Below are 82,449 nucleotides of genomic sequence, written 5' to 3'. Positions count from 1 at the left end.
GGTAAATCCGGGGTTCTAAGGCCGAGAGCTGATGACGAGTTACCTTTTAGGTGACGAAGTGGTTGATGCCATGCTTCCAAGAAAAGCTTCTAAGCTTCAGATAACTAGGAACCGTACCCCAAACCGACACAGGTGGTTGGGTAGAGAATACCAAGGCGCTTGAGAGAACTCGGGTGAAGGAACTAGGCAAAATGGCACCGTAACTTCGGGAGAAGGTGCGCCGGTGAGGGTGAAGGACTTGCTCCGTAAGCTCATGCCGGTCGAAGATACCAGGCCGCTGCGACTGTTTATTAAAAACACAGCACTCTGCAAACACGAAAGTGGACGTATAGGGTGTGACGCCTGCCCGGTGCCGGAAGGTTAATTGATGGGGTTAGCTAACGCGAAGCTCTTGATCGAAGCCCCGGTAAACGGCGGCCGTAACTATAACGGTCCTAAGGTAGCGAAATTCCTTGTCGGGTAAGTTCCGACCTGCACGAATGGCGTAACGATGGCGGCGCTGTCTCCACCCGAGACTCAGTGAAATTGAAATCGCTGTGAAGATGCAGTGTATCCGCGGCTAGACGGAAAGACCCCGTGAACCTTTACTATAGCTTTGCACTGGACTTTGAATTTGCTTGTGTAGGATAGGTGGGAGGCTTTGAAGCGTGAACGCCAGTTTGCGTGGAGCCATCCTTGAAATACCACCCTGGCAACTTTGAGGTTCTAACTCAGGTCCGTTATCCGGATCGAGGACAGTGTATGGTGGGTAGTTTGACTGGGGCGGTCTCCTCCTAAAGAGTAACGGAGGAGTACGAAGGTGCGCTCAGACCGGTCGGAAATCGGTCGTAGAGTATAAAGGCAAAAGCGCGCTTGACTGCGAGACAGACACGTCGAGCAGGTACGAAAGTAGGTCTTAGTGATCCGGTGGTTCTGTATGGAAGGGCCATCGCTCAACGGATAAAAGGTACTCCGGGGATAACAGGCTGATACCGCCCAAGAGTTCATATCGACGGCGGTGTTTGGCACCTCGATGTCGGCTCATCACATCCTGGGGCTGAAGCCGGTCCCAAGGGTATGGCTGTTCGCCATTTAAAGTGGTACGCGAGCTGGGTTTAGAACGTCGTGAGACAGTTCGGTCCCTATCTGCCGTGGACGTTTGAGATTTGAGAGGGGCTGCTCCTAGTACGAGAGGACCGGAGTGGACGAACCTCTGGTGTTCCGGTTGTCACGCCAGTGGCATTGCCGGGTAGCTATGTTCGGAAAAGATAACCGCTGAAAGCATCTAAGCGGGAAACTTGCCTCAAGATGAGATCTCACTGGGATCTTGAATCCCCTAAAGGGCCGTCGAAGACTACGACGTTGATAGGTTGGGTGTGTAAGCGCTGTGAGGCGTTGAGCTAACCAATACTAATTGCCCGTGAGGCTTGACCATATAACACCCAAGCAATTTGCTTAACAAGCGAGTTGCGGTGTGTGAAGACGAAACAAACCGAAAGTTTGCACAACACACAAATCTATTACATACCCATTCGCTGGCACGTTGCACAAGCAACGGACTGGCTACCGAATTTCTTGACGACCATAGAGCGTTGGAACCACCTGATCCCATCCCGAACTCAGAAGTGAAACGATGCATCGCCGATGGTAGTGTGGGGTTTCCCCATGTGAGAGTAGGTCATCGTCAAGATTAAATTCCGAAACCCCAATTGCGAAAGCAATTGGGGTTTTGTATTTGCGCGGAGAAAAAGCCAAGTCCTACAGCGACCAGAAAGGACATTGCCCACGCAGAGCCCCACAACCGCAGTGAGGGCCAGCACCATTGATCACTCGTGATGGAAATCCCCTCAAAAACAGTGAGTGGTTTTTGCTATGGTGCAGCTCTTTTTAAGGACTTGAGTTCACCCGCACGGATCAGCGTCGACCTCTATTCAACGAGAAGTTGTAGCAATGCCCGAAGCGATTCCGATCAAGGACCACGAAAAAGAGAACCGCCTGGTCAACAAGCGCCTGCTCGCCTGCGCTATGTTGGTGGTGGCCATTACTTGCGCCTTGGTAGGACGCATGTACTTCCTCCAGGTGGTGGAGTTCGACTATCACTCCACCGTCTCGGAAAACAACCGTGTCCACGTGCTGCCGATCACCCCGACCCGCGGGCTGATCTATGACCGCAATGGCGTGGTCCTGGCGGACAACCGCCCCAGCTTCAACCTGACCATCACCCGCGAACGCACCACTGATCTCAAAGGCGAGTTGGACACGGTGATCGACCTGCTGCACCTGCCGCCAGAGGATCGAACCCTGTTCGACAAGGAAATGAAGCAGGCCCGCCACCCCTTCGTCCCCGTGACCCTGTTCTACGAGCTCACCGAAGAGCAGATCGCCGTCCTTGCGGTCAACGAGTACCGCCTGCCAGGACTGGATGTGCAAGCCCAGTTCGTCCGCCATTACCCCATGGGCGCCCACTTTGCCCACTCCATCGGCTACGTTGGACGGATCAACGAGAAAGAGGCCAAGACCCTGGACTCGGTGGAATACCGTGGCACTCAGTCCATTGGCAAGACGGGCGTCGAGAAGTTCTATGAGTCCGAGTTGCACGGTCACGTCGGCTATGAGGAGGTGGAGACCAACGCCCAGGGGCGGGTCATGCGCGTGCTCAAACACACCGATCCTATCCCCGGGAAGAACATCGTCCTGAGCCTGGATATCAAGCTCCAGGAAGCTGCCGAAGAGGCCCTGGGGGACCGTCGCGGCTCAGTGGTGGCCCTCGACCCCGCCACGGGCGAAGTACTGGCCATGGTCAGCAAGCCAAGCTTTGACCCAAACCTGTTCGTCACCGGCATCAGCTTCAAGCAATACGCGGCACTGCACGACTCCATCGACCGCCCGCTGTTCAACCGGGTGCTGCGCGGCCTCTACGCACCGGGTTCCACCATCAAGCCAGAAGTGGCGATTGCCGGCCTCGACACCGGCGTGGTGACCGCCTCGACCCGAGTCTTCGATCCCGGTTACTATCAATTGCCGGACTTCGATCACAAATATCGCAACTGGAACCACAGCGGCGATGGTTGGGTGGATATGGACGCAGCGATCATGCGCTCCAACGACACCTACTTCTACGATCTGGCCCACAAGCTCGGCATCGACCGCCTGCACGACTACATGGCGATGTTCGGTCTGGGTCAGAAAGTCTCCCTGGACATGTTCGAGGAATCCCCCGGGTTAATGCCATCCCAAGACTGGAAGCGCGCCACCCGCCGCCAGCCCTGGTTCCCGGGGGAAACCGTGATCCTCGGCATTGGTCAGGGCTACATGCAGGTCACGCCGCTGCAACTGGCCCAGGCCACAGCGCTGATCGCCAACAAGGGCGTGTGGAACCGCCCGCACCTGGCCAAGACCATCGATGGCCTGGCTCCGGTGGATGAGCACCCAATGCCCAACATCCTGCTGAAGAACCCCCACGACTGGGATCAGGTCAGCCACGGTATGCAGATGGTGATGCACGACCCGCGGGGCATCGCCCGTGCTGCCGCCGCCGGTGCGCAGTACCGCATCGCCGGCAAGAGCGGCACCGCCCAGGTGGTGGCGATCAAGCAGGGCGAACGCTATGACCGCCTCAAGACCCGCGAGCGCAACCGCGACAACGCCTTGTTCGTTGGCTTCGCCCCCGCCGAGCACCCACAGATCGTAATTGCGGTCATGATCGAGAACGGTGAGGCCGGCGGCCGGGTCGCCGGGCCCGTGGTGCGACAGATCATGGACGCCTGGCTGCTGGACCAGAACGGCCACCTCAAGCCGCAATACGCTACACCCGCCAAGGCCCCTGGCGATCCCCACGTCTGACTCATTGCAACACCGGGCTGTCCGGCATCTTGTGAGTCCGCCCGAGCGTCCCTTGCCTCACTGAGCGGTGAGGCGTTCCTGCAGCAGCTCCAGGAACAGCACCTCGGCACGGCTCATGCGTTGTTCACGGTTCCACAGCAGATGGATGTCGACATCGGCGATGCCGTCGTGGGGCGGCAGGCGCCACAGCAGCCTGGCGTCGACATCGGCCGCCACCACGTGCTCAGGCAGGCAGCCGATGCCAAACCCGGCGATCACCAGGCGCCGTACCTCCTCCAGGCTCGGCGACGACGCGACGATGCGCCCGCTGAAGCCTTGCTGGTCACGGAAGATGGTCAGCGGCGAGAGCATGCCGCCGATCTGGTCGCTGGTAAAACTGACGAAGTTCTCTCGCTGCAGATCGCCCTCGGCCACGTCCTGGCGCCCGAACAACGGGTGATGCTTGCCGCAAAAAAATGCGTAGCGCTGCCGCAGGAACAGCCGTTGTTCCAGGCGTGGCTGTGGCCGCCGATTAAGGCTCAGGCCCAGGGTCGCGGTCTTCTCTTGCAGGGCGCTGACGATATCCGAACTGCGCATCACCTCCACCTCCAGGTCGACGCGCGGATGCAGGCGATGGAAGTCGGCCAGAAAGTCATCGAAATGCTCATTGAGGATCCGGCTGATGATCAACAGCCGCACCTTGCCGATCACCTCGTCGGCGGGTTGCTCCAGCACGCTGCTGACCTGGGACATCTGGCCGTAGATTTCTCCGGCCAGGGCAAAGATCTGTTCGCCCACTTCAGTCAGGGCAAAACGCGGCCCGCGCCGGGCGATCAACTGTCGTCCCAGCTGTTCTTCCAGGCGCTTGAGGGCTTGGCTCACTGCCGGTTGGGTCAGGTGCAGCCGCGCCGCTGCGCGACTGATGCTCAGTTCCTGGCCGATCACCCGGAAGGTGCGCAGCAGGTTCCAGTCGAGGCGGTCATTGAGCAGGCGTCGGGCATCGCGGTCGGACATGGCAGGGCTCTGGATCGGGATCTAGGCGAATAATAAGTAAGGATAATAATTGAGATAACCAATAGAAAATTGACTAATTATCCGGCGAAACGGATAAATCCCTCCAGACGGACGCCCACAGAAGCCCCTGCGCTTGACCCTTTCTCCTGCCACAAAAATAACCAAAGGAGCCAACCATGAAGCCTTCCGCTTCGCCGCAGCCACGTCGGGCCGCGGCCGCCGCCTTTATCGGCACCATGATCGAGTGGTACGACTTCTACATCTACGCCACCGCTGCGGCGCTGGTGTTCGGTGCCTTGTTCTTCCCCTCCGACGACAAACTGTTCAGCACCATGGCCGCCTTCGGAACCTTCGCCGTGGGCTTCTTCGCCCGGCCCCTGGGGGGCATCGTCTTCGGCCATATCGGCGACCGTATCGGCCGCAAGAAATCCTTGGTCATCACCTTGCTGATGATGGGCGTGGTCACGGTGTGCATCGGCCTGTTGCCGACTTATGCACAGATCGGCGCCCTGGCCCCGGTGCTGCTGATCCTGCTGCGCATCGTCCAGGGCATTGCCGTGGGAGGCGAGTGGGGCGGGGCGGTGCTGATGGCCGGCGAACATGCGCCCAAGGGCCGGCGCAACTTCTTCGCCTCCTTCGCGCAATTGGGCAGCCCGGCGGGTTTGATCCTCTCGCTACTGGCCTTCAGCGCCGTGACCCGCCTGCCCGAGGACGCGTTGATGAGCTGGGGCTGGCGCCTGCCGTTCCTCGCCAGCGCGTTGTTGCTGCTGGTAGGCCTGGCGATTCGCCTGGGGGTCAACGAGTCGCCGGAGTTTCTCGCCAGCCGCGAGCAGGCGGCCAAATCGCTGCGCAAGGAACAGGCACCTGTGATGCAAGTGCTGCGCACGGCCTGGCGTCCGCTGCTGCTGTGCATCGGCGCCAACACCCTGGGGATCGCCGGGGTGTATTTCACCAACACCTTCATGATTGCCTACACCACCCAGCAACTGGAGATTCCCCGTTCGCTGATTCTCGAATGCCTGTTCGTGGTGGCGATCATCCAGTTCTGCATCCAGCCCCTGGCGGCCTGGACCGCCGAGAAAATCGGCGCCACGCGCTTTCTATGCCTGGTGTCAGTACTGGCCATGGCCTCGCCCTATCCGATGTTCGTCCTGGTGAGTTCCGGCCAGGCGCCGCTGATGATCCTCGGCATCGCCCTGGCAGTGGTGTGCATGGCCTCCTTCTACGCGGTGATCGCCGGTTACGTCAGCGGCATGTTCGAGACGCGGGTGCGCTACACCGCGATCTCCCTGGCCTATCAAGTCTGCGGTGCCCTGGCCGGTGGTCTGACCCCGCTGATCGGCACCTGGCTGGCCCACAGGTTCATCGGCCAATGGTGGCCGATGGCGCTGTTCTACAGCCTGATCGCTGCCGTTTCGCTGATCTGCGTGCTGGCCCTGTCGCGCCGTCACGCCCACGCCCATCGCCTGGAAATGGCGTCCCACGCTTGATTGTCCGGAGACACGATCGATGTTGAAAATCAATGGCCAACGCCTCTGGGCGAGCCTGATGGCCATGGCCGAAATCGGCGCCACCGCTCGCGGCGGCAGCTGCCGCCTGGCCCTGAGCGATGAGGACCGGGCCGGGCGCGAACTCTTCGCCCACTGGTGCACCCAAGCCGGCATGACCCTGAGCGTCGACCCCATCGGCAACCTGTTTGCCCGGCGGCCCGGCAGTGACCCGCACGCAGCCCCAGTGATGATGGGCAGCCACCTCGACACCCAGCCCGAGGGCGGGCGTTTCGACGGTGTCTACGGCGTGCTGGCCGGCTTGGAAGTGCTGCGCACGCTCAATGATCTCGGAGTCCAGACGCGCAAGCCTCTGGAGCTGGCGGTGTGGACCAACGAGGAGGGCGCGCGCTTCACCCCGGCGATGTTCGGCTCGGCGGTGTTCACCGGGGTCATGGCCCTGGACGCCGCCCTGGCGGTGCGCGACGCCGATGGCATCAGCGTTGCCCAGGCCTTGCAGCGCACCGGTTACGCCGGCAATCGGCCTTTGGGCGGGGCCGTGGATGCCTATTTCGAAGCCCATATCGAGCAGGGCCCGATCCTTGAAGACAACGCCAAGAGCATCGGCGTGGTCAGTGGCGGTCAGGCGATCCGCTGGCTCGACGTTCAGGTTGAAGGCAGGGCCGCCCACGCCGGCACCACGCCGATGTCACTGCGCAAGGATGCTCTGTATGGCGCCGCGCAGATGATCCTCGCCGTGGAGCAGGTGGCAGCGGATTTTGCCCCGCAAGGCCTGACCACTGTCGGTGAGCTGAGCGTTGCCAAGTCATCGCGCAATACCATTCCCGGGTTGCTGACCTTCACCGTCGACCTGCGCCACCACCATGATCAGCAGATTGCCGCCATGGAGCAGCAGGTAGAGGAACGCCTGGAGCGCATTGCCCGGCAGCGCGGGCTCAAGGTCCGCATCGACCGCCGTTGGCTCAGCCCGGCCACGCCCTTTGATGCCGAGTGCGTGGCGGCGGTGCAGCAGGCGGTGGACGGGCTGGGCTATCCTCATCAGTCCATCGTCAGTGGCGCGGGCCACGACGCCATCTTGCTGGCGCGCTATTGCCCCACCGCCATGGTGTTCATTCCCTGTGTCGGTGGCTTGAGTCATAACGAAGCCGAAGACGTGTTGCCCGAGGACGTGTGCCAGGGCGCCGATGTATTGCTTAATGCCGTGCTGGCCCGTGCCGGCCGGGTGGCCTGAGGAGACCTTGATGCGCAGTTTTTTCCACCCTGAACAATTGCTTCACCATCCCCGCAGCTATTACTCCCGGGGCCAGCTGCGCACGCCTCAGGAAGTCCCCGAGCGCGCCCAGCGCCTGGTGCAGGCGGCGCATTCCCTGAGCTTTGCGGTGTGCCAACCCGAGGACGCCGGTCTGCAGCCGTTGCTGGCGGTGCACAGTGCGCCGTACCTGAAATTCCTGGAGGAGGCTTACCCGCACTGGAATGAAATTCCCGAGGACTGGGGTGACGAAGTCATGTCCAACATCTTCGTGCGTGAGCCCAATGCCCTGCGCGGGGTCCTCGCCCAGGCCGCTTGCTACCTGGCCGACGGCAGTTGTCCGGTGGGCGAACAGACTTGGCGCTCGGCCTACTGGTCGGCGCAGAGCGCCATCGCCGGGGCCCGTGCCCTCCTGGATGGCGAACCTGCTGCCTATGCCTTGTGCCGCCCGCCGGGCCACCACGCCCGGGCCGAAGCCGCGGGTGGTTTCTGCTACTTGAACAACGCGGCGATCGCCGCTCAGGTTCTGCGGGAAAAATTCGCCCGGGTCGCGGTGCTGGATACCGATATGCATCACGGCCAGGGCATTCAGGAAATCTTCTACGAGCGGGACGACGTGCTTTACGTGTCGGTGCATGGTGACCCCACCAACTTTTACCCCGGGGTCAGCGGTTTTGCCGAAGAGCGCGGCAGTGGCGCGGGGGAGGGCTATAACCTCAACCTGCCGATGGCCCATGGCGCCAGCGAAGCGGACTTTCTCGCCCGCCTGGAACAGGCCCTGGCCGCGGTGAGGGCATTCGGCGCCGAGGTGCTGGTGCTGTCTCTGGGGTTCGACATCTACGAGCTCGATCCGCAAAGCAAGGTCGCGGTGACCCGAGACGGCTTCGCCATCCTTGGCCAGCGCATCCGCAGCCTTGGCCTGCCGTGCCTGATTGTCCAGGAGGGGGGTTACCACCTTGACAGCCTGGAAGACAACGCCCGCGCCTTCTTTGCCGACAGCGCCGCCTGGTCCCTTTAGGACCGGCCGGACGGCGTTTCGCCCGAAGGCCTTTTCGCCGGCAAGCCAGCTCCTGCAGCAGGGGCTGGCAGGAGGCGTAGGGTACTTGCCATTTGCTTTACGTTAACGTCAAGATGCTCGGGCGCCCGTCCCACTGGCGCAGGTTTTGCTTGATCTCGAATGACAGGGTAAGCAATGCAGGGCTGCCCGATGATCCGGGCAAAGCCCCTTTACTGCCCTCTGAACCCGGTGTAGACATTGACCACGGCTTGCGTGCCTCGCGCAATCCAAGGGAGTGGAGCGGGTACAGCGGGCGGACCGATTCGGAGCGCTTGATGACTCTTATAAAAACAATAAAGGGTGAGCAGCAACACGAAGCCCGGCTGGCCCGGGAGCGGCTGCACCTGGAAGGCGAGATCCCCGACGGGGTCCTGCGTGCGGAAATCGATGCCTCATGGCGGCGCAGCCTCAGCCATGGCGTGCACTTTGGCAGTCAGCATCAACTGACCCTGGAATCTGGCGCCAGCCTTGAGGTGCTGCTGGCCAGCAATCGCCTGTTGCTGGACGCGGCAACCCCGGCCATCGACTACCTGACCCAGCATCAGGGCCAGGACGGCCTGATCATCCTCGCCAATGCCGACGCCACCATCCTGGCCATCGAGGGCCGGGCCGACCGGCTCAAGGACAGCGGGGTGCAGGACATCACCCTCGGCGCCTGCTGGAGCGAGGCAACCCGTGGCACCAACGCCCTGGGCACGGCCCTGGTGGAAGCCCGGCCGACCCTGATCGATTGCGGCGAACACTACCTGGATCGCCTCAGCCATTTCTCCTGCACATCGGTGCCCATCCAATGCCCCCAGGGCGAGATCCTCGGCGTTCTTGACCTGACCCGCGAAGGCCCCCTGGGCCGCGTCCAGGACAGCACCGCGCTGTTGTCCATGGCGGTCAGCCAGATCGAGGCGCGAGTGTTCCACGCGTCCTACCCGGAGCAGATCGTCCTGGCCTTCCACAGTCGTCGGCAATACCTCGAATCGCCCTGGCAAGGTCTGCTGGCCCTGAGCCTGGGCGGGCAGATTCTTGCGGTCAGCGGCCAGGCCTGCCAGTTGCTCAACACCCCGCGCGCGGCCCTGGTGGGACGGCGTTGTGAAGAGTTCCTCGGGCTCGACGGCCTGCAACTGCTGGCCCGCCTGCAGCAAGGCGCCGTGGGCAGCCTGCAGACCGCCAAGGGCGAGCTGTTCTACAAGGCCCTGCGGGCACCGCAGCCATCGCTGAACCTGCACCGCACGCCCCGCAGCACACCGAAAGCCACGCCCATGCCTCAGGACCTGGAAGCCCTGGCCGGGGGCAACAGCCGCTACGCCCGCACCCTGCGCATGGCCCGCCAGGGCCTGGCCAACGGCTTGCCAGTGCTGTTGCTGGGAGAGACCGGCACCGGCAAGGAGGTCCTGGCCCGGGCCCTGCATCGTGCGGGCAGTCGTGCCGAGAAACCCTTTGTCGCGGTCAACTGCGCGGCGATTCCCGAAGGCCTGATCGAGTCGGAGCTGTTCGGCTACCGCGAAGGCGCCTTCACCGGCTCGCGCCGCGGCGGCATGATCGGACGCCTGCAACAGGCCCACGGTGGCACCTTGTTCCTCGATGAGATCGGCGACATGCCCCTGGCCCTGCAAGCCCGCCTGCTGCGAGTGCTGCAAGACCGCAAGGTAGCGCCCCTGGGAGCCGGTGAGGAGCAGGACATCGACATTGCCCTGATCTGCGCCACCCACCGCGACCTCAAGCAGCAAGTGCAGGACCAGGCCTTTCGCGAAGACCTGTTCTACCGGGTCAACGGCATCAGCGTGCTGCTGCCGGCCCTGCGTGAACGCGAAGACCTGCAGCCGCTGGTGGACAGCCTGCTGGCCAGGCTCGGCGGCGCCGACGTGAGCCTCAGCGACGAACTGCGCCGGCTGCTGACGGACTACCACTGGCCGGGCAATATCCGCCAGTTGGAGATGGTCCTGCGCACCGCCCTGGCCCTGCGCGAAGAGGGCGAGTGCCACATCGGCCTGGAACATCTGCCCGACAGCATGCTCGACGATCTGCAGGCCAGCGAGCGGCCGCAGACCGGTAGCATCCGCGAGAACGAGCTGGAGCTGATCCGCAGTGCCCTGGACAACCATCAGGGCAATGTCTCGGCGGCTGCGGACGCCCTGGGCATCAGCCGCGCGACCCTGTACCGCAAGCTCAAGCAGTTGCGCGCCTGATGCGGCGCCTGATCACCCGGCTGGTGGACAGCCGCGATCCCCAGGCCCTGAGTGCCGCCTTGGGCTGGCTCTACGGTTTCGTGCGGCCTCACCGGCTGGCCATTGGCGGCCTGCTGGGGCTGTCGGTGTGCGCCTCGTTGCTGGTGCTGGTGCAACCCTGGCTGACCAAGCTGCTGATCGACGACGGCCTGCTGGCCCGGGACTTCTCCAAACTGGTGCTGATCGCCGGCTTGATGATCCTTGCCGGTCTGCTGGGCACGCTGTTGTCCGGGGTCAATCGCTACCTGCATACGCGCCTGTCCGGACGCATCCTGTTCGCCCTGCGCGACGACCTCTACCGCCATCTGCAACGACTGTCGCCGAGCTTCTACGGGCAGCGGCGAATCGGCGACCTGATGTCGCGCCTGGACGGCGATGTGGCGGAGATCCAGCGCTTTGCCGTCGACTCATTGTTTTCCGCAGTGTCCAGCGTGATCGGTCTTGTCGTCGCCCTGGCCATGCTCCTGACCCTGTCCTGGCAACTCTCGCTGCTGGCCCTGGTGTTGATTCCCCTGGACGTGCTCTGGCTGCGCTGGATGCGGCGCAAGGTGGAGCGCGATGTGCGCCAGTTGCGCGAGCGTTCCGCGGACATGTCTTCGTTCATGGTGGAAACCCTGCCGGTGATGAAGTTCATCCAGAGCGCCGGCCAGCAGCAACGAGAGGCTCAGCGCCTGGACCGCCTCGGCCAGGGCTACATGAGCCAGTTGCTCAAGCTGCAGGTCACCGAGTTCTTCACCCAGGCGGTGCCCGGCACCCTGACCTCATTGTCCCGGGCCTGCGCCTTCCTGATTGGCGGTTACTGGGTGGTGCAGGGCACCTGGCAACTGGGGGCGCTGATTGCCTTCTCCACCTACCTGGGCATGGCGGTGGGACCGGTGCAGAGCCTGCTGGGACTGTATGTGGCGATCCAGCGCATGACCGTGAGCCTGGGCCGGGTCATGGAGCTGCGCGGTGAGGAGCCGGACATCAGCGCCCCCGTAGCGCCCTTGCCGGTGCCGGACAACGGCGAGCTGCACTTCAAGGATGTGCACTTCAGTCATCCGGGGCGCGGCTCGACCCTCAAGGGCATCGAAGCGCGGATTCCCTATGGCCTCAAGGTCGCCCTGAGCGGCACTTCGGGGGCCGGTAAAAGCACCCTGATCGACCTCTTGCAGCGCCATCACGACCCCCAGTCCGGGCAGGTGCTGCTGGGGGGCATCGACCTGCGTCAACTGGACCTGGCGCAACTGCGCCGTCAGGTGGCGGTGGTCAGCCAGGACATCGTGCTGTTTCGCGGCAGCCTGGCGGACAACCTGGCCTACAGCGTGCCCGCTGCCAGCCGCGAGGCCGTGGCCGAAGTGGCGCGGCTGGCGCAACTGCAGGGGCTGATCGAGTCCCTGCCCGAGGGCCTGGACAGCCCTCTGGGCGAGCGTGGCCAGCAGCTGTCCGGCGGGCAGAAACAACGCATCGCCATCGCCCGTGCATTGCTCCAGGACCCGATGATCCTGGTGCTGGACGAAGCCACTTCGGCGGTGGACGAGGCCACCGAGCGCGAGGTGATCGACGCCATCGACCGCCTGTTCGCCGGGCGCACGCGCATCCTCATCAGCCACCGGCCTTCGACCCTGGCTGACGCCGACCTGCGTTTCGAGTTGCTCGACGGTGTATTGCACAGCGTGGTGGTGGCCCATGAAGCCTGAGCTGCGCATCGGCGTGATCGACAGCGGCCATGCCCCTCATCAACGGGTGGCGGCCGGTCGGCGTTTCTTTCTGCTGGGCGAAGGCATGGGCGAGGGCGAGTTGCAGCAGGACGCCCTCGGTCATGGCAGCGCGATCATCGAGGCCATCGGGCAGCGCGCGCCCGATGCCCAGCTGTATCTGGCCCAGGTGTTCGATCAGCGCGGAGTCACCAGTGCCGCGCAAGTCAGTGCCGCCCTGTATTGGCTGCTGGAACAGGATGTACGCCTGATCAACCTCAGCCTCGGGCTGCGCCAGGATCGCGATTCACTGCGCGCCGCCTGCGCCGAGGCCGTGGCACGCGGCGTGCTGCTCTGCGCGTCCAGCCCGGCCCAGGGCGAGCCGGTATTCCCGGCCCGCTATCCCGGCGTGTTGCGGGTTACCGGCGATGCGCGTTGCAGTGCGCAGCAATGGTCCTGGCTGAACACGGCCCAGGCCGATTTCGCCGCCTGCGTGCGCGCCGGCCGCCCGGGGCCGTCCGGCGCCAGCCTGGGCTGTGCCGCCTTGAGCGGGCATATCGGTGCCTACCTCAAGACCCAGCCCGGCGCGAGCAATCTGCAGGTGCGCCAGTGGCTGCAGGAGCAGGCCGCCTACCAGGGGCCCGAGCGCCGGAGCGTGCCATGCAAACGATCCTGATCCTGGGGGCGGGGCCGGCCGGCGCGGCGGTGGCCCTGGGGCTGCGGCGCCTCGGTTACTCGGTGACCCTGATCAGCGACTGGCGGCGTTTTGCGGCGCTGGAAGGGGTCTCGCTGCGGGTGCTGGAAGCCTTGCGCGGCGCCGGTCTGGAGTCGGCACTGGCCCAGGCCCTGCATCCTTCCCAGCGGCAAGTGGCGTGGAACGGCGCGCAGCATGCACAGAACATCGAATACCTGCTGGATCGCCCGACGTTCGACCGTGGCCTGCGCGATGCCCTGCATCAGGCCGGGGTGACGCTGATCCAGGGCCGTGTACTTAGGGTGCAGTCCACGGCGCTCGGGCACCGGGTGCAGGTGCAGGGGCACGAGGAGCTGCTCGGCGAGTTCCTGGTCGAAGCCCGCGGGCGTCAGGCGCCTGCGCTGGACAAGGCCCTGCAGCACGGCGTCGGAAACGGTCGGCGAGGCCCGGAAACCCTCAGCCTGCTCAACCGCTGGCAAGGGCCGTCTGGCACTGCCGCCAGTGCCGTGCACAGCCTGGAGGACGGCTGGGCCTGGATGGCCCGGCGCAGCGACGGCCAGTGCTACTGGCAACTGACCCTGGATGTGGCCAGCGCCGCACTGCCGGGCAAGGCGCAGTTGCTGGAGTACTGCCGTCAGCGCCGTCAGGCGTCTGCCCTGGTCGCGGATTTTTTTGCCGGCGCTGCCGAACATGATCTGCAGCTGCACGCCCGTAGCAGCACGGCCATTCTCTGCCCCCAGGTGTGCGGCGCTAACTGGTTGCGGGTCGGGGATGCGGCCATGGCGGTGGACCCGCTGTCTGGTAATGGCATCTTCCAGTCCCTGTCCTCGGCCCTGCAGGCACCGGCGGTGATCAACACCCTGTTGCAGCGGCCGGAGCGCAGAGCCCTGGCCGGGCGCTTTCATCAGCAACGGGTGGAGCAGCTGTTCCTGCGCTTTGCGCGTATTGGCCGGGATTTCTACGCCGACGAGCAGCGCTGGCCCGAGCAACCGTTCTGGCAGGCCCGTCGGCACTGGCCGGACCAGCAGCCGGCGCACGCGGCCGTGGACTTTGCCGCCCTGCGTATCGAGCACGCCCCGGTCCTGCGCGATGGCCTGGTGGATGAAGCTGAAGTGGTGATCACCCCGGACCAGCCCCTGGGTATCTGGCATGTGCAGGGTGTGGAGCTGGCGCCGTTGTTGCGCCGCTTGCAGCACCAGCCCCCGAACCAGGCCCTGGCGGACCTGAGCCCGGAGCAGGGGCGGGTGGTGCGGGGCTGGTTGCTGGCCCAGGGCTATCGACCCTGAACCCGCCGTGCACAAGCGAGCGGGCTCAGGTTCACTGCCCTGAGGGTAGGTTCAGTTAGCGCTGGTACACCCGCTGGCCGCCTTTCCAGGTCTGGTAGACCTGGATGTCCCTGATGCCGGTAGCCGGAATGTTTTCGTCGAGCGGGTCCTGTTCGAGAATCACCAGGTCGGCGAAGTTGTTGTCCTGCAACGACCCCATCCAGCGCTCGGCGTGGCATTGCCAGGCGGCATCGTAGGTGATGGCTTTCAGCGCCTCTTGGCGAGACAGGCATTCGCCAGCGTTGAGCACCGGGTAGTCTTCAGGGTTCTGCAGGACCGGATACGGCGATTGTGTGCTACGGATGCCCTCCATCTTGCGGGTCACGGCCTGCTCCATGGAGCGCAGGGGGCCCAGTGGGGTGACCGTGCAGTCGCTGTGCAGGGAAATGCGCAGATTGTGCTTGAGGGCCGATTTGCACAGGTCGAGCATGGTCTCGGCCCGCTGCTCGAAAATCGCCTGTTGGAAGGAGTAGCCCCAGTAACCGACATGCCCGATCAGGAAGCTCGGTGACAGCCCCAACTGGTTCATGCGCTCAAGACTGTCCGCGCTCAGCAGCGAGCAGTGTTCGATGCGATGGCGCTTTTCCAGGCCGTTACCGTCCTTGAAGGCCCCTGCGTAGGCTTGCAGGGTGAAGTCGATGGCTCGGTCGCCGTTGGCATGAATCATCAGGGGCCAGCCGGTCTCGACCGCTTTGCTGACCAGGGTCTGGTAGGCCACGGGGAGGGTTTGCGGCTCTGGCTGCTGCTCGTCGCAGACATTGAAATTGCCCCGGCGGGGGGTGGTTTCACAGCAATAGTCCACGCTCTGGTAGCCGGTCAGGCCCTGGTTGGAGCCGTCTGATACCAGCTTCACCGAGCCCTGGTAGATGCGTTTGGCTTCTTCGCGGGTGGCGGGTCGATAGGGTGGCAGGCTTTGCAGGCTTTTGGCGGAGCCGTCGCAGGCGGCGGCGTAACCGATCCGCAGATTCCTGGGATGAGTCAGGAAGTAGGCGTTTAGCACCAGTCTTGAGATGGGGTCCATCATGGCGTCGTACAGCAGGGTAATTCCGCGTTGCGTGGCGGTGTTGAAGTAGTCTTCGAGGTGCTTGAAGATCTTCAGCATCTGCAACTGCTGCTGGACCGGAATGGAGCGAATGGCGTGCAGGATTTCACGCTCCTGCAACCGGCCTTTGTTGGCTTTGACGCCGGTCTTGCGAAAGACCGCTTCGCTCGCCGCACTGTTCATGTAGGCGGTGTGCATCGACGCACTGATCAGCAGGATCGGGCGCTCGGCGTCGATGCTGTCCAGGTTACCGATCTCTTCATCGAAGCCACAGCCCAGGGTTATGAGTTGGTTCAGGCCACCTTCCACCTTCTTGAACGGCATCAAGGCCGGATCGACCATGCGCCCGAGAATCCATGACGAAGGGTCTTTGACCGGGGCACTGCGCAGGGTCTCGACCAACCAGTTCCAATCGTAGGTTTCTCGCAGGCGTTGTCGCTCTTGATCGAACGCGCCCACCGGTATCCAGTCTTCCATGGCGCAGCTCTGCACGATGTGCGCGTGGGGCTCGACCAGGCCCGGAAGCAGGGTCCTGCCTTCCAGCGACTGGACCCTGTAGGCGATGCCCAGGGCTCGCAGGCGGGATTCGACGTCGGCCAGGGTGCCTGAGGCGACCACATCGCCGGCGTGGATGCCCAGTGCCTCGACCCGCTCGTCCATGTTGCCGTTGCGTAGCGGATAGATGTGGCCATGGGTGAAGACGATGGATTCGCCGCCCGTCTCAAGGCCCGGGCCATGGGCGTTGGCAGGCTGGCCCGTCAGATGGCCGGCGGGGTTCAGGCTGTGCTTCAAGGCCTCCCAGATCGGGTTGTGGCATCCACACTGGATGTGGTCGTGATCATTTCCATTCGATCCCATGATGCGTTCCTCGGCGGTGCGATGGTATGAGGGGTACAGGAAGAGGGGCCGGGCTCCTTGTACCAGCTGTCGAGCGGGCCCGGGCTGAGCGTAGCAGCGCTTTGAGTGAAGGCCGGGGGGCGCCGAAAAAAATCGGGCGCCCCTGGCGAGGACGCTGAACGTCCGGAGGGGGGAGGCTGTGCCAGCCACGGATCAGAGCTTGATCAGCACCGATTTCAGTTCGGTGTAGTGCTCGATGGCCGCGTGGCCCATTTCCCGGCCGAGCCCGGACATCTTGTAGCCGCCGAACGGCAGTGCCGGGTCCAGGGCGCTGTGGCAATTGACCCACACCGAGCCGGACTTGATCTTCGGAATCATCCGGTGCACCGCTGCCAGATCGTTGGACCAGATGCTTGCGCCCAGGCCATAGGGGCTGTCGTTGGCCAGGCGCAGGGCGTCGGCCTCGTCGTCGAAGGGAATCGCCACCAGCACCGGGCCGAAGATTTCTTCCTGGACCAGCGAGTGCTTCTGGTCGACATCGACGATCACCGTCGGCTTGACGAAATACCCCGGGCCGAACTGCTCGCCGCCACAGGCAATGGTGGCGCCGCTGTCCCGGCCCATCTCGATGTAGCGATAGACCCGTTCCTGCTGGCGCGCGGAAATCAGCGGGCCCATCTCGACGCTGGGGTCCAGGCCGTTGCCCAGCTTCATGGCATTGGCGATGCCGGCAATGTCGGCCACCACGTTGTCGAAGTGCTTGCGCTGCACATACAGCCGCGAGCCGGCGCAGCACACTTGGCCCTGGTTGAAGAAGATCGCGCTGGCGGCCCCGGCGGCGGCACTGCCCAGGTCGGCGTCGGCCATGACGATGGTCGGCGATTTGCCTCCCAGCTCCAGGGTGACCCGGGTCATGGAGTCCATGGCGATCTTGCCGATTTCCTTACCCACGGCGGTGGAGCCGGTGAAGGTCAGTTTGTCCACCAGAGGGTTGTGGGTCAGGGCGCTGCCGGCGGTGATGCCGGTGCCGGTGACCACGTTGAACACGCCGTCGGGGTAGCCGGCTTCCTGCACCAGCTCGGCCAGTTTCAACGCACTGAGCGGGGTTTCATCCGCCGGCTTGAGCACCAGGGTGCAACCGGTGGCCAGGGCCGGGCCGAGTTTCCAGCAGGCCAGCAGCAGGGGGAAGTTCCAGGCGACGATGGCGCCGACCACGCCCACCGCTTCGCGGCGGATAAAGCTGTGGAACTGGTCGTCGGGCATCAGCGGCAGCGAGACCTCGACGCTTGAACCCTCGATCTTGGTCGCCCAGCCGGCCATGTAGCGCAAGAAGTCGATGGACAATTGCACGTCCATGGCCTGGGCCACAGCGGCGCTCTTGCCATTGTTCAGGCATTCCAGCTGGGCCAGCAGTTCGGCGTCGCGCTGCATCAGGTCGGCGAGTTTCCACAGCAGGTTCTGCCGCTCCCGGGGACGGGTGCGGGTCCAGGGCGAGTCGTCGAAAGCCTGGCGCGCTGCCAGCACTGCGCGGTCGACATCGTCCACCGTGGCCCGGGGCACCAGGCACAGCTGTTCGCCGGTGGCGGGGTTGCGCAGGGGCATGGTCTGGCCATCGGCGGCCTCGACCCAGTGGGCGCCGATCAACATGCGCGGGGCGCGCTGGATAAACGCCGTGGTAGCGGCGAGCAGTGGGGCAATAGCCATGGCGAAGCCTCTTGTTGTAGGTGAGGCAGGGTCTTTCGCAATGGCTATGCCAGTTCCGTCATGGCGGCGTGGCCTCGGGATTGCGGGGGCTTGGGCGCGCTGCCGAGGCTGGCGCGGCGGTGGCTTTCGCAAACTGCGACAGCCTGGTGAGATTCAAGAGACGCGCCGGTTCGTCGGTCTGGGCCCATGACCGCACGCCTGGAGCGAAGCGGCTCAGAGTGAAAGTTGACCATTTCACGATAATTGAAAGGAGGTTCTCGTTAGACGGTCGCCAGTGAGGGTTTCTACAGTAGCCGCTTTGAATCCGTGAGTACTTCCCATGCCCATTTACCCAAGGCCTGCATGGGCCCTGTGCGCCCTGTTGGCCGGCTGCACCCTGGGGCCGGAACGGCCGCCCGGCAGCACTGTGCCCCTGCCTGTGAGCCAGTTGGATGCAGCGGCCGAGCAGGGGCTCGATCAATGGTGGCAGCTCTACCGTGACCCGGGGCTCAATGCCGCCGTGCAGGAGGCCCTGAGCCAGAACCGCGACCTGCGGATGGCTGCGGCCAACCTGCTGCAGGCCCGGGCGCTGCTGCGCGAGACCGATACCCTGCGCCAGCCCGCCACCCAGGTGACGGCCCGGGCCGGCTACGGCAGTACTGCGGATGATCAGCTGGAAGCCGCCTTGCAGGACAGCGAGCGGATTCGCACCGGCAGCCGCTATGGGCTTGGCCTGGATGTGCAGTGGGAGGCTGACCTGTTCGGCCGCCTGCACGGTCTGGCGAATGCTGCCCGGGCCGATGCCGAGGCGGCGCGGGCCGCCGAGGACGGCCTGCGGGTGGTGGTGGCCGCGGAAACCACCCGCGCCTGGTTGCAGGCTTGCAGCTACGGTCAGCGCCTGCAGGTGGCCGGCGAGTCCCTGGCACTGGTGGAGCAGGGCCGGGCCCTGAGCGCCCAGCTGTATCAGGCCGGCGCCGCGGTGACTCTGGATGTGGTGCGCGCCGAGGGCCTGGTGGGCCAGGTGCAGGCCAGCTTGCCGCCGTTGCAGGCCGGGCGGCAGCGGGCCCTGGCTGAGCTTGCGGTACTGCTGGGGCGTCCCCCGGGCGATGCACCGGCGGCGGCCGAGGCTTGTCACCAGGCCCCGCGCCTGGGTTCGCCCATGCCTCAAAGCGATGCCCTGGCCATGCTGCGCCGGCGTCCCGATGTGAGCCAGGCCGAGCGCCGGCTGGCAGCGGCCACGGCGCGCATCGGCGTGGCCCGGGCCGACCTCTATCCGCGGGTCAGCCTGGGGGCTGGGGTCTACACGTCGGCGCACCAGCCCTCGGGTTTCGATGAGCGCGACGCTTCGGTCTGGCAATTGGGGCCGCTGTTGTCCTGGAGCTTGCCCAACCTCAATGCCGCCCGCGCGCGCATCGCCCAGGCCGACGCCCGGGAAAGCGCGGCGCTGGCGGATTTTGACCGCAGCATCCTGGCGGCCTTGAAAGAGCAGCAGCAAGCCTTGAGCGACTACCAGGCCGCGTTGCAGCGCCAGGAGGCCCTGCACCTGGCGGCCGAGCGCGACCACCAGGCCTTGCACCTGGCCGGGCTGGCCCGCGCGGCCGGTGCTTCCAGCGCCCTGGATTACCTCGACGCCCAGCGCAGCGCCGTGCGCACCCGGGCCGCGGCGGCGCAGGCTGACGCGGCGGTGATCGATACCCAGGTGCTGGTGTTCAAGGCCCTGGGCGGTGGCTGGCGCAGCGCGCCGCCGATTGTCCTGCCGCCGCCGAACCGGGCGGCGGCCAACCCTTTCCTGCGAACTTCCGACGAGCCTGTGCCATGACCCAGAACCCTGTTTCCGTTTCCCCGGCGCAAGCCGTCACCCGCCGTCGCTTGCTCGGTTATGCCGGGTTGGCGCTGGTGTTGTTGCTGATCCTGGCCTGGTGCCTGAACTGGTGGTTCAGCGGGCGTTTCCTGGTGGAGACCGACGACGCTTACCTGCGGGCGGACATCGTCACCATTGCGCCCCGGGTGGCCGGTTATCTGGCGACGGTCGAGGTCCAGGACAACCAGTCGCTCAAGGCCGGCGACCTGCTGGCGCGGATCGATGACAGCGACTATCGGGCCCGGGTCGAACAGGCCGAGGCGGCGCTGCGCGAGGCCCTGGCCGAACAGCGTGCCGGGCAGGCGCGGCTGGCCAATCTGGCAGCCCGCCAGCAACAGCAACAGAGCCTGATCGCCGAGGCCCAGGCCCGGGTCGGCGCTGCCGAGGCCGAGGCGCAACGGGCCGGCCAGGAAGGGCGGCGCCAGCAGCACCTGGCCAGCCAGCAGGTCAGCAGCGTGCAGCAACTGGAAAGCGCCGCGGCCTTGGCGCGTCAGGCCGATGCCGCGCTGGGGGCGGCCCGGGCTACGCTGGCGGCGCGGCGCCAGCAGGTGCAGGTGCTCGATACCGAGCAGCAAAGCGCCCGGGCGCAACTGGACAAGCTCGAAGCGGGCGTGGCCCGGGTCAGTGCCCAGCGGCAGCTGGCCCGTATCGATCTGGCGCGCACCTTGATCCGCAGCCCGGTGGCCGGTATCGCCGGCCAGCGCCGCCTGCGCCTGGGGCAGTACGTCGAAGTCGGCGCGCCACTCTTGGCGGTGGTGCCCGAGGACGCCTATGTGGTGGCCAACTACAAGGAAACCCAGGTCGACGGCATGCGCCCCGGGCAGCCGGCGCGGGTCGAGGTCGATGTCTTGGGCGGCCACGTGCTGTTGGGCCGGGTGGAGAGTTTTGCCCCGGCCTCCGGTGCCGAATTCGCCCTGCTGCCGGCGGACAACGCCACCGGCAACTTCACCAAGATCGTGCAGCGCATGCCGGTGCGCATCCGCCTCGATCCGGGGCAGGCGCGACAGGCAGAACTGCGCCCCGGAATGTCGGTGGTGGTGAGCGTGGATACCCGTCATGACTAGTGCCCAGGCGGTACAGGACACCGCGGGCGAGGTGGGCGCGCAGGCGATTTCCCTGCGCACCTGGGTGGCGGTGCTGGGCAGCGTGGTGGGCTGCTTCATGGCCGGGATGAACGTGCACGTGACCAACGCTTCATTGCCGGACGTACGCGGTTCCCTGGGCGCCACCTTCGAGGAGGGTTCGTGGATCACCACCGCCTACCTGGTGGCGGAGATCATCATCATTCCCATGACCGGCTGGCTGGTGTCGGTGTTTTCCATGCGCCGGGTGCTGATGGTGGGCACCGCCGGTTTCGTGCTGTTCTCGATTGCCTGCTCCCTGGCACCGAATATCCACAGCCTGATCTTCGCCCGGGTGCTGCAAGGGGCCTTTGGCGGGGTGCTGATTCCCTTGTCGTTCCAGCTGATCGTCACCGAGCTGCCGGCGGCCCGGCACCCCATGGGCATGGCCCTGTTCGCGGTGGCCAACAACGTGGCCCAGGCGGCGGGGCCGTCCCTGGGCGGCTGGCTCACCGATGCCTATTCGTGGCGCTGGATCTTCTACCTGCAAGTGCCGCCGGGGCTGTTGCTGCTGGCGGCCATCGGCTGGTCGGTGCGGCCCCAGCCCATGGTCCTGGCAAGGTTGCGCCAGGGCGACTGGGGCGGGATCGCCAGCATGGCCGTGGGCCTCTCGGCGTTGCAGATCATGCTGGAGGAGGGCGGCCGTCATGACTGGTTCGCCTCGGGCTTCATCCTCAATTGCGCGGTCCTGGCCACGCTCGGCCTACTGGCCTTCGTGGCCATCGAATTGCGCCGCGAGCAGCCGCTGATCAACCTGCGCCTCTTGGGCCGCTACAACTTCGGCATTGCCAGCCTGATGCAATTCACCTTCGGTGCGGTGGTGTTCGGCGTGGTGTTCCTGGTGCCCAACTACTTTGCCCAGATCCATGGCTACAACGCCCGGCAGATCGGTTTGATGATGATTCCCTATGGCCTGATCCAGTTCGTCATGTCGTTCGCCACCCCGCGCCTGATGCGCTGGACCAGCGCTCGCACCATCATCATTGCCGGCTTCGCCATCACCGGCATCGGCTGCCTGATGAACATCCACCTCAACCCCGATGCCTCGGTCAACGTCATCGTGCCGTCGCTGGTGGTGCGCGGTATCGGCCAATCGCTGGTGGTGGTGGCGCTGGGGGTGATGGCGATCCAGGGGCTGGAAAAGGATCAGGTGGGCTCGGCCTCCGGGCTGTTCTCCATGGTGCGCAACGTGGGTGGGGCGATTGGTATCGCGCTGTCCAGCCAGATCGTGGTGGAGCGCGAGAAGCTTCATGCCCAGCGCATCGGTGAGTCCATCAACCTGTTTGCCCAGGCCACCCAGGAGCGTTTGCTGGAGCTGGTGCGGCTGCTGGCCCAGGCGCCGGTGGAGTCCGCCAGGGCCCTGCACTCGGCGGCGCTGGCGCCGTTGCGTCAGCAAGCCCTGGGCCTGATGGACAAGGTGCTGCACCGCGACGCCTTGCTGCTGGCCTACAGCGATGCCTTCCTGCTGGCGGGGCTGGCCATGCTGTTGTGCGTGGTGGCCGGCCTGTTGCTGCGCCGGGCCTGAGCCCTCAGCGGTAGAACTCCGACGGTGGTGTGCCGAACTGGCGCTTGAAGGCGGCAGCGAAGGCGCTCTGGCTGTCGTAGCCGTGTTGCAGCGCCACTTGCACCACCGGCATGCCCTCGGCCAGGCATTCCAGGGACATCAGCAGGCGCGCCTGCTGGCGCCAGCGGCCAAAGGTGATGCCGGTGTGGCGCTGGAACTGGCGATGGAAGGTCTTGGCGCTCATGGCCAGGCAGTCGCTCCATTGCTCGGCGGTGCGATTGTCCGCCGGGTCGTCCGCCAGCGCCTGGCACACCCGCAGCATGCGCGGCTCATGGGGCCAGGGCAGGCTGAACGGCAGCACCGGCAGCGAGCGCATCTCATCGAGGATCAGGCGCATCAGGCGGCCGTCGCGGCTGTCCGGCGCATACTGGGTGCCGACCTGGGCGGCGGCCAGGATCAGCTCGCGCAACAAAGGCGAGACCTCGATCACGCAGTCATGCTCGGGCAGGCCGTCTATGGCATCAGCGTTGATGAACAGGCTGCGCATGCGCACTGCGCCGCGCATCCGCACCCGGTGTTCGACGCCTGCCTGCAGCCACACCCCGCGACTGGGCGGTACCACCCAGCGTCCGGATTCGGTGTCGATCACCAGCACGCCTTCGATGGCATAGGCCAGTTGTGAGCGAGGGTGACTGTGGGCCGGTATTGCATGGCCGTTGGGGTAATCCACGGCGATGCTGGTGACCGGCAGCGCCAGGCTATCGATGGACGAGACAACCAGCAGATCGGACATGCAGCGCAGCGCCTCCGGAGCGGAAGGGATCATGGGGCGACCATCATAAATTCAAATGTCCATTTCGCGATAATAAAAGGCTGTTTAGCGCAGTACATTCAGATGGCAGCCCCCTAGACTGCCAGTCATTCCTTTCGTCCAGACGGTTGCCACCGCCCATGAATCCCCGGTTCCTGACCCTGCTACTAGCCCTACCCCTGCCTTACGGCCGGGGTCTGCCGGTGCTGCCAGGAAGCTGGCACCCAGGCTGATCTCCCCCAGACTCCGGCCTCGAAGCGCTTTCCATGCTGAAAGCGGGGGAGATCCATCGCGTTCTCCATTGTGCTTTCGAGGTCAGTATGCTCGCCCATCCCCATACCAAATATCGTGCCTTTGCCCCCGTGGACCTGGACTCACGCCAGTGGCCGTCACGTACCATCACCCAGGCGCCGATCTGGCTCTCCACCGACCTGCGCGATGGCAACCAGGCGCTGTTCGAGCCGATGAACCGCGAGCGCAAGCTGCGCCTGTTCGAGGAGCTGGTGCGCCTGGGCTTCAAGGAAATCGAAGTGGGATTCCCCGCCGCTTCGCGTACCGATTTCGAGGTGGTTCGTGAGCTTGTGGAACAGCAACGGATTCCCGCCGACGTCACGCCCATGGTGATGACCCAACTGCGCGAGGACCTGATCCGCGAAACCGTACGCAGTGTGCAGGGCGCAGCGCCGGGTCATCGTCCACCTGTACAACGCCATCGCCCCGGTCTGGCGGCGCGTGGTGTTCGGGCTTTCGGTGGACGAGGTCGAGGCCCTGGTGGAGCGCCATGTAAGGCTGTTGCGCGACTTGACCGACCAGCACCCGGAAACCCAATGGGTGTTGCAGTACTCCCCCGAAACCTTCTGCATGGCGGAGCTTGAGGTGTCGCTGCGCATGTGCAACACCGCGATCCGCACCTGGGACGCCGGCCCCGGGCGCCCGATCATCATCAACCTGCCGACCACCGTCGAGGTGGCCACCGCCAATGTCTTTGCCGACCAGATCGAATGGATGCACAAGCGCCTGGAGCGCCGTGATCAGGTGACGTTGTCGGTGCACCCGCACAACGATCGGGGCACCGGCGTGGCCTGTGCCGAGCAGGCGTTGCTGGCCGGGGCCCAGCGGGTCGAGGGTTGCCTGTTCGGCAATGGCGAGCGCAGTGGCAACCTGGATCTGGTGACCCTGGCCCTGAATCTCTATACCCAGGGCATCAGCCCCGGGCTGGATTTTTCCGATATCGCTGCGGTGGCCCGGGTCGCCGAGGCGTGCACGGCGCTGCCGATCCACCCGCGCCATCCCTATGTCGGCGATCTGGTGTTCACCGCCTTTTCCGGCTCGCACCAGGACGCCATCGCCAAGGGCTTTGCCGCCCAGGCGGCCGACGGTTTCTGGGAGGTGCCCTATCTGCCCATCGATCCGCAGGATCTGGGGCGGACCTACGACAGCATCGTGCGCGTCAACAGCCAGTCCGGCAAAGGTGGAATCGCCTTCCTGCTGCAGCGCGACCACGGCATCGTCATGCCTCGGCGCATGCAGATCGAATTCAGCGCCATCGTGCAGAAGCTGGCCGATGCCAGTGATGCCGAATTGAGCAGTGACGCTTTATGGGAGGTGTTCCAGCGCACCTATCTGGCTTGCACGCAGGCAACGGCCGGCCTGCAGTATCTCGGTCACCGATTGTTCGATGCCCCCGAGGGGCAGGGCATCGAGTTGCGGATCGCCACCCCCGGGAACCCGGCGCTGTGCTTGCGTGGAGTGGGCAACGGACCTGTCGCCGCGACCTCGGCCGCCCTGGGCTTGCCCCTGCGCATCGACAGTTTTGAAGAGCGCAACCTGGGAGCAGGGGCCGATGCACAGGCGCTGGCCATTGTTGAAGCGGCGTGGCCAGGGGTTGCCGGTTCCCGCTTTGGCGCCGGGTGCCATGCCAATACCGTCACCGCTTCGGTGCAGGCGGTGATCAATGCCGCGGCGCGGTTTTATCCGGAACCAGTGCTGAGGTTCACCCCAGCCTCGAAATCCGTCCTGGAGCCCGCGACTCGCTGAGCGACTCAGGTCCGTGGCCGGCCCTTTGTTGTGCCGGCCGCCGGATGCCCGGACAAAAAAAAGCCCGCTATAGGCGGGCCAAATGGGATTCGTTCAGGAATGGCAATCAATCTAAGGGAGGCGAGGTGAAAGTCCTGTGAAAAAAAGGTCGTGCTGAGGAAAAAGCCTAAAGTCATTTGTCCAGATCGCACGGCGTTTTAGGATCTGTCCGATAGGACCGTCCCCAGCACCTGCGTATATTCCTCCCTGCTCGCCCAGCCAAAGGGGGTACTTCGGCTTAGGTGCCACTGCCGAAGTGATGGGCGAGCACTTTTTCCTTCCTGCCTTTTCCTGCTTCTCGTTTCCCACCTGTTGTTTCCCACCTGTTTGCTTCCCAGCTATCGCTCCTCACCTGTTGTTTCCGCTCTGATTGGCCTGCGCCAACCGTCCCGCTGCACGCTCCAGCGACATTCCTTTCAAGACCTGATCCATGCTCGTGCCTTTATGGGGGCCCGGCTTGGTGGCGGCCCGTCCTTCAGGCCAGGTTGAGGCGGCGATGAATCTCGGCCCACAGTTGCGGGTCGTCGAAGTCCTGGATCACCCGATGGGCGCCGGCATTCAGCAGGGTCTGTGGTTGCTGGCTGGTGGCTAGGCCGAAGGTGCAGATGCCGGCCTTGACCGCGGCGGTCAGCCCGGGGACCGAGTCCTCGAAGGCCAGGGAATGCTCGGCCCTGGCTTGCAGGCATTCCAGGCCGCTGAGGTAGGGCAGGGGATCGGGCTTGGCCCGGGGCAGTTCCTCGGCCACCAGGACCGTCTGGAAACGCTCCTCAAGGCCCAGCACCTTGAGCATGTGCTCGGCGTTGGCCCGCGGGGCGTTGGTCACCACACACACGCCAATGCCGTGCTCGGCGGCAAAGTCCAGCAGGCGCAGCAGGCCGGGCATGGGCTTGAGTTGGGGGGACAATTGACGAAAACGCACTTCCTTGCGTTCGGCGAAGGCTTCATGTTCCGCCACGCTGCGCTCGGGGAACAGGTAGCGGCACATGTTGGCGTTGGCCTGGCCACTGACGTGGGCGGCGAACTCTTGCTCGGTGAACACCCGGCCGTCCTCCTCCTGCAACAACTGTTGCAGGGCCAGCAGGTGCAGGGCGTCGGTGTCGGTCAGGGTGCCATCGAGGTCGAAAAGCAGAGCGTTGAGCATGGGACAGTTCCTGTCGGGCCCCATCCGGGCCGGTTGGCTGAATCGATCAAGCCCGCATCCTAGCAGGCTTGATTGCCACCGTGACCAGCTCGCCCAGGGCCTCAGCCCTGAGCGTTGTCGCCTTCGCCCTGGTCTTCTTCTTCGTCCGGTTGTGGGCAGTGCTCCTGCGGGTTGACCGGCCACAGCACCTTGTCCTGGCCGTCACGCACCTGCTCGGCGCCGCATTCCACCTGGCTGACCTGGAAGCTCGGGGTGCCGTCCAGGCGATACAGGGCCTTGAGGCTGCGGGTCTGGTCGTCGCCCAGGCCTTCCACGGCATAGCCGAAGATTGCGCCGCGGGCTTGGTCCACCACCAGCTCCTGCCACTTGCTGGCGATCAGGCGCTTGCCTTTGAGGTCATACAGGGCCGAGGTGGCCAGGGGCGAGGTGTCGTCGGTGGCCAGCAGGTAGTGGCCGCTGGCATCCAGATGGATATCGACGTACTGGCCCGGCTCCACCAGCACCTTGCCGCTGGCGTCCATCAGGCCCACGGTGCGCACTTGGGTGGCCTGGCCGAACAGGGTGGCCTGCTTGGTCGGGCTGTTGGCGGTGCTGAAGACGAACAGGTCGGCGTTGATCGCACCGATCTGGGCGTAGGTGGGCTTGAACAGCTCGACGCCCTTGTCCACATCGAAGATGCCGAAGGTGGCGCTGAACACGTTCTGCAGCACCGCGACCTGGTTCAGCCCCGATACCTGCTTGAACATCCCCAGGGGGCTGAAGCCGGCCGGGTCTGCCGAGTCATAGACCGGCTGCACCTTCCACTGGCCCTGACGGTCAATGAACCCGGCCTTGCCGGAGCTGCCGTCGGCATTCTTGGCGGTGACCAGCGCGCCCTGCTTACCGAACACCTGGCAGGTGCCGAACTGGGCCTGGATCACGGTCTTGCCCTGGAAGTCCATGTAGCCGCAGGGGCTGTCGTATTGTTCGCGGAAGGCCACCAGGCCGTCTCCCGGCTCGCCCATCCAGTTGTAGGTGGCAGCGCTGATCAATTGGGCCTTGGCATCGGCCAGGGCTTTGCCCTGTTCGGTGCTGACCACCAGATGCTGGTTGGCAAAGTCGTCGATGCTGTCGAAGTCGATCTTTTTCTGCTCGCCGGTCTTGAGGTTCAGCGCCCACTTGTCACTGCCACGCTCGGCGATCATCCACCAGCCGCGCTTGGCGAAATCGTCGCGGACCATGCTGCTGTCGAACACCGCTTCGGTGAGCACCTGCCCGGTGGCGCTGAGAATGCCGCGCTTGCCACCGATCTCGTAGACGATGAAATCGTCGTTGCCGCCCACGTACAGATCGTCGAAGCGCGGTGGCTGAATCTGCTGGCCGGCCTGGTCGATGATCCCCAGCTTGCCGTCCTGGCCGAAGCCGAAGAGGCCGGGGGTCAGCAGACGCAGGTCATCGGTAAAGTCGGCCTTGATGATTTGCTTGCCATCGGCGCTGGCCAGGTTCCAGGTGCCGTCCTTGGCGAACAGGAAGCTCTTTTCCAGGGGCATGGCGACCACGGCGTCGTAGTCATTGTCGGCGCTGACCAGTACCGCACCGTTCTGGTCCAGTACGGCGCATTCGCCATTGGCGCAGATCGGCATGACCATGGCCGCCGGAGCCGGGGCCGGCGCGAGGGTGGTGGTTTTGGGACTGGAGTCTTCCTTGCATCCAACCAGGGTCAGAGCAGACAACGAGAGGATCAGCGAGCCGAGACGGGCACAGGCGCTTCTATCCATGAACTTCAGGTTCCTTGTAAATGAGGGGTAGTGCAGAGCGCCCCGAAACACGGGGCGGGCAAAGCGCGGGAGATTCTGCGGTGGCGCCGGATAAATGCAAGATCCAATTGCAAAGAAAACCACAGGTACAGCGCTAAACCCTGTCTCAGACTGAGACGTTTGTCGCGAAATTGTACGTCGAGTAACACCCATCAGCCTGATGGCGCCCCGGGCATCTGTCTAAGTCATTGATCGGGCGCTGGTTTGTAAGCTGGCACGCTCCGTGTATTGCATAGCTTCAGACGTTTCTCTTGCCTCCATGGCCGGTATCGCCGGACATGGCAGAAACCAAAAAAACGACTCGCTAAAAATAAGAAAGCACCGTGGGAGGTTCGACCCTGATGAAGAGAAAACTCCGCCTTAGGCTGAGCGCCAGCCTGCTGGCCATTGCCACCTGTAGCGCCTTGCATGCCCCTTCGAGTTTCGCCGCCCGGGATGCGCAGAGCATCCTCAAGGAAACCTGCCAGGGCTGCCACACCCCCGAGGCCGGGGGCGCCCTGAGCCGCATCAGCCATCAGCGCAAGACCCCGGAAGGCTGGCTGATGAGCATTGCCCGCATGCAGGTCATGCACGGGCTGCAAATCAGCGATGACGAGCGCCGTACCCTGGTCAAGTACCTCGCTGATACCCAGGGCCTGGCCCCCAGCGAGACCGACGGCGTGCGCTACGCCCTGGAGCGGCGCCTGAACACCGTCGAGCACTTCGACGAGCAGACCACCCAGATGTGCGCCCGTTGTCACTCTGGCGCGCGCATTGCCCTGCAACGGCGTCCGGCCCAGGAATGGGAGCGCCTGGTGAACTTCCACCTCGGCCAGTGGCCGTCCCTGGAGTACCAGGCCCTGTCCCGGGACCGCGAGTGGTTGCCCACCGCCCTCAAGGACATGGTGCCCTTGCTGGCCCAGCGTTACCCCCTCGACAACCCGGCCTGGAAGGCCTGGCAACAGGCCCGCCCGCAAGCGGCGGCACTGGCCGGCGACTGGAGCTTCAGTGGCCATCTACCGGGCAAGGGCGCACTGGCCGGGGTGATGAGCGTCAGCGCCGAGGCAGGCGATCAGTTCAAGGTCAGCGTCAAGGGTCAGTACGCCGATGGCAGCCCGTTCAATGGCCAGGGCAGCGCGATCCTCTACAGCGGTTATGAATGGCGCGGCAACGTCACGGTCGACGGCGTGGTCATGCGCCAGGTGCTGGCGGCCCAGGGCAATGCCCTGCAAGGGCGGATGTTCGAGGCCGAGCACGACGAGCGCGGCCTGGACTTCATTGCCGCCAGGCAGGGCAGCAGCCGGCTGCTGGCGGTGCAGCCGGGTTACCTGAAGGCCGGCGCAGAGGCTGAAGTGACCCTGGTGGGCGCGGGCCTCTCCGGCACCCCGAGTTTCGGCAAGGGCGTCGAGGTGCTGCAGGTGCTGGAGCAGAGCCCGGAGCGCATCCGCCTCAGGCTCAAGGCCGCGGCCAGCGCCCAGCCAGGGCTGCGCGAAGTCAGTGTCGGCAGCCTCAAGGGCGCCACGCTGGCGGTGTACCAGCGCATCGCCGAGGTCAAGGTGGTGCCGGCGTTCGCCGTGGCGCGAGTGGGTGACGGCGGCGGTTCGACGCCCAAGGTCCAGGGGCGTTTCGATGCCGAGGCCTGGGGCCAGGGCGCCGACGGCAAGGCCTATCGCATCGGCGTGATGCCGGCGCAATGGAAGGTCGAGGCCTTCGACGAGCAGGCGGCCAAGGACGAAGACGTCAAGTACGCCGGCAGCATGCAGGCCGACAGCGGGGTGTTCACCCCCGGCGATGCGGGGCCCAACCCGCAGCGCAAGATGTCCACCAACAACGCCGGCAACCTCAAGGTGATCGCCGCCGTGGATGACGCCGGCAAGGCCCTGACCGGCGAGGGCCAACTGATCGTCACCGTGCAACGCTGGAACAATCCACCCATTCCCTGAAGGCCGTCGAACGCTACCGACAGACACTTTCAGGCAATGACCGCAGGCCCCGAAAGCGGGGCTTGCACAGGAGGTTGTAATGGGCGCAATTCTGAATCTGGTGGAGCGCAACCTGCATGAAGTGCAGGTGGACGCCGACCGCATGCTGTTCCATATCCCCAGCAGTTCGCTGTTCGCCAGCGATGCCTTGACCTGCAGCATCATCGATGCCCTGCGCGGGCCCGGCTGTACCCCGGAAGACTTGATCCAACAGCTGGCTGGCGCTTACGACGGCTTGGATGTCAGCGACACCCTGCGCGAGCTGATCGCCCTGGAGCTGGTCAGCGACGGCTCGCCCCTGACCCCGGAAATCGGCGTCAAGCGGGTCGAGCGCACGGCAATCAATACCGTGGTGCTCAACGTCAACACTGGCTGCAACCTGAGCTGCACCTACTGCTACAAGGAAGACTTGGACAAGCCCTCGGCAGGCAAGAAGATGGGCCTGGACACGGCCATCGCCTCGGTGGAGATGCTGCTCCAGGAATCCCCGGACGAAGAGCGCTACACCGTGGTGTTCTTCGGCGGCGAGCCCCTGAGCAACCGGCCGCTGATCGAGGCCATGGTGGACTACTGCGAACAGCGTTTTAGCGCGGCCGGCAAGTTCGTCGAGTTCGTCATGACCACCAACGCCACCCTGCTGACCGAGGAGGTAGTGGATTACCTCAACGCTCATCGTTTCGGGCTGTCGGTGAGCATCGACGGGCCCAAGACCGTGCACGATCGCAACCGCATCACCGTGGGCGGGCAGGGCACCTATGACGTGGTGCGGCGCAAGGCGCAGATGCTCCTGGCGCGTTACAACAGCCGCCCGGTGGGGGCGCGGGTGACCCTGACCACCGGGGTCACCGACCTTGAGACCATCTGGGACCACCTGTTCAACGAGCTGGGGTTTGCCGAGGTGGGATTCGCCCCGGTGACCTCGGGCGACATCAGCAGCTTCAACCTCAGCAGCGAGGAGTTGATCGAGGTCTTCGCCAGCATGAAGCGCCTGGGGCGGCGTTATCTGGAGGCGGCGCTGGAGCACCGCAATATCGGTTTCTCCAACCTGCACCAGTTGATCACCGACATCCACGAAGGTCACAAGAAGGCGCTGCCCTGCGGCGCCGGGCTGAAGATGCTGGCGGTGGACCACAAGGGCGAACTGAACCTGTGCCACCGCTTCACCGGCTCATCCTTGCCGACCTTCGGCAACGTGCATGACGGCGGGGTCAAGCAGGTGCAACTCAACGACTTTCTGTCCCAGCGCCTGGACCGGACCCACACCGGTTGCGACAGCTGCCGCATCCGCAACCTGTGTTCCGGTGGCTGCTACCACGAGAGCTACGCCCGCTACGGCGACCCGGCGCACCCGACCTATCACTATTGCGAACTGATGCGTGACTGGGTGGATTTCGGCATCGAAGTCTACAGCCGGATCATGGCGCACAACCCTGCGTTCATCAGCAGTTACATCACTCCGCGCAAGGCCCACTGACATGAAACATCTCAAGCCGATCAATAACAAAGCTCAGAAACTGACCGAGGCTGCGGCCCAGGACCGGATCGAAGACGTGCTGGCGATGAACTCCGTGGCCGGTTGCGCTTCCACCACCGACCCGGGCTGGGAAATCGACGCCTTTGGCGGGGTCTCGTCCCTGTGCCAGCCCATGGAGGCCGACCTCTATGGCTGCTCCGACCCGTGCTGGTGGCCGGCCCAGGTGCCGGACATGATGAGCACCTACCCCGACTGGAACAAGGACGCCCAGGCCTCCAACGACAACTGGCGCAACCTCGGCACTGTCTTCCCGAAAGACAAGTGATGAACAAGAAGAAGGATTCCAGCATGCACAGCATCAAAGCCTGCGGCCTGGTCGCACTCGCGGTTCTCGGCGCCTGCTCGTTCAGCGTTCTGGCCGATGAAGGCCTGGCCCTCAACAGTGGCCACGAATACATGGTGACCACCAATTACCCGAACAACCTGCACGTCATCGATCTGGCCAGCGACAGCCTGTACAAGACCTGCAAGATGCCCGACGCCTTCGGCCCCGGCACCGTGCAACTGTCGCCGGACCGCAAGATCGCCTACGTGTTGAACAACCACTACGCGGATGTCTACGGCGTCGAGCTCGACAGCTGCAAGCAGGTGTTCCACGCCAGCATCACCCAGCACCCGGGGGAGAAGGCGCGCTCGATGTTCGCCTTCACCGTCAGCCACGACGGCAAGGAGCTGTACACCGTGGCCAACCCGACCTTGCTGCTCAATGATCGCTACGAGGTCAAGGAGCCGCGGCTGGATGTCTACGCCACCGACGCCGGGCTCAATGCCAAGCCGGTGCGCAGCTTCCCCGCGCCGCGCCAGCTGACCATCATGCAGAGCGGCGATGACGGTACTCTGTATGTGGCCGGGCCGGACCTGTACAAGGTTGACGTCAAGACCGGCAAGTTCGAGGTGCTGATCCCCAGCCGCCATTGGCAACGTCCCAACTACAGCGCTCCGGACGTGCTCTACGTGTGGAACCAGCAAACCTACCGGCATGACTTCTCGCTGCTCTACACCGCCGCGAAGTTCAAGGACAAGCAGCAGGACCCGGCCACCGCCGAGCCGCTGTACGGACTGTTCAGCGTCGACCTTGCGACCGGCAAGACCGAGACCACCGACTTCGGCCCCCTGACCGAAATCTACTTCAGCGGCATGCGTTCGCCCAAGGACCCGAACCTGATGTTCGGCGTGCTCAACCGCCTGGCCAAGTACGACATCAAGCAGAAGAAGCTGCTCCAGGCTGCAACCCTGGAACACTCCTACTACTGCATCTCGTTCAACCGGGCGGGGACCAAGATCTACCTGTCGGGGACCTTCAACGACGTAGCGATCTTCGATGTGCAGAGCATGCAGCAGATCGGCAAGATCACCTTGCCCGGGGGCGACATGGCCATCACCACCGCGCAGATCTTCATCCGCTGACTGCGTCTCCCGCCGCCGGCTCCTGTGGTAGGAGCCGGCGGGCCGGCGAACAGGCCCGCACGCTGTGGGGCGTCCTTACCGATGCTTTGCGGGCAAGCCCGCTCCTATTGCCTGGGTACCGGGCAGCTCAAATCCCCTTCCTCGCACTTCAGGTATTGCTTGAAGCTTTCCACCCGAGTCTTGGTCAAGGCCGTGATGCAGTTGCTGTAGGCCACCGGATACAGGCTGCCACCTTCCACCCCCGAGGTGGAAAAACCGCACTCGGCATCGCGGAACGCCAGCCAGGCGCGTTGGGCGCTGACCAGCAGTTTTTTGCTGTGTGGCTGGTCTTTCAGGCGCTGGTTGATCTGTTGGTAAAGGGTATTCAGCTCCTTGTCCGCGGCCTTGTGCTGGACGTTGGCGCACAGGTTCATATCGGTCTGGGTGCTGCTGTTGCAGTCGTAGGCCTGGGCCAATGGAGCCAGCAGCAGCGGCGCAAGGGCCAGAAGCAGGATCGGACGCATGGAAAGTCTCGCAATCGGTCAATGAGAAAAAACAGTCTAGCCGCGGCTGGGTTGCCACTCGGGCCAGCGCTCCAGCGCTTCGTCGGCCAGCCAGGGCACATCGTGGGAGGTCCAGATATGCACCTGTGGCGTCTGCCCCGGATCATCGTCCAGGGTCGCCACCCGCAGGATCACGTGGGGCTGGCCCGGCCGCTCCGCCAGCAAGTGAGAGCCGCAGACCGAGCAGAAGTGCCGCAGCTTGCCCGGCGAGGACTCGAACGCCCTCAGCAGCTCCTGGCCCCGGGTCCAGCGAAAGTGTTCGCGCATGACTCCGGCGGTTGAGGCAAAGGCCGCGGCATGGGCCTTGCGGCAGGTCCGGCAATGGCAGTGACCGATGGGCATGTCCAGGCGTTGCACTTGATATTGCACGCCCTGGCACAGGCAACTGCCGTTGAGTGGTCGGGCAGAGGCGTGGCGTTGCGAGGCTTGTAGCAGGTCGTCGGCCATGGCCTGGATCTCATCGCCCATGTGCAGTTGGGCCAGCCAGTGCGGCGGTATCCCCTGGACCCCATAAAAGGCTCCGGCCAGCTGACCGACGATGGCGGCAGTGGTGTCGGCGTCATCCCCCAGGTTAGTGGCGGCGAGCACCGCTTCGGCGTAGCTGTCCGTGTGCTGGAAGCACCACAGCGCGGCCTCCAGGGAGTCGACGCAGTAGCCGCTGCCGCGAATCTGCTCGCGGCTTTTCTCCCGGTAGCCGCCCTGAGCCAATGCCGCGACCTTGGGCTGGCTGAACGCCTGATCATCGAGCTGTTGCAGTTCCACCCTGCTGGCGCCACCCAGGGCCTTGGCGATCAGCCCGGCGAACAACTGGCAGCATTCGACGGCTTCGGCGGCGCCGTGGGTGGTGCGGGAACTGGCGCCGGCAAATTCACGGACCCGGGCCAGGTCGGGGTAGTGAAACAGCACCACGGGCGCCAGGCGCATCAACGAACCATTGCCGGCGGTTTGCGGGTCGGTTGCGCCGGCGAAGGGCTGGCCGTGTTCCTGGAAGTCGCTCAGGGCCTGGCGCACGGTCATGCCGATATCGAAGCACTCGCCGGTGGCGCTCAAATAGCCCCATTGCCACCAATTGAGGTAGCGGCCCATCTGGTCGGCCGGGTCGAAGCCGTCCTTGCGCAACAGGCTTTCCCCCAGGCACAGGGCCATGGAGGTGTCGTCGGTCCACTGCCCGGCCTTGAGGTTGAAGGGGCCGCCGCCCAGCAGATCGGTGACTGGCGTGAAGCTGCCACGGGGCTTGAATTCGACGCTGGTGCCGACGGCATCGCCACAGGCCAGGCCCAGCAGGCTGCCACGGTAGCGGTCGATCAGGGAGAGGGGCATGGCAGATCCTTTGCAAAGTAGAGGTGCAGTGGCGCCGGCGACAGTAGCATTTTTCGTTGGGGACGATCAGTCGCGCCTTCGGCCAGATAAAGGTTGCGCTGGACTCACAGAGGTCTAAGGTCTGTACGAAAACCCGCCGAACGAAGATCAGGTAGTTTCCGTACAGAGCTAGTGCTCATCACTGGAGGTGATCCATGAACTCTTCAGATCGCATCGAACGCAAGATCCTGCTGCATGCCAGCCCGGCGCAGGTATGGGCGGCACTGAGTGAAGCCGAGACCTTCGGTCGCTGGTTCGGCGTGGCCCTGCAGGGCCAGCATTTCGCTCCCGGCCAACGCACCCGGGGGGCGGTCACTTACCCAGGTTATGAACACCTGACCTGGGATGTGCAGGTGGAGCAGATGCTGCCCGAAGAGCTGTTTTCCTTTCGCTGGCATCCCTACCCCGTTGACCCGGCCCATGACTACTCGGCGGAGCCCACCACCCTGGTGCAGTTCGAACTGGAACCCCATGGCGGCGGCACCTTGCTGCGGGTGGTCGAATCGGGCTTCGACGGCATTCCCAGCGAGCGTCGGCTCAAGGCCTTTCGCATGAACAGCCGTGGTTGGGACGAGCAGATGAGCAACATAGAAAATCACTTGCAGCTGCGCTGAAGTCGTTTGCGGCAAGCGGCACGTTGCGGATCGAGTCGTGGTGTTTGAAACTTGCCGCTTACCGCTTGGAGCTGTTCTTTTGTTCGCAACCTATCTCGAACGTTGGCGTCTGCTGCCCGATGGCGAGGCCATCGTCACCCCGGGCAGCCGTTTGCTGCCCGTACGCCTGGAAGACGGCGCGCCAGCGATGCTGAAACTCGCCCTGGATGAGGACGAGCAGGGCGGTAACCGCCTGATGGCCTGGTGGGCCGGGGAGGGCGCGGCGCAGGTTTATGCCCAGGAGGATGAGGCGCTGTTGATGGAACGCGCGCTGGGCTCGCGTTCATTGATGCGCATGGCCCTGGCGGGCGAGCACGACGCCGTCAGCCACATTGTCTGCGCCACGCTGGCGCGCCTGCATGCGCCACGTGCGCAACCCTGGCCGGCGTTGCTGCCCCTGGATCATTGGTTCAAGGATCTGCGCGAGGCAGCGCAACAGCAGGGTGGCTTGTTGCTCAATAGCCTGGCCATGGCCGAGCAACTGTTGGCCGCGCCTCGGGACCTCGTGGTACTGCACGGCGATGTGCACCACGACAATGTGCTGGACTTCGGCGAGCGCGGCTGGCGGGTGATTGACCCAAAACGCGTGTACGGCGAGCGCACCTTCGACTTTGCCAACCTGATCTGCAATCCGGATTTGCCCAGCGCCACCGATCCACTGCGCTTTGCCCGGCAGGTGCAGGTGATCGCCGCGGCGGCGCAGCTCGACCCTCGACGCCTGGTGCAATGGGTGCTGGCGTTCAGTGGCCTGTCCGCCGCCTGGTTCCTCCAGGATGACCACCAGGCCGGAGCCCGCCACCAGCTCAAAGTCGCGGCTTTGGCCATTCAGGCACTGGCGTGTTGAGCTAGGGGTTTGCGTAAGTGAGCTATAGCGAATTTCCTACACGCGCTGTAATTCAATGCGCCTTCTGCGCACCGGGCTTTGTGTTTAATCTTCTTTCCCACAACTGCAGCGCAGGAAGCGCTCAGGATCAAGGAAGATCGACCATTAGCACGGATGCTGCAGACAGGAAGTCATGATGGTCTTGGAAAAAACCCGCTTCGGCGGGTTTTTTTTCGTCTGCATTTTCCAGTACCGCAGTCCTCGATAAACCCTGCAGCCGGCTTGCCGGCGAAGGGGCTGTTCAGGTCGCTTTCGCCGGCAAGCCGGCTCCTACGAATAGTGGTTGAGTTCGGCGGGTGATGTGCTGGCCGCAACCCGGAGTGCTCACGCTCAGCGGGTGACTTCGTTGCGGACTTTTACCAGGGCCTGTTCCAGCAGCGGCAGGCCAATGGAGCCCAGGGCTACCCGCAAAGCCTGGGGCACGTGAGCGGTGGTGGCGAAGGGTTCTGCCGAAGTCACCGTCACCCCCTGATGCTCCAGGGCCGACACCACGGCCTCGGCTCGCAAGCCTTCAGGCAATGTCAGCCAGAGAAAATACGACGATGGCCAGGCCTGAACATCGCAGTCCTTGAGTACCCGCCTGGCCAGCTGCTGGCGGCTGCGGGCATCGTTGCGCTTCTGCTCTTCCAGGCTGTCCACCAGCCCCGACTCGATCCAGCGACAGCCCAGGGTCACGGTCAGCGACGGGGTGCTCCAGGTAGACACGCGGATAGCCCGCTCCAGGGCCGGGATCATCTCCGGCGGCGCGACGATAAACCCCAGGCGCAATCCCGAAGCGACACTTTTCGACAGCCCGGAAATGTACAGCGTGCGCTCCGGGGCCAGGGTCTGCAGCGGCGGCGGTGCCGGTTCGGCGAGGAAAGCGTAGGCGCCGTCCTCGATCAGCAGCAGGTCATGCTCGCGGGCCAGTTGCGCCAGGCGTCGACGTTCGGCCAGGGGCATCACTGTGCCCAGCGGGTTGTGCAGGGTCGGCATGCAGTACAGCGCCCGCACCGGGCGCCGGCGGCACAGGGCCTGCAGGGCGTCGAGGTCCATCTGGCCGTTGTGTTGCGGCAGTGGTTCCAGGTCCAGGCGCTGGACCTGGGCCAGGGTCTTGAGGCCCGGGTAGGTCAGGGCGTCCACCGCCAGGATATCCCCGGGCTGGAGCAGCGCCAGCAGGCTCACCGCCAGCCCCTGCTGGGCGCCGTTGACGATCAGTACCTGCTCGGCGGCGACGCGGATCTCGCGGTTGCGCAGGTGCCGCGCTGCGGTCTGGCGCTCATGGGGGCGCCCACCCTGGGGCGCGGAATGCAGCAGGGCATCCAGGTCGCCGGAGGCGGCAATCGCCCGCAGGCCCTCGCGCAGGCTTTCCGCCTGGCCGGGCAGGGACGGGTAGTTGAACGACAAGTCCACCGAGGCGGCGCCGGCGGGGTGCTGTTCCAGGCCCATGCCCCGGGGCAGGCTGGTGTCGCGGACAAAGGTGCCGCGCCCGGGCTCGCCCACCACCAGGCCGATGGCTTCCAGCTCGTGGTAGACCCGCAGCGCCGTGGCCAGTGCCACCTGCTCGCTGGCCATCAGCGCCCGAACCGTCGGTAGCTGGGTGCCTGGGCACAGCTGGCCGGCGCGGATGCGCTGGGCGAAGTGATCGACGATGGTTTTGTAGCGGGTACGGCGCATGCTCGGCCACCTTGTGTATCTAGAACACTTTTTTGTTTGTATCAGATAGGGGGCCTAATCTAGCGGCTTTTGCGCAGGAGCGCGCACATGCCGGACCTTTCTACTCTGTCGATCTTCCTGGGCGCCGTGTTGCTGTTGCTGCTGTCGCCGGGGCCCAACATGGCCTTTGTCATCAGCCATGGCGTGGCCTATGGCTGGCGCGGTGGGGTGGCGTCGGGGTTGGGGATTGGCGCGGCGGATATCGGCCTGACCCTGCTCACGGCCACAGGCGTCACCGCCGTGGTGGCCAGCTGGCCACCGGCGTTCGATCTGCTCCGCTATGCCGGGGTCGCCTACCTGCTGTGGCTGGCCTGGAAAGCCCTGGCGGGTAACGGCGCCTTGAACCTCGTCGATGCCGTCCGGGTGCCGCTGTCCACGGTGTTTGTCCGGGCCCTGTGCAACAGCCTGCTGAACCCCAAGGCGTTGTTGTTCTTCATGGTGTTCCTGCCGCAATTCGTCCGGCCGGCTCACGGCAGCATCGCCTTGCAGCTGGTTGTCCTGGGACTGTTGCTGACCCTGGTCAGCGGAATCTTTCACACCAGCCTGGGGATCTTCGGCGCGCTCCTGACACGGAGCTTCTCCGGCACGACGGCACGTTTTGCCCGGCTGCAATCCTGGCTGCTGGCGGCGGTGTTGCTGGCGCTGGCTTTGCGCCTGGCACTGTTGGCCCGGCCGGTCTGACTTATCACCTCAACGGAGTTCAAGCATGTACATCGCCGCCTTTATCTATAAGCCGGGCCAGCGGGACGAGGAGTTCCATCGCCTCAGCGCGCTGATCGACGAAATTGCCATCAGCTTGCCGGGCTTTGTCGGCGCCCAATCCTGGACCAGCGCGGATCAGGCGCTGATCAATGCCAGTTATTACTGGGAGGATGAGGCTTCGATCCAGGCCTTTGCCCGTCACCCCAGGCACCTGGAAGCCAAGCGCCAGTACCGGCGCTGGTACGCCGGTTATCAGGTGGTGATTTCCAAAGTCGAACGCACTTATGGTGACGGCGCCATTGCTCAGTTGCTGAGCAATGATCGCCATGGGCAGGTACGCCGCGCTTGAAGGGAGGAGGCGTTGCGCGGCTCAGCCGGCTTGCAGTCGGGCAGCTGCCCGCAGGGTGATCTCCCGGCGCTTGTGCAGGGAGTCCGCTGCCCGGCTGCGGGCCTCTTGCACCACGCTGGCCGGGGCGGTGTCCGGGCTGCCGGCCTCGAACGGCGGCGCCGGGGCGTACTCCAGTTGCAGTTGCACCCGCTGCGCGGTGGCGGCGTCGAACAGTTCGGCGGCCAGGGTCAGGGCGAAGTCGATGCCGGCGGTAATGCCGCCGCCGGTCAGCAGGTTGCCGTCACGCACCACCCGCTCGCGCACCGGGATCGCCCCCAGGGGTGCCAGCAGTTCGTGGTAGGCCCAGTGGGTGGTGGCGCGCTTGCCCTGCAGCAGGCCGGCGGCGCCAAGCACCAGGGAGCCGGTGCACACCGAGGTCACATACCGCGCCCGGGCCGCTTGCCGACGGATGAACGCCAGGGTCTGGGGATCTTCCATCAAGGGCCCGACACCGGCGCCCCCGGGAATGCAGAGCACATCCAGGGGCGGGCAGTCGGCAAAGCCGGTGGTGGCCTGCAGCACCATGCCAGAGCTGGCGATCACCGGCCCGGTTTCCTTCCAGAGCAGGTGCAGCTGTACGTCGGGCAGCGAGGCCAGCACGTCGTGGGGACCGGTCAGGTCCAGTTGTTGAACCTCTGGAAACAACAGAAAACCTATCTGCACTGTCATGGCCTGTTCCTTGTGTGGGTGGGGTGGACGGCTTGACTCTAGCGTTCTAGGATTTGGCGCATACGCCAACCTGCCCTCGATTTACGCCAATCATGTTCAGCTCCGCGAAAAATGTGTTTGTCCTGGCCTTCGCCAATGCCCAGTTGCTGGATGTCACCGGCCCGTTGCAGGTGTTTGCCTCGGCCAATGACCGGGCCCGTGGCCTGGGCTTGCCCTTGCCCTACAACCCCAGGGTCATTGCCAACCCGGGCGGGGCGACCCTGAGTTCATCGGGGCTGGCGCTGCTGGCCGAGGCCCTGCCGGCGCCGGAGGTGGCCTGCGACACCTTGATCATTGCCGGCGGTTGGGGCGTCTACGAGGCGGCTCGGGACCCGCAGCTGGTGGCCTGGGTCGCCCAGCGCGCAACGGCCTCGCGGCGGGTGGCCTCGGTCTGCACCGGGGCTTTTTTGCTGGCCGCCAGTGGCTGGCTGGACGGGCGCCGGGTGGTGACCCACTGGACCCGCTGCGATCAACTGGCCGAGCAATACCCGCAGCTGCGGGTGGAGCCCAATCCGATCTTTATCAACGATGGCCCGGTGTGGACCTCGGCCGGAGTCACCGCCGGTATCGACCTGGCCCTGGCCCTGGTGGAGGCCGACCTGGGGCGCGAGGCGGCGCTGGATGTGGCCCGGCAACTGGTGGTGTTTCTCAAGCGCCCGGGCGGCCAGTCGCAGTTCAGCGTGACCCTGTCGCTGCAAAACAGCGGCGGGCGTTTCGATGGCTTGCACGCCTGGATTGCCGAGAATCTCAGTCGCGAGCTGACCTTGCCGATCCTGGCCCAGCAGGCGGGCATGAGCGAGCGCAGCTTCGTCCGTCACTACCGCGCCGACACCGGCCAGACCCCGGCCCGGGCCATCGAACTGATCCGCGTGGAAACCGCCCGGCGCCTGCTGGCCGACACCGGCCTGCCGATCAAGCGCATCGCCGCCCAATGCGGTTTTGGCAGTGAAGAAACCCTGCGCCGCAGCCTGCTGCGGGCCCTGGGGGTGACGCCCCAGGCCTACCGCGAACGTTTTGCCAGCACCGAGCAGGTCTGAGCCCCGGGGGCGCGGTTCAGCCTTCGACCAGGCTCAGCCGGCCGTCGCTATACAGCACTTCGCGGCCGACCCAGGCCGTGTCCACTTGCGGCAGCACCGCCGACGGCTTGCGCAGTTCCCGCAGTAGCGTGGAGCCGTGGGACAGGCGCCCACCCATGCGCGCGATCACGGCCCGGGCCGCTTGGTAGTGAGCGTGGCGCCCGGGATCGAGGGTATCTTCCAGGAGGATATCGACCCCCAGCACGCCCTGGACCTGCCCCGGATAGATCATGAAGCCCGCGGCCTGCTCGCTGCCTTCGCGGCCGTCCTGCCAGAAGCTGCCGCCGCGGCTGCGCGGCTGCTCGTGGGGGGCGAACCAGTAGCCGCGATCGGCCTCGGGCACGGCGTGGTGCAGGCGGAAAAAGATCCGCATCAGGTTGTCCCGGTACCACTCGCGCACTTGCAGGTAGTAGCCGCGCATGCCCGGCAAACCCAGGCGGTGGGCCAGGGTGATGGCCGGGCTCCAGTGCGGGAAAGCCTGCAGCGGCAACTCGGTGCAGGGCGGGCGCGGGGTGCCGGGGTCGGTTTCCCAGGGCAGGCGATGGGGGCTGTGGTCCAGGTTGTCGTAGGCGGTGGGCGGGCGCCCCAGCAGCGCGCCGCCGCTGCTGGCCAGGGCGGTGGCGATGCACAGGTTGCCCTGCACCACGAACACATAGAAACGGCTGAACCAGTCCGCCAGTTGCTGGCCGTTGGCAGCGCTCTGATGCAACTGCGCCAACTCGTCATCGAAGCGCCGCAGGCCGCGTTCCAGGGTCAGCAGATGGCCTCGGGCAACGTGCTGCATGCGCAGGAAACGCGGCAGCGAGCGCAGCAGCCGCAGCGGGCGCAGGGGCAGCTTCGGGGTGGCGCCACCGACTTCCCCGGCGTAGCTGGAGGAGGGCAGGCCCCAATCGGCCAGGCGCGCCAGGAACAGGTCGTTGTTGATATAGGAAGCCCCGCCGAACACCGCGGTGAAGGGTTCGTTGTCCTGCAGCACCCGGCTGTCCCAGCGGGCCATGATCGCCGGGATGCTCGCCGCTGCCCGGCGCTGGCCGTACTCGACGAAGCGGCTGGGTTGCGGCGGCAGGATTTCGGCGATATTGGCTGCGGTCAGGTGCCGGCGCCAGCCGTAGTCGCTGATGGGGCGGTACTGCAGCAGCCACAGTTGCTGACCGTCCCAGGCCCATTCCACATCGCCGGGCACATAGTGGAAGACCTTCAGCACCCCTTGCAGGAAGTCCCACAAGGCACTGGCGTCGAGTCCCTGGGTGCTGGCGAAGTGGCCACTTTCCCAGGCACTGCCCAGCCGCGAGAGCACCGCCCGCTGGGGGCTGACCTGACCGTCGGCGAGGCTTTCCAGATGGCCTTCGACCCACTCCAGCTCCACCGCGAGATGACGCACGAAGGCGATCCCCGACAGGGTCGGCTGGATGAAGCGCTGCACCACCACTTCCTCGACGCCGGCGTCCCGCAGTTCGCTGATACGCGCAGGCACGTCCGTGCTGGCGACCCGCAAGTAAGTGGTGCTCAGCCCGGCATTGGCCGAGTCGGCCTGATCTTCGCCGTAGCTGGAAGAACGCACCGCCCACAGGGCCTGCGGCTGGCTGGCGAGCAGGGCCGGCAAGCGCGGGTCGCCGGCGCTGTCCAGGGACAGGGCGCTGGGCACCGGCTGGCCGGCCAGTTCTGCCAGGCGCAGGCGGCCGCCCTTGGTGTGGGCGACGAAACCCGGGTCGCCGGACTCCAGCCAGTCGACGAACGCCGTCGGCGCATCGATCCAGGGGTAATGGCCCCAGCCCGGCTTGAGGCTGATCCGCAGGTCGGCCCGGGCCAGGATCGCCGACCAGGCCGCAGCCTGGGCCATCCCCAGCAGCCGGTCCTGGTCGCCCCAGACCAGGTGCACCGGGTCCTTGATCCACTCCAGCAGTGGCAGCGCGGTGTCGGCCCGCAGCTGTTCCCACAGCGGCACGAAAGCCCGGCAGCGGGCATAGCCCGAGCCCATGCGCTGGTATTGCTCCTGGGTCCACGGCTGGCGCGAGAACTTGCCGGCGAACAGGGTCGGTTTATGGCTGAGCAAGCCATGAATCAGCAGGCGCGCCGGCAGCGGCGACATCAGTGCCGGCAGGCGCCGTTGCCAGAGAAAGGCCCCCACCGGAGACAGCAGCACACTGCGCGAGAAATGCCCGGGGCGGCGTTGCAGGGCGTGCAGCACGATCAACGCGCTGACCCCCACCGCGACAATCGCGTTGCCCGGCGCCGTCATGCCCAGCAGGGCCTCGGCGTATTCGCCGAGGTCATTGCAAGGAGGCAGCGGATTGTCGCCAAAGCCCGGCAGTTCCAGCGGCTGCACCTGATAGCGTTGAAAGTGCGGCAGGGCATCGTCCCACCAGTCGGCGGCGCTGCCATTGCCCGCCAGCAGGTACAACAGGGGCTTGCTCATGGGCATTCCTCAGCTCAGGTCAGGTCGCGCAGGGCGGCGTCCAGGGTCGGGTAACGGAAGCGGTAGCCGGCCTGCAGCAGGCGCGCGGGCACCACCTTCTGGCCGTCGAAGAACAGCTCGGCCATTTCCCCGGCCAGGGCCCGCACCGGCGCGGCCGGCACATGCAGCCACACCGGACGCTTGAGCACCTTGCCGACGGTGGTGGCGAAGGTGCCCTGGCTCACCGCTTCCGGCGCCACCATGTTGTAGGTGCCGGACAGGGACGCGTCGTTCATCGCCCGGGCCATCACCTGCAACACGTCGTCGCGGTGCACCCAGCTCATGATCTGCTGGCCATCGCCCATGCGTCCGCCAAAGCCGAAATGGAAGGGCAGCAGCAGGGGTTTCAAGGCGCCGCCGGGACCGAACACGATGCCCAGGCGCAGCACCACCTGGCGCACGCCGAAACGGGTGGCCGGTTCCGCCGAGGACTCCCAGCGCGCGCACAGATCGGCCATGAAGCCTTCACCGCGCTCGGCGTTTTCATCCAGGCTCTGGCTGGCGTCGCGCACCCCGTAGAAGCCGATGGCCGACGCCTGGATCCACAGCTCCGGCTTGTGCTGGGCGTGTTGCAGCCAGTTGAGCAGGGCCTCGGTGGTGCCGACCCGGCTGGCCAACAGTTGCGCCTGGCGCTTGGCCGACCAGCGCGGCCCGGCCACCGGGGCGCCGGCCAGGTTGATGATCACGTCGAAGGCCTCGCCATGGCCCAGCTTGCTCAACGAGCGCAGGCAGCGGGCACGACCGTCGAACAGGTAGGCGGCGCGCAGCGGATCGCGGGCCAGCACGCTGACGGTGTGCCCGGCATCCAGCAGTTGGTTGACCAGGGTTTCACCGATAAAGCCGGTGCCACCGGTGACCAGCACCCGTTTGCCGGCACCGCCGGCAAAGGGATTGGCGCCCTGGCCCTGGCGTTGCAAGCGCAACGCCGCCAGGCCGTCACGAATCCCCGAGGCCGTCACACCGATGGCAAACAGGCTCAGGGCCCAGCCTTGCCAGCCCAGGTCGATGGGGCTCAAGGCGCTGGGCAGGCGCGACCACTCCAGCAGTTGCAGGCCGTACAGGGCGAAGAAGGCCCCGGCATTGATCGCCAGCACGGTGTGCATGATGCGTTCGATGGCCGGCAGCTTGCGGCTGCGGTCCTCGACCACGAAGTCCCACAGGGTCAGGCCGATTTCCAGGGCGAACAGCACGGCGATCACCAGCGCCCAGATGCCCTGGAACGCCAGGTGGGCAATGCCCATGAACAGTACGCCGTAGAAGCACGAGCGCAGGGCGTGGATCGCCAGCTCCTTGCGCGCGCCGTGGCGTTGCGGCAGGGCCACGGTGAGTTCGTGATGGTAGATCGTGTCCAGGGCGCCGAGCACGCCCTGGGCGAGCAACAGGGCGATGGCCCACTGCAGGATTGGCAAATCAGCCACGATGGTGAAGTCCTTTTACGAGGGAAGACGAGAGGTACGGCGGTCGTGGCGCTGCAGCCACAGTAACGGTGGCAGCAGCACCAGCAGGGCGAAGCTGTCGATCCACAGGTGCGCGGTCATGTTCATCTGCCACGACAGCCACATGTCCTGGGGCGCCCACAGCACAATCCCGGCCATCAGCCAGGCCCAGGCCGCCGGTGCCCGCAGGCGGTTGCCCAGGTGCACCAGGCCCAGCAGGTACAACGAATAGCTTTGCAGGGTGGCACCGAACAGGCCCAGCCACCAGACCTGCTGGGCCCGGGCCGGCGCCGGTGCGGCGGCGCCCCAGAAGGCCTGTTCGATACTGGCCAGGTAGTCGTTGAACAGGCCGCTGTGGCCGGCCCAGGTCAGCAGCAGTCCGGCCAGCAGATGGCCGGCGCCGACAGCGTAGAGCCAAAGCACCAGGGCCCGGCGCAGGCCGGGCCGGGGGGAAGTCGTGGCGGGTAACATTCCATGTCCTGTGGGGGATCAAAGGCGCGAAGTGTACCGATTTTTCCCCGGCATGGCGTGCAGCCTGCAGCTCTTCTCAGGCGTTCTGGAGCAACTCCAGCAGCGCGTCGAGGGTGGCTTGCGGGGCTTCCTGGGGCAGGTTATGGCCGACGCCGGGCAGGATACTGCGCTGATAGGGCCCGCTGAACAGGCCGATATCGGGGTCCGGCTCGGTGGCCGGGCCGACCCCGTCGTCGGCGCCACAGAGGGCGATGGTCGGCACCTGGATCGGCGGTTGTGCCTGCAACGCCTGCTCGATGCTTTCCAGGCTGGGGTCGCCGGGTACGTAGCCGAAGCGATGGCGGTAGGAATGGATCACCACTTCGACAAAGTCCGGGTTGTCGAAGGACGGCGCGCTCAGGCCATAGCACTGCGGTCCCTGCTTCCAGGTCGGCGACCACTGGCGCCACAACAGCTCGCAGAAGGCCCGACGGTTGGCCGTCAGCCCATCCACCCCGCGCTGAGTGTTGAAGTAGTACTGGTACCACAACCGGTGCTCGGTCTCTGGCGCCCTGGGTTCGCAGGCCCCGGGGATGTCCTGGATGTTGTAGCCGTCGGCGCTCATCAGGCCCTTGACCCGCTGCGGCCACAGGGCGGCGACGATGCAGGCGGCGCGACCGCCCCAGTCGTAGCCAGCGAGGGTGGCTTGGGGCAACTGCAGTGCATCCATCAGCTCCAGCAGGTCCCGGGCCAGGGCGGCCTGCTGCCCGGAGCGCATGATCTGCTCGCTGACAAAGCGCGTCGGGCCGTAGCCCCGCAGGTAGGGAACGATGACCCGATAGCCGCGCTCGGCCAGGGGCGGGGCGATCTCGTCGTAGGCCCGCACGTCGTAGGGAAAACCGTGGAGCAGGATCACCGGCTCGCCAGTGGTCGGGCCGTGTGCTTCATAGGCAAGGTGCAGGCTGGGGGTCGTGACCTGATGCAGGGTGGCTGAGCTGGGCATGGTGGCTCCGGGGTTCGGTGACTTGAAACACCCTAGCTCAAAACGGTTACGGCTGATCTAGAGCGACTCGTACTGGCCGTCCTGGTCGACGTAGAACACCTCGCTGAGGTACCAGCGCTGGCCGCTGAAGATCAGGTGGTAGTGGTAATCGGCAGCAAAGCCCTCGCCGGGGCTGATTGCCCGGGTTTTCACTAGCGCGCGATCCGCGGTTCGGCTGCTGGAGAGGATCTGCTCGTACGCTGTGCCGTGGCTGGCCGGGGAACTGAAGGCAATGGGCTGGCCCTGAAAGCCCGGCAGGCAGAACTTGGTCAGCAACTGGGCGTACTCCTGCTGTGCCAGATCCATCGATTGCAGGGGCGCGTTGTCCGCTTGGCGGGCGCTGGCCCTGTCGCTCCACTGCTGATAGTCGGCAATGAATTGCCGGACCAGCGCTTCGGGTGAATCGCTGAACGAGGCGCACAAGGCGGGGTTGCAGAACAACAGGGCAAGCAGGGCGACAAATCTTTTCATGGGTGGGGAGTCACTTGCGTTTTGGTAGGCGAACGGCGCGCAGGCGCGGAGTCTAGCGCTGCTTGGCACCTGGCGTATCGATGGCCTCACACTGCCTTCGCCGGCACGCCGGCTTCTACAGTTCGTCGCTGCGGATCAGGTGCTTGAAGTGATGTCGCCACAGGTCAATACCCAGGCCGCCGCTGCGGTCCAGGGATGAACCCACCGTCAGGTCGGTAAGCAGGGTCGGCTGCAATCCGGCATCGAACAGGGCAAAGCCGGCGGCCAGCACGCAGGTGTCGGTCTGGATGCCACACACCAGCACGCGTTCGGGACAGAGGCTTTTCAGGTAGTCGAGTATGTCTGCCGTTGGCCCATAGCCGTGCTTGATGAAAACCTTATCGGCGGCCACCAGGCTCTGGTCGTCCGCCGCCGGTTGCCAGCCCAGTTGCCGGGCGAAGGGCGTGCGGCTCTCATCATGGCGTTCCACCGTGGCCACCGAGGGCATCTGTCCCAGCAGTGCGTTGATGCCTTCCACCAGCCATGGCGGTGGGTTGAAACAGGGTTGCACATCAATGATCAGCAGCACCTGATGCATGCCGTTTCTCCTTGGGGCTCGGGTGAAAAGCTCGTCAGTGTGCCGCCAGTTAACGCGTCAGGCGAGCGTCGCTGGCTGGCGCAGGCCGATGCAGTTGCCCCAGGGGTCCTGCACCTGGCAGATCCATTCACCGCCTTGATCGGAGAGTCGGGCATGGGGCCAATTCCGTTTCTGGCGGGCACAAAGGGCTGAGCGCTTCGGTCAGCACCGGAGCCGGGCTCAGGGTGTCAGAGCGTTCAGTTCGGTTGCTGCCGCCGCAGCCCGCGCAGCAGCAGCTCAAGCCCCTGCAGCGACTCATCGAGGCGGGCCTCAGGCTGCTCGGCGGCGGCAATCCACAGTGCGGCCTCCACCAGGCTGCCGTTGATCAATCGCGCCAGGGCCTGGGGCGACGCCGGTTCGATCACCTGCTCCTGGATCAGCCGGCTCAGCAGGGCACCAAGGGTGTCGATGCACTGATCCTCGCCGGCCTGGGTGACGTCCCCCAGCACCGCCCGTGCGTCTTGCAGGACGATGCGTTGGATTTCCGGCTCCAGCGCCATCTCCAGATAGGCCTGGCAACGCTGGCAGAAAGCCTCCCAGGGATCGGCAACCTCGCTGGAGATGGCCTCCAGGCGTTGATCCATTTCCCCGTCGATCTGTTCCACCACCGCCGCCAGCAACCCCTGCTTGTCGCCGAAGTGGTGATACAGCGCGCCGCGGGTCAGTCCGGCTTCAGCGGTCAGGTCGTCCATGGACGTCTTGGCATAGCCCAGGCGGGCAAAGGCCTGGCGCGCGCTGGCAATCAGCCTGGCGCGGGTGGCTTCGATCATCTCGGCGCGAGGGCGGCGGCTCATGAACACAGTTCTCCAACAAAGGGTGGGTTGACATACGCGGCGTATGTTTACATGATTTTTGACATACGCGGCGTATGTATTTTTGCTGCGCGAGCACTTTGTGGCAAGTTGCAGCCCCCCAAGGAGTCGTTATAAATGGCAAACCCCTATCGCGAACTGTTCAAGGCCCCCGGCAGTCGGGCGTTCGTCCTGGCCGGCATGATCGCGCGCATGCCGATCTCCATGACCGGCATCGGCCTGATCACCATGCTCGCGCAGCTCCATGGCGGTTATGCCCTGGCCGGTTCCGTGGCGGCCACCTTTGCCTTGGCCACGGCCTTCTGCGCGCCCCAGGTGTCACGCTGGGTGGACCGCTTCGGCCAGGGCAGGGTGCTGCCCCTGGCCGCGGGCCTTGGAGGCGGTGCCTTGCTGGCGCTGCTGCTGTGCACGCGTTTGCAGGCCCCGCACTGGACTCTGTTCATCTGCGCCGCCCTGGCCGGTTGCATGCCCAGCATGTCGGCCATGGTCCGCGCCCGCTGGACCGAGCTGTACCGTGGCCAGCCGCAGTTGCAGACCGCCTACGCCCTGGAGTCGGTGCTCGATGAGGTCTGCTTCATCATCGGTCCCCCGGTGTCGGTGGGCCTGTGCGTGGGGCTGTTCCCCGAGGCCGGGCCCCTGGCCGCGCTGTTGATGCTGGCCCTGGGGGTGAGTGTGTTCGTCATGCAGAAAAGCACCGAGCCGCCGGTGCACCCCCACGAGGAGGGGCATGCGGGCTCGATCATTCGCTCCGCTGAAATCCGCCTGTTGATCCTGTTGATGGTGGCCATGGGCACCATAGTCGGCGTGGTGGATGTGGTCAGCGTGGCCTTTGCCCAGCACCAGGGGCAGCCGGCGGCGGCGAGCATCGTGCTCTCGGTGTACGCCATCGGCTCGTGCCTGGCGGGCATTGCCTTCGGCGCGCTGAAACTGGCCACGCCCTTGCCCCGGCTGTTCATGTACGGCGGTATCGCCACGGCCCTGGCCACCTTGCCGCTGCTCTGGGCGAGCAATGTCTTTGGCCTGTCCCTGGCGGTGTTCGTCGCCGGGCTGTTTTTCTCCCCGACCCTGATTGTCGCCATGGCCCTGGTGGAGCGCATCGTGCCCCCGGCCAAGCTCACCGAGGGCCTGACCTGGCTGGTCACCGGCCTGAGCATTGGCGTGGCCCTGGGGGCAGCGGGGTCCGGGTTCCTGGTGGACCATTTCGGCGCCCGCAGCGGCTTCTGGCTGGCCCTGGGCGGCGGCGCGGTGGTGCTGGGGGCGGCGTTGCAGAGCTATCGACGCCTGATGCGCGATGCGCCTGAGCCGGATGCCACCTGAGTCCGGCGTCAGCTGAATCCGACGTCGCCTCAAAACCACCAGCAAGCGTGCGGCCTGAGCGGGCGCCTCCTGCTGGCGTACGCCTGAGCGTGGACGGTGCGTTCATCCGGCCAGGCGAGGGGGGTATTTCCCGACCATACTTGCCCCACGTTGCCTGACCTGTGCGTCGCGGCCGCGTTTTTTCTGGCCGGGGATTGCACATGAACTATTTCAGCATACGAGCACGGCTCATCGTTCTTATCGTTCTGATGCTGGTGGGCAGCCTGGCGATAGGGGTTTCGGGTCTGCTGGGGGTAGAGGGGGTCCTGGGGCGGCTCAACAGCGTCTATCTGGATCGTGTGGTGCCCTTGCGGGACTTGAAGCAGGTGGCTGATCTGTACGCGGTGAATATCGTCGACAGCAGCCACAAGGCCCGCAATGGCAGCTTGTCATTCAAGGAAGCTCGGCAGCAGGTGGAGGAGGCCGAGCAGCAGATCGCGGACATCTGGAAGGCCTACAAGGCCACGTTGCTGATCGATGAAGAGGTGCGCCTGATCGAGCGCATCGAGCCCTTGATGGTCCAGGCCAAGCAGCCATTGCAGAAGCTCAAGACCTTGCTCGGCAGCGAAGACAAGGCCGGCTTGGCGCTGTTCACCGCCCAGGAACTGTATCCGGTGATTGATCCGCTGTCAGAGGACTTCAATCAACTGATTGCCGTGCAACTGCAGGAGTCGTCTCGCAGTTACGAACAGGGCAAGCGGGTCTACGAGAACAATGTGCTGTTCACCTGGGGACTGCTGCTGATTCTCCTGTGTGGCGGTGGCGGCTTTGCGTGGTTGCTCAGCCGCAGCATTACCCAGCGTTTGGATGGGCTGCAAAAGACGGTGGCCCGCACCGCCTCGGGGGATTTGCGTGAGCCGGTGAAGGTCGCCGGTCGCGACGAGATCAGTCAGGTTCAGCTCTCGCTGCAGAGCATGCAGAACACCTTGCGCGATACCTTGCAGGCGATTCAGGCCAGCGCTACGCAATTGCACAAGCAAGCCCAGGGGCTGCGTGTGACCGCGACCAGCAACAAACAGGGCATCAGCCAGCAGAACCAGGAAATCGAGCTGGCCGCGAAAGCGGTCAACCAGATGTCCCTGGCGGTGGATCAGGTCGCTCGCAACGCCAACCTGACCTTCGACTCCACCCGTGATGCGCAGCGCGAGGCCCGTTCAGGGCGTGAACAGGTGGGGCAGACCTGCCTCACCATCGAACAGCTGGGACAGCGGTTGCAGACGACCTCGGGCACCATCACGCGGCTGGCCGATGAAGTGTTGTCCATCAGCCGAGTGCTGGAAGTGATTCGCGCCATTGCCGAACAGATCAACCTGCTGGCCCTCAATGCGGCCATCGAGGCCGCCCGGGCAGGCGAGCAGGGGCGAGGGTTTGCCGTCGTCGCCGACGAAGTCCGAGCGCTGGCGCAACGCACCCAGAGCTCCACTGCGGAAATCGAAGGCATGATCACCTCCGTTCAGGCCACCAGCCGTGAGGCGGTGCAGGCGATGGTCGCGAACAATGAGTATGTCGAGCGCAGCAATGCGAAGGCGTTGGAGGCTGACGGGGGGCTGGCGCAGATTGCCGAGCGCATCGTTCAGATCAACGAAATGAACCAGGCAATTGCCAGCACCGCAGAGCAACAGGCGCAGGTTTCCCGGGAAGTCGATCAGAATCTGCTGGCGATTCGCGACGTGGCGGCACACAACGTCGACAGCGCGGCACAGACTTCCAGCGTCAGCGACCAGTTGGCGAGCCTGGCGGGAGACCTGCATGGTCAGGTCCAGCGCTTCCAGCTATGAGCACCTTGGGCCGGCTCGCCACGCTGACGCGGCGTCGCAGACAACCGGTTAGCGCCGGCCCATGGGTTGCCGTCCGCTTGCCGGGGGCGAGCGCGTCCTAATTTCTCCGCCTTGCACTGCGTTTCCTTAACAGATCATCTGTCGAGGGATAAACCGTGACCCAATTGAACCTGCTGTGCCTGCCGTATTCCGGCGCCAGCGCCATGGTCTACAGCCGCTGGCGGCGCAAGCTGCCTCAGTGGCTGCACCTGACACCCGTGGAACTGCCCGGGCGCGGCGCCCGTTACACCGAGCCCCTGCACACCGACATGCGGGTGCTGGCGATGCAGCTTTCCCGGGAACTCCAGAGCACGTTGCGCGCGCCCTATGCCCTGTTCGGCCACAGCCTGGGAGCCTTGCTGGCCTGTGAGCTGGCCCACGCCCTGCGCGCCCTGGGGTGTCCGGAACCGGTGGCGCTGTTCGCTTCCGGGACAGCGGCACCGACCTTGCGCAGCGAATACGACCGAGGGTTTGCCGAGGCCAAGACTGACCAACAGCTGATCGAGCAGCTGCGCACCCTCAATGGCACCAGCGAAGAGGTGCTGGCCAACCAGGAACTGATGAGCCTGACCTTGCCGATCCTGCGGGCCGACTTCCTGCTGTGCGGGCGTTTTCGCCCGCTGCAGCGCCCGTTGCTCAATTGCCCGGTGCATGTGCTGGGGGGCACGACCGACCGCGCCACCAGCGAACAACTGATTGGCTGGAGCCAGGAAACCTGCGGCAGCTTTTCCGTGGACATGCTCGCGGGCGGGCACTTCTTCATCCACGAACAGGAAACCAAGGTGCTGAGCCTGATCAAGGGCCACCTGGAAGTGCACCGCCGGCGCCACCTGCAACCGGTAGCCGCGCTTTCCTAGCGGCTACAGACATGCTCCCTGTAGCCGCTGCCGCAGGCTGCGCACGGCCCGCAGGGACGCAAAAAACCTGAGGGCTCCAAAGGTTCGACTGGCGATCGCCAAGCAAGGCCCTTCGAGCCTTTGCGCAGCTTCGCGGGCTCGGCAGCGGCTATAGGGAATAGGGGGGCGGTTGGTGGGCTCAACCCAGGGACATACCCAGGCGCCAGTAACCCATCAGGGTCAGGTTGCGCCGTTCCTGGCCGCGCTCGTTGATCAGATGGCGGCGGATGCTCATCACCGTCGCCGACTCGCCGGCTATCCAGGCATAGAAATGGTTGTCTGCTGGCGCTGCGGTGTCCCAGAGCCGTTGCGCGTCGTGGCGCTCGGAAACCTTGAGCGGCCGGCGGCCACCGTTGGGCGGTGGCAGCTCGGCCAGCTCCCGGGCGGCATGGATCAGGGTTTCACCGTGTTGGGCATTGAGCACGTCCCGAGGCAGCCAGTTGACCCGGGTCTGCGGATGGCAGCGCAGGTCGATGCAGTCGCTTTCGCAGGGCACCTCGATGAACACCTGCACGTCCGGGTAATCCGGGTAATCCTGCAACTCCTCCAGAATCCCGGCGATGGCGGGCAGGGCGGTTTCATCGCCCATCAGCAGCACCTTGCCAATCCCCGCCGGCGGCAGCCACTCATAACCGCCGGGGTCGCCGCTGTAGGCCTTGTTCGGCACCACCATCTGCAGGCGGTCGCCGGGCCGGGCGTGGGTGGCCCAGGCAGAGGCCGGGCCGTTGACCCCGTGCAGCACGAAATCCACATCCATCTCTGCCGGCTGCATGCGCAAGGCACGAATGGTGTAAGTGCGCATCGGTGGCTGCTGCTCGGCCGGCAACTGGCGCCGGGCCGCTTGCCAGTCGCCTTCCACCGGCAATTGCGCAGGCGTGCCGTCGGCCCCGGGAAACAGCAGCTTGATGCGCTGGTCCGGGGCCAGGGTGCGGGCCTGGGCGATGTCCTCGCCGCCGAACACCAGGCGGGTCATAGAGGGGCTGAGGTCGATGCGTTGCTTGAGTTCGACGTTGATCAGCCGGTAGCTCCGGGGTTGTTGGGCGCCGGCACCTACCAGCTTGCGCAAGCCATTTGCCAGTGAGCTGGCCAGGGAAGTGGCTGAGGACATGATCGCGACCTTATTAAGGGGAAGGTCCTGATTTGACGAGCCGCAAGCGCTGGAATTTACCGTGCAAGCCCTGATCTGCCTGTCGCGCAGGGGGTTAATTTTTCACCAGGCCCATCCGTTTCGTAGGGATAGCCGAGCCAACGCTCGATACCCAACATGTACGGATGAATCCAGATGAACGCTGAAAAGTCCCTGAAACTTGCACGCCGATTTATCGAGCTGCCGCTGGAGAAGCGCCGGTTGTTCCTCGATAGTCTGCGGGCGGAAAATATCGACTTTTCGTTGTTTCCAATCCCTGCCGACGTGGCCGTGGAGGACCGTCAGGAACTGTCCTACGCCCAGCGGCGCATGTGGTTCCTGTGGCAGCTGGACCCCGAGAGTGGCGCCTACAACCTGCCGGGGGCGGTGCGTCTGACGGGGGCGCTGAATCACCAGGCACTGGAGCAGGCATTCGCCGCCCTGGTGGCGCGCCACGAGACCCTGCGCACGGTGTTCAAGCGCCACGCCGATGATCGCCTGGAACAGGCTGCGGCAGAGGTCGAGCTGGCCGTGCAATACCTGGATCTGAGTGCAACCGACGCATCGGAACAGGAGCAGGCGGTGGCGGCACAGGCGCAGCAGCAGTCGCTGCTGCCGTTCGACCTGGCAACCGGTCCGTTGCTGCGGGTCAAGCTGATCAGGCTGGCCGCCGAGGAGCACGTGTTGCTCCTGACCTTGCACCATATCGTCTCTGACGGCTGGTCGATGAGCGTGCTGATCGACGAGTTCATCCGTTGCTACGACGCCTTCGAACGGGGCGATCAGCCGCAACTGCCGGCGTTGCCAATCCAGTACAGCGACTATGCCTTGTGGCAGCGGCGCTGGCTGGAGGCGGGGGAGCAGGCACGGCAGCTGGAGTACTGGCAGGCGCAGTTGGGGAGCGAGCATCCGGTGCTGGAACTGCCCACTGACCATGGACGCCCGGCGATGCCCAGCTACCGTGGCACCCGCTATGACTTCGCCGTGGCGCCGGAGTTGGCCGAGCAACTGCGGGCTTTGGCCAAACAGCACAATGTGACCCTGTTCATGCTGTTGCTCGGCGCCTTCAATGTGCTGCTGCACCGTTACAGCGGCCAGGACGACATTCGCGTCGGCGTACCCATCGCCAACCGCAACCGCGCCGAGGTCGAAGGCCTGATCGGCTTTTTCGTCAACACTCAGGTGCTGCGCACCCAGCTCACCGGCCAGATCCGGGTCAGCGAACTGCTGCAGGCCGTCAAAGAGGCGGCGCTGGGTGCCCAGGCTCATCAGGACCTGCCGTTCGAGCAACTGGTTGAAGCCTTGAAGCTGGAGCGCAACCTGAGCCACACACCGCTGTTCCAGGTGATGTACAACCACCAGCCCCAGGTGGCGGATATCAGCACGGTACAGACAGCGTCCGGGCTGGAGCTGAGCCTGGTGCAATGGCAGAGCCGCACCACCCAGTTCGACCTGACCCTGGACACCTACGAGAAGTCCGGCAAGCTGCACGCCGCCCTGACCTACGCCGAAGACCTGTTTGACGCTGACACCATCGCACGCATGGCGCGGCATTGGACCGCACTGCTGCAAGGCATGCTGGAGGATGCCGAGCAGCGCATCGGCGAGTTGCCGATGCTCGATGCCCGGGAGCGCCAGACCCTGGTGCACGATTGGAACGCCACGGCGCAGGCTTACCCCACCGGGTTGAGCATGCCGCAACTGATCGAAGCTCAGGTCCGGCGTACCCCCGACGCCTGCGCCTTGGTGTTCGGCGAGCAGCAACTGAGCTACGCCGAACTGGATGCCCGAGCCAACCGGCTGGCGCGCTTGCTGCGTGAACAGGGTGTGGCGGCGGATGTGCTGGTGGGCATCTGCATCGAACGTTCCATCGAAATGGTCGTGGGCCTGCTGGCGATCCACAAGGCCGGTGGCGCCTACGTGCCCCTGGACCCGGAATACCCCCGGGACCGCTTGTCCTACATGATCGAGGACAGCGGCATCCGCCTCTTGCTGAGCCAGCGTTCGCTGCTGCCGCTGCTGGATTTCCAAGCCGATGCAGAGGCGCTCAAGGTCATCCTCCTGGACCAGGATCAGGACGCGCTGCTGGCTTATGACAGCGGCCCGCTGGAGACGCCGGTCGACCCGCTGAACCTGGCCTATGTGATCTACACCTCGGGTTCCACCGGCAAGCCCAAGGGGGCTGGCAACAGCCACGCGGCGCTGGTCAACCGTCTGTACTGGATGCAGCAGGCCTATGGCCTGGACGCCAGTGACGCGGTGCTGCAGAAAACCCCGTTCAGCTTCGACGTCTCGGTCTGGGAATTTTTCTGGCCGCTGATGACCGGTGCCCGGCTGGTGGTGGCGGCCCCGGGGGCCCACCGTGAGCCGGCGCGCCTGATCGACACCATCATCGACCACGGCATCAGCACCCTGCACTTTGTGCCCTCGATGCTCCAGGCCTTCATCCATGAGCAGGGCGTGTCGGCCTGCGCCAGCCTCAAACGCATCGTTTGCAGTGGCGAGGCCTTGCCCCTGGATGCCCAGCAGCAGGTCTTCGCCCGATTGCCGGGCGCTGGCCTGTACAACCTCTACGGCCCGACCGAGGCGGCGATCGACGTCACCCACTGGACCTGTGCCGACGAAGGCGCAAGCAGCGTGCCGATTGGCCAGCCGATCGCCAACCTGCGTACCCATGTCCTGGATGCCCAGTTGCAACCGGTACCGGCGGGTGTTGCCGGTGAGCTCTATCTGGGCGGCCTCGGGCTGGCTCGCTGTTATCACCGGCGCCCGGCCCTGACCGCCGAGCGCTTTGTACCTTGCCCCTTCCACCAGGGGGCGCGGCTGTATCGCACCGGCGACCGGGTGCGCCAGCGGGCCGATGGGGTGATCGAATACCTGGGCCGCCTGGACCATCAGGTCAAGCTGCGGGGCCTGCGTATCGAGCTGGGTGAAATCGAAGCCCGGCTGATGCAGCACCCGAGCGTGCGCGAGGCCGTGGTGCTGGTGCAGAACGCCAAGCACCTGGTGGCGTATCTGGTGTTGCAAGAGGGCGCCCAGGCCCAGGCCCAGGCCCGGGGGTGGACCGACGAACTCAAGGCCTGGCTGGCCAGCAGCCTGCCGGAGTACATGGTGCCCCATCACCTGCTGGCCCTGGATCGCTTGCCGGTGACCGCCAACGGCAAGCTCGACCGCAAGGCCTTGCCGCTGCCCGAGACGGCGCCGCAACTGGCCTATGTGGCCCCGGAGAACGCCATGCAGAAGGCCCTGGCGGGCATCTGGTGCGATGTGCTGGGGCTCGCTCAGGTAGGCCTGGACGATAACTTTTTCGAGCTTGGCGGTGATTCGATCATCTCGATCCAGGTGGTCAGTCGCGCCCGTCAGGCCGGGGTCCGTCTGGCGCCCCGGGACCTGTTCCAGTACCAGAGCGTGCGCAGCCTGGCCCAGGTCGCGGTCCTCGACGATCAGCCGCAGATCGACCAGGGACCAGTGACCGGTGAGGTGCCGTTGACCCCGGTACAGCACTGGTTCCTGGCTCAGGAGGTGCCTCGACCGGGGCACTGGAACCAGTCGTTGCTGCTGGACCCGCGCCAGCCCTTGCAGCCAGCGCTGTTGCAGGTGGCGTTGTTGCAGGTGGTCAATCATCACGATGCCTTGCGCCTGCGCTTTGTCGGCACGCAGCAGGGTTGGCAGCAGGCCTATGCCGAGCCTGCCAGCCACTTCGACCTGTGGCAGTGCCGGGTCGAGCATGACCAGGCCCTGGCGGCAGTGTGCGACGAGGCCCAGCGCAGCCTGGACCTGCAAGCCGGCCCCCTGGTACGCGCGGTCCTGGTGGAGCACGAGTCGGGTCGCCAGCAACTGTTGCTGGTGATCCACCACCTGGTGGTGGATGGGGTGTCCTGGCGGGTGCTGCTGGAGGACCTGCAACAGGCCTACCGGCAGTTGGCGGAGGCTCAGACAGTGCAACTGCCACCCAAGACCAGTGCCTATCAGGCCTGGGCCCGGCGCTTGCGGGAGCATGCGCCGCAGCGCGAGACCGAACTGCCGTACTGGCTGGCGCAGCAGAGCGGAGCCGGCGACTTGCCCTGTGACAACCCAGCGGGCGGCCTGCAGAACCGTCATGGCCGCAAGATCGAGTCGCGACTGGATGTGGGGCTGACCCGCAAACTGCTGCAACAGGCTGTGAGCGCCTATCGTACCCAGGTCAACGACCTGCTGTTGACCGCCCTGGCTCGCGTACTGTGCCGCTGGACCGGGCAGGCTTCGGCCCTGATCCAGTTGGAAGGGCATGGTCGCGAGGACCTGTTCGACGATCTGGACCTGACCCGCACCCTGGGCTGGTTCACCAGCCTGTACCCGGTGCGCCTGCAGCCGGCCGAGCAAGCTGGGGCTGCAATCAAGGGGATCAAGGAGCAACTGCGCGCGATCCCCGGCAAGGGGCTGGGCTACGGCTTGCTGCGCTACCTGGGCAGCCCGGCCCAGCGTCAGGCGCTGGCGGCATTGCCGCAGCCACGGATCACCTTCAACTACCTGGGCCAGTTCGATCGCCAGTTCGATGAGCAGGCGTTGTGGACGCCGGCCAGCCAGAGCAGCGGGCAGGCTCAGGACCCACAGGCACCCCTGGCCAACTGGCTGACCCTGGAAGGCCAGGTCTATGGCGGCGAACTGGCGTTGCAGTGGGGCTACAGCGAGGAAATGTTCAGCGACTCCAGCATCCAGCGGCTGGCCGATGACTACCTCGCCGAGCTGCGCCTGCTGATCGAGCACTGCTGTGGGCTGGATCAGGCCCAAGCTACGCCTTCGGACTTCCCGCTGGCACGGATCTCCCAGCAACAGCTCGACGCGCTGCCGGTGCCGGCGGCTGCCATCGAGGACCTGTATCCGCTGACGCCGATGCAGCAGGGCATGCTGTTCCATACCCTCTACGAGCCCCAGGAACAGGCCTACATCAACCAGTTGCGCCTGGACATCCACGGCCTTGATCCCCAGCGCTTTGCCGATGCCTGGCAGAGTGCCCTGGATCGCCACCCGATCCTGCGCAGCAGCGTGCACTGGGAAGGGCTGGACAGCGCCCATCAGTTGGTCAGGAACCGGGTCAAGGTGCCGTTGCAGGTCTTGGCATCGGCCCCGGCGGATCTCGATCTACTGGCCGCGCAAGAGCGTTCCCGGGGGTTCGAGCTGGATCGGGCGCCCTTGCTGCGCCTGCTGCTGGTGCCCATCGCCGACAACCACTGGCACCTGATCTACACCTGCCACCACCTGCTGCTCGATGGCTGGAGCAATGCCAGCCTGCTGGCCGAAGTGATCCAGTTGTACGGCGGCGCTCGCTTGCCGGCGCCCCAAGGCCGCTATCGCGACTACCTGGGCTGGTTGCAGCAGCAGTCGGCCCCGGCTGCACAACAGTTCTGGAGCGAGCGCCTGCACGCCATGGACTCGCCGACCTTGCTCGCCGACGGGGTGCGCAAGCCGGTGTCGGGCAGCGGCCATGGGCAGCACCTGGAAGGGTTCGACCAGGCGCTGACACAACGCCTGGGCAGCTTTGCCCGGCAGCAGAAGGTCACCCTGAACACCGTGCTGCAAGCCGCCTGGGCGCTGTTGCTGCAGCGTTATTGCGCGCAGCAGTGCGTGATCTTCGGTGCCACCGTGGCGGGGCGTTCGGCGCCGCTGCCGGGTATCGAGCAGCAGTTGGGGCTGTTCATCAATACCTTGCCGATCATTTGCCAGCCACGTTCGCAGTGCAGCGTGGGGCAATGGCTTGAGCAGATGCAGGCGCTCAATCTGGGCTTGCGCGAACACGAGCACGTGCCGCTCTACGAGATCCAGGGTTGGGCCGGGCACCAGGGCGCCCCCTTGTTCGACAGCCTGCTGGTGTTCGAGAACTTCCCCGTGGCCCAGGCCCTCAAGGAGGGGGCTCCGGCCGGGCTGCAGTTCTCCGGCCTGGCCAACCACGAGCAGACCAGCTATCCGCTGACCCTGGGCATCGAGTTGGGCGAGCACCTGAGCCTGGACTTCAGCTATGACCGCAGTCGTTTCAGTGCCGATCAGGTCCAGGGCTTCTGTGCCCAGTTGCGGCATTTGCTGCTGCAGTTCATGGCCGATCCCGACGCGGCCCTGGGGGGCTTGCAGTTGTTGAGCGAACAGGCGCGCCAGGACTTGCTGCAGCACAGCCAGCTGGCCGAGGTGGTGCCCGCCCAGGCGCCGCTGGTGCACCAGCGGATCGCCGCGCAGGCGGCGGCCACGCCCGAGGCGCTGGCGCTGGTGGTCGATGGCGAGCAACTGGACTATGGCCAGTTGAACGCCCAGGCCAACCGCCTGGCCCATTGCCTGCAAGCCCAGGGGATTGGCCCGGGGGATCGGGTCGGCCTGGCACTCAAGCGCGGCCCGCAACTGATCGTCAGCCTGCTGGCGGTGCTCAAGAGTGGCGCGGCCTATGTGCCCCTGGACCCGCAATACCCGCAAGAGCGTCTGGCGTTCATGATTGCCGACAGCCGCCTGAGCCTGCTGCTCAGCGACACCGGCACCTGGGCCGCGCCGCTGCTGCCCGACAGCGTGCTGCATTGGGATCTGCCGAGCCTGGCGCAACGCTTGAGCCATTGCTCCAGCGCCGATCCGCAGAACCGCGCCTGCCCGCAAGACCTGGCCTATGTGATCTACACCTCGGGCTCCACCGGGGTCCCCAAGGGCGTGGCCATCGATCACCGGGCCTTGTCGGCGTTCTGCGAAGCGGCGGCGGATTATTCGGCGCTCACCGCCACCGACAAGGTGCTGCAATTCGCCACCTTCAGTTTCGACGGTTTCGTCGAGCAGTGTTACCCAGCCCTTTGCCTCGGCGCGGCCCTGGTGATGCGCGGCGACGAGCCCTGGGCCGTCGAGCAACTGGCGGCGGTGATCGTCAGCCAGGGCGTGACCCTGGCCGACCTGCCGGCGGCTTACTGGCACTTGCTGGCCAAGCAGTGCATGGCCGACGGTATCCGCAGCCTGGGGCGCCTGCGCCAGGTGCATGTCGGCGGCGAGGCGATGTCGGTGGAGGGCTTGCGCCTGTGGCACGCCGCCGGGCTTGGGGGGGTACGCCTGCTCAATACCTACGGCCCGACCGAGGCCACCGTGGTCTCCAGTGTCCACGACTGCCGGGAGCAGGATGCCAGCGAGGTCTACGGCATCCCGATCGGCCAGCCGATCATCGGCCGCGCCCTGCGGATCATCGACGGCGACCTCAATCTGCTGCCCGAAGGCGGCACCGGAGAGCTGTGCATCGGTTCTGCGTCGAGCCTGGCCCAGGGGTATTTTGACCGGCCGGGACTGACCGCCGAGCGCTTCATTCCCGACCCCTTTGCCGGTCAGCCTGGCGCCCGGCTGTATCGCAGTGGCGACCTGGCGCGTTACAACCCGCAAGGGGCGATCGAGTACATCGGCCGCATCGATCATCAGGTGAAGATCCGCGGCTTCCGCATCGAACTGGGGGAAATCGAGGCGCGCCTGTCGGCTCGGCCAGATGTGCGTGAGGCGGTGGTGCTGGCCGTGCCGGCCAACAACGGCATGCAACTGGTGGCCTATGTGGTGCCCTCTGCGTTGCCTGGGGATACCGACGACGGCCTGGGCGATGCTCAGGCACAGGCCGAGCGTTGCGCGCTGATCAAGGCCGGGCTCAAGGAAACGCTGCCGGATTACATGTTGCCCAGCCACGTGCTGCTGTTGCCGCGCCTGCCCCTCAACCCGAACGGCAAGCTGGACCGCAAGGCCCTGCCCAAGCCGGACTTGAGTGCCTTGCAACAAGCCTATGTGGCCCCGCACAGCAAACTGCAGCAGCAGGTGGCGGCGATCTGGCAGAGCGTGCTCGAAGTCGAGCGGGTCGGCCTGCAGGACAACTTCTTCGCCCTGGGCGGGCACTCGTTGCTGGCCACCCAGGTCATCAGCCGGGTGCGGCATGAGCTGGGCTTGCAGGCCGCGCTGCGGACCCTGTTCGATGCGCCCGACCTGCAGGCCTTTGTCGCCGCCCTGGGCGCCACTGAGGCTCCGGAGGCGGCCCCGGCCTTGTGCCGGGTGGATGACTCGCGGCCACAGCCGTTGTCCTTTGCCCAGCAGCGCTTGTGGTTCCTCTGGCAGTTGGAGCCGCAGAGCTCGATGTACAACATCGCCCGGGCCCTGGAGTTGCGTGGCGAGCTGGACATCGAGGCGGTGCGGCAAGCCTTCGAATCACTGATGCAGCGGCATTCGGTATTGCGTACCACCTACAGCGAGGTCGAAGGCGAGAGCTGGCAGCACGTCCATCGCCACCTGCCGCTGTCGTTCGTGTTCGATGACCTGTGCGCCTTGCCAGTGGCCGAGCGCGAGACCATGGCCCAGCAGCAGTTGCAGCAACAGGCCGCGGAGCCCTTCGACCTGATCGCCGGCCCGCCGATGCGTGTACGCCTGCTGCGGCTGGAGCCGCAACGGCACCTGCTGCTCATGACCCTGCACCACATCGTCGCCGACCATTGGTCGTTCGGCATTCTGCCGACCGAGTTCGTAAGCCTGTATCACGCCCATCGGACCGCCACGGCCAGCCCGTTGCCGGAGCCGGCCCTGCATTACGTGGACTTCGCTGTCTGGCAGCGCCAATGGCTCGAAGGCGGTGAGCTGCAGCGTCAGCTCGATTACTGGCGTGATGTCCTGGGCGATGACCATCACCTCACGCGCTTGCCCGCCAGTGCCACGGTGCAGCCAGGGCAGGCGCCGTCACCCTTGTGCGATCTCCACGAATTCCATTTTTCGGCGGCTCAGAGCCAGGCGCTGCGCGCCTTTGCCAGTGCCCAGGGGGTGACCTTGTACATGCTGCTGCTGGCAGGTTTTGCCCTGGTGGTGGGGCAGCGCAGCGACAGTTCGCGGGTGCGTCTGGGGACCGATATCGCTAACCGTAATCACGCCGGCGTTGAAGATCTGGTGGGCTTCTTCGTTAACCAACTGGTATTGCAGATAAGTGTCGAGGAACAACAGTGCGTCAGCGACTTGCTGCAGGTGACACGGAGCACGGTCATCGGTGCTTCGGATCACCAGGACCTGCCTTTCGAGCGCCTGGTGGAGGCGCTGCGGGTGGTCCGGCGCGCCGGTCGTTCGCCGTTGTTCAGCATCAAGTTCATCTATCAGGAAAGCCTTGATCAGCCCTTGTCGATCGACGGCCTGGACGTGCAGCCGGTGGCTGCCGGCAGGGCTGCCGCGGAGCTGGACCTGGTGGCCGAGTTCGTCAATGCGCCCCAGGGCATCTACCTCGGCCTGAAGTGCGATGCCGGGCTCTACACCGCCGCGGACATGGCGTGCCTGTTCGAGCAGTTGCAGGCGGTGTTCGAGCTGATGGTGGTCGATACCCAGGCGCCGTTGGCGGCGTTGCTGAACCAGGCACGGGATATCCAATACCTGCGCGAGCGAGACCAGTTGCAACAGCGCCAGGCCCTGCTCAAGCAACAGCACCCGATTCAGCGGCGCCGTCCAGGACGGGTGCCGGTCGAGTGAAGCCATATTGAACAATCATGCAGGCGCGTGCGATCGCCGCGCCTGATACCGCGAATCGGAGGTGGGTCATGTCGAAATTCGAGTCTCAAGCCATACCGGCATTGGGCAAGGGACGGCGCAAGAGCTTGAGCCTGGACCAATCCAGCCTGGTGACGTTCACGCCGCTGTTCGAGAACAGCTCGATTCCCCTGCTGTGTACGCCGAACGTTCCTGGCGTGGGGCTGGCGCAGTGGGCCGGGGAAAACCGCGAGCTGCTCCAGGAAAAGCTCGACCGGCACGCAACGTTGTTGTTCCGCGGCTTCGCGGTGCAGGACATCAACGAATTCAACCAGTGCGTCGATTCGATTTCCGGTGGTGCCCTGGAGTACCTGTTCCGGGCCTCGCCGCGGACCCAGATCACCAAGAAACTCAACGTCTACAGCTCTACCGACTACCCGGCCGTGGAAAAGATCTTTCCCCACAACGAGCACTCCTATTCCCCGGTGTTTCCGCTGCACCTGTATTTCTACTGCGACGTGCCGTCGACCACCGGCGGCGAGACGCCATTTGGCGACACCCGGCATTTGCTGGCGCGGATCGATCCACAGGTGCGCGAAGAGTTCCAGCGCAAGCGCGTGCTCTATGTGCGCAACTATGGCGACGGCATGGGGCTGCCCTGGCAGACCGTGTTCCAGACCGACAACCGCGCCGAGGTCGAGGCCTATTGCGCGAAGATCGGCGTGACCCCGGAGTGGAAATCCGGCAACCGCCTGCGCACCCGGCAACAGGGCCCGGCCATGGTCCGGCATCCGCGTACCGGCGAGAGCGTGTGGTTCAACCATGCGACGTTCTTCAATGCCCTGACCCTGCCAGAGAGCATCCGCGACAGCCTGCTGGCGGAGTTCGCGCCCGAGGACCTGCCGCAAAACACCTTCTTTGGCGATGGCAGCCCGATCCCCGATGACTACATCACCCATCTGCAACAGCTCTATCGCGAGGTGATGGTGGAGTTTCCCTGGGAGAAGGGCGACGTCGTGATGCTCGACAACATCCTCACCCTGCACGCCCGCAACGAATATTCAGGCCCGCGCAAAATACTCACAGCCATGGCCGTCCCGCTGAAAAGCACCGACGTGGCCATTGGTTAAGGACATCAGCATGACCGACTTTTCCCAAGCAGAGACGTTTCAGATTTCGGCCCAGCAGGCCGCGATTCTTTCCCAGCAGCAGTACCTGGGCCAGCCGCTGGCGGCGCAGGCGCTCCTGTCCTTCGACACGCCGCCCGAGCGTGCTGTGCTGGAGGCCGCACTGAACGAGGTGTGCCAGCGCCACGAAATCCTGCGCACCCGCTACCGGCAGGTGCCCGGCTTCAAGCAACCGGTGCAGGAAATCACCCCTCAGGTGCGCCTGCGCCTGTCGCTGGAAGCGGGGCGCAGCCTGCAACAGGCCCGTGCCGAGGATCGCCTGACCCTGGCCGAAGTGCCCCTGGTGGCCTCGCTGCTGGATCGTCAGTTGCTGATCAGCGTGACCCTGGCCAGCTGTGACCGCCAGTCTCTTTCATTGCTGATGACCGAACTGCAGCAACTGTGCGCGGGACGGCAGTTGCCAGCGTTCGACAGCCTGCAGTACGCCGATTACGCCGCTTGGCAGAGCGAGCTGGGGGAGGAGGCGATCGGTCGCGAAGGCCTGCAGTTCTGGCGCACTCTGTATGCCGGACAGCAGCCGGGCGTGCGCCTGCCGTTCGAGCGCCGCCTGGACTTTGCGCCGCAGTTGCAGGAATGCCGCCTGGACACCGATCTGGCACCGGCATTGCGCCAATTGGCCAGTGCGGCCGAGCTGAGTGTCGAGGACAGCCTGCTGTTCCTCTGGGCCGGTTTCCTCGCCGGGCTGAGCCAGCAGGACTCGCTGTTGGTGGCGCTGACCGTGGACGGTCGCAGCGACCAGTTGCAGCAGACCCTGGGCCATTTCAGCCGGCGCCTGCCCGTGGCCGTCACGTTGCAGCCCCAAGCCACCTTGCAGGACAACCTGCAGGCGTTCCGTCATCAGCTGGACCTGAGCCGCTCTTGGCAGGATTGCCTGAACGAGCTGGAAGCGTTCGGCGCCGAGCAGCCCCGTCCCCTGGACCTGGGTTGCTCCTACAGCGAAGGCGCCGAGGTGCAGGAGCTGCTCCTCGATCGGGCGTACTTCGAGAAGCTGCACCTGCAGGCCCGGGCCGAGGCCGACCAGCTGTCGCTGCAACTGAGCTGGCAGCCCCGTCTGCTGCCCGACGGCCTGCCTGCCGCCTGGCTCGAACAGTTCGCCCAGTGGCTCAAAGCGGCCGCCGCGGACAGCAGCCTGACCCTTGAGCAATTGCCGTTGGTCAGCGCTGATCAGGCGCAGCGCCTGTTGCAGGATTTCGATCGCAGCGCGGACCTGAGCGCCGCCGATGCACCGCTGCTGCACCAGCTGTTCGAAGAGGCCGCCCGGGCCTTTCCCGAGCGTGCCGCGATCCATGTCGATGGCCGGGAAATCACTTACGCCGAGCTCGACCGTCAGGCCAATCAGCTGGCCCACAGCTTGCGCCAGCAAGGGGTCGACAGCGACGCCATCGTCGGGGTCTATGGGGCGCGTTCCATCGAGATCGTGGTAGCCCTGCTGGGGATTCTCAAGGCCGGTGGCGCCTACCTGCCGCTGGACCCGGCCTATCCCAGCGAGCGCCTGTCCTTCATGCTCGAGGACGCAGCGGTGCGCTGCCTGATCAGCCTGCAACCCCTGCATCCGGACATCGTCCTGCCGGCCGACCTGCCCCAGATCAGCCTGGACCCTCAACTGTTGAGCGGCAACGCCCAAGCGCTGCCCAGCCGCAGCACGGGCGACAACCTGGCGTATGTCATCTATACCTCGGGCTCCACCGGCAAACCCAAGGGCGTGATGGTGTCCCACGCCAATGCCAGCACCTCGACCCTGGCCCGCGGCGCGTTCTACCAGGCGCCCCTGGAACGTTTCCTGATGCTGTCCTCGTTCTCCTTCGACAGCTCCGTGGCGGGGATCTTCTGGACCCTGAGCCAGGGCGCGACCTTGTACCTGCCCAGCGAAGAACAGCACAAGGACCCGCAGCAGGTCGCCGAGCTCATCGACGCGCAGCGGATTTCCCACTTTCTGGCCCTGCCATCGTTCTATGCGCAAATCCTCGAAGCCCTGCAGCAGCCGTCACTGCGCTGTGTGATCGTGGCCGGCGAAGCCTGTCCGGTGGAGCTGGCCCTGCGGCACCGGGAACGGCTGCCCGAGACCTTGCTGGTGAATGAATACGGCCCTTCGGAAAGTGCGGTCTGGTGTTCGGCTTTCGCCGTGGAGCAGCCGCCTGTGGATGAGCGGGTGGCCATCGGTGGCGCTATCGCCGGTACGCGACTGCGGGTGCTGGATGAAGAAGCCGGACTGGCCGGTATCGGTCGCGAGGGCGAGCTGTTCATCGGAGGTCCGGGCCTGGCCCGTGGCTACCTCAAGCGTCCGGCCCTGACCGCCAGTCGCTTCCTCCCGGACCCGTTCGCCAGCACCCCCGGCGCGCGCCTGTATCGCACCGGGGACCGGGTCAGCAGCTTGCCCCAGGGCATGCTCGACTACCTCGGTCGGATTGACTTCCAACTGAAGATCCGAGGCTTTCGCATTGAGCTGGGCGAGATCGAAAGCCTGCTCGGGCAAGCTGCCAATGTGCGCGAAGCCGCTGTCGTGGCCCGGGACACGGCGGCCGGCAAACAGTTGGTGGCGTATGTGGTGCTGGCCCAGGTCGACGACCGCGAGGCCCAGGAGCAGGCCCTGCTGGCCCAGCTGCGCGAGCAGTTGCCCGAGTACATGGTGCCGTCGTTCCTCAGTGTCCTGGAGCGTTTCCCCCTGACCCCCAACGGCAAGCTGGACCGTAACGCCCTGAGCGCTCTGGAGCTGCAAGGCAGCGCCTATGTGGCGCCGCGCAACGAGCTGGAGGCCGCCCTGGCCGCCATCTGGCAAGAGGCGCTGCAACTGGAGCGGGTCGGTGTGCATGACAACTTCTTTGCCCTGGGCGGCCACTCGCTGCTGGCCACGCGCATTCGCTCCAAGGTGCAAAGCGAGCTCAACCTGTCCTTGCCGCTGCGGGTGTTCTTCGAGGGCGAAACGGTGGAGCTGCTGGCCCGACAGGTCGAGCTGCATCGTGATTCCGGGGTGACAGGGGACAAGGTCGATGCCTTGGAAGCCCTGTTTGCGGAGGCCCAGGAGTGATGAATCCGTTACCCGAGCGCATGCTGGCGCTGTCCAAGCGGTTCGCCGCGTTCAGCCCCCAGGAGCGTAGCGCCTTGCAGCGCAAGATGATCGAGCAGGGGCTGTCCCTGGACCTGTTGCCGATCCCTGGGCGCAGCCAGGACCAGACGCTGATGTGCGCGTCCTATGCCCAGCAGCGCCTGTGGTTTCTCTGGCAACTGGAGCCCACCTCCAGCGCCTACAACCAATTGGCGGTGCTGCGCTTGCAGGGCGACCTGCAGGACGCCGATCTGCAACGCAGTATCCAGTACCTGATCGACCGCCATGAGGTGCTGCGCAGCACCTTCAGCCTGGACGGCCAGCAAGTGATGCAGGTGATTCATCCGCAGCGCGAATTCCTCCTGCAACGGCTGGATTACAGCCACCTTGAGGACGCCGGCCCACAGGTGGCCGAACAGGTGGCGGAGCAGGGCGAACGCCCCTTCGACCTGGAGCACGACCTGCTGTTGCGGGCGACCCTGATCAAGCTCGGGCCCCAGGAACATGTGCTGCTGTTCTGTACCCATCACATCATCAGTGATGCCTGGTCGCTGCCGATCCTGGTGGGCGAGGTGACCAGCGCCTATGAGCACTGGCGCCAATACCAGCGCGCGCCGGACCTGGCGCCGCTGGCGGTGCAGTACGCCGACTTCGCCGTTTGGCAGCGCCTGTGGCTGGAAGCCGGTGAAGCCGAGCGGCAGCTGCAGTACTGGCGCGAGCGCCTGGGCAGCGAACCCTTGACCCTGGAACTGCCTCTGGACCGGCCGCGCCCGCCGCTGCGCAGTGCCCGGGGCGGGCGCCACGCCATGGTCTTCGATCAGGACCTGGACCGCGGTGTGCGCGAACTGGCCGCGAGTACCGGCTGCACCCTGTTCATGGTGCTGCTGGCGTCCCTGCAGGTGCTGCTGCAGCGCTACAGCGGTGCCCGCAGCATTCGCGTGGGCACGCCGGTGGCCAACCGCACGCGGGCCGAAGTCGAGGGGCTGATCGGCTTTTTCGTCAACACCCAGGTGCTGCAGGCCGAGATCGACCCGCAGCAGTCATTCAGTGCCTTGCTGGCCCAGGTCAAGACCCGGGTGCTGGAGGCCCAGGCGCATCAGGACCTGCCGTTCGAACAACTGGTCGATGCCCTGCAGCCTGAGCGCAGCTTGAACCAGAGCCCCTTGTTCCAGGTGCTCTACAACCACCTGGCGGGGGACAACGAAGGCGCGCGGGTGGAGATTCCCGGGCTGAAGATCGAGGCCCTGGCCAGCGACAGCGAAGCCGTGCGCTTCGACCTGACCTTCAACACCCATGAAGAAGGCGGACGCCTGCAGGGGGCGCTGGTCTACGCAATCGACCTGTTCGACCCGCAGACCATCGAGCAGATGGCCCGGCATTGGCACAACCTGTTGCAGGCGGTGGTGCGCGAACCGCAGCGTCGCCTGGGCGAACTGCCGATGCTCGATGCGGCAGAGCGCACGCAGATACTGGAGCAGTGGAACCTCGGCAGCGCCTTTGAGCGTCCACCCCTGTCGGTACCGGCCTGTGTCGAGGCGCATGCGCTGCGCAGCCCCGATGCGCTGGCCGTGGTCTGCGCCGGGCAGCAACTGACGTATCAACAGCTCAATGCGCAGGCCAACCGCCTGGCGCGTCAGCTGCGCGAGTGCGGCGTGGGGCCGGATGTGCTGGTGGGCATTGCCGCGCAACGCTCGATCGAGATGATCGTGGGCCTGCTGGCGGTGCTCAAGGCCGGCGGCGCCTACGTGCCTCTGGACCCCGAATACCCGCAGGAACGCCTCAACGGCATGATCGAGGACAGCGGGATTACCCAGTTGCTGGCCCAACAGCAGCTGATCGGGCGTTTTGCCGATCTGCCCGGGCTCTGTATCGAGCCCCTCGAGGATTCGCCGGCACGCCAGGCCCTGAGTGCCGACAACCTCGAACCCCTGACGGCTCCCGGACACCTGGCGTACGTGATCTTCACGTCCGGCTCCACGGGCCGGGCCAAGGGCGTGACCATCAGCCACGGCGCCCTGGCCAACTACGTGGCGGCCATTCATCAGCGTCTGCCGCTGGCGTCGGCCCGCAGCATGGCGTTGGTGTCCACGCCGGCGGCGGACCTTGGGCACACGGTGCTGTTCGGTGCCCTGTGCGGCGGCCAGGCGCTGCATGTGATCAGCGCCGATCTGGCGGTGGACGGTGCGGGCCTGGGCCAGTACCTGCAACAGCAACAGATCGATGTGCTGAAAATTGTCCCCTCGCACCTGGCGGCGCTGTTGGGTGAGGACAATGGCGCGGTGCTGCCACGTCAATGCTTGGTCCTGGGTGGCGAAGCCTGCCCGGTGAGCCTGGTTGAGCGCATCCAGCGCCTGGCGCCGCAGTGCCGGATCGTCAACCACTACGGGCCGACCGAAAGCACCGTGGGCGCCCTGACCCAGGCCGTGGAGGGCGACTGGTCCCAGGCTGCGTCGATTCCCCTGGGCCGGCCGCTGGCCAATGTCCGCGCCTATGTGCTGGACAGCGAAGGCCAGCCGGCCGCCGTCGGCAGCCTGGGCGAACTGTATCTGGCCGGTGCCGGACTGGCCCGTGATTACCATCGGCGCCCTGAGCTGACCGCTGCCAGCTTCATCCCCGATCCTTTCGACCCGCAGGGCGGCGCCCGCCTGTACCGCACTGGCGATCAGGTGCGCTACCGCCGTGACGGCAGCATCGAGTTCTGCGGGCGCATCGACCAGCAGATCAAGATTCGTGGCTTCCGGGTCGAGCCGGGAGAAATCCAGGCCTGCCTGCACAGTCATCCCTGGGTGCGCGAGTGTGCGGTACTGGCCCTGGATGGACCCCAGGGCAAGCAGTTGGTGGCCTATCTGGTGTGCCAGTCCGGGCTCGACCCGGATCAGTGCAAGGAAGGGCTCAAGCAGCACATGAACGCGCACCTGTCGGCCCATCAGGTGCCCAGCCATCTGCTGTTGCTGCCGGCGCTGCCCCTGAGCCCCAACGGCAAGCTGGATCGCCAGGCTTTGCCGCGCCCTGAGCAGGGCCGTCCGCAGGACCTCTACCGTGCGGCACAGAACCCCGTGCAACAGACACTGGTGGATATCTGGCAGGAGGTCTTGAACCAGCCGCGAATCGGTATCAACGACAACTTCTTCGAACTCGGTGGCGACTCGATCATCGCCATCCAGATGGTCAGCCGCGCACGCCAGGCGGGCTTGCAGATTTCCTCCCGGGACGTGTTCCGCAGCCAGAGCATTCTTGAGCTGGCAGCGGTGGCCAAGCAAGGCACGGCCTTGTTCATCGATCAGGGACCGGTGCGTGGCCCGATGCCGCTGACGCCGATCCAGCAGGTATTTTTTGCCAGCGACATTCCCCAGCGCCAGCACTGGAACCAGTCGCTGCTGCTGACCCCTCGCGAGCCGTTGCAGGTGCCGCTGCTGGAGCGCGCCCTGAACCAACTGCTGGTGCAGCACGATGCGTTGCGCCTGAGGTACCGACAGCACGCCGGCCTCTGGCAGGCCGAACACCAAGAGCATCCCGAGCCGGTCAGCCTCTGGCGGCAGTGGGTGGCGGATGCCGCAGCTATTCAGGCACTGGGCCAACAGGCCCAGAGCAGTCTCGACCTGGAACAGGGGCCGCTGTTACGCGCGGTGCTGATGGACCTGGACGATGGCAGCCAGCGTTTGCTGCTGGTCATCCATCACCTGGTGGTGGACGGCGTGTCCTGGCGGATTCTGCTGGAGGACCTGCAAAGCCTTTATCGGCAGTTGGCCGAGGGTGCGATGCCGGTCCTGCCGTCCAAGACCAGTGCTTTCCAGGATTGGGCCGTGCACCTGCAAGACTGGGCGCAGCGCCTTGGGCACACCGACGAACTGGATTACTGGTGCCGGCAACTGGAGCAGGCGCCTCAGGGCCTGCCCCTGGACTATCCCGCCGGGGCGAACCTGGCGTGCCATGGCACGGCGATCAATGCCCGGCTGCCTCGGGAGCTGACCAGCCAGCTGTTGCAGGAAGCCCCCAAGGCCTATCGCACCCAGATCAACGACCTGTTGCTGGCCGTCCTGGCGCGCGTGATCTGCCGTTGGACCGGGCATTCGCAGATGCTGGTGCAGTTGGAAGGTCACGGGCGCGAGGAACTGTTTGCCGATGTCGACCTGTCGCGTTCGGTGGGCTGGTTCACCAGTCTCTATCCGCTGTGCCTGACTCCGGCGCAGCCACTCTCGGATTCGATCAAGGCGGTCAAGGAGGACTTGCGTCGGGTCCCGGCCAATGGCCTGGGTTATGGCGCGTTGCGTTACCTGGGGCCGGACGCGGTCCGCGAACGCCTGCAGGGGCTTGCGCAGCCGAGGATCACCTTCAACTACCTGGGGCAGTTCGACCAGAGCTTCGACTCGCAGTCACTCTTGGCTCCGGCGCCGGAAGCGGCCGGTGACGAACGTCACCACGAGGCGCCACTGAGCAATTGGTTGACGGTCAACAGCCAGGTCTATGGGGGCGAACTGTCCCTGAGCTGGAGCTTCAGCCATCAGTTGTTCAAGCCGCAGACGGTTCAGCGCCTGGCCGATGATTACCTGCTGGAACTGCAGGCGCTGATCGAGCATTGCACCCTGGATACCTCGGCGGGCGTCTCGCCATCGGACTTCCCCCTGGCCGGGTTGAACCAGGCTCAGCTGGATGCGCTGCCGGTGGCCCCACGTACCATCGCCGACTTGTACCCCTTGTCGCCGATGCAGCAGGGCATGCTGTTCCACACCCTCTACGAGCAGGCCAGCGACGATTACGTCAATCAGCTCCGGGTGTCGGTGCAGGGCCTGGACCCGCAGCGTTTCCGCCGGGCCTGGGAAGATGCCCTGCAGGCCCACGACATCCTGCGTACCTCTTTCCACTGGCAAGCGGAGCTGGAGCAACCGGTGCAGATTGTCCAGCGTCAGCTGGTGCTGCCGTTCCGGGTGCTCGACTGGTCGAACGGGCAGGCCAGCGAGCTTGCCCTTGACGCGCTGGCCGGCGAAGAACGCAGCCTGTGTGCGCATTTCGACCGTGCACCGTTGTTGCGCCTGTGCCTGGTGCAGACCACGGCCCAGGACTACCAACTGATCTACACCAACCACCACATCCTGATGGATGGCTGGAGCAGTTCGCAGTTGATGAACGAGGTCCTGCAACGCTACGCCGGGGTGGTGCCGCCACAGGCTCCGGGGCGTTATCGCGACTACATCCAGTGGCTGCAACGCCAGGATCTGAGCGCCTGTGAACGTTTCTGGCGCGAGCAACTGGGGCGTTTGTCGACCCCGACCCGGCTGGCAGGCAGCATCGCCCTGGAAAACCCGGGCGCGGATGCCGGCCATGGCGAGTTCCACCATGATTGGACCCAGCCGTGGACCGAGCGCCTGGTGGCCTTCGCCCGGCAGCAGAAAATCACCGCCAACACCCTGTTGCAGGCGGCCTGGCTCCTGCTGTTGCAGCGCTATACCGGACAGAGCACCGTGGCCTTTGGCGCGACGGTGGCGGGGCGTCCTTCGGAGCTGCCGGGGATCGAGCAGCAGATCGGTCTGTTCATCAATACCTTGCCGGTGATCGCCACCCCCGATGCGCAGATGAGCGTGGCGCAGTGGCTGCAACAGGTGCAGGCGCACAATCTGCAACTGCGCGAATACGAACATACGCCGCTCAACGATATCCAGCGCTGGGCCGGCAGCAGCGGTGAAGCGCTGTTCGATACCCTGCTGGTCTTCGACAACTACCCGGTGGCCCAGGCCCTGGAGCAGGAGGAGGCTTCCAGCGTGCGCTTCGGTGCCGTGCACAGTCGTGAACGCACCAACTATCCGTTGTCGGTGGCGGTGGCGCTGGAGCAGCGCCTGAGCATCAGCTACGGCTATGCCCGGGAGGCCTTCAGCGCGGCGGTGATCGAACGCCTCAACGGCCATCTGCTACACCTGCTGGCGCAACTGATTGATAACCCCCAGTTGCAACTGGGCGCCATCGAGCTGCTGACCCCGGCCGAGACGGCGAGCCAATGCATAGCGCCCGTCGCGCCGGGGATCGAGCCGCCGGTACACGAGAGCATCGGTGCCCTCGCACAACGCTGGCCGGAGCGTCAGGCGGTGCTGTTTGCCGGGCAGCGCTTCACTTACGCAGAACTGGACCAGCGGGCCAACCGCCTGGCCCATGAACTGGTGGCCCGCGGGGTCGGCCAGGAGGTCCGGGTCGGCGTGGCATTGCCCCGGGGCGAGGGGCTGCTGGTGGCCTTGCTGGCGGTGCTCAAGGCCGGCGGCGCCTTCGTGCCGCTGGATTTGAGCTACCCAGCCGACCGCCTGGCCTACCTCATGGCGGATTCCGGCATGGCCCTGTTGCTCAGTGACACCGAGTCGTTGCAGCGCCTGCCTTCGGCCGCCGGTCTGGCGGTGCTCGATCTGTCGCGCCTGGAGGTCGGGCAGCATCCGCTGACCGCGCCTGCGGTAACAGTGGCGCCAGAGAGCCTGGCCTATGTGATCTACACCTCGGGTTCCACCGGTCAGCCCAAGGGCGTGACCGTGGCCCATGGTCCGCTGGCGATGCACTGTCGCACCACCGGCGAACGCTATGGCATGACGCCCGAGGACTGTGAACTGCACTTCCTGTCGTTTTCCTTCGACGGCGCTCATGAACGCTGGCTGACCGCCTTTGTCTGCGGCGCCAGCCTGCTGCTGCGTGACGACAGCCTGTGGACCCCGGAGCAGACCTGTGAAGCGATTCGCCGCCATGGCGTGACCATGGCCGGTTTTCCTCCGGCGTACCTGCATCAGTTGGCGGAACATGTGCAGCGGGTCGGCAATCCGCCGCCCATGCGCCTCTACAGCTTTGGCGGCGATGCCATGCCGCAGGCCAGCTTCGAGCTGGTCCAGCAGGTGTTGCGTCCCCAGTACATGATCAACGGTTACGGGCCCACCGAAACCGTGGTCACGCCGCTGGTGTGGAAAACCGCTGCCGGTGAGCCTTGCAAGGCTGCTTATGCGCCCATCGGCCATTGCGTCGGGGAGCGCAGCGCCTATGTCCTGGATGCCGATCTCAATCCCTTGCCAGTGGGGGTCGCCGGAGAGCTGTACATCGGCGGCAATGGCTTGGCGCGAGGTTATCTGCAGCGTTTCGCGCAGACCGCCGAACGCTTTGTTCCCGATCCCTACAGCCCCTTGGGGGGACGTCTGTATCGCACCGGGGATGTGGTGCGCCAGGGCAGTGACGGGGTGTTCGAGTACCTGGGGCGTATCGACAACCAGGTGAAGATCCGTGGCTTCCGCATCGAGCTGGGCGAAATCGAAGCGCGGTTGATGGCCCACGAACAGGTCAGCGAGGCGGTGGTTCTGGCCCAGGACACCGCCCATGGCCGGCGGCTGGTGGCTTATCTGGTGCCGGCCGCGACCGTGCTTGAGGACGAGCAGGATCAGGAAAGGTTGCGTGAAACCCTGCGCCAGACGTTGAAGGCCTGCCTGCCCGACTACATGGTGCCGTCCTATTGGCTGTTTCTCGAACGCTTGCCGCTGTCGCCCAATGGCAAGCTGGATCGCAAGGCGCTGCCCGTGCCGGAAATGGTCCAGGCCAGCCACGCCTATGTGGCGCCGCGCAGCGATCTGGAGAAGCGCCTCGCACAGATCTGGCAGGACGTGCTGAAGCTGGCGCAGGTCGGTCTGACCGACAACTTCTTCGAGCTGGGCGGGGACTCGATCATCTCCCTGCAGTTGGTCAGTCGAGCGCGTCAGGCCTCGATCCGCTTTACCCCCAAGGACCTGTTCGAGCAACAGACCATCGGAGGGCTGGCGGCGGTGGCGCAGTGCGGGGTGCAGGACGACATCGACCAGGGACCGGTGAGCGGCGACATGCCGCTGCTGCCGATCCAGCGTCTGTTCTTTGCCGAGCCGATTCCCCAGCGGCACCATTTCAATCAGTCGGTGCTGCTGATTCCGGCCACGCCCTTGAACCCGCTGGCCCTGAAGCAGGGCTTGCGAGCCTTGCTTGAACATCACGACGGATTGCGTCTGCAGTTCCAGCAGGGGAGCGCAGGCTGGAGTGCCAGCCATGGTCCGCTGGATCAGTCCGGGCCCGGTCCGGACCTGTTGTGGCAGGCCGAAGCCGCCAACGCCGCCGAGCTGGAGCAGCTCTGCGAGAAGGTCCAGTGCAGCTTCGACCTGCAGCGCGGGCCTTTGTTGCGGGCGCTGTTGGTGACCCTGGCGGACTCCACTCAGCGCTTGTTGCTGGTGGCCCATCACCTGGTGGTGGATGGCGTGTCCTGGCGCCTGTTGTTCGAGGACCTGCAAAGCGCCTACACCCAGGCGCTGGCCGGGCAAGCGCTGCAGTTGCCTGCCAAGAGCAGTTCCTATCAGGCCTTTGGCCGACGCCTGCAAGCCTATGCCCATGGGCCCGAGGCCCGGGCCGAACTGGCCTACTGGCGCGCGCAACTTGCGGGCGCACAGGCATCGTTGCCTGGGGTCGAACCTGGCACCCAGGCCTTGAGCCGTGACGCTGGCAGCGTGCAGGTCCAGCTCGATGCCGCGACCACCCAACGCTTGCTGCAACGCGCTCCAGCCGCCTACCGGACCCAGGTCAACGACCTGTTGCTGGCGGCCCTGGCCCAGGTCATGGGGCAGTGGACCGGACAGCCTTCGACCCTGATCCAGCTGGAAGGCCACGGGCGTGAGCAACTCTTCGAGGACCTGGACCTGAGCCGCACCGTGGGCTGGTTCACCTCGGTGTTCCCGGTGCGCCTGAGCGCCGGGGATAGCGCCGAGTCTTCGATCAAGCGGATCAAGGAGCAGCTGCGGGCCATTCCCAACAAGGGGATCGGCTACGGTGCCCTGCGTTACCTGGGGGATACCGCCAGTCGCGAGGCGTTGCAGGGGCTTGCCCAGCCTCGGGTCACCTTCAACTACCTGGGGCAGTTCGACGGCAGTTTCGATGATCCTCAGGCGCTATTCATTCCGGCGCCCGAGGCCCATGGCGCGGATGCCAGCATCGATGCGCCCCTGGGCAACTGGCTGTCCATCAGCGGCAAGGTGTACGACGGCCAGTTGCGCCTGGACTGGAGCTTCAGTCAGCGCATGTTCGACAGTGCGCAGATCGAGTCTTTGGCCCAGGACTATGTCCAGGCGCTGCAGGCACTGGTGGAGCATTGCTGCCAGGCCCGCGGCGGCGTTACGCCATCGGACTTCCCGCTGGCGCGGCTGACCCAGGAACAGCTCGACGCCCTGACGCTGGTGCCGGCGCAGATCGAGGACATCTACCCATTGGCGCCGATGCAGCAGGCCTTGTTGCAGCATGAGTTGCAGGACCATGAGGCGGGGGATTTCGTCAACCAGATGTGCATGGATGTGCAAGGCGTCGACCCGCAGCGACTGCGTCAGGCCTGGCAGCAGGCCATGGATACCCATGAGATCCTGCGCAGCCGTTTTGTCTGGGGCGGGTCCCTGGTGCAGCCGCTGCAGGTGGTCCACAAGCAGGTCGAGGTGCCGTTCCAGGAGCTCGACGGCACTGTGTTGAGCAGCGCTGCGCTGGAGCGTCTGGCCCTGGCTGACCGGCTCAAGGGCTTCGACCTGTCCCAGGCGCCGTTGCTGCGTCTGCAGGCGATCAAGCTGGGGGAGGGACGCTACCGGCTGATCTGTACCAACCATCACATCCTGTTGGACGGCTGGAGCGGGTTCCAGTTGTTCAACGATGTGTTGGCGGCCTACACCGGGCAGGCCATCAGTCACCGACCGGCTGGCTACCATGACTACATTGCCTGGCTGCAGGCCCGTGACCAGCAGGCCGACGAACGCTTCTGGCGTGAACAGCTCAAGCCACTGAAGGTGCCGACCTTGCTCAGTGCCTGCGCGATGGCCCAGGGCGATCGGCAGCGGGGTGGGCATCGTCAGCATTACTTCGAGTTCGACGAGGCCCAGACCGAGCAACTGACCCGTTTCGCCCGGCAGCAGAAGATCACCGCCAACACCCTGGTGCAGGCGGCCTGGCTGTTGCTCCTGCATGTGCATTGCGGTCAGTCGACGGTGGCCTGCGGCGCCACCATCGCCGGACGCCCGCCACAGCTCAAGGGCATCGAGCAGCAGTTGGGGCTGTACATCAACGATGTGCCGCTGGTGGCCAGTATCGAGCCGGGTCAGCGTGTGGGTGATTGGCTGCAGGAACTGCAAGGGCGCAACCTGCTGATGCGCGAGCACGGTTACAGTGCCTTGAGCGATATCGAACGCTGGGCCGGGTTGCCGGGCGGGGAGTTGAGCGACACGGTGATCGTGTTCGAGAACTATCCGGTCAGTGCGGCGTCGGCGGGTGGGGATGTCGGTGATTTGCGTCTGGAGAGCATGCACAGCTTCGAGCAGACCAGTTCGGCGTTGACTTTGTATGTCGAGCTCAAGGGGCAGTTGCAGTTCCACTATGACCATCGTCTCAATGCCTTCAGCGAGGCGGCGGTAGAGGCGCTGAATCTGCAGTTGGTGCAGATGCTCTGGCTGTTGGCCGATGGTTCGGCGGAGCGGTCGCTGGCGCAGGTGTTGGCGCAGCAGGGCGGGACGCCGGTTAGGCGGGAGGTGCTGTTAGGGGTTTAGGTATCGTTGATTGGTGTGATGGGCGGGAGGACAGGTGACTGTTCTCCCGTTTTTTTTGGATGGGGGAAATCTGGTGGTGGTTGGGCTTTTGCGGCGTGGGTTGGAGTACAGGTCCATTGCTGCGGTGCTGGCCGCTGGCGGTTGGGAGGGGGGCATATCCATTGCTGCGGGTGCGGCGGCTGGCGGTTTCGCCCTTACGGCGAGTCACTTTGGGGCCCCAAAGTAACCAAAGGGCGTTGCCCCTCCACTCGGTGCCTCGCATAGCGAGGCATGCCCGAACTCCGGCGTTGATCCGTGGGCCGCCACCGGCCATCCCGGCCGGGTGGCGCCTAACCCGGCATCCCTGCCGGGTTACCCACGGCTCAATGCCTGCGTTCGGCCATCGTGGTTAACGGGGCGTTCAGATCAAGATCAAAATCAAGAGCCAGACGGCGGCCTTGCGGCCGGCCTGAAGCTGAACGCGCGCACTCATTCCCCTGAAGCTGGCTTGCCAACAAGGCTTTGGCTCGGGCGCTGTATGGCTTGCGGGCCTCTTCGCCGGAGCGCAAATCCAATGGCAATGCCGAAGACTGGGGGCGAAACGTCGGGTCGAGGCTGGCGCCTCGGGCAAAAAAATCCCCGCCCCGGTGACCGGGGCAGGGAGGGGTTCAACTGGAGGGAATCAGAAGCTGTATTTGACGTTGAACATGACGTTGCGCGGGTCGCCGTAGTAGATCGAGTTGTAGGTGCCGATACCGCTGTAGTAGTTGCGGTCGAAGACGTTGTTCAGGTTGACCGTGGCCTTGAGGTTCTGGTTGAAGTCGTAGCTGCTCATCAGGCCCACCACGGCGTAGCTGGCACGGGTGAATTTGTGGCTGGGCAGTTGGTTGTAGGCGGCATCGACGAAGCTGTTGTCGACGAAGGAGGTCGAGCTCTGCCATTGCATGTTGCCGCCTACGGTGACTTTGTTCAGTTCGCCAGGCAGGCGATAGGTGGTGGCTACCTTGAACAAGTGCTGTGGCTGGGTGGTGGCCACGCGCTTGTTCTTGGCGTCGTAGGACTCCTGGTAGACGTAGCCGGCGTTGACGTTCCAGTCCGGCAGCACTTCACCGGCCATTTCCAGTTCGACGCCGTTGGTGGTGGCGCCCTTGATCGCACGCATGGCCTCGAAGCCGTCAACGCCCATGACGCCTGTATTCTCGCCCAGGTTGTCCTGCTTGAGCTGGAACAGCGCCAGGCTGGCGTTCAGGCGACGGTCGAAGTATTCACCCTTGACCCCCACTTCGTAGCTCTGACCAGTGAGCGGCTCCAGGGACTTGCCGCTGACGTCCAGGCTGTAGGGCTGCGGTTTGAAGATGTCGGTGTAGCTGGCGTAGACCGTGTGGTAGTCGTCCAGGTCATAGGTGATGCCGGCATAGGGAATGACTTCCCCGGAGTTGGTGGTGGAGATGCTCGGCAGTTGGCGCAGGGCGTTGACCCGATCTATCTGCCAGTCGTAGTCGGTGACCCGGGCACCGAGTATGAAGTTCAGGGCATCGGTGGGCTTGAGGATCACCGCTGCGTAGGAGACTTTCTGGGTGCTCTTGATGTCGAAGGTCGACCACCAGGCCCAGTCGGTCGGGTAGGGCATGCTGTTGTTCCAGTTCAGCACGTCGTCGATGACTCCAGTGGTGGTGCCGTCGATACGCTTGGAGCGGGTGGTGGCGTGGGAATAGTTGTAGCCCAGCACCAGTTCGTGGGTGCGCCCAAACAGCGCGAACGGACCCTTGGCGTAGGCATCGAAGGACTTCTCGTCGCTGTTGGAGCCGAAGTTGGCCACGCCGCCCGGCGGCAGGTAGCCATAGTCCTGGCTGTTGTCGAGATTGACGTGCTCGCTGGACATGCCGGCGATGATTTCCCGCGAGGTGTACTTGCGCGTATTGACTGTCGCCTTGAAGGTCCAGTCGTTGTCGAACTGGTGATCGAGGCCGACAAAGGCGTGCTGGGTTTCCTGGTTGCGGTAGGCGAACTTGTCCGCCGGGTTGGTGGAACGGGAGAACTTGATCCGATTACCGTTCTTGTAGAACACCGGCAAACTGGTGTTGGTCGTGGCGTCGTTGTTGTTCTTCTGGTAGTCGTAGCCGACGCTGAGGGTGGTGGAATCGCTCAGGTCGCCTTCGAGAATGCCGTAGAAAACGTTCTGTTCACCTTTCTGGTAGTCGATGAAGCTGTTGCGCTTGCCGGTGCCGGCCACCATCCGTCCGCGTATCGCACCGCCTTCCACCAGCGGGCCGGAAACGTCCACTTCGCTGGTGTAGCGGTCCCAGGAACCGGCGCCGGCGGCGACGTGGCCCTGGAATTCCCGGGTGGGGCGCTTGCGCACCATGTTGATCACCCCGGACGGATAGCCGATGCCGTTGACCAGGCCGGTAGCGCCCTTGAGCACTTCGATACGGTCGTAGATCAGGGTGTTGCCGATGCTGTAGTTGTCGCGGATGTTGCCGCCGTCGGTGCCCAGGCTGGGAATGCCGTCGTACTGGAAGTTCTGGATTTCAAAGCCCCGCGAGTAATACACGTAGCCTTCGGAGCTCTCGCGGTTGACCGTGATCCCGGGGGTCTGCTGCATGACGTGCGCCAGTTCGGTCAACCCTTGGTCATCCATCTGCTGGCGGGTGATGACGCTCACCGACTGCGGCGTTTCACGCAGCGACAGGTCCATGCGCGTGGCCGAGTTGCTTTGTCCGGTGGTGTAGGAACCGGTCCCCTCAGTGGTGCTCCCCAGCCCCTGAGTGGAAATGTTCATGGTCCCCAGCTCCACAGCCCCACTGCTTTGCACCAGGGTCACGGTGTTGCCTTGGCGCTGATAACTCACCCCGGTCCCGCGCAGCAGTTGCGACAGGGCCTGGTCGGGCTGCAAGGCGCCCTTGATCGCCGTGCTGCGCTTGCCCTGGACGCTGTCCTGGTTGTAGAGCACTTGCAGGTCGGCTTGCTGGCCGAATGTCTGCAAGGCGCTGCCCAGGGACTGTGCAGGAATATCGAAATTGGCTTGCTGGGCCTGTACCTGGGCGGCACAGGGCAGCGCCAATACGGCCCCAAGCAGATAGGGACGCAAGCTCGGCCGCAGCGCATGGCGCATGAGCAGGGCTTTTTTCAGGGGGGTGAGTCCAAGAGGTGCTGGCATGTTCATTTGCTCTTATTAAGCGGCAATGGGAATTCGTTTTAAATGTGAATGTTTCTCAAACTTGTTATGAGACGTTCGACTTCCCGAAAACCGGAAAGCCGATACGAAAAAAATCAGGCCGGTTCGAGTTCGCAACTGACCTTGCCCGCTTCCATGCGCACCAACTGGTCGGCAATGTCGAAATAGCGATCGTCGTGGGAGATGACGATGATGGTCTTGCCCAGGCGTTTGAGGTCTGGCAGCAGCTCGGTGTAGAAAATCCGCCGGAAGGTCGGGTCCTGGTCGGCGGCCCATTCGTCGAACACCAGCACCGGGCGTTCCTCGATCCAGGCGTTGACCAGCGCCAGTCGCTTGCGTTGCCCGGTGGACAGATCGGTGGTGGTGAAGGCCCCGTCGCGGATGCTCACCTTGTGCCCGATCTCCAGGCGGCGCAGATACTGTTCGGCCTCTTCGGGCAGTTGTTCGCCACCCTGGACCAGGTCATCGAACAGGTAGTAGTCGGCAAAGATGGTGGTGAACAGTTGTCGATAGTCGTCGCGGGTCTCGGCGGTGACAGGGCGGCCGTTGAGGCGGATCTCGCCTTCCTGGGGTCGGTACAGGCCCAGTAGCAGCTTGATCAGGGTGGTCTTGCCGCAGCCGTTCTCGCCAACGATGAAGACGATGTCGCCCTGCTTGATCCGCAGGTTCACCGGGCCCAGGGCAAAGGGCGCGCTGCCTTCGACGGCCGGGAAGGCGTAGCGCACATCGTGCAGTTCCAGGCTGTGCACGGTCTGGGGTTGGCTTGCGGTTTCACTGAGCAGCAGGTGCGGTTCGGGGGAGGAGAAGCGCTCGGACAGTTCGGCGATGCGGCGGAAGGCCACCTGGGCGCGGCTGACAATCGGCAGGTTGCCGATCAGCAATTCCAGGGGGCCCTTCATGTACAGCAGCACCAGGACGAAGCCGCTCATCACTGCGCGGTCGTTGTTGGGCCAGAAGGACTGCAGGGCCAGGGCCAGGCCGATGACCACGAAAAACAGCATGGAGCCGAAGGTCTTGGCGACGATGAAAATGTTCACCGACTCGATCTGTTTGTTGCAGATGTGCTCGGCGCTGTGCTTGATCCGCTGGTTGAACATGCGGTTGCGGCGCGGCCGGTGGATGCGCAGTTCCTTGGCGCCGTCGGCAATGGCGTTGTAGTGCTTTTGCAGGTTGTCCTCTTCATCCCGGGCGTCCATGAAGCCCTTGATGCCCTTGGTTTGCGCAACAAACTGCACGCTGCAACCAATCACGATGGC

At 65.1% G+C, this 82,449-nt stretch carries 47 protein-coding genes, 2 rRNA genes and 2 pseudogenes (2 of these 51 cut by a window edge); 30 read left to right on the top strand and 21 right to left on the bottom strand.

From position 1 onward, the window contains the following. The 3 genes from ACMGF8_RS26130 to mrdA all read left to right on the top strand — a co-directional run. Positions 1 to 1,414: ribosomal RNA gene (locus tag ACMGF8_RS26130) — 23S ribosomal RNA — on the top strand; it begins 1,478 nt to the left of the window's first position. A gap of 139 nt (positions 1,415 to 1,553) precedes the next feature. Beyond that, a 5S ribosomal RNA gene (gene rrf, locus ACMGF8_RS26125) occupies positions 1,554 to 1,669 on the top strand. Positions 1,670 to 1,929: 260 nt separating this feature from the next. Continuing rightward, complete coding sequence (mrdA, locus tag ACMGF8_RS26120; protein WP_416757751.1) at positions 1,930 to 3,822, top strand: penicillin-binding protein 2; 1,893 nt, start codon at positions 1,930 to 1,932, stop codon at positions 3,820 to 3,822. 57 nt (positions 3,823 to 3,879) lie between these two features. Here mrdA and ACMGF8_RS26115 read toward each other — a convergent pair whose 3' ends face one another. Continuing rightward, positions 3,880 to 4,815, bottom strand: coding sequence for a LysR family transcriptional regulator (locus ACMGF8_RS26115; RefSeq protein WP_416757749.1), 936 nt, complete (start codon positions 4,813 to 4,815; stop codon positions 3,880 to 3,882). 176 nt (positions 4,816 to 4,991) lie between these two features. Here ACMGF8_RS26115 and ACMGF8_RS26110 point away from each other — a divergent pair, with 176 nt between their 5' ends. From ACMGF8_RS26110 to ACMGF8_RS26080, 7 genes are all read left to right on the top strand, one after another. Further along, entirely contained in the window at positions 4,992 to 6,305 is a 1,314-nt protein-coding gene (locus ACMGF8_RS26110) for an MFS transporter (RefSeq protein WP_416757747.1), read from the top strand. 19 nt (positions 6,306 to 6,324) lie between these two features. After that, the gene (locus ACMGF8_RS26105) at positions 6,325 to 7,554 is read left to right on the top strand and encodes a Zn-dependent hydrolase (protein ID WP_416757745.1); all 1,230 of its coding nucleotides are present in this window, start codon (positions 6,325 to 6,327) and stop codon (positions 7,552 to 7,554) included. Between the two features lie 10 nt (positions 7,555 to 7,564). Then, positions 7,565 to 8,590: a histone deacetylase family protein gene (locus ACMGF8_RS26100; protein WP_102861798.1), complete on the top strand. Its 1,026-nt coding sequence runs from the start codon at positions 7,565 to 7,567 to the stop codon at positions 8,588 to 8,590. A 314-nt stretch (positions 8,591 to 8,904) separates the two neighbouring features. Then, positions 8,905 to 10,809 carry a sigma-54-dependent Fis family transcriptional regulator gene (locus ACMGF8_RS26095; protein ID WP_416757742.1) on the top strand — a complete coding sequence of 635 codons (1,905 nt, stop codon included), beginning with the start codon at positions 8,905 to 8,907 and terminating at the stop codon, positions 10,807 to 10,809. Further along, positions 10,809 to 12,527, top strand: coding sequence for an ABC transporter ATP-binding protein (locus ACMGF8_RS26090; protein ID WP_416757740.1), 1,719 nt, complete (start codon positions 10,809 to 10,811; stop codon positions 12,525 to 12,527). The genes ACMGF8_RS26095 and ACMGF8_RS26090 overlap by 1 nt, the downstream gene beginning before the upstream one ends. Further along, on the top strand, positions 12,517 to 13,200 hold the full coding sequence (locus ACMGF8_RS26085) for a S8 family serine peptidase (RefSeq protein WP_416757738.1): 684 nt from the start codon (positions 12,517 to 12,519) through the stop codon (positions 13,198 to 13,200). The genes ACMGF8_RS26090 and ACMGF8_RS26085 overlap by 11 nt, the downstream gene beginning before the upstream one ends. Beyond that, positions 13,185 to 14,504 (top strand): NAD(P)/FAD-dependent oxidoreductase, encoded by a 1,320-nt coding sequence (locus tag ACMGF8_RS26080; RefSeq protein ID WP_416757736.1) that lies wholly within the window; start codon positions 13,185 to 13,187, stop codon positions 14,502 to 14,504. The genes ACMGF8_RS26085 and ACMGF8_RS26080 overlap by 16 nt, the downstream gene beginning before the upstream one ends. Before the next feature lie 55 nt (positions 14,505 to 14,559). Here ACMGF8_RS26080 and ACMGF8_RS26075 read toward each other — a convergent pair whose 3' ends face one another. Together ACMGF8_RS26075 and ACMGF8_RS26070 are read right to left on the bottom strand one after the other, a co-directional pair. After that, positions 14,560 to 16,443 carry an amidohydrolase gene (locus tag ACMGF8_RS26075; RefSeq protein ID WP_416757734.1) on the bottom strand — a complete coding sequence of 628 codons (1,884 nt, stop codon included), beginning with the start codon at positions 16,441 to 16,443 and terminating at the stop codon, positions 14,560 to 14,562. 192 nt (positions 16,444 to 16,635) lie between these two features. Then, a complete protein-coding gene (locus ACMGF8_RS26070) occupies positions 16,636 to 18,126 on the bottom strand; it encodes an aldehyde dehydrogenase family protein (RefSeq protein WP_416757733.1) in 1,491 nt (496 codons plus the stop codon). A gap of 319 nt (positions 18,127 to 18,445) precedes the next feature. Here ACMGF8_RS26070 and ACMGF8_RS26065 point away from each other — a divergent pair, with 319 nt between their 5' ends. From ACMGF8_RS26065 to ACMGF8_RS26055, 3 genes are read left to right on the top strand one after another with little or no spacing between them, the layout of a single operon-like run. Further along, positions 18,446 to 19,924, top strand: coding sequence for an efflux transporter outer membrane subunit (locus ACMGF8_RS26065; RefSeq protein ID WP_416757731.1), 1,479 nt, complete (start codon positions 18,446 to 18,448; stop codon positions 19,922 to 19,924). Continuing rightward, positions 19,921 to 21,030: an HlyD family secretion protein gene (locus tag ACMGF8_RS26060; RefSeq protein ID WP_416757730.1), complete on the top strand. Its 1,110-nt coding sequence runs from the start codon at positions 19,921 to 19,923 to the stop codon at positions 21,028 to 21,030. The genes ACMGF8_RS26065 and ACMGF8_RS26060 overlap by 4 nt, the downstream gene beginning before the upstream one ends. Next, complete coding sequence (locus tag ACMGF8_RS26055) at positions 21,023 to 22,612, top strand: DHA2 family efflux MFS transporter permease subunit (RefSeq protein ID WP_250329986.1); 1,590 nt, start codon at positions 21,023 to 21,025, stop codon at positions 22,610 to 22,612. The genes ACMGF8_RS26060 and ACMGF8_RS26055 overlap by 8 nt, the downstream gene beginning before the upstream one ends. A 4-nt stretch (positions 22,613 to 22,616) precedes the next feature. Here the strand turns inward: ACMGF8_RS26055 and ACMGF8_RS26050 are convergent, their stop codons facing one another. Beyond that, positions 22,617 to 23,384, bottom strand: coding sequence for an AraC family transcriptional regulator (locus ACMGF8_RS26050; RefSeq protein WP_102861806.1), 768 nt, complete (start codon positions 23,382 to 23,384; stop codon positions 22,617 to 22,619). 338 nt (positions 23,385 to 23,722) lie between these two features. On the opposite strand from ACMGF8_RS26050, the pseudogene ACMGF8_RS26045 reads away from it, so the two are divergent. Next, positions 23,723 to 25,439: pseudogene (locus ACMGF8_RS26045) on the top strand (2-isopropylmalate synthase). Positions 25,440 to 25,953: 514 nt separating this feature from the next. On the opposite strand, the gene ACMGF8_RS26040 reads toward ACMGF8_RS26045, so the two are convergent. Next, positions 25,954 to 26,619 carry an HAD family hydrolase gene (locus tag ACMGF8_RS26040; RefSeq protein ID WP_102861788.1) on the bottom strand — a complete coding sequence of 222 codons (666 nt, stop codon included), beginning with the start codon at positions 26,617 to 26,619 and terminating at the stop codon, positions 25,954 to 25,956. Between the two features lie 101 nt (positions 26,620 to 26,720). Next, positions 26,721 to 28,376, bottom strand: coding sequence for a WG repeat-containing protein (locus ACMGF8_RS26035; protein ID WP_115580579.1), 1,656 nt, complete (start codon positions 28,374 to 28,376; stop codon positions 26,721 to 26,723). A gap of 380 nt (positions 28,377 to 28,756) precedes the next feature. Between ACMGF8_RS26035 and peaA the strand changes: the two genes are divergently transcribed. From peaA to peaD, 4 genes are all read left to right on the top strand, one after another. Continuing rightward, positions 28,757 to 30,337: a quinohemoprotein amine dehydrogenase subunit alpha gene (peaA, locus tag ACMGF8_RS26030; RefSeq protein ID WP_416757727.1), complete on the top strand. Its 1,581-nt coding sequence runs from the start codon at positions 28,757 to 28,759 to the stop codon at positions 30,335 to 30,337. A gap of 79 nt (positions 30,338 to 30,416) precedes the next feature. After that, positions 30,417 to 31,850, top strand: a complete 1,434-nt coding sequence (peaB, locus tag ACMGF8_RS26025; RefSeq protein WP_207166302.1) for a quinohemoprotein amine dehydrogenase maturation protein — start codon at positions 30,417 to 30,419, stop codon at positions 31,848 to 31,850. A 1-nt stretch (position 31,851) separates the two neighbouring features. Continuing rightward, a complete protein-coding gene (gene qhpC / locus ACMGF8_RS26020) occupies positions 31,852 to 32,175 on the top strand; it encodes a quinohemoprotein amine dehydrogenase subunit gamma (RefSeq protein WP_102861784.1) in 324 nt (107 codons plus the stop codon). A gap of 23 nt (positions 32,176 to 32,198) precedes the next feature. Beyond that, positions 32,199 to 33,317: a quinohemoprotein amine dehydrogenase subunit beta gene (gene peaD, locus ACMGF8_RS26015; protein WP_102861804.1), complete on the top strand. Its 1,119-nt coding sequence runs from the start codon at positions 32,199 to 32,201 to the stop codon at positions 33,315 to 33,317. A gap of 104 nt (positions 33,318 to 33,421) precedes the next feature. On the opposite strand, the gene ACMGF8_RS26010 is transcribed toward peaD, so the two are convergent. The 3 genes and pseudogenes from ACMGF8_RS26010 to ACMGF8_RS26000 all read right to left on the bottom strand — a co-directional run. Next, complete coding sequence (locus ACMGF8_RS26010; protein ID WP_250329990.1) at positions 33,422 to 33,820, bottom strand: lysozyme inhibitor LprI family protein; 399 nt, start codon at positions 33,818 to 33,820, stop codon at positions 33,422 to 33,424. 36 nt (positions 33,821 to 33,856) lie between these two features. Beyond that, the gene (locus ACMGF8_RS26005) at positions 33,857 to 34,306 is read right to left on the bottom strand and encodes a GFA family protein (RefSeq protein ID WP_308412655.1); all 450 of its coding nucleotides are present in this window, start codon (positions 34,304 to 34,306) and stop codon (positions 33,857 to 33,859) included. Positions 34,307 to 34,357: 51 nt separating this feature from the next. Then, positions 34,358 to 35,179 (bottom strand): annotated as a pseudogene (locus ACMGF8_RS26000) (ADP-ribosylglycohydrolase family protein); the annotation flags it as partial. Positions 35,180 to 35,373: 194 nt separating this feature from the next. Here ACMGF8_RS26000 and ACMGF8_RS25995 point away from each other — a divergent pair. Together ACMGF8_RS25995 and ACMGF8_RS25990 are read left to right on the top strand one after the other, a co-directional pair. Continuing rightward, positions 35,374 to 35,832, top strand: a complete 459-nt coding sequence (locus tag ACMGF8_RS25995; RefSeq protein WP_115580575.1) for an SRPBCC family protein — start codon at positions 35,374 to 35,376, stop codon at positions 35,830 to 35,832. A 79-nt stretch (positions 35,833 to 35,911) separates the two neighbouring features. Then, positions 35,912 to 36,715, top strand: a complete 804-nt coding sequence (locus ACMGF8_RS25990; protein WP_305950026.1) for an aminoglycoside phosphotransferase family protein — start codon at positions 35,912 to 35,914, stop codon at positions 36,713 to 36,715. Between the two features lie 369 nt (positions 36,716 to 37,084). Here ACMGF8_RS25990 and ACMGF8_RS25985 read toward each other — a convergent pair whose 3' ends face one another. Further along, the gene (locus ACMGF8_RS25985; protein WP_115580573.1) at positions 37,085 to 38,410 is read right to left on the bottom strand and encodes a PLP-dependent aminotransferase family protein; all 1,326 of its coding nucleotides are present in this window, start codon (positions 38,408 to 38,410) and stop codon (positions 37,085 to 37,087) included. 87 nt (positions 38,411 to 38,497) lie between these two features. On the opposite strand from ACMGF8_RS25985, the gene ACMGF8_RS25980 reads away from it, so the two are divergent. Both ACMGF8_RS25980 and ACMGF8_RS25975 read left to right on the top strand, forming a co-directional pair. Then, a complete protein-coding gene (locus ACMGF8_RS25980; RefSeq protein ID WP_102861776.1) occupies positions 38,498 to 39,130 on the top strand; it encodes a LysE family translocator in 633 nt (210 codons plus the stop codon). A gap of 25 nt (positions 39,131 to 39,155) precedes the next feature. After that, positions 39,156 to 39,500: an antibiotic biosynthesis monooxygenase family protein gene (locus tag ACMGF8_RS25975; protein ID WP_102861775.1), complete on the top strand. Its 345-nt coding sequence runs from the start codon at positions 39,156 to 39,158 to the stop codon at positions 39,498 to 39,500. Positions 39,501 to 39,521: 21 nt separating this feature from the next. On the opposite strand, the gene inhA is transcribed toward ACMGF8_RS25975, so the two are convergent. After that, the gene (gene inhA, locus ACMGF8_RS25970; protein WP_102861774.1) at positions 39,522 to 40,208 is read right to left on the bottom strand and encodes an isonitrile hydratase; all 687 of its coding nucleotides are present in this window, start codon (positions 40,206 to 40,208) and stop codon (positions 39,522 to 39,524) included. 92 nt (positions 40,209 to 40,300) lie between these two features. Here inhA and ACMGF8_RS25965 point away from each other — a divergent pair, with 92 nt between their 5' ends. Then, the gene (locus ACMGF8_RS25965; protein ID WP_416757723.1) at positions 40,301 to 41,284 is read left to right on the top strand and encodes a GlxA family transcriptional regulator; all 984 of its coding nucleotides are present in this window, start codon (positions 40,301 to 40,303) and stop codon (positions 41,282 to 41,284) included. Positions 41,285 to 41,300: 16 nt separating this feature from the next. Here ACMGF8_RS25965 and ACMGF8_RS25960 read toward each other — a convergent pair whose 3' ends face one another. The 7 genes from ACMGF8_RS25960 to ACMGF8_RS25930 form a co-directional block, all read right to left on the bottom strand. Next, complete coding sequence (locus ACMGF8_RS25960) at positions 41,301 to 43,739, bottom strand: alpha/beta hydrolase (RefSeq protein WP_416757721.1); 2,439 nt, start codon at positions 43,737 to 43,739, stop codon at positions 41,301 to 41,303. 14 nt (positions 43,740 to 43,753) lie between these two features. Beyond that, complete coding sequence (locus ACMGF8_RS25955) at positions 43,754 to 45,196, bottom strand: TIGR01777 family oxidoreductase (RefSeq protein ID WP_416757719.1); 1,443 nt, start codon at positions 45,194 to 45,196, stop codon at positions 43,754 to 43,756. A gap of 15 nt (positions 45,197 to 45,211) precedes the next feature. Then, positions 45,212 to 45,685: a hypothetical protein gene (locus tag ACMGF8_RS25950; protein ID WP_102861770.1), complete on the bottom strand. Its 474-nt coding sequence runs from the start codon at positions 45,683 to 45,685 to the stop codon at positions 45,212 to 45,214. A gap of 76 nt (positions 45,686 to 45,761) precedes the next feature. Continuing rightward, complete coding sequence (locus ACMGF8_RS25945; protein ID WP_102861769.1) at positions 45,762 to 46,667, bottom strand: alpha/beta fold hydrolase; 906 nt, start codon at positions 46,665 to 46,667, stop codon at positions 45,762 to 45,764. 57 nt (positions 46,668 to 46,724) lie between these two features. Continuing rightward, positions 46,725 to 47,177: a hypothetical protein gene (locus ACMGF8_RS25940; RefSeq protein ID WP_207166296.1), complete on the bottom strand. Its 453-nt coding sequence runs from the start codon at positions 47,175 to 47,177 to the stop codon at positions 46,725 to 46,727. A 115-nt stretch (positions 47,178 to 47,292) separates the two neighbouring features. Further along, on the bottom strand, positions 47,293 to 47,754 hold the full coding sequence (locus tag ACMGF8_RS25935) for a cysteine hydrolase family protein (protein ID WP_416757717.1): 462 nt from the start codon (positions 47,752 to 47,754) through the stop codon (positions 47,293 to 47,295). 236 nt (positions 47,755 to 47,990) lie between these two features. Then, positions 47,991 to 48,587, bottom strand: a complete 597-nt coding sequence (locus ACMGF8_RS25930) for a TetR/AcrR family transcriptional regulator (RefSeq protein WP_102861766.1) — start codon at positions 48,585 to 48,587, stop codon at positions 47,991 to 47,993. Between the two features lie 135 nt (positions 48,588 to 48,722). Here ACMGF8_RS25930 and ACMGF8_RS25925 point away from each other — a divergent pair, with 135 nt between their 5' ends. The 3 genes from ACMGF8_RS25925 (at position 48,723) to ACMGF8_RS25915 (ending at position 52,635) form a co-directional block, all read left to right on the top strand. Further along, the gene (locus ACMGF8_RS25925; RefSeq protein ID WP_102861765.1) at positions 48,723 to 49,922 is read left to right on the top strand and encodes an MFS transporter; all 1,200 of its coding nucleotides are present in this window, start codon (positions 48,723 to 48,725) and stop codon (positions 49,920 to 49,922) included. 200 nt (positions 49,923 to 50,122) lie between these two features. Next, complete coding sequence (locus ACMGF8_RS25920; RefSeq protein ID WP_416757714.1) at positions 50,123 to 51,739, top strand: methyl-accepting chemotaxis protein; 1,617 nt, start codon at positions 50,123 to 50,125, stop codon at positions 51,737 to 51,739. Positions 51,740 to 51,894: 155 nt separating this feature from the next. Next, positions 51,895 to 52,635: a thioesterase II family protein gene (locus ACMGF8_RS25915; RefSeq protein ID WP_416757712.1), complete on the top strand. Its 741-nt coding sequence runs from the start codon at positions 51,895 to 51,897 to the stop codon at positions 52,633 to 52,635. 178 nt (positions 52,636 to 52,813) lie between these two features. On the opposite strand, the gene ACMGF8_RS25910 is transcribed toward ACMGF8_RS25915, so the two are convergent. Further along, entirely contained in the window at positions 52,814 to 53,782 is a 969-nt protein-coding gene (locus ACMGF8_RS25910) for a siderophore-interacting protein (RefSeq protein WP_416757710.1), read from the bottom strand. A 174-nt stretch (positions 53,783 to 53,956) separates the two neighbouring features. Between ACMGF8_RS25910 and ACMGF8_RS25905 the strand changes: the two genes are divergently transcribed. From ACMGF8_RS25905 to ACMGF8_RS25890, 4 genes are all read left to right on the top strand, one after another. Beyond that, complete coding sequence (locus ACMGF8_RS25905) at positions 53,957 to 63,265, top strand: amino acid adenylation domain-containing protein (protein WP_416757708.1); 9,309 nt, start codon at positions 53,957 to 53,959, stop codon at positions 63,263 to 63,265. 68 nt (positions 63,266 to 63,333) lie between these two features. Next, the gene (locus ACMGF8_RS25900) at positions 63,334 to 64,392 is read left to right on the top strand and encodes a TauD/TfdA family dioxygenase (RefSeq protein WP_060840287.1); all 1,059 of its coding nucleotides are present in this window, start codon (positions 63,334 to 63,336) and stop codon (positions 64,390 to 64,392) included. A 10-nt stretch (positions 64,393 to 64,402) separates the two neighbouring features. Next, entirely contained in the window at positions 64,403 to 67,474 is a 3,072-nt protein-coding gene (locus tag ACMGF8_RS25895) for a non-ribosomal peptide synthetase (protein ID WP_416757706.1), read from the top strand. After that, a complete protein-coding gene (locus tag ACMGF8_RS25890; RefSeq protein WP_416757704.1) occupies positions 67,474 to 78,036 on the top strand; it encodes an amino acid adenylation domain-containing protein in 10,563 nt (3,520 codons plus the stop codon). Before ACMGF8_RS25895 ends, ACMGF8_RS25890 begins: the two co-directional genes overlap by 1 nt. 661 nt (positions 78,037 to 78,697) lie before the next feature. Here ACMGF8_RS25890 and ACMGF8_RS25885 read toward each other — a convergent pair. Both ACMGF8_RS25885 and ACMGF8_RS25880 read right to left on the bottom strand, forming a co-directional pair. Then, positions 78,698 to 81,175: a TonB-dependent siderophore receptor gene (locus ACMGF8_RS25885; RefSeq protein ID WP_159426431.1), complete on the bottom strand. Its 2,478-nt coding sequence runs from the start codon at positions 81,173 to 81,175 to the stop codon at positions 78,698 to 78,700. A 113-nt stretch (positions 81,176 to 81,288) separates the two neighbouring features. Continuing rightward, positions 81,289 to 82,449 carry the 3' portion of a cyclic peptide export ABC transporter gene (locus tag ACMGF8_RS25880; RefSeq protein ID WP_060840283.1) on the bottom strand. It continues 495 nt past the right edge of the window, so 1,161 of the gene's 1,656 nt are visible here — the last part of the coding sequence; the start codon falls outside the window, past its right edge; it ends in the stop codon at positions 81,289 to 81,291.

The sequence above is a fragment of the Pseudomonas sp. BNK-7 genome, from assembly GCF_048072025.1.
Classification (GTDB): Bacteria; Pseudomonadota; Gammaproteobacteria; order Pseudomonadales; family Pseudomonadaceae; genus Aquipseudomonas; species Aquipseudomonas danubii.
The sequence above is the reverse complement of the archived record's forward strand: the minus strand, read 5'-3'. Positions and strand labels throughout refer to the sequence as shown.

Coding starts and splice junctions, on each gene's coding strand:
- peaB (WP_207166302.1), top strand. CDS start 30,417: ATGGGCGCAATTCTGAATCTGGTGGAGCGCAACCTGCATGAAGTGCAG.
- ACMGF8_RS25950 (WP_102861770.1), bottom strand. CDS start 45,685: ATGTTACCCGCCACGACTTCCCCCCGGCCCGGCCTGCGCCGGGCCCTG.
- inhA (WP_102861774.1), bottom strand. CDS start 40,208: ATGACAGTGCAGATAGGTTTTCTGTTGTTTCCAGAGGTTCAACAACTG.
- ACMGF8_RS26005 (WP_308412655.1), bottom strand. CDS start 34,306: ATGGCCGACGACCTGCTACAAGCCTCGCAACGCCACGCCTCTGCCCGA.
- ACMGF8_RS25940 (WP_207166296.1), bottom strand. CDS start 47,177: ATGAAAAGATTTGTCGCCCTGCTTGCCCTGTTGTTCTGCAACCCCGCC.
- ACMGF8_RS25980 (WP_102861776.1), top strand. CDS start 38,498: ATGCCGGACCTTTCTACTCTGTCGATCTTCCTGGGCGCCGTGTTGCTG.
- peaD (WP_102861804.1), top strand. CDS start 32,199: ATGCACAGCATCAAAGCCTGCGGCCTGGTCGCACTCGCGGTTCTCGGC.
- ACMGF8_RS26095 (WP_416757742.1), top strand. CDS start 8,905: ATGACTCTTATAAAAACAATAAAGGGTGAGCAGCAACACGAAGCCCGG.
- ACMGF8_RS26050 (WP_102861806.1), bottom strand. CDS start 23,384: ATGTCCGATCTGCTGGTTGTCTCGTCCATCGATAGCCTGGCGCTGCCG.
- ACMGF8_RS25960 (WP_416757721.1), bottom strand. CDS start 43,739: ATGAGCAAGCCCCTGTTGTACCTGCTGGCGGGCAATGGCAGCGCCGCC.
- ACMGF8_RS26075 (WP_416757734.1), bottom strand. CDS start 16,443: ATGGGATCGAATGGAAATGATCACGACCACATCCAGTGTGGATGCCAC.
- qhpC (WP_102861784.1), top strand. CDS start 31,852: ATGAAACATCTCAAGCCGATCAATAACAAAGCTCAGAAACTGACCGAG.
- ACMGF8_RS26115 (WP_416757749.1), bottom strand. CDS start 4,815: ATGTCCGACCGCGATGCCCGACGCCTGCTCAATGACCGCCTCGACTGG.
- ACMGF8_RS26070 (WP_416757733.1), bottom strand. CDS start 18,126: ATGGCTATTGCCCCACTGCTCGCCGCTACCACGGCGTTTATCCAGCGC.
- ACMGF8_RS25885 (WP_159426431.1), bottom strand. CDS start 81,175: ATGCCAGCACCTCTTGGACTCACCCCCCTGAAAAAAGCCCTGCTCATG.
- ACMGF8_RS25975 (WP_102861775.1), top strand. CDS start 39,156: ATGTACATCGCCGCCTTTATCTATAAGCCGGGCCAGCGGGACGAGGAG.
- ACMGF8_RS25920 (WP_416757714.1), top strand. CDS start 50,123: ATGAACTATTTCAGCATACGAGCACGGCTCATCGTTCTTATCGTTCTG.
- ACMGF8_RS25905 (WP_416757708.1), top strand. CDS start 53,957: ATGAACGCTGAAAAGTCCCTGAAACTTGCACGCCGATTTATCGAGCTG.
- ACMGF8_RS25900 (WP_060840287.1), top strand. CDS start 63,334: ATGTCGAAATTCGAGTCTCAAGCCATACCGGCATTGGGCAAGGGACGG.
- ACMGF8_RS26100 (WP_102861798.1), top strand. CDS start 7,565: ATGCGCAGTTTTTTCCACCCTGAACAATTGCTTCACCATCCCCGCAGC.
- ACMGF8_RS25945 (WP_102861769.1), bottom strand. CDS start 46,667: ATGCCCAGCTCAGCCACCCTGCATCAGGTCACGACCCCCAGCCTGCAC.
- ACMGF8_RS25895 (WP_416757706.1), top strand. CDS start 64,403: ATGACCGACTTTTCCCAAGCAGAGACGTTTCAGATTTCGGCCCAGCAG.
- ACMGF8_RS26080 (WP_416757736.1), top strand. CDS start 13,185: ATGCAAACGATCCTGATCCTGGGGGCGGGGCCGGCCGGCGCGGCGGTG.
- ACMGF8_RS25935 (WP_416757717.1), bottom strand. CDS start 47,754: ATGCATCAGGTGCTGCTGATCATTGATGTGCAACCCTGTTTCAACCCA.
- ACMGF8_RS25890 (WP_416757704.1), top strand. CDS start 67,474: ATGAATCCGTTACCCGAGCGCATGCTGGCGCTGTCCAAGCGGTTCGCC.
- ACMGF8_RS26090 (WP_416757740.1), top strand. CDS start 10,809: ATGCGGCGCCTGATCACCCGGCTGGTGGACAGCCGCGATCCCCAGGCC.
- ACMGF8_RS26110 (WP_416757747.1), top strand. CDS start 4,992: ATGAAGCCTTCCGCTTCGCCGCAGCCACGTCGGGCCGCGGCCGCCGCC.
- ACMGF8_RS26060 (WP_416757730.1), top strand. CDS start 19,921: ATGACCCAGAACCCTGTTTCCGTTTCCCCGGCGCAAGCCGTCACCCGC.
- ACMGF8_RS26055 (WP_250329986.1), top strand. CDS start 21,023: ATGACTAGTGCCCAGGCGGTACAGGACACCGCGGGCGAGGTGGGCGCG.
- mrdA (WP_416757751.1), top strand. CDS start 1,930: ATGCCCGAAGCGATTCCGATCAAGGACCACGAAAAAGAGAACCGCCTG.
- ACMGF8_RS26085 (WP_416757738.1), top strand. CDS start 12,517: ATGAAGCCTGAGCTGCGCATCGGCGTGATCGACAGCGGCCATGCCCCT.
- ACMGF8_RS25930 (WP_102861766.1), bottom strand. CDS start 48,587: ATGAGCCGCCGCCCTCGCGCCGAGATGATCGAAGCCACCCGCGCCAGG.
- ACMGF8_RS26065 (WP_416757731.1), top strand. CDS start 18,446: ATGCCCATTTACCCAAGGCCTGCATGGGCCCTGTGCGCCCTGTTGGCC.
- ACMGF8_RS26105 (WP_416757745.1), top strand. CDS start 6,325: ATGTTGAAAATCAATGGCCAACGCCTCTGGGCGAGCCTGATGGCCATG.
- ACMGF8_RS25995 (WP_115580575.1), top strand. CDS start 35,374: ATGAACTCTTCAGATCGCATCGAACGCAAGATCCTGCTGCATGCCAGC.
- ACMGF8_RS25925 (WP_102861765.1), top strand. CDS start 48,723: ATGGCAAACCCCTATCGCGAACTGTTCAAGGCCCCCGGCAGTCGGGCG.
- ACMGF8_RS26035 (WP_115580579.1), bottom strand. CDS start 28,376: ATGGATAGAAGCGCCTGTGCCCGTCTCGGCTCGCTGATCCTCTCGTTG.
- ACMGF8_RS25965 (WP_416757723.1), top strand. CDS start 40,301: ATGTTCAGCTCCGCGAAAAATGTGTTTGTCCTGGCCTTCGCCAATGCC.
- ACMGF8_RS26040 (WP_102861788.1), bottom strand. CDS start 26,619: ATGCTCAACGCTCTGCTTTTCGACCTCGATGGCACCCTGACCGACACC.
- ACMGF8_RS26010 (WP_250329990.1), bottom strand. CDS start 33,820: ATGCGTCCGATCCTGCTTCTGGCCCTTGCGCCGCTGCTGCTGGCTCCA.
- peaA (WP_416757727.1), top strand. CDS start 28,757: ATGAAGAGAAAACTCCGCCTTAGGCTGAGCGCCAGCCTGCTGGCCATT.
- ACMGF8_RS25985 (WP_115580573.1), bottom strand. CDS start 38,410: ATGCGCCGTACCCGCTACAAAACCATCGTCGATCACTTCGCCCAGCGC.
- ACMGF8_RS25910 (WP_416757710.1), bottom strand. CDS start 53,782: ATGTCCTCAGCCACTTCCCTGGCCAGCTCACTGGCAAATGGCTTGCGC.